The organism is Pseudomonas sp. 58(2021) (assembly GCF_017491585.1).
Classification (GTDB): Bacteria; Pseudomonadota; Gammaproteobacteria; order Pseudomonadales; family Pseudomonadaceae; genus Aquipseudomonas; species Aquipseudomonas fluorescens_BT.
In genome coordinates, this window is record NZ_JAFGYZ010000008.1 from 170284 (window position 1) to 269415 (window position 99132).

Consider the following 99132-nt stretch of genomic DNA (forward strand, 5'->3'; position numbering starts at 1 on the left):
CCGGTTTGCCTTGCGGCGGCTGATCCGGGGCAAATGATAATGCTCAGCCACCGGACAGCAGGCAGATATTGCCCTCCACCCGCCGCAGCACCTGCTCGGTCAATTGCTCGAGCAAGGCGCTTTCCGTTTGCTCCTGCCGGGCGGCACACAGGTTCATTTCGCTCAGATAGTCGGCCGAGCTGAGTTCTTCAGCTTTCTCGAATAACGCCAGGGCTTGCTCCTGATGAAGTGCGCGGGCATCGTCGAACTGCCGGGCAAAACTGCTTTTCACGTATTCGACCCAGAAGGGCTGGCGAACCAGAAACGCCAGCCACTCGGGAGACAGTTCTGCCGTCTGGATTCGATTGATGGCCTCCACCAGATCCGCCCCTGTCACCTTCGCGAGTGAGGCGTAACGCATGTGCGAAGGTTGTCCGGGCAATTCGAGTGCCTGCGCCAGACCCGAGCGGTAGGCAAGAGTCACTTCCAGCGGGTCAGGTGCCGCTTGGGCCTGCGCGTGTTGCGCGGCGATCCGGTCAATCTGCTCAAGCCGGAACAGGCCCCTCGCCAGTTTCAGCAGCGCCTTCGTCGAAGGGCGTTGCCCCTTGCTGGCTCGTGTCACATGGTGGACCTGCACTGCAACTTCCAGGTGGCTGAAGTTCAATGCCGCATTGTCCGTGCAATTGATCGGGTTGGCCGCCAGATCGAAAATCTGCTCCCGCAGTTCGGCATCGCTCTGCGTCGCGTCCAGAACCGTCCAGACCCGCCGGTACATATCCTCGCGCACATTGGCGGACTCGGCGGAATTGCCCAGCTCCGCCAGCAGAGCGAACAGACCTTCGGCCCTCGGATCATCCTTGATCGCGTTCCACATCTGCAGATGCCGGGAGCCCTCTTCTCCTCCCGTCTCGGTCAACCAGATCGAACGCGCCTGGTTTTCGTCCAGTCGCGCGATATCGTTATCCAGATAACCCATACCGATTCCGACCGCCCTGCGGTAGTCATAAAGATAAGTTCTGCTGACATCGGAAATCGGGTTATGGCGCAAATTGATCTTTTCACTGAAGCGTCGGGGCGTTTCAAACAGCCAGGCAGGCAGATCACGGATTTCGTTGTCCCGCAGATCCACCCGATCCAGATTGGGCAGCAATTGCAGACCCTTCGGAAACTCGGTGGCGCGGGTATTACGCAAGGAGAGGTACGTCAAATCGAACAGATTACCGACATCCACCGTAGCGCCGAGGAAGTTCCCGCTGAGATTCAGGCTTTGCAGGGTGCGTAACCTGGCTAACGTCACCAGCGAGTGCTCGGTCAGCTGAATCCTGTTGTCGGCCAGGCTCAGCCGCTTGAGATTCGGCATATGTGAAATGATCTCGGGCAATCGGGTGATTTGATTGCGATCCAGCTCGAGGGACTCGATTTTCGTGAAGGCTTTGAGGAAATAAACGGCATCGTTGTCCAGCAACATGTCCTGCATGGACAATTGCCTGACATGGTCAAACGTCAAACCCACCGGCAAGGTCGGAAATTTACCGAAGCGCATGCCATCGAGCTTCAGACCGTAGACAAGTCGCCCGGCCTCATCGGGCAGGAAGATCAAACGTCGAAAACAGTCCTCGATTTCGAACGCCACGATTTGCCGGCACTCGTGTATTTCATTCAGATCACCGCCCAGGGCCTTCATGGCAGCTTCATCCTCGACCCAGGTATCCATCACTTCCCGCAGCCGGCTCAAGTCCTCTCGCAACTGCCGGACCCTGATCGCCCTGGACAGATGATCGCTCCCCGACTGATCCAGAAACTCATTGGCTTGCACGTCGGAAAACAAGGGGTAAAGCTTTTTCACCTGACGCAATAAACGACGCGAATGCGTTTTCGAACCGACGGGGGAGTCGGCAGACATACACACAGGTTCGGCGATCGCCGCTTGCAACTGCCCCCCCGCCAACACCCGAGCGCACCCCTCGCGCTCATCCAGGGCGCCTTCCAGCAGCATACTGCGCAGGCGTGCGCCATCTTCCGGCTTCGGCTGCGCAAATCCGATGGCCTTGCGCTGCTTCTTTGACAGCCCTTTGAGAATCGCGTGATAAAGGTCTTCCGGGCCGGATACGACTTTGCCGAGCGACTTCCTGTCACGGCCAAACACTTCGTAGCCATTGTCGAGTTCGACCAACGTACATGAACTTGAAATAACGAGCGGTTTCTCGCCCAACGTTTCCAGCACATCACCGTTCAGTGTTTTCGCCCGCAGTTCCAGATAGAACTCAGGATCCCAGCCACCTAGCCGGGGTAACAACCGTATCGCCAGTTTCCTGGTATCGGCACTGGCGATATCCGCCAGGTAAAAACCTGCCAATGCCCGATCCACACGCACATCGCTCAAGGCCTGACGGGCCCTCTGTGCCAACCCCATGGGCACTCGCCCGGTCCTGCGCAAACGTGTCCGTTCGACGCTTGGCGTACGCCTGAGCAGCTCCCGAGCATACCTCCTCGGCAAACCGGGAAAAGCGCTGCGCAGACTGACCGACTCACCGAAGACGCCGCGGTCGAATTGCTGGTAAAGGTGATCGAAGACCGACCTGCAATCGGCCTTGACCGCAGCCCCGATCACTTTCGCCAGCTGCACGCTGGCATCAGCCGGGGCAACGTTCGCCCCCACAAGTGCCTCGACCTCCCAGGGGTACATGCCGTCCAGAACAGTTTGCAGCAGCTCTCCTTTTTCCAGTTGCTCATGGCTCACGATAATGCTCACCGTGTCATCGTCAATCGATGCAGGAGGATAGGTCGCGGTGATACGGTCGCTTTCATCCACGACCTTGATGTAGCGATCGGCCGGCCAGTTCGCGAGCTCGGGCAACACGTGCAACTGCTCCTGGACATGACGGGCGTCGGTCGCCTCGCCACGCTCCATGGCGCGAACGAAATCACGCAATCTGCGTTCGATTCCAAATCGCTCGATCATGTCGCGCAACCGTGGGGGCAACGACAGATTGTCATCACTCAGACGATGCAATTCGTCGAATCGAGTGTCGGTCAATCGCCGGATCATCTCCAGGCGACTGTCCTCGAACCTGCCCAGATTCGGGTCTATGCGTCTGAGGGTGTAGGCGCCGTTCCAATGCTCGCTCGCCTCCCCGGGGTGACGCCACCCACCATGCCGGTGGGGCTTGAGTGGCGGAGCGTAGGCATCCGGACGGACAGGATGCCGGATACGCCAGGTGTCGGAAGCCGGCTCCAGCACCACTTCATAGAAATGGTGGTCAATACGGGCAAAGAACCTGCCTTCCCCCCGGTACAAACCCGTCACCTCGGGATCGGAATCGGCCCCCACTGGCAAAGGCTGTTCATAACCGTCCAACTGTGGCTTCCACAAGCGTGGCTGCCCCTTATTGTCCAGAATGGCCGTGAATGCGTGGAAAAAATCAGGATGTTTTCGAACCGTTCTGATCGCCAGGGATTTCAGGCCTTTGACGCCGGCCCCCACGACGGCCATCAGGACAATGTTCTCAGCGACGCTGAGCAGGTGTGAAAACGCTTCCTGACGATCTCCCTGGCTCCAGTCCTCGATCCCTTCATATATCTCTGCGAGCATCTGTCCGATGGCGACCCCCATCATCAACTGCCCCAACACCGGTACGACAAATCCCGCTGCGTTAGCGACCGTCATACCGGTTTCCAGGTAACGCAGCAGACGCGTCCTGCGCGCCTCCTCATCGACATCCTCGGTCGGCACGGCGAGCACACGGGCATCGAGTTGCAGCTTGCCGACATGACTCTTGAACATGAAGTCGAACAGCGGACCGGGCATTTCCAATTGCCTGACGCGCCCCAGGCTGCCGGTATCGGCGAAGGTCTTGAAAAAGTCGATTTTGTCGCCTTCGCCGATGCAGTGAGTGAAATAGCTTTTGTAGCTGTCCACCCCCAACTTGAATTCAAGATACGTCGTGAACGCCGTGAAACTGGCGTACTCGTACAGGGGTTGATCAGGCTCTCCCGGCATGTACACCAGGCACCATTGATCCGGGTCCGACTCGACCGAACGTTCGGAGAACACCACAACCCCCCAGATACAACTCTCGAGCAATTCGATCCCTTGCATGATCAACGGCCGCCCCTGAAACCGCAGGCTTTGGGTGTCGACAACGCCACCGGCATCAATCAAGCGCTGAACCGTCTGAAAACCCTCCTGAGAGACGTGCTCCCTCACCAGCGCCAGAAGCAGGTCCAGTTGCAGCAGGTGTTTTTTCATGGTGGTGATGTCGAGAACCAGAGGACCGGTGGCTGTCCGGTTTCCATCCACCGTCTTGACACCGAACACCTGCTGGAAATGTTGCTGATACTGCTGCCCCAGGTTCAGCTCACGACAAAAAGCAGCGAACGCTGTGGGCGTCAGACCGGGAACCCCCTCCGGCATGCTGGTTATCCGAACCACACTTCCCTCGGGGAAGTAATCGGGCTGTGCCTCGTCCTCCGTGAAGTTCTGCATGGCAGCCTCGAGCAACGTCGGAGTGGCGAACGGAATAACCGCCGGGCCGCCCCCCGGCGGGACCACTGGCTCGCATCCACAATAGCTCCCGGGCAATTGCAGGTGGTCTTTCTCGACATCGAACACTGCGGACCATCGGGCGCTCAGCGTGCGGTTCAAGAGATCAGTGCAAAAACTGTTCAAAGGTTGCAGCCGGCCAAGATGTGTCTCGACTGTCGACTGAATGGCTTGCAGATCACGCGCAGCCTTGTCCAGCGCTGCCAGTGTGTCGGCAGTGGCGTTGAGCAGCGCCGCAGGCAGGTTCTTCTGCAAGGCCTGGGCCGTGTCCAGATCGCCTGTGGCTTCCAGCAAAAAGCTCAGTTTCTGTTCTTCCGAGAGGGTGACCGGTGTCACGGATACCGGTGGAGTGGACATGGGCAATATTCCTTTATTGCTGTGCAGTCCTCCCACCCTAGCGATCCCGAAAGCGAATAAAAAACACGAATAACTGCCCGTTCGGGCCCGCAAACCAGCAGTAATCCGCATGTTTCGAATACATATCTACCACCCGCGGCAACCTCCGGGATGCTAAAGGCCCATCGGTCAGCTCAGCCCACTTATAACTGATCGTTCTAAAACTCCCACATCCGAGCCGGGTCAGTTTCTGGGTACCGTCCATTTCGGCGCGGTTCAGAAATGCCCTCCCCAACGGAAAAACCGGTAAGGACTTTATGTGCGGATTAGCTGGCGAGTTACGTTTTGATCAACAACCTGCAGACCTTGCAGCCATCGAGCGAATCACCCATCACCTGGCGCCTCGCGGCCCCGACGCCTGGGGCTTTCACGCTCAGGGGCCGATTGCCCTGGGCCATCGACGCCTGAAAATCATGGACCTGTCGGACGGCTCGGCGCAGCCGATGATCGACAGTCGACTGGGCCTGTCCCTGGCCTTCAACGGCGCGATCTACAATTTCCCGGAACTGCGCGCCGAACTCGAAGCGCTCGGTTATGCGTTCTACTCCGGCGGCGACACCGAAGTGCTGCTCAAGGGCTATCACGCCTGGGGCGAAGCGCTGCTGCCGAAACTCAACGGCATGTTTGCCTTCGCCATCTGGGAGCGCGATGCCCAGCGCCTGTTCATCGCCCGCGACCGCCTCGGCGTCAAGCCGCTGTACCTGTCGCGCACCGCCCAGCGCCTGCGCTTCGCCTCGGCCCTGCCGGCGTTGCTCAAGGGCGGCGACATCAACCCGATCCTCGATCCGGTGGCGCTCAACCATTACCTGAATTTCCACGCCGTGGTGCCTGCGCCGCGCACCTTGCTGGCAGGTATCGAAAAGCTGCCACCAGCGAGCTGGATGCGCATTGAAGCGGACGGCACCACTGAGCAGAAAACCTGGTGGACGCTGCCCTACGGCCCACGCGAAGACGAGAAAAACCTGACTTTGGAAGACTGGCGCGACCGCGTGCTCGACAGCACCCGTGAGGCGGTAGCGATCCGCCAACGGGCGGCGGTGGATGTCGGCGTGCTGCTTTCCGGCGGCGTCGATTCAAGCATGCTCGTTGGCCTGCTGCGCGAAGTTGGCGTGGAGAACCTGTCGACCTTTTCCATCGGTTTCCAGGATGCCGGCGGCGAACGCGGTGACGAGTTTCAGTATTCCGACCTGATCGCCAAGCACTACGGCACCCAGCATCATCAACTGCGCATCGACGAAAGAGAAATCATCGAGCAACTGCCCGCCGCGTTCCGCGCCATGAGCGAGCCGATGGTCAGCCACGACTGCATCGCCTTCTATCTGCTGTCTCGAGAAGTGGCCAAGCATTGCAAGGTTGTACAGAGCGGCCAGGGCGCCGACGAGTTGTTCGCCGGTTATCACTGGTATCCGCAAGTGGACGGCGCGGCCGATCCGTATGCGGCCTATCGCGAGGCGTTTTTCGACCGCAGCTACGACGATTACGCCGCCACGGTGCAGCCGAAATGGCTGACCGCCAATGATGCTGCCGGCGACTTCGTGAAGGAGCATTTCGCACAACCCGGCGCCGATGCCGCAGTCGACAAGGCCCTGCGTCTGGACAGCACGGTGATGCTGGTGGACGACCCGGTCAAACGCGTCGACAACATGACCATGGCCTGGGGTCTGGAGGCGCGCACGCCGTTTCTCGACTATCGCCTGGTGGAATTGTCGGCCCGTGTTCCCGGTAAATTCAAACTCCCCGACGGCGGCAAGCAGGTGTTGAAAGAAGCCGCGCGACGGGTCATCCCGAGCGAAGTGATCGACCGCAAAAAAGGTTACTTCCCGGTGCCGGGCCTCAAACATTTGCAAGGCGACACCCTGAACTGGGTGCGCGAACTGCTGCTGGATCCGAGCCAGGATCGCGGCCTCTTCAACCCCGCCATGCTCGACAAGCTGCTGACTGATCCACAAGGCCAGTTGACCCCGCTGCGCGGCTCCAAGCTGTGGCAACTGGCGGCTTTGAACCTGTGGCTCAGCGAACAAGGAATCTGATTGATGAAACCTCACGCCACGGCTTACAGCCAACGGCTGCTGCGCGGTCAGACACCCTCCTACGAACGATTGCAGGCGCGTCTGGCCGAAGATGGCAATCAACCGAGCGCCGAGCCGATTGCCGTGCATTGCGGCTGGGGCCGGTTGCTGATTGGCCACACCTTTCCCGACCCGGCGAGCCTCGCCCGGGAATTGCTCAACGAGCATCCGGGCGAGCGCGATATCGCGTTGTACGTGGCTGCGCCACAGCAGGTTCTCGGTCTGGAACCGACTCAACTGTTCCTCGATCCGTCCGATACCTTGCGCCTGTGGTTCAGCGATTACCGTCAGGCAACGCGGGTGTTTCGCGGTTTCCGCATCCGTCGTGCGCAAAGCGAAGAGGACTGGCAGTCGATCAATCAGTTGTATCAGGCACGCGGCATGTTGCCGATCGACGCCTCCCTGCTCACTCCGCATCATCAGGGCGGCCCGGTGTACTGGCTGGCGGAAGACGACGACAGTGGCGCGGTGATCGGCAGCGTCATGGGCCTCAATCACCAGAAGGCTTACAACGACCCGGAAAACGGCAGCAGCCTGTGGTGCCTGGCGGTCGATCCGCAGTGCTCGCGTCCCGGGGTCGGTGAAGTGCTGGTGCGCCATCTGATCGAGCATTTCATGAGTCGGGGTCTGAGCTACCTCGATCTGTCGGTGCTGCATGACAACCGGCAGGCGAAAAACCTCTACGCCAAACTCGGTTTTCGCAACCTGCCGACGTTTGCCATCAAGCGCAAGAACGGCATCAACCAGCCACTGTTCCTCGGGCCGGGGCCCGAGGCGCAATTCAACCCCTATGCGCGGATCATCGTCGAGGAAGCCCATCGGCGCGGCATCGATGTGCAAGTGGATGACGCCGATGCCGGGCTGTTCACCCTCAGTCATGGCGGGCGCCGGGTGCGTTGCCGCGAATCCCTGAGCGACCTGACCAGCGCCATCAGCATGAACCTGTGCCAGGACAAGAGCCTGACCCACAAAGTGTTGAAAGCCGCCGGGTTGAATGTGCCGTCGCAGCAGTTGGCAGGGAACGCGGACGACAACCTGGCCTTCCTCGATGAACACCAGCGAGTGGTGGTCAAACCGCTGGATGGCGAACAGGGCCAAGGCGTGGCGGTGGATCTGCAGACCATCGAGGACGTGCAACAAGCCATCGAAGCAGCCAGGCAGTTCGACACTCGCGTGCTGCTCGAGAGCTTTCACGAAGGCTTCGACCTGCGGATTCTGGTGATCGGTTTCGAGGTCGTGGCCGCAGCGATCCGCCGGCCGGCGGAAGTGGTCGGCGACGGCCATCATTCCATCGGCGCGCTGATCGAAGCGCAGAGTCGGCGACGGCAAGCGGCCACCAGTGGCGAAAGCAAGATCCCGCTGGATCATGAAACCCAGCGCACTCTGCACGCGGCCGGTTACGACTACAGCAGCATTCTGCCGGCGGGTGAGCATCTGTTCGTGCGACGCACGGCGAACCTGCACACCGGTGGCACGCTGGAAGACGTCACCGCGATCCTGCACCCGACCCTGGCCGACGCTGCCGTGCGTGCGGCCCGGGCACTGGAAATCCCCATGGTCGGACTCGACCTGATGGTACCGGCGGCAGATCAACCGGCGTACGTGTTCATCGAAGCCAACGAGCGGGCGGGTCTTGCCAACCATGAGCCTCAACCGACGGCCGAGCGGTTTGTCGATCTGTTGTTTCCGCACAGTCAGCCGGCCACTTGATCCCTCTTCAGCGTCATTCCCGCGTTGAACGCGTGAATGACGCCCCGCAACAGGAGTTTCCATGACCACCCAAATTCCCGAACCGGATCTGAATTACCTGCAGAAAGTCCTGCTGGAAATGCTCGCCATTCCCAGCCCTACCGGGTTCACCGACACCATCGTGCGTTACGTCGCCGAACGTCTGGAGGAACTTGGCATTCCCTTCGAAATGACCCGTCGCGGCACGATTCGCGCCACCCTCAAGGGCAAGAAAAACAGCCCTGACCGCGCGGTCTCGGCGCACCTGGACACCATCGGCGCCGCCGTGCGCGCGGTGAAAGACAACGGCCGTCTGACCCTGGCGCCGGTGGGCTGCTGGTCGAGCCGCTTCGCCGAGGGCAGCCGCGTCAGCCTATTCACCGACAACGGCGTGATCCGCGGCAGCGTGTTGCCGCTGATGGCGTCCGGGCATGCCTTCAACACGGCCGTGGACGAGATGCCGATCAGCTGGGATCACGTCGAACTGCGGCTGGACGCCTATTGTGCGACCCGCGCCGATTGCGATTCGCTGGGCATCAGCGTCGGCGATGTCGTCGCCTTCGACCCGCTACCGGAATTCACCGAAAGTGGTCACATCAGCGCTCGTCACCTGGATGACAAGGCCGGCGTCGCCGCACTGCTGGCAGCATTGAAAGCCATTGTCGACAGCGGTCAGGAGTTGATGATCGATTGCCATCCGCTGTTCACCATCACCGAGGAAACCGGCAGCGGTGCAGCCGCGGCGTTGCCATGGGACGTCAGCGAATTCGTCGGTATCGACATCGCCCCGGTCGCGCCCGGCCAGCACTCCAGCGAACATGCCGTGAGCGTGGCGATGCAGGATTCCGGTGGACCGTACGACTATCACCTGTCGCGGCACTTGTTGCGCCTGGCCGGCGAACACGAACTGCCGGTGCGCCGCGACCTGTTCCGCTATTACTTCAGCGATGCCCACTCGGCGGTCACCGCCGGTCACGACATCCGCACCGCCCTGCTCGCCTTCGGCTGCGACGCAACCCACGGCTACGAACGCACGCACATCGACAGCCTGGCCGCGCTCAGTCGTTTGCTGGGGGCGTACATTCTGAGCCCGCCAGTGTTCGCCAGCGATGCCCAACCGGCCACCGGGTCACTGGACCGTTTCAGTCATCAGATCGAACACGAAACGCAGATGGAGAGCGACACCCGTGTGCCATCGGTGGACAGCCTGGTGGGGCAACGCTCGGACAGTTGAGTCTGGCCCTCGGCGATCATTCGCCGTAGCATCCCGAGATTGATTTAGCCGAGGTGCCCATGCTGATTCCCTACGACGCGCTCGAAGTCGACACCCTGACCCGCCTGATCGAGGATTTCGTCACCCGCGACGGCACCGACAACGGTGACGACACACCATTGGAAACCCGCGTTCTGCGGGTTCGCCAGGCCCTGATCAAAGGCCAGGCGCTGATCGTTTTCGATCCGGAAAGCGAGCAATGCCAGTTGATGCTCAAGCACGACGTGCCCAAGCACCTGTTCGACTGAAACGGTCAGCGGCCCTTGCCGCTGGCCTGTTTGCGCTGGATCCGCTCGTAGACTTCGGCGCGGTGCACATTGACCTGCTTTGGCGCCTCGACGCCGAACCGCACGCTGGAGCCGTTGACCGCCAGAACGCGCAAAGTGATGTTGTCGCCGATGGAAATCAGTTCACCGACAACACGGCTGAGTACAAGCATGGGGGGTGTCCTTCAAGGTTTTCGAGCCTTGAAGATGCGCGGCTTTCGAGCACCCTACAATGCGCTGCGGGCAAATCAGTCAAACCCTACAGGCCCGGGCGCCTTGGCCTTCAGATGTTTCCTTCAAGCCGATGCTTCAGGTCGCCGAAAACCGAGGCCCGAACAGAATCACGCTGGCCCCGATTACACACAAGGCGACACCGATCCAGTCTGATCCCAGCGGGCGGATACGCTCGACCACGGCCAGCCAGCCAATCGAGGCAATGATGTAGATGCCGCCGTAAGCAGCGTAGGCGCGACCGGCGTAGGTTGCTTCAACACGCGTCAACAGCAGCGCAAACAGGGTCAGGCTGAGCAGCGCCGGGATCACCCACAAGGCGCTCTTGCCCTGGCGCAGCCACATCCAGAACGCGAAACAGCCGGCGATTTCAAACAGCGCGGCGAGGAAAAACCACAGGTAATTGAGCATGCAAGACATCTCGTCAGGGTGACTGTTGCGGCCACCCTAACGATGCGGCGAACCCCGGGCAAGTTCAGCCGTTGTTCTGCTTGGCCTTGGCGCGCATCTTTTCGGCCATCGCGGTCATTTCGTTGTACAGCAGCTGCGGGTTCTTCTGCTTGATCGCCCAGGCCATTCGCCCTTGCTCATGGGGCAGGATCATGAACTCGCCGGCCGCAACCTGCTTGTAGATGTAATCGGCAATATCGGCGGCGGTGATCGGCGAACTCTCCAGCAACTTGCCAACCTGGGCTTTCATGGCCGGTGTCGGACCACGGAACGAGTCCAGCAGATTGGTCTGGAAGAACGACGGGCAGACCACATGGACACCGACTTCCTGCTGGGCCAGTTCGATCAACAGGCTTTCGGACAACGCCACCACGCCGGCCTTGGCGACGTTGTAGTTGCTCATCGCCGGACCTTGCATCAGTGCCGCCATCGAGGCGATGTTGATGATCTTGCCCTTGCTTTGCTCCAGCAACGGCAGGAACGCCTTGCAGCCCTTGACCACGCCCATCAGGTTGATCGCGATCTGCCAGTCCCAGTCTTCCAGCGACAGCTCGCTGAAGAATCCACCCGAGGCCACACCGGCGTTGTTGACGATGATGTCGATGCCGCCGAACTTCTCTTCACAGGCCTGAGCGAACGCAGTGAGCTGGCTGTAATCGCGCACATCGCAGCGCTGGATGAAACCGTCGCCACCCGCCTCGCGAACCAGTTTCAGAGTCTCCTGCAAGCCGGGCTCGCTGACATCGGACAACGCCAGTTGCCAGCCTTCACGCGCCCAGCGCAGCGCGATTTCGCGACCCAGGCCGGAGCCCGCGCCAGTGATCATCATGCGATTTTGCATAGCAGACAGCCTTGTTGTTCCGGGGAAGATGCGCGCAGTGTAGCGAAGGAACCGAAGCGACCCACGCTCCATCAGATTGCTGAATGGCAGGAGCAAACTGCGGCATCAAACGAAATAAGAGTGTTAGCCAAATACACTGAAAAAACATTGAATTTTCTTTCATGCGCAGCAGTCGGAATTTGTAAGCCGTCTGGATTTAGTTCAACTTCCAGCCGCCCTTGAACACCAAGACTTTTCAGACACTATCAACAAGGAAATCGACATGGGCACAATTCTTATCATTATCCTGATCCTGTTGCTGATCGGTGGTCTGCCGGTCTTCCCGCACTCCAGAAGTTGGGGTTATGGCCCTTCGGGCATTATCGGTGTGGTGCTGGTAGTACTGTTGGTGCTGCTGTTACTCGGTCGGATATGACTATTTGACCGACAAAAAAAGAGGCCCTTCAAAGGGCCTCTTTTTTATTGCGTCGAATGATCAGTCCGGCTTGCCGTTAATCACACCGGCGGTGTTGTCGATCAGGCTCTTGGTGGCCGTCTGCAGGAACGCTTCGAGCTTGAGTTTCAGTTCGGCGGTACGCGGTGCGTCCGGAATGATTTCGGCAGAAGGGTTCGCGCCCAGTTGGTACTGGTAGATCTTCGGCGCCATTTCCTTTTCCTTTGGCAGAACCAGGATCTGGTCAGCGGTCACGATCGCCGTGGTCTGCTCGCTGCCCGACGGCTTGATCACACCGAAACCGGTGTCGCCTGCCGGCAGGTTGAGCAGGTCACGACCCCAGCACTGATGGCGCACTTCGCCGCCCAGACGACCCATGATGGTCGGCACGATGTCGATCTGCGTCCCTACGGTGTGGTCACGGGTACCGAATTTTTCCTGGATGCCCGGTGCGATCATCAGCATCGGTACGTTGAAGCGGCCCAGGTCCATTTCGGTAATCTGACGCTCGTTGCCAAAACCGTGATCGCCGACGATGACGAACAGGGTTTCCTTGAAGTACGGCTCCTTGCGGGCCTTCTCGAAGAACTGGCCCAGCGCCCAATCCGCATAACGCATGGCGGTCAGGTGTTCGTTGAGCGTGCCACGATCGGTCACGCGCTCGACCGGCAATGGCGTCGGCAAGGCGTACGGCGTGTGGTTGGACAGGGTCTGCAGCAGTGCATAGAACGGCTTGCCGTTTTCACGCGCCTTGAGCTCTACCAGACCACGGTCGAACATGTCCTGGTCGGACACGCCCCAGGTCGGATCGGAGAACACCGGATTGACGAAGTCGTTGCGGCCAACGAAGTTGGTCATGCCCTGGTTGCTGAAGAAACCGGACTGGTTATCCCAGGCGAAGTCACCGTTGTAGACGTAGACGTCGTCATACTTGCGCGCACTGAGCAGCTGCGGCAGGCCGGACAGTTTGTGGCTGCCTTCCGGGGTCTGCATCAGGTACTCGAAACCCGGCAGGTTCGGAAAGCACGCCATGGTGGCGAACATACCCTGGTGGGTGTGGGTGCCGTTGGAGAAGAAACGGTCGAACAGCAGGCCTTCCTTCGACAGTTTGTCGAGGTACGGCGTGATGTTGCCCGGCGCGCCCAGAGCGCCCACCGAGTGACCGGCCATGCTTTCCATCAGGATCACGACGACATTCTTGATCGGCAGGGTCTTGTCGGCCGGCGGGGTGTAGTCGCGACGTACGGCGGCGATGTCGGCATCGACCAGTTTGTCGTCCGGCATCACCAGCATTTCGCGCACCACTTTCTGCGCCTGCTCCTGCGGCAGCGTGGCTTTCCAGATGTTGTTGCGGTCTTCGCCCATGCGGTCCTTGGCGGCCGCGATCAGCGACAGGGTGCCATTGAGGCCGAGCTGGTTGGCGAAGTTCGATTCGGTGGTGTACACATCACCCCAACGCAGCGGCGGGCCCTGACGCAGGGTGCCGCGCACGGCGACCACACAGATCAGCAGGCACACCACGAACACCGCCAGACGCGCATACCATGGCGCCACCTGACGGGTGCCGACGTTGCCACCGCTGAACGGGCCACGCGGACGGGTCAGACGGTCGGCGGCCTTGAACGCCAGGGTCAGGATCACCGTGCCCACGGCCCAGGCCAGCAGGTAACGCACCACCGGGAAACCGTACCAGAGCATGCTCATCACGGTTTTCGGGTCTTCCTTCACATACTGGAACACCAGGCCGTTGAGGCGCTGGTGGAACTCGCGGTAGAAGTCCATCTCCATCAGGCCGAGGAACAGCGCGATGCTGGAGGTCACGGTCAGCCACAGGCGGAAGAACCCGCGCGCAGCCATGGCCCGGGCACTGAACAGCGCCAGCACCATCGGAACACAGAGGTAGACCACCAGGCGCAGGTCGAAACGCAGGCCGTTGGCGAAGGCTTCGAAGAAGGTCGAAGCCGGGGTGTCGAGGATCATCTCGCGGTTGTAGACCAGCAGCGCGAGGCGCAGCACGGAAAACATCACCATCATGACCAGCGCGCACAAGAGCGTGTAGGCCAGATGCGATTTGACGGTCGGTTGCAGCAGGCGACTGGAAGATCGCTGCTGATTCAGGGCGTCCGGGTTTGCCATGTCGTTTTAGGACCCATTGAAAGTTGAAGTTGCAAAAATACAGCTGCGCCCTGCCCTCTGTTGGCCATTCCAGGCCCCGGGGCTTGCGCGGTGCGCAAATGTTGCACGATCACCGGCGGCATTGCCATTGATTACTGCCCGGCTGCCGGACTCTTTCATTAAAGGCACGGCATACCCGGACAGATAAAAACTGCGCGGGCGAATTGTCTTGAAGACTTTGTGAAAATTTCGTTCAACGCATATCCGGAAACACAATATCGCTACAAAGCAAAACGCCCCGAGTTCTTCGGGGCGTTTGAAGAGCACGCGACGCTTACTTCTCGGCGCGTTCTTTCAGGGCTTTCAGGGTATTGAACGGTGCGTCGACCACGAACTTGTTGGCAATCATCGACGGCACGCTGCCACCCGGCTCGGTGTGAACCTGATAGGTCACTTCGACCTGATCGCCCTTCGGCACGAACTTCCAGAAGCCTTTGACCTGAGCGACCCGGACAAAGCCTTTTTCTTCCGGAAGATACTTCGGCAAGCCTTCCAGGTTGCGGGTCAGGCTGCCATCGGCCCCCTCAACGGTGGTGACATGCAGGATCGAATCGCGCGGGGTCACCGGCCATGGCGTATTGAACTGGGTATAGGTCCAGCTCTGGTCGCCTTCATGCTTGAGCAGTTTCTGGGTCTTGCACTCGTGAATCCAGGCACAGGCACCGGGGACGTCTTCCTGCAGTGCGCGCAGTTTGGCGACGGTAGTCTTCATCAAGGTCACGCCCTGGTAAGACTTGTAGTCCGAACCCGGCACTTCGCTCAGGGAGACCTTGATGCCGTCTTCGTTCTTGACCACTTTCCAGTCTTCAGCCTGGGCAGCCGAAGTGGCCAGCACGGCAGTCAAACCACACAACACAGCGATACGATGCAGCGAACCCATAGTCTTATTCCTTATTGTTGAAGTTCCGTACGTTTGACACATCACGCCGCCGTCATCTGCTCCCACCAACCGAGCAATCTGATCGCCTCTTCCTGACTGCTTCCGCAGACTTCGACATCGGCGCTGAACCCTGAACAGACCGCTGGACGTTCCGGTCGGCCGAAAATGCTGCACAGGTTTTCGACCGACAGCTGAACGCAACGTTCGCCGGCAGGTTTGCCATCGGGCATGCCCGGGATCGGCGAACTGATTGAAGGGGCAATGCAACAGGCGCCACAGCCTTCACGGCATTTCATGACGACGAGCTCCTCGCGACGGGCAATGTGTTAAAGGGACGCGGAACAGAGTAACCGCTAAAACGGCTGTGTTAAATTCCCTGAACCCGGGTTTTTACGCAGAAATGAAAGTGACTGACCAGTCTCCGACAAAGCGTCTGGTATGCGGGTCACGGATCATTTGAATTTACTGCTTGAATTCGAAATCCAGCGCCGCGCCTTCGACGTCTCTGCGCTCTTCATTGCGCAGCTGCAGCTGCATTTCATTGCTCAACAGGCGACCGTTGAGCTGGAACCCGCTGTTCTTTTCACCGAACATCTGCGGCAGGACCGTATCGTGCCTGGGCAACGGCACGGTACCGGCAGGTTTCAACTGCTGAACCATTTCCCTTGGCAGGCTCAGGTCGAGTCTGGCCGGTGGCAACTGCGTTTTAACCACTTCGCTGGCAGGTTTCGACTTGGAGGCGATGGGAGGCCGCTTCTTTACGGGAGCCGCTTTCTTCTGCGTAACCTTTGGCGTTGCTGCGGTCTTTTTCGCGGAGGCCGGTTGTCTGGCCGTCGTCGTCGCTGGCGCCTTCTCCTGAACGGAGGCCGCCATGACCCCGGACACGTGGCCCGACATCAACAGGCAAAGAACGACCCAGGCGGCAGGAAAATTCGCTTTCATGAACCCAACAAAACTAACGGCAGAGGGCCATATGCTCGCCTGTTGGACGCGGCATGACAAGCTCCGCCGAAATCTCAGAAGCCCGCAGCCATCTCTTGACAGAGCTGGGTCGCCAGCAGGCCGAGTGTCATGAGGGCGCGTTCCGCCTCACGATTCCACGGGGTACCGCAGTTCAGGCGGATACAGTGATTGAACTGCTCGGTATTACTGAAGATCAGTCCGGGGGCGATGCTGATGCCCTGCTGCAGCGCGCGGACATGCAACTCCTGCGTATTGACCCGCCCGGGCAGGCTCACCCACAGGATGAAACCGCCAGTGGGCCGGGTCATTTGCGTGCCTTCAGGAAAGTACTGCTGCACCGCCAACTGGAACGCACTGAGGTTTTTTCGGTATTCCTGGCGGATGTACCGTAAATGCCGGTCATAACCGCCATTTTCCAGATAAGCGGCAATCGCCATTTGCGTGACGCTGCAGGCCGAATGGGTGGTGAAGGTCTGCAGACGCTGGATTTCCTGCTGATATTTACCGGCAATCATCCAGCCGACGCGCACACCCGGCGACAGCGTCTTGGAGAAACTCGAACAGTAAATGACCCGATCCAGCCGATCATAGGCCTTGAGCGCCTTGGTGCGACCCTGCTCGAACATCAGTTCGCCGTAGATGTCGTCTTCGACGATCTGGATATCGAAGTCCGAGGCCAGACGCAGCAATTGTTTTTGCCGATCCTCGGGCATGGTGCCACCCAGCGGATTGCTCAGCCGAGTCGTCAGCACGAGGGCTTTGATCGACCATTGATTGGCCGCCAGCTGCAAGGCTTCAAGGCTCATGCCGGTGGCCGGGTCGCTGGGGATTTCGATGACTTTCAGGCCCAGCAGGTCGGCCAACTGCAAGAGGCCGTAATAAGTCGGTGACTCGGCGGCAATCAGATCGCCCGGACGGGTCAGCACCCGCAATGACATCTGCAGGGCATCGACACAGCCATGGGTGATCACTACTTCCGAAGGGTCAACCACCACCCCGGCATCGCGCATACGGATCGCCACTTGCCGGCGCAACGGTTCGAAACCCGGGCTGAACATGTAGCTGAAGGCCCGCGGGCTATGGAATCGGGTGACTTTGGCCAATTGCTGATGCAGTGCGCGCACCGGTAAATAATCAACACTTGGCACCGCTGCCCCCAGCGGGAACACGCCTTCTCGGCGCGATTCGACCAACACTTGCTGAATGATGCTGGCACGGGTGACCAGACCGGGCCGTTCGACCCGGGCGATGTCCGGGGTCGGCGCCGTCAGCGCCGGCGTCTGGTGTACGTAATAACCGGACTGCGGTCGCGCCCGGATCAACCCCTGATCTTCAAGATTGGCGTAAGCCTGCAACACCGTCGCGTGGCTGACATTGAGCTGCGAACTCATCTTGCGCACCGAGGGCACGCGCTCGCCGGGTTGATAGACACCACGACGGATGTCTTCGGCCAGCTGTTGAGCAATACGTTGGTAGAGCAAAAGATTGGTCATGACGCAGCACTCGATTTCACGGGCGTTTTATTCTTGTGCGAAACAATACCGGAACAGTTCTGAAGTGTACTGGGACAGTTGCCATATTAGTCAACCATACAGTGCAGTGTCGGTTAAATCTGTACTGCTTTGTGAGGTAATCGACAGACGTGAAAAAGCCCGGCGCTGCATGACAGGCCGGGCTTTCCAGTAACGCCACCCTCAGCGGGCGGCGCCGAGCTGGCCTTTTTCGTCGGAGAACACGATTTCCACCCGACGGTTCTGCGCACGCCCACGTTCGGAAGCGTTGGCGTCTACCGGGTACTCGTCGCCGTAGCCTTCGACCTGAATACGTTTTTCGTCGATGCCCAGATCCGTCAGTACGTCAGCCACGGATTGTGCGCGATCACGAGACAATTTGAGATTTTCCTGCTTGCCACCGGTGCTGTCGGTATAGCCCTCGATTCGCACTACGCGCTTGGGATTGAGCTGCAGGAATTGCACGATCTTCAACACCACACGATTGGCCGAGTTCTTCAGTTCGGCTTCGCCGGTATCGAACAGCACGTCACCGAGGGTCATCACCAGTCCGCGATCGGTCTGGGTAGTGGCCAGTGCAACGATCTGCTCCTCCAGCCACTTGCCCTGCTGCTGCACGCTCAACAGTTTGGATTCGCGCAATGCCAACTGCAGGCGTTGGCGCTCGAGCTCAAGCTTGGCCGCGCGTTCCTCGTTGAGTACCAGATTGGTATGCTCTCGGGCGATCTGGCTGTAACGCTGGCTCAAGTAGGAATAATGCACCACGTCCGCACCGCTTCCCCAATAGGTGGAGAGACGGTCGGCACGGGCCAGGGACTCACCGGCCCGAATCACGTCTTTCGGCGCGATACGCAGCACATTGGAATCTTCCTTGACCTTCTGAAAGTCAGCGCTGGCCTCCTGCAAGGCGCCCTCGCTGTGTTGACCGGCGCAGCCAAAGAGGCTGGTACAACCGACGAGCACCAGCCCGCCGAACAATTTGGACATCGAATTCATCGGGCATCCCCCAGTTGCTTGCGCAGACGGACGATGCGGGTATTGAGCACGTTCAGTTGCTCCTCGCTTTTCTGGGTCAGCACCTTGGCTTCAGCCAGACGGGCGTCCAGCTCGGCCTGTTCGGCGCGCATCCGTGCATTCTTGAAGGATTCGCCAGCCATGCTGCCCTTGGCCCGATTGAATTTGTCTTCGGCCAGTTTCATCTCGGGCACTTCATCGGCAGTGGCGCCGACAGCCTTGGCTTGCTCGAGCGCCTGCTCGGTCAGCCGCATTTGTTCGTGGGGTGCCGGATCACTGGCGCAACCGGCCAGGGCCAGAACGGCCAGAGCCGCGAAAAGAAGTCGATTACTCACTAAGAATCCCTACTGTTTTGGGGCGCTGACAGGTTGCTGCGGCGATTGTTGCTGCTGCGCCTTCCAGCGCTCGATGTTGCGTTGCAGCGCGGCTTCCGTCAGGCCGGACGCGGGCAATTCTGTCATCTTTTTGGCCAGCTGTCCGCGCAACCACGGATCGTTGCAAGCCGAGTTGTGGGAAAGCGCAAGGAACAGACCGGGCCGGTCAATCGGTTGCTCGAAAGCCAGCAGATCATTGGCCATGCCCAGTGCCTGCGCGGCGGCCATCCCCGAGTAGCGGCCGGCGAGTACATATTCAACCTCCCCCAGCAGAAGTTTCTGAAACGCCTGGGTCAGGTTTGCCGTCCGGGTCAGGGTCAATTGCTGCTCGGCAAAAGTGCTGAATGCCTGGGTCATTCGAGACTTTTCCGACAAGCCTCCGGTATGTCCATGCAGGTCTTTGGCTTCGTTATAGACGAGCGTCGAGCCCTTGCGCGTCCACACCAGGTAATCGTTTTCCAGTAGCGGAGGATGGATGTAGTCGAGATTTTCCAGCTCGTTGAAGTTCAGGGGAGCGTCCGCCAGCACATCCATGCGACCACTGCGAACTTCGTCGAGGGCCTGGGCGCGTTTACCGGCATAGAGCAACTCGACCTTGATCCCCAGGTCCTTCGCAACCTGCTGCAGCAGGTCAGCGCTGGCACCGATCAGTTGTTTCGGGTTTTGCGGGTCCTGCCACAGATAGGGCGGAGCGTCAGGGCTGCCAGTGACGACCAGTCGCTCGCATTTGCCCGCTGCATTGGACAACCCCGGCAACAGACTGGAGAACAGCAATAACGAGAAGCCTAACCGGCGATGCAGATCCATGGCGAAACGCTCCCACTCAAATCCGAGACAAAAAAAAGCCCGACCAACAGGCCGGGCTCTTTATAAGTGAAGCCGCCGGATTAGACCAGCTTCTCCAGCTCAGGTACGGCTTCGAACAGATCCGCCACCAGGCCGTAGTCGGCCACCTGGAAGATCGGCGCTTCTTCATCCTTGTTGATCGCAACGATCACTTTGGAGTCTTTCATGCCGGCCAGGTGCTGGATCGCGCCGGAAATACCGACGGCGATGTACAGCTGAGGTGCAACGATCTTGCCGGTCTGACCGACCTGCATGTCGTTCGGTACGAAACCTGCGTCGACCGCAGCGCGGGAAGCACCGACGGCAGCGCCCAGCTTGTCGGCCAGGGCGTACAGGTGTTTGAAGTTGTCGCCGTTTTGCATGCCACGGCCGCCGGAAACGACGATCTTGGCAGCGGTCAGCTCAGGACGATCGGACTTGGCCAACTCTTCGCTGACGAAGCTGGAAGTGCCGGCGTTATGGGCAGCAGCAACCGCTTCAACGGCAGCCGAACCACCTTCAGCGGCAACCGGGTCGAAACCGGTGGCACGCACGGTGATCACTTTGATCGCAGCAGTCGATTGCACGGTAGCGATGGCGTTACCGGCGTAGATCGGACGCTTGAAGGTGTCAGCGCTTTCTACCGAGATGATCTCGGAGATCTGGTCAACGTCCAGCTGGGCGGCAACGCGCGGCAGAATGTTTTTGCCGTTGGAAGTGGCGGCAGCCAGGATGTGGCTGTAACCCGCGCCCCCGCCTTCATGGGCAAGAGCAGCAACCAGCGGAGCAACGTTTTCCGGCAACTGATGCGCGTAAGCGGCATTGTCAGCGTTCAGGACTTTGCTCACGCCAGCGATTTTCGCGGCGGCTTCAGCCACGGCGCCAGCGCCTTGACCCGCAACCAGAACGTGGATGTCGCCGCCGATTTTGGCAGCGGCAGCCACGGTGTTCAGGGTGGCCGGAGCCAGCACCTTGTTGTCGTGTTCGGCGATTACCAAGATAGTCATGATCAGATTACCTTCGCTTCGTTTTTCAGTTTCTCGACCAGTTCAGCCACCGACTTGACCTTGATACCCGCGCTGCGTGCAGCTGGCGCTTCGACTTTCAGGGTCTTGTTGGTGGAGGCGGTGGAAACGCCCAAAGCGTCCGGAGTCAGCGTCTCGAGAGGCTTCTTCTTGGCTTTCATGATGTTTGGCAGGGACGCGTAGCGCGGCTCGTTCAAACGCAGGTCGGTGGTGACGATGGCCGGCAGTTTCAGGGAAACGGTCTGCGCGCCGCCGTCGATTTCGCGGGTCACGGCAACGCTGTCGCCGGAGACTTCGACTTTCGAGGCGAAAGTGCCCTGACCGTAGCCGCTCAGTGCAGCGAGCATCTGGCCGGTCTGGTTGTTGTCGCTGTCGATGGCCTGTTTGCCCAGGATCACCAGCTGAGGCTGTTCCTTGTCGACCACGGCCTTGAGCAGCTTGGCCACGGCCAGGGAAGTCAGGTCTTCAGCGGATTCGACGAGGATGGCGCGGTCGGCACCCAGAGCCAGTGCGGTACGCAGCTGTTCCTGAGCGGTGGACGGGCCGATGGAGACGACGACGATTTCAGTCGCAACGCCTTTCTCTTTCAGGCGTACGGCTTCTTCCACTGCGATTTCGCAGAACGGGTTCATCGACATCTTGACGTTGGCGAGGTCTACGCCGGAATTGTCCGCCTTGACGCGAACCTTGACGTTGTAATCCACAACGCGTTTGACAGCTACAAGAACCTTCATGGATTCCTCGTTACTCTCCGGTGAAAAGAAAGTCGCCTAGGCGAACCTGGCGGTTGATGCTCATCGGGCACAAGGGCACCTCTAAAAACGCCGGCTGAGCGAGATGACCGTTCGTCAGTCGTGACCGACGAGTCATGCCGCTTCGCGGTGTGTAAACTGCGCGCCGAACCTGCGCTGCGCATCACCGGTTACCGCCTACGCCCTGTCTTTAGAGGTGCTCTTGAAACCACCATTCAGCCTACGGCGAGCGCAAAACCGCCCGTATCTTGACCGGAACGCCCATTCTGGTCAATACGCCAAAATGCCCTGTCATAAGCCGCGCTTCTTTGATTTCTCTGGGCTGGAGCCGATTCAAACAAACGTTTGTATTGGACGCTAAGAGTGGTGTAGATATAATGCGCCGCCTAGAGAGAAAGGTGGTTTGCCCATTATTACCCTTGACGTTAACGTAAAGGCAATAACGGATACGACACCGAACCTCCAAATTAGAAAAAAACTGTTGAGCCTTGAGTAGGAGATAGCCTGTGGAACGCGAATACATGGAATTCGACGTGGTCATCGTCGGTGCCGGCCCCGCTGGCCTGTCCGCCGCCTGCCGTCTGAAGCAGAAGGCCGCCGAAGCCGGTAAGGAAATCAGCGTCTGCGTGGTCGAAAAAGGCTCCGAAGTCGGCGCGCATATCCTGTCCGGTGCCGTATTCGAACCACGGGCCCTGAACGAACTGTTCCCGGACTGGAAAGAACTCGGCGCTCCGCTGAACACGCCTGTCACCCGCGATGACATCTTCGTGCTGAAAAACGCCGAAAGCGCGCAGAAAATTCCTGACTTCTTTGTGCCCAAGACCATGCACAACGAAGGCAACTACATTATTTCCCTCGGCAACCTGTGCCGCTGGCTCGCTCAGCAGGCCGAGAACCTGGGCGTGGAAATCTACCCGGGCTTCGCCGCTCAGGAAGCGCTGATCGATGAAAACGGTGTGGTGCGCGGGATCATCACCGGCGACCTCGGTGTCGACCGCGAAGGTCATCCGAAAGACGGCCTGTACACCCCGGGCATGGAACTGCGTGGCAAATACACGCTGTTCGCCGAAGGTTGCCGTGGCCACATCGGCAAACAGCTGATCAAGCGCTACAACCTCGACAGCGATGCCGACGCCCAGCACTACGGCATCGGCCTGAAGGAAATCTGGGAAGTCGACCCGGCCAAACACCAGCCTGGCCTGGTGGTACACACCGCCGGTTGGCCGATGGACATCATGGGCACCGAGAACACCGGTGGCTCCTTCCTTTATCACCTGGAAAACAATCAGGTGGTGGTCGGTCTGATCGTCGATCTGTCCTACAGCAACACCTACCTGTCGCCGTTCGACGAGTTCCAGCGCCTCAAGCATCACCCGGTACTCAAGCAGTACCTGGAAGGCGGCAAGCGAATCAGCTACGGCGCACGTGCAATCTGCAAGGGCGGCCTGAACTCGCTGCCGAAAATGGTGTTCAAGGGCGGCGCGCTGATCGGTTGCGACCTCGGCACCCTGAACTTCGCCAAGATCAAAGGCAGCCACACTGCGATGAAGTCCGGCATGCTCGCCGCTGAATCCGTGGCTGACGCGCTGTTCGCCGAGAAAGACGGCACTGAAGAGCTGACCACCTACGTCGACGCGTTCAAGAAGAGCTGGCTCTACGAAGAATTGTTCGCCAGCCGCAACTTCGGCCCGGCGATCCACAAGTTCGGCGCCATCGTTGGCGGTGGTTTCAACTGGCTGGACCAGAACATCTTCGGCGGCAAACTGCCGTTCACCCTGCACGACACCAAGCCGGACTACGCCTGCCTCAAGCTCGCGGCCGACTGCAAGAAGATCGACTACCCGAAACCCGACGGCAAGATCAGTTTCGACAAACTGAGCTCGGTGTTCATCTCCGGTACCAACCATGAAGAAGAACAGCCGTGCCACTTGAAACTGACCGACCCGACCATCCCGTTGAGCCGCAACCTTCCGATGTACGACGAACCGGCGCAGCGTTACTGCCCGGCCGGCGTGTATGAGGTGATCACCAAGGAAGACGGCGAGAAGCGCTTCCAGATCAACGCCCAGAACTGCGTGCACTGCAAGACCTGCGACATCAAGGACCCTTCGCAGAACATCACCTGGGTGACGCCGGAAGGCGCTGGCGGCCCTACTTACCCGAACATGTAAGTCGAATCGCTGAACATCAAGGCTCCCTATATGGGGGCCTTTTTGTTGCCCACTATTCCTGCAACGCCACAAAACCAATGTGGGAGCGGGCTTGCTCGCGAAGGCGTCGTGTCAGGCAGCATATCTGTCAACTGACACACTGCATTCGCGAGCAAGCCCGCTCCCACAGGTACTGTGGCAACTCAGGCAGCGCGCTCATCCCCGGGGCTGCGTTCGAAATAGCGCTTGTACTCGCGACTGAACTGCGACGTGCTCTGATACCCCACCCGATGCGCAACCTGGGCGACACCCAGCCCCTCGGCGATCAATAACGTCTGCGCCTTCAACAAGCGCAAACGCTTCAGATACTGCACCGGCGACAGCAGCGTGCTGCGCTTGAAGTGTTCGTGAAAGGTCGAAACGCTCATGTTCGCGCAACTGGCCAGCGTCTCGACGTTCAACGGCTCGGTGTAATGCGCATGCAGATGACTGATCGAAGCCGCCACCCGGGCAAATTGCCCCTGCTGTTCCACCAATGCCCGCAGCACGTCCGCCTGAGGCCCGCGCAACGCGACGAACAACAATTCACGCACCCGCGCCGGTCCGAGAATCTGGCATTCCAGCGGATCGTGCAGACAGCGCAGCAAGCGTTCGACACAACCGCGCATGTCATCGTCGAGCACCACCGAGGTCATCGACTCCGGTGTCTGCGCCGGAATATGCCGCCCCGGTGCCAGCCCCATGGCCAGTACCAGTTCACCGAGCAGCACCCGGTCGATCGCCACCGACACGCCGAGCAACGGCGCGTCCGGCAACGCATAGGTCTCGCACTCGAACGGCACCGGCAGCGCCTGGATCAGATAATGCCCGGCGCCGTATTCCATGGTGCGAGGGCCGAGATACGCCAGTTTGCTGCCCTGAGCAATGATCATCAGGCTCGGTTCATAAATGTGCGGGCCACGGGCGACGTCGCAACTGGCGCGCAACACCTGCACGCCCGGCAGCCCGGTCTGGCTGTAACCATCGCGCAGCGCCAGGGGTTCGATCAGCGAAACCAAGGTGGCGTTGGCATCAAGGTGACGAGTCAATTGCATCGGCTGGCTCTTCAGAAAAAATCACGGAAAAAGGGATAAAAGCATCATCGCAGATCCTTTTGCCAATGCGACCGATCACCCCCGCATGCCGGAGGATTAGGCATGACACCCGGAGGAATCGCCATGGCCGGACGACCAGACGGCGCCCAGAATGCGCCACCTCACTTGTCACTGCTTTTGCGAGGTTTCACATGTACACCGCCATCGGCTATGCCGCTCAAACGGCCACCACGCCCCTCGCCCCGATGAAATTCGAACGCCGCAGCCCACGTGCCGACGACGTCGCCATCGAAATCCTGTACTGCGGCGTCTGCCACTCCGACATCCACCAGGCGCGCAACGAATGGGGCATCGCCGTTTATCCGTTGATGCCCGGCCATGAGATCGTCGGAAAAGTCACCGCCGTCGGTGCGAATGTTACCAAGCACAAGGTCGGCGATCTGGTCGGCGTCGGCTGCATGGTCGATTCCTGCCGCACCTGCGAAGCCTGCCAGTCGAACCTCGAGCAATACTGCCTCGAAGGCCCGACCATGACCTACGCCACCCCGGACCGGGTCGATGGCAGCAACACCATGGGCGGTTATTCGGACAGCATCGTGGTCAGCGAGCACTTCGTGGTGCGCATCCCCGAGAAGCTGGATCTGGCGGCTGCCGCGCCGATTCTCTGCGCCGGCATCACCACCTACTCGCCACTCAAGCACTACGGCGTGAAGGCTGGCGACAAGGTCGGGATTCTCGGCATGGGCGGCCTCGGCCACATGGGCATCAAGTTCGCCAAGGCCATGGGTGCCGAAGTGACGCTGTTCACCCGTTCGGCAAGCAAGGCCGAGGAAGGTCGTCGTCAGGGCGCCGATCATGTGATCGTCTCCACCGACGAAGAACAGATGAAAGCCGCAGCCGGTCGTTTCGACTTCCTGCTGGACACCATTCCGGTGCAGCACGACCTCAACCCGTACCTCGACACCCTGCGCTTCGACGGCGTGCACATTCTGGTGGGTCTGATCGAACCGATCGATCCGCCGGTCCACGCCGCCAAACTGGTACTGGGTCGTCGTGTATTGGCCGGTTCGCTGATCGGTGGCGTCGCCGAAACCCAGGAAGTGCTGGATTTCTGCGCCGAGCACAACATCAGCTGCGACATCGAAATGCTCGACATCCGCCAGATCAACGAGGCCTACGCGCGGATGATCGCCGGTGACGTGAAGTATCGCTTCGTCATCGACATGGCGACTCTGAAGCTCTGATTCCTCAGACCTTCAAGCCAAGCTCCGCCGAGAGCCGGGTTGTGACTCCTTTGATCAGGGGAATCAGCTCGGCCATTTTCTCCAGCGGCATGTACGGTACGGTGCTGGCGATGCTGATCGCCGCGACGATGCGCTTGCTCGCGTCGCGGATCGGCGCCGCCACGCAGCGGATCGCCGGCTCGTTGTCTTCCAGATCGAACGCATAGCCACCGGCCACATACTCGGTCATCCGTTGCGCCATTTGCTCCCACGACTGCTGGGGATGCTGCGGCCAGAACTGACTTTTCCCGCCCGCCGGCAGGCTGATTTCGTACAGCCGCTGCCAATCCTGCGGCGAATCATCCAGCATTAGCGCCTTACCGATTCCGGTTCGTGCCAACGGCATGCGATGGCCAACCCGCGAACGCATTTCCGGGCCGTTGCGTCCCGGATTCTTCAGCAGATAAAGCACTTCGTCGCCTTCACGAATCCCCAGGTGAACGGTGTCGCCGGTCAGCGCCGACAACTCGTCCAGATACGGCCCGGCCAATGTCGCCAACGGCAACTCTTCACGCGCCTGAAAACCCAGTTCGATCAGCTTCGGCCCCAGCAGGTAACCGACTTGCGGCACGACGCGCAGGTAACGCTCGTCCACCAGACAACTGGCCAGACGATGAGTGGTGCTGCGGGTGGTGCCGATCAGGCGGGCAATCTCTTTGAGATCGCGGGCGCCACTGGCAACCGCCTGCACCACACCCAACCCGCGAAGCAGGGTCTGGGTGCCGGTCGGCGCGGCGTCCTTGGCATTTTTCGGGGCGTCTTCCTGCATATCCAGCCTTTAGCGTTGAGCGAGGGAACGGGCGGCATTATGGTCGCCCGACAGGGACGACTACAACTCGATGCGCTCGACCTTGCCCACCAGCAGCACGTAGGACAAAGCACCGATCAATGCCAGAACCGCAATGTAGGTGATCGCCGGCGCGAACGAATCGCCGCTGGCGAGAAAGCCGATGACAATCGGCGTGGCAATCGCCGACAGATTGCCGATGAAGTTGAACACCCCACCGGTCAAGCCCAGCAACCGCGCCGGCGCCAGCGTCGAGACCAGCGACCAGGTGATCGACGCCAGCCCGTTGCCGAAAAACGCCAGGGCCAGGAAGGCAATCACCAGCGGCGTCGACTCGACGAAGTTGGCCCCGATGATCGAGGTAGAAATCAGCAACCCGCCAATGATCGGCAGCTTGCGCGCAAACCCGACGGTGCAGCCACGGCGGATCAGGAAATCGGAAAAGAACCCGGAGCACAGCACGCCGATGAACGCGGCGAGAAACGGCAACGACGCCAGCAGACCGGACTTGATGAAGTCCATGCCGCGATACTTCACCAGGTAGGTCGGGAACCACGTCAGGAAAAACCACAGCGTCGAGTTCAGGCAGAACTGGCCGAGGTAGATCCCCCACAACTTGCGTTTGCTCAGGACAATGCCGAGATCGGTCCAGCTGAATTTCGCCTTCACCTTGGCGGTTTCGGCGGCGATGTCCACCAACCCGCCGCCCTCGCGGATCAGGTCGATTTCACCTTGGTTGGCGCCTTTGAAATCACGCGGTTCGCGATACACCGCGTACCAGATCGCCGCCCAGACAATGCCCACCGCGCCGGTCACGACAAACACCATGTGCCAGCCAAACTCATGTTGCAGCCACGCCAGCACCGGGGTCAGAAACGCCAGCCCGACAAACTGCCCGGAGGTGTAGAACCCGATGGCCGTGGCCCGTTCACGCTCGGGGAACCAGGTTGTCACCACACGGCTGCTGATCGGGTACGCCGGCGCTTCCAGCGCACCGACCGCCATGCGCAGCACGAACAGCGCGATGAAACTGGCGGCGAACCCGAGCATCACGGTGGCCAGCGACCACAACAACAGCGCAACGCTGTAAAGAATGCGCGGCGGCACGCGATCCACCAGCCAACCGCCGGGGATCTGCATGGCAGCGTAGGTCCAGCCGAATGCGGAAAAGATCAGCCCGACATGCACCGGGTCGATGCCCAGCTCGGAAGTGAGCGCCGGGGCGGCAATCGACAGATTGCTACGATCGAGGTAGTTGATGACCACGGTGATGAACAGCAACACCATGATGAAAAACCGCTTGCGGCTGGGCGTGACTAACGTCGCTTGCCCGGTGAGGGTTTGCGGTTGCATGGGAAGCGCCTCTTTTTATGTTTATTGAGGTCGGGGGGATGCAGATCTCCGCTCCCTGGAGATCTGACTTACTGGATACGGCAGGAAATCAGCGACTCACCACTCGGCAAAACTGCCATCGGCATGACGCCAGATCGGGTTGCGCCAGCGGTGGCCGACCGCCGCGCGTTCGATCACGTACTCCTCATTGATCTCGATCCCCAGGCCCGGGCCGTTCGGGATCTTCACGAAGCCCTTGTCGTAGTCGAACACCCGTGGATCCTTCACATAATCGAGCAGGTCATTGCTCTCGTTGTAATGGATGCCCAGGCTCTGCTCCTGGATAAACGCGTTGTAACAAGCGGCGTCCAGTTGCAGACACGCCGCCAGCGCAATCGGCCCCAGCGGGCAGTGCAGCGCCAGCGCCACGTCGTAGGCTTCGGCCATGTTGGCGATCTTGCGGGTCTCGGTGATGCCGCCGGCGTGGGAGGCATCGGGCTGGATGATGTCGACGTACCCCTCGCTCAACACCCGTTTAAAGTCCCAGCGCGAAAACAGTCGCTCGCCGAGGGCAATCGGGGTGCTGGTCAGCGGAGCCAGTTCTTTCAACGCTTCGTAGTTTTCGCTGAGCACCGGCTCTTCGATGAACATCAGTTTGTACGGGTCGAGCTCCTTCATCAGCACCTTGGCCATGGGCTTGTGCACCCGGCCATGGAAGTCGACGCCGATGCCGACGTTCGGCCCCACCGCATCACGCACGGCGGCAACGTTGGCCAGCGCCAGGTCGACCTTTTCGAAGGTATCGAGAAATTGCAGCTCTTCGGTGCCGTTCATTTTCACCGCCGTAAAACCACGGCCCACCGCCTCTTTCGCGGCCCGCGCAGTGTCCGCCGGACGGTCGCCGCCGATCCACGAATACACACGGATCTTGTCCCGCACCTGACCGCCGAGCAGGTCACTGACCGACACGCCCAGCGCCTTGCCCTTGATGTCCCACAGCGCCTGGTCGATGCCGGCCAGTGCACTCATGTGGATCGCGCCGCCCCGGTAGAAGCCGCCGCGATACAGCACGGTCCAGATGTCTTCGATGTTGCGTGGGTCTTTGCCGATCAGGTAGTCGGACAATTCCTCGACCGCAGCGGCGACGGTGTGGGCGCGGCCCTCGACCACGGGCTCGCCCCAACCGGTCACGCCCTCGTCGGTTTCGACTTTCAGGAAGCACCAGCGCGGCGGGACGATGAAGGTGGTCAGTTTGGTGATTTTCATCTTTTTATCTCTCTTGTTAGATGCAGCGCACGCAGCGCCAAAAAGTCTCAGCGAAGGGCTTTCCAGGCCGCCACGTAGGCCTTGGCATTGGCCGCTACTTGCTCAGTCGTCATGCCTGGCTTGAACAGCCCGGAACCGAGGCCGAAGCCTTTGACGCCAGCGTCGATGAACACCTGCATGTTGTCCGGTGTAATGCCGCCGACGGGCGCCAGGATCGTCCCCACCGGCAGCACCGCCAGCCAGGCTTTCACCACTGCCGGGCCCATCTGTTCGGCCGGGAACAGCTTGAGAATGTCGGCCCCCTCCTCCAGCGCCGCGAAGGCTTCGGTCGGTGTGGCGACGCCCGGCGACAGGTACAGCCCCGCCGCTTTCGCCGCCCGCAATACCTTGGCATCGCTGTGGGGCATGACGATCACCTGGCCGCCCGCTTCCTTCACCCGTTCGACCTGTTCCGGGGTCAGCACCGTGCCGGCACCGATCAGGCAATCGGCGGGCAGGGTCTCACGCAGGATGCGAATGCTTTCGTACGGTTCGGGGGAATTGAGCGGTACTTCGATGACGCGAAATCCGGCCGCATACAGGACTTCTCCGACAGCAGCAGCTTCCTGCGGATGCAGGCCGCGCAGGATCGCGATCAGACCGTTTTGCGCCAGTGCTTGCTTGAGCATGTCAGGCCTCCAGTCAGGGTTAACGGGATGAGGAATCGATCAGTCCTGCGGCGAGCGCCAGTTGCCACAGCCCACGCTCGGTGGCTTGCTCGGCCAGCGTCACCCGGGCAAAACCGCAGGCGTCGAGGGCCCGGCTGTAACGGGCGCACAACTGTGCGTTGCCGATGAGGACGATCGAAGGAAGCTGTGCACTGTTGCGCCGGCGTCGCTGCACGTTGGCCAGCGCCGTCAGTTCGTGGCCAATCAGCAGGCCGGACAGATAGTCCGGTTGCGCGGTGGCGCTGAGTTCACCGGTCAGGCCCAGGCTGCGGGCGCTGAACAGGGTCGACAGCACGCCGATCTCGCCCTCCGCCGATAACGCCACCTGCACGCCGCGATCAAACGCCTCGGCATCGAACGTCGCGCTGTGCTGTTGGGTACGGCCGAGAATGCTGTGTTCGCTGAGCACGGCGAACACTTCGCCGGTCATGAAGGTGTCGAAACAAGTGATGCAGCCATCGGCCACTTCCACCCATTTCGAATGACTGCCCGGCAGGCCGATCAGCAGATCATTGCCCGCCTCGATCGGCAGGTTCTGCAAGACGCCGAGGACCTGGGTTTCCTCGCCGCGCATCACGTTCGGCAGTGCCGAACGCTGAATCACACCCGGCACGATATGCACGTCGACACCGCGAAGACTGCGAACGGTTTGCAGGGATTTTCCGAGATCGGCCACGTTGGCCGGCGTATCGCGGTAGGACGCTTCGCGCCAGCCCTGAGCGCTGCCGACCATGCCGCAGGCAATCACCGGCAAGCCGGGTTGCGCATCGAGCCAGTCGCCGCACGCCTCGTCGAACGCCAGTTCAAAACCCTCGGCGCATTCGCAACCGTTGATGAGCCGCGGCGTCTTCGGCAACTGCATGATCCCGAACGACAGCGACCGCTGCGCCAGCACCTGCCCGCCCGCCGCGAGTTTGTAAGCACGTAGTGAGGTCGTCCCCCAATCGAGCGCGATCAATTGCGCCAGCATCGCTTCACCTGTTTTGTTATTGGCAGTGAGTGAGCCGGACTATAAACCTGAGCAAAGCAAAATCTCAATATATAAATATCATTCCCACATTATGGGACGAAGACAAAAAAAGATCGCAGCCGTCGGCAGTGCTTGCGGGAATAACAATTTCCCTGCAGTAGCTGCCGACAGCTGCGATCTTTTACGCCGGGCTCAGTTGCCCTCGGCAAACTCCCGCAACACCTTGCCATCCATGCGATACCTCACCCACTCTTCCTGCGGTTGGGCGCCAAGGGATTTGTAGAATTCGATGGCCGGGGTGTTCCAGTCCAGCACGCTCCATTCGAAGCGGCCGCAGTCGTTGGCGCAGGCGATTTTCGCGAGGTGGCGCAGCAGGGTTTTGCCGGCGCCGCCGCCCCGTTGTTCGGGGGTGATGTACAGGTCTTCGAGGTACAGGCAGTTGCTGCCCAGCCAGGTCGAATAGCTGAAGAAAAACACCGCAAAACCGATCGGCAGACCGTCGCGCAGGCAGATCAGGCCATGAGCGGTGGCGCCTTCGCTGAACAGGCTGCGCTCGATGTCGGCGACGCTGGCGATGACTTCGTGACGGGCCTTTTCGAAGTCTGCAAGTTCAGTGATGAACGCGAGGATTTGCGGAGCATCGCTGGGGGTCGCCGGGCGGATTTCGATCGTCATGGACGGGCCTTGTCGGAAAAAAGAAAACGCCATACTAAGGCGGCGCGCGGCGCTCGTCACATGGCAATCCTTTCCAGACCAGACTGCTGCACCTCGCCGACGGTTTCCAGACCGTTGCCGGTCAGCGCATGGCGCAGCTCCGTCATCGACGCTTGAAAGGTTTCATGGAGCAATTCAAGGAAGAGATCGGCCTCGAAAGCGCTCAGCCTTTCTGAACCGTTCGTCGATCATCAGGCACCAATCTTTCACGAGGGCAGACCAACAGGAGGTAAGGATTTCAATCACTGGAGACCCCCTATGAACTCGTCAAGGTTGACTGCGCTCGTATTCGCTACCCTCCTCAGCCCGGCGGTATTTGCCGCCTCGACTACCGCTGCCGGTACCGGGCCGACCGATCCGGTTACCCAGCCAAGAGCCCCCGCCATCAACAGCGCCCCCGGTATGAATACCGACGGTTCGGGTGTACCGCTGATCAATCAGCCACCCGCCACGGGAACCGATCCTCGCACCCAGGGCAGCGATCCCGGTCGCCAGGGCGGGATGAACACACCCAACGCTCCGGCTACCCCGGATAACGCCGGTCCAGGCGTCGGCTCGAAAACCACCACGGGTGGTTCGGGCTCTGAAGGCGCAGGCCAGTGATCCGTGCGTGATCCACGCAACACGCAACATGTCTTATCCACTTCCCTGAAGAGGTAACCATGAACGTCGATAAAAACCTGGAAAAAGAAGTCCTCACCCGCCTGTTGCATGCACATCCAAGCGGCCTCGGCAAAGAGGTGCTGGACAATTATCGCGGCGAGAAAGTCGTGGCCAGCGCCCTCGCCGCCTTGCAGGAGCGTGGACTGATTCACCACGGACACATCACTTGCAATGAAGCGGGAGAACATTCGCTGAATCTGCCGATCAAGCTCAGCGCTGCGGGTGTGGAAGCGGCCCGTAAACTCGATACCTGACGCCTCCAGTCGCTGGCGCAGGCAATGGTCGAATGCACTGCCTGCGCCAGTTCATGCAGAGATTTATCCGGATACAAGGAGAATCGTCATGCCTCGTGGAAGCAAAGCCAAATACACTGAAGAGCAAAAGCGCAAAGCCAAACACATCGAAGACAGCTATCAGAACAAAGGGATGTCCAAGGACGAAGCTGAAGCCCGCGCCTGGGCGACGGTGAACAAACAGTCCGGCGGCGGTGAGAAGGCCGGAGGTTCCGGGCGCCGCAAACCTGCCAGCGCCAAGGCCGAGGACCGCAAGGAATCGGCGCGGCGCGCGGCGGTGAGTCGTGAAGGGCATTCGCGCGACAGCAAGGCTTCGCGCGAAGTGCAGACGGTCGACAGCCTGCGAAAGGAGGCCCGCGAACGGAAGATTCCCGGGCGCTCGTCGATGCGCAAGGATGAGTTGATTGCGGCATTGCGCAAGGCGAGTTGAATCAGGCTTTGCGCTGAATATTCTGGCCTTTTCGCGATCGATCAGTGATCGCAAGTCTCACGGATCAGCGCATCGACTTGGGCAGTGCCCGGTGCGGTCGCCGGGCCCCAGCGGGTGACGGCCAACGCAGCCGCGGCGTTGGCGCGCCTTGCGGCTTCGTGAGCGGACAGCCCTCGCGCCAGTCCAGCGACAAATACGCCTGCATGCGCGTCACCCGCGCCGTTGCTGTCCACGGCTTGCACTTTGAAACCCGGTACATGCCGGCGTTCGCCGCGCTGGTGAGTCCAGCAACCCTGCGGGCCGTCGCGCACCACCATCAGCACATCCTGTGGCAGGTGCACGGCCAAGCGGTCCAGCGCTGTTTCGATGTCCGCCGCGCCTGTGAAACGCAGCGCCTCGACGCTGTTGCTGGTCCACACATCGATGCGCGGCAGCAACGCCTGCATCATCGGTGAGTCCGGCGACTCCACCAGCGGGCCCGGGTCGAACACCACGTTGATCGTCTTCGCCAGCGCCAGCGTCCAATCCAGCAATGCCTGGGCCTTGCCGCTGTGCAGCAGGCTGTAGCCGCTGACGTAGACGTAGTCCCCCGCCTCGGCTGCAACGCTGTTCAGCTCCGCTGCCGTCACTTCACCTTCGGCGCCGATGTAGGAAATGAAACTGCGCTCGGCCGATGCATCGGTCAGCGCCACGCAGATCCCGGTGTCGCGTTCTGCAGGCTGTTCGATGCCGATGCGGATGCCTTCGGCGTTCATCGCCTGGCGCGCCAGATCGCCGAAACGACCGTTGCCGTGGCGACCGAGATAGACCACCGGCAAACCGTTGCGCGCGGCGGCGGCCATCACATTGAAGCCACCGCCGGCTTCGAAACTGGCGGACTGCGCCAGCACGTCACCGCCGATTTGCGGCAGCGCCTCCACGGCCATGACCAGGTCGATGATGACCTGGCCGGTGTGCAACATCTTAGGCATGAGCATTCTCGGTTTGCGCAGCGCGGCGATCTCTCGCCCCGCCGAGTACGAAGTAAATGCCGCCGGCCACCACGAAGGTCACGATCCAGCCGAGGCCGTTGTGGCCCAGCCACGAATCGGACAGAAAGCCCTTGAACCAGACGTTCTCGGCGGTGGTACCGATGGTGGTGAAACTGAAACCCAGCACAATGGCAATCGCCCACGCGCCGAATGCGCGCCACTCGATGCCGCCGCTGTACCAGTAGGCGCTGCTCGGGCTGACGTCGAGCAGATCTTTGGGGCTGTAGTAGTGACGGTGAATCAGGTCGACCACGAAGATCCCGACCCACGCGGTGATCGGTACCGCCAGCAGCGAAATGAAAGTGATGAACGGGCCGTAGAAACTGTCGGCGATCAGCATGAAGTAGATCGAACCGGCGAAGATCGCGACGATGTCGACCACCACCGCGTACACGCGTTTGACCTTCAGGCCGAGGGTCAGCGTGGTCAGGCCGGCGGAATACACCGACAGGTTGTTCGACAGCAACAGACCACCGAACGCGGTGATCAGATACGGCACAGCCATCCAGGTGGGCAGCATGTCGCGGATCGCCACGATCGGGTCAGTCGCCGACGCCAGGTCGTTGTTGCCCACCGAGAGCAGGCCGCCGAGGGTGATCAGCAGTACCAGCGGAATACCCGCACCGAATGCTGCAGATGCAACCAGGCGCACGGCTTTGACGCTGCGATGCTGATAGCGCGACATGTCGGCGCCGGCGTTGGCCCAGCCGATCCCGGTGCCGGCGGCCATGGTGCCGATGCCGATGATCATCGCGCTCATCGGCGCTGGCGTGGCATTGAACACCGCGCTCCAGTCGATGGTCGCGCAGAGGAAGCCGCCGACCAGAATGTTCAGCGCGCCGAACACGTAGGTCGCCCATTTCTGGATCACCAGCAAGGTGGCGTGGCCGAGGCCGGAAACCGACAAGGTCAGCAACACGAAAATCGCGATGAAAATCAGGGTCAACACCGGCGCGCTTTTGGCTTCAACCGGCGAGCCAAACAGGATCGAGCACAACGACAACAGCACGAACGCCGCGGTGGTGGTATTGACCGTTTCCCAGCCCAGGCGCGACATCAGCGACACCAGCGTCGGGCCGATATTGCCGCGCACACCGAAGATCGCCCGCGACAACGTCAGGCTCGGCGCACGACCGCGACGGCCGGCAATCGAGATGATCCCCACCACCGCGAACGAACCGGCAGCGCCGAGAATGGCGACGATAATCGCCTGCCAGATCGCCAGGCCGCGAAACGCAACCAGCGTGGCGCCCAGCGGTAGGCCGAGGATGGAAATGTTGGCCGCGAACCAGACCCAGAACAGTTGCAGCGGATGGCCGTTGCACTCGCCTTCCGGCACCGGTTCGATGCCCCGGGTTTCCAGTTGCCCGGCGCTTTGCCCGGCGTTCGATGAACTCATGAAAAATGCTCCTGTTTGCCTTTATTGTGGTTGTGGCAATGACGCAGAACGACCAGACATCCCGCCCTTCCTGGGCCTGCCTGCGCGATCCATTGCGGGTGAAAATTCGAGATTTGTGGTGCGCCTTTTCGCGATGACGCCAGTTCACTCAACGCAAGGCCAACAGCCCCTGCACCAACGGTTCCAGCTCCAGATCGTTGACGGCCTTCACCGTCTCGATCATCGGTGCCGGCCAGCTCTGCAGGCCCAGGCAGGCCCCGAGCATGGCGCCGAGAATCGCGGCGATGGTATCGGTGTCGCCACCCAGGCTCGCGGCCATGCACAGCGCATCGAACGGCGTCATTTCACCGACCGCGACTTGCTGCGCGAGGGCGAACGACACCACCACCGATTCCTGCGAGGCCACCGAGGTGCCGATCACGTCGTACAGCAGATCCGCGAGCAACACCGGGTCGCTCTCGACACTGATGCTGCGCGCCCAACTGATCCGCGAAGCGATGCGCCCACCGGCCACCCAGTGCCCGTGGGTTTCCGCTTGCTGAGCGATCTGTTGGCCGAGGTTCAGCGCCGCGCCCAGATCCAGGCCGTTGATGCCGGCCGAGACCACCGCCGCCACCGCCGCCGCGCTGGAAATCCCCAGCGTGGTGTTGTGAGTGACCTGACAGGCCTGCACCACCGCCGCGATGAAGCGCTCCGGATCGGCGACATCCGCCGCGATCCCCACCGGGGTGATGCGCATCGCTGCGCCGTTGGTGGTGCCGTAGCGCCCGGCCTCTTCCGGCGAATGGCCGGCGAGGATCATTTCGATTGCACGTTTGGTCGACGGACCGAGCAAGTCCTGCGAGCCCTTGGCCTGCATCTCGGCTTCCCATTCGATCAACCGTTGCGCGAGCACCGCCGGCTCGATCCGGCCCTTGCCTTCGATCAGCAACTCGCCGACCAGAATCGCCTGTTCGGTGTCGTCAGTGATCGAGCCTTTGGGCATGTTCGCGGCAATCGGTTGCAAGGGGCCGGCATCTTGCAGATCGGTGATCTGGCCGAAGCGCTGCTTGATGGCTTCGCGGTTCAGCGATTGCGTCGGCATGCCCAGCGCGTCGCCCAGGGCCAGGCCATAAAACGCGCCCAGGGCACGGTCGAGGGCGGTCATTTCGATTCTCCAAATTGCAGGTGCAGCCGAAAATGCACCGGGTCGAGCAGGCTTTCAACTTGCTCCATGAAGCGGTTTTGCCGGTCGTAAGTGGTGCGCAGCGCTTTCAGAAATACCGTGCCTTCAGGGCGCCCGAGCAGTTCGGCATCGACAGCGTTGAGCGGCTCGGCGCCGATCCACTGGTCGCCGCGCTCGCCGATGTAACCGTAGGCGGCCAGGGTGATGGTCAGGGAGTTATCGATCAGGCCGACTCGCGGCAGGCTTTCCAGGCCTCCGCTGGCGGGCATCAGAGAGCGTTCAAGGGACACCGCCGTGCCATCGTTGGAACGGCGGCGACGTTCGAGAAGAATGAATTGATCGGAGCCGAAACGCGGCAGCAGATCCTCGCGGGTCACGGCTTCCAGGCGCAACACGTCGGTATTGATCATCGCCCCGCTGTCGGCCAAGGCCTGAGCCCAGCCGCTGCGCTGATCGAGTGCCACCCCGTCAAACGTGACGATGGAACCGACCCCGCTTTGCGTGGCGATGTAATTGCGCCGCTTCAGTTCGGCCAGCGCTTCGCGCAACGTGCCACGGCTGACGTTGAATTCCTGAGCCAACTGATGCTCGCCGGGCAACAGAAAGCCGTCCTCCATGAGGCCGCTTTCGATGCGTCGGACGAGCTCGTCGACCACCCGTTGTTTCTTGTCAAATCGTACCTGTCTAATCATGTACAAAGTGATAACCGAAACGGGTTGGGACGGGCAAGGGAAATTTTGGGTGGGGTGACGGAAGGCGGGAAGATCAAGAGCGCCCTCATCGGAACGCCGCCCGCCTAGCCCTCTCCCGGAGGGAGGGGGGACTGAATGGGGGATATTCGGGAGGTACGCCGACCTGAAAAGGCTTTGCCGAATCCTTAATCGACTGGATTCTTCAGGTCAATGTAGAGTGCAAGACACCTCGGTCGGCTCCCTCTCCCTCCGGGAGAGGGCTGGGGTGAGGGAGCTTTTGATCTTAGCGTTGCTTGAGACGGTCGATAACCACAGCCAGCAGCAGAATCGACCCTCGAATCACGTACTGGTAGAACGTGTCGATATTCTTCAGGTTCATCGCATTCTCGATAATCGCCAGAATCAACACCCCGGCAATCACATGCCGGATCATCCCGATCCCGCCACTCAGCGACACCCCGCCCAGCACGCAGGCCGAAATCACCGTCAGCTCAAAACCCTGGCCGATCATCGGCTGACCCGAAGTCATCCGCGACGCCAGAATCACCCCGGCCAACGCACCAATCACCCCATGCACGGCGAAGATGATGATCTTGGTTCGATCAACATTCACCCCCGCCAGCAACGCCGCTTCCTGGTTGCCGCCGATGGCCATGGTGTTGCGCCCGTAGGTCGTGTAGTTCAGCAACCAGCCAAAAAACAGGAAGCAGACGATGGTTATCAAAATCGGCACCGGCACGCCGAACAACTGGCCGTTGCCGAACACGAAAAACGATTCCTGCGATACGCCCACCGCTTTGCCATTGGCAAAGATGTAAGCCAGGCCACGGACGATCTGCATGGTCGCCAGCGTCGTGATCAGCGCATTGACCCGCAACTTGGCGATCACGATGCCGTTGATCAGGCCGACGATCAGGCCCATCACCAGCGCCGCGCTGACGCCGAGAAACACGCTGTTGGTGTCGCGCATCACCACCGCTGCGACCACCCCGGCGCAGGCAATCACCGACCCCACCGACAAGTCGAAGTGCCCCGACGCCAGGCAATACAACATGGTGCACGCGGCGATCCCGGTGGTGGAAATCGCCAGGCCCAGGCCACGCATGTTCAGCGGCGAGAGGAAGTTGTCGATCAGCAAGGTGCAGGCGACAAAAATGCCCACCGCCGCCAGCAGCATCACCCAGTCATCGAGAAAGCGCCGCATATCCAGGGGTTTGCGCTCGGTCGGCAGGGTTTCGTTTTGGGTTGTCATCATAGTCACCTCTCAGTTCGCCACGCCGTCAGCGCGGTGGCGCGGCAAAGCCAGTTGCAGCAGGTTGGATTCGTTGGCCTGGTCGCGGCTGACTTCGCCACGCAGGGCGCCCTCGCACAGCACCAGAATGCGGTCGGAAATACCCATCACTTCCATCAGATCGCTGGACACCACGACCACCGAAATACCGTCGGCGGCCAGGTTATGGATGATCTGATAGATCTCGGCCTTGGCACCGATGTCGATGCCGCGGGTCGGCTCGTCGAGCAGCAGGACTTTCATCGGCATCGACAGCCAGCGGCCGAGAATGGCTTTCTGCTGATTGCCACCGGACAGGAACTTGATCTGTTGCCCGGCGTGGGGCGTTTTCACTTTCAGGGCCTTGATCTGTTTCTCGGCATTGCCCTTTTCCCAGATCCCGCGCAGCAGGCAACCGAGCCCGGAATGCGCGCCGCGTGCACTGATATTGATGTTCTCGGCGACGCTGGCGAGCGGGATGATGCCTTCCTTCTTGCGATCCTCCGGGCACAGCAGAATCCCGGCGGCAATCGCATCGCGGGGCGAGCGCAGCTTCAGTTCATGGCCGCGCAATTCCAGGCGTCCGGCAGTGTTGCGCTCCAGACCACTGAGCAGCCGGAACAGCTCGGTGCGCCCTGCCCCGACCAGTCCGAACAGCCCCAGAATCTCGCCTTTGTGCGCATCGAAACTGATCGGCTCGCGCAGGCCCGGGCCGAGCAATCCATCGACTCTCAATGCCACTGCGCCACGGGGGCGACCGCGATAATCGTAGATGTCCTGAATGTCGCGCCCGACCATGCAAGTCACCAGTTGATCGTGGGTCAGCTGGCTCATGTCGTCGAAGGTGCGCACGTAGCGACCGTCCTTGAACACCGTCACCGCGTCGCAGATGCGGAACACTTCCTCCATGCGATGGGAGACGTAGAGCACCACTTTGCCCTCGTCGCGCAGCCGGCCGATGATCGCCATCAAGCGGTCGATTTCCCGCGCCGAGAGGCTGCTGGTCGGTTCGTCGAAGGCAATCACATGGGCGCCACGGGACAACGCCTTGGCGATCTCCACCAGTTGCCGCTGGCCGAGGGACAGGCGTCCGACCTTGGTCTGCGGGTCGATTTCATCGGCCAGGCCCTTGAGGCAAGCCAAGGCTTGCTGACGCAGCGCGCCACGATTGATCAGGCCGAAGCTGGCCGGCAGGTGACCGAGGAACAGGTTCTCGGCCACGGTCATTTCCGGCACCAGATGCAACTCCTGGTGAATCACCGCCACGCCGCTGCCGATGCTGTCGGCGGTGGACTTGAAGGCCATTGCCCGCTCACCGATCTGCAACTCGCCGCTGCTCGGGATGTAGGCACCGCCGAGGATTTTCAGCAGGGTCGATTTGCCGGCGCCGTTCTCGCCCATCAAGGCGTGAACCTGCCCGGGGTGAGCGACGAAACTGATGCCGTCCAGCGCCTTCACGCCCGGGAAGGTCTTGCCGATCCCGTTGAAACGCAGGCTGCCGCTGGCGCTGTGTTCTTGTGTTTGTACTTGCGCGTGCATTTAAGCCACCTCATCACACCGTTCAAACGGCCCGGCTGCCCGGGCCGTCGCTGCCGTCAGTTCCACAGGCCGATCTTTTCCAGCTCCTGCTTGAAGTTGTCGCGGGTGATCAGGGTCACGTCGTCCATCGCGGTGTACTTCGGCGGTTCTTTGCCGGTGGTGACCCACTCGTACATCATCTCGGCGGTCTTGTAGCCTTCGATGTGCGGGCTCGGCAGCATCGAACCGTAGAAGCCACTGTTGGGCTTTTTCAACTCGCCGATGGCGTCGGTGCCGTTGATGCCGATGCCGATCACGTTGGCCGCAGCAAACCCGGCGGCTTCGGTGGCGCGCACGCCGCCCAGCACGGTGTTGTCGTTCATGCCGCCGATGATCAGGTTCTTCGCCGCGCCCGGCAGCCTGACCAGCGCCGAGTTGGTGGCGTCCATGCTGCCCGGTACGTCGAGGGTTTTCAGAGCGGCTGTCAAAATGTGATCTTTCGGCATGCCCGCGTCTTCGAGCGCCTTCATCGAGCCGTCGGTGCGCTTCTTGCCGGTGTCGAGTTCGTTGTAGGTGTTGACCACCGCGTAAGTGTCTTTCCAGTCCCAGTTACGCTTTTTCGCTTCGGCGGCCATCGCGGCGCCCTGCTTCTGGCCGACTTCGAACGCGGCCATGCCGAGGTACGGCACGTCTTCCATGAACTTGCCATTGGCGTCGACGAAGCGGTCGTCGACGGCAATCACTTTCAGATCATTGAGTTTGGCCTTGGCCAAGATCGCTGGGCCGAGGGACACGTCCGGCGGGCAGATGACGAAGCCCTTGGCGCCATTGGCTGCGAGGCTGTCGATGGCCGAGAGGGTTTTCTCGCCGTCCGGCACGGCGATCTTGATCAGTTCGAAGCCCTTGTCCTTGGCGGCTTTCTCGGCGAAGGCCCATTCAGTCTGGAACCACGGCTCTTCAGCCTGCTTGACCAGAAAACCGATCTTCACCGGATCGGCGGCCAGCAGCGAACTGCTCAGGCTGAACGCAGTGACCGCCAACGCGGTACTGCACAGGGTACGAATCCCGAAACGACGTTTCATAAGCAGACTCCTTGTTATTTTTCTTGAGCGTTATTTGAAAAACGTTAAAGCGGTCGAAGCGTTTCCTGCGCATCATGACGACAATAGTCATATCGTATGATGATTGGATTTCAGGCGGACCTTTCCACCTGAAATCCGCTTTTCTCAGTCGTGGTACATCACCGAGCGGCCACCATCGATGGTGATGCACGAGGCATTGATGAACGGCGCTTCATCACTGGCCAGGAACACGGCGGTCATCGCCACTTCAATCGGCTGGCCGATGCGTTTCGGCGGATGCAGATCGAAAGCGCGCTGGCGTTCGGCGTGCGGGTCGGCAAAGCCGTTCCAGTAGTCGACGTTGAGCTGGGTTTCGATGTAGCCCGGGGCGATGGCGTTGACGCGAATGCCCTTCGGCGCGTACTCGATGCCCAGCGCGCGGGTCAGCCCGAGCAGACCGTGCTTGGCCACCGGGTACGGGAAGCAGCCGGGAATGATGTTTGTCGAATGGGTCGAGGCAATGTTGATGATGCTGCCGATGCCCTGCTCGATCATCTGCGGCAGCACGGCTTTGCAGCCGTACCAGGCGCCGTCGAGATCGATGGCGAAGCAGCGTTTCCAGTCTTCTTCGGTCATTTCCAGCGGATCGCGGAACACGTTGACCCCGGCGCAGTTGACCAGCACGTCGATGCGACCGTGCAGTTCGATGGCCAGTTTGGCCATGGCGTGCAGATCCTGCTGACGCGATACATCGGCCTTGATCGCTTGCACGTCGGCGCCCTGCTCGCGCCAGTGCGCGGCGACTTTCTCGACCTTTTCAGCCTGGATATCGCTGATCACCAGTTTGGCCTGTTGCGAGGCAAAGGTCGCGACGATTGCTTCACCGATGCCTTGGGCAGCGCCGGTCAGCAGCACGACCTTGTTTTTCAGGCGCTCACCCTTCGGTGGCTCGGGCACGGGCGGCAGGGACAGAGGTTCAGCCATGGATCAGGACTCCTGTTCGAAAGCATAAAAAAACCGGGCATCTGACGATGTCCGGTCTGGAAGGCTTGTGGAACAAAACAGGCGAGCGCACGCCACGGAACCGAAACGGCCCGAAGCGCTGACTCCGCTGTGGAGTGCGATGAAAATTCGCTGCATCACTTCACCTGTTTTGTTCTTTTTAAGTGTGAGTGCGTGTTACTGCTGGAGCCGACTATAAACCCGACCGCCAAATAATCTCAATATATAATTTTGCATCCCATATTTTGGGATTTAACTGGCAAATCGCGTACAGAGCTTTCCGGCAACATCAACCCGCATCGACAGCACGGCGCCGTCCAGCGAGTGGTTCAGCGGACTTTTGGCGCTGGTGATGTACAGCGTTTTCAGGTCTGCGCCGCCAAATACACAACTGGTCGGGCGGCTGATCGGCAGGTCGATCTTGCGGTCGATCTGGCCATTCGGTGTCAGGCGCAGCAGGCAACTGCCGTCCCAACGGGCATTCCACACGTAGCCTTCGGCGTCCATCGCCGAACCGTCCGGGCCGCCGTTCTGATCGGCGCTGTACCAAGGCTGGGCGGTGTCGAGGTTGCCGTCGGTGTGAATGAAGTAGCGGTACAGCGTGCTGTCGAGGCTGTCGCCGAACAGCAACGTGGTGCCGTCGTCACTCCAGAGCAGCGTGTTGGGAATGCCAAGACCCCGTAGCAACGGCGTGACTCTTTTGTCCGGATCAATCCGGAACAGCCCGCCGGAACGACGGGTGATCGGCAGATCCTCGCCGTGTTCGCCGATGTTGTTTTGCATGGTGCCTAGCCACAAGCGGCCCTGACCATCGCAGCGCGCTTCGTTGGCACGATTGCCCGGTTGCGGATCGGCGACGCAGAACAGCGACAGTCGCGGTTCAAGTCCGGGAGAATCCAGATCAAGTCGGTAGACGCCGCTGCTCAGGGTCACCAGCGCATCGCCGCTGGCGCAGGGAATGAACGCCGAGACGTGTTCCGGCATCTGCCAGATCTGCACGTTCTGCCCGATCAGCCGCAGCGCCTGCCTGCCAGCGATGTCCACCCAGTACAGCGCCTGAGTCGGTGCGTCCCAGAACGGGCCTTCGCCCAGTTGCGCCCGATGCTCTGTCACCGCAGTCCACGTCATGCAACCTCCTGTCTTGTTGTTTTTGTCAGCTGGCTTTCTTGTCGGCCATCACCTGCGGGTAAAACCGCTTGATGGCCAGGTCGGCATTGTCGATCAGGGTCATGCAGGCCCACACCCCGCGCGCGGCATCCCGGGCGGCGATGGCGTCGGCCATGTCTTTGTGGATGGGCAGTGTCCGGCGCAATTCGTCGGGGTCGGCTGCGGAAACTTCGAAAGACACGGCGAGCAGCGCGCCGAGGGCCGGCACCATTTGCTCGATGAATTGATTATGGCTGGCGGCGAGTATGCATTCGTGGAAGAACTGGTCGGCACGGTTGTAATCGATGCCGCTGTCCACTGCCCGCTCAAGCGCGTTGTAGGCCTGCTGCACGGCTTGCACCTGTTCCACGGTCGCCCGCTCGCAGGCCCAGCGCACCGCCATCGGTTCGATGGTGCGGCGCAGGTCGAGCAGGTCATCGACGAAGTTTTCCGGCAGGCCGCTACGTGACAGCCAGCCCACGACTTGCGGATCGAACAGGTTCCAGCGTTTGATCGGCAGCACCCGCGTGCCGACTTTCGGCCCGACTTCAAGCATGCCTTTGGCGACGAGGGTCTTGATGGCTTCGCGGATGACGGTGCGGCTGACCCCGAGCTGCTCGCCCAGATCGGCCTCGACCTTGATCGCCTGCCCCGGTTTTACCTGGCCGGCGGCGATCCAGGCGCCCAGCCAGTCAACCGTTGATGCGTGAAAACTGCTCGACATGGACACCCCGAAGCCGTTCGCTGTGAGTGTCTACGCTAATCATCATACGATTGGGAGTCAACGACAAAAAACCGCAGCCTGCTTTCACAGACTGCGGTTTCTTAGGGTTCGAGGCCGATGCGGAAGAATTCGCCGCTACTCCAGACGCCGAGCCAGCGCTGGCCATCGATTTCCCGGCTGACTGCCAGTTCGACCAATTGGTAGAACACGTTGCGATGGATCAGCGCTTCGAGGTTGGTGCGTACATGCACATAAGGGGCTGGTTCTTGAGTGACCGGGTCGATCTCGACGCGGAGCGGATGTTGCGCGCCGGCCTCGGTGGTTTCATCGACATTGGTGGTAAAGCGCAGCACTTGCGACTCGCCCTCGCCCTCCACCTCGACGGCAATCGCCACGAAGGGCGAGTCATCGACCTTGATCCCGACTTTCTCAACTGGCGTGATCAGGAAGTAATCATCGCCATCGCGGCGGATGATGGTGGAGAACAGCTTGACCATCGGCTTGCGCCCGATCGGCGTACCCAGGTAATACCAGGTGCCGTCGCGGGCGATGCGCATGTCGATGTCGCCGCAGAAGTCCGGGTTCCACAAGTGCACCGGCGGCAAGCCTTTGGTTTTGGGGATTTGCCCCAGCAGGTCATTGGCTTTTTGCGGGCCACTCATGGCGTACTCCTTGAATTACTGGTCCCCGACGCCCAGCAGGCTGCGCGCATATTGCGCGAGCGGTGGGCCGATCAGGTCTTCGGGCTTGTTATCGTGGAACGTCAGTAAACCGCCACGACTCTTGATCCGTGCAGTATCAATCAAATACTGGGTGCTGGTCTCGATCAACATGATCTGAATCACGCCGCCGTCGATACCGAGGCGATCCACGGCTTCCTGATCGAGCCACTCATCGGAGTTGCCGATGCGGTCGTCGGCCTTGGCGAAACGGGTGTAAAGCAAGTAATGAGCACCGGCGTCGCGGGCTTCGCCCATCGCCTGGTCGAGGCCTTCCGGCACGCGGGCGCGGCGGACCATCGGGAAGTATTCGACGAAGCCTTTGAAGGCCTCTTCAGCGACTACGTTGGGGCGCGGGTAGGAACCACCCGGCGGCGCGAACGAGCCTTGCGCGATGTAGATGAACGAATCGGGCTGAATACGGAAATTGTTAACGCGGCGGCTGTCGCTGTGATCCAGCAGACCCGCGTCGCTCATCTGGTAGCGAGTCCCTTCGGCCATGTCACTGACAGTCATACAGCCGCCCAGCGCCATAACGGCCAGCAGCAAAACCAGGCTACGCATCCTAATCCTCCAGAAGCCGGTGACGGAAAACCGGCGAATGGCCGTAGGATGCAGCTTTTGCGCCATTTCCAGATCTTCGTCGATTGTTCGATCGTAATCGCGAGCAGGCTCGCTCCCACAGGAGGCAGCATTTACCTGTGGGAGCGAGCCTGCTCGCGATGAGGATTTTCAGCCGCCGATGATCTTCATGACGGTGGCGCCACCAGAGAATGCGACTTCCTGCTTGTCGCCCAACGCCTTGACCAGCAATCGTTGCAACGCCGGCAGCGCCTCGTGACGCGGTTTGTCGAGCAGGTCACCGACATAGTGGCGGTTGCTCGACGACAGGCAACCATGCAGCCATCCGGTGGACGACAGGCGCAGGCGCGAGCAGGTTCGGCAGAACGGCACGCTCTCGTTGGCGATCACGCCGAAATTGCCCAGACCGGGAATCGCATAGCGAACAGCCGTGGCGTCCACCGGCGCGTCGGTTTGCGCATACTCGTAATGCTCGCCGATCAGACTCAGCAGCTGTTGCAGGCTGACAAACTGTTGCAGGAAGGCATTGGAGTCGGTGGCCAGGTGGCCCATTCGCATCAACTCGATGAAACGCAGTTCAAAGCCGCGTTCAAGGCAGTAATCGAGCAACGGCATCACCTGGTCGAGGTTCTGCCCGCGCAGCGGCACCATGTTGACCTTGATCTTCATCCCCGCCGCTGCCGCCTGATCCATGCCATCCAGCACAGTGGCCAGATCGCCACCACGGGCGATGCTGCGGAACGCGCCGGCGTCCAGGGTATCGAGGGAAACGTTGATGCGTCGCAGGCCGGCATCGACCAGCAACGGGAGTTTTTTCGCCAGGAGCTGGCCGTTGGTGGTCAGGCTGATGTCTTCCAGGCCCATCTTGCCGACGGCGCTCATGAACGACTCGAGCTTGGGGCTGACCAGCGGCTCGCCACCGGTGATACGCAGGCTCTCGATACCGGCCGCTTCGATCAGATAGGCCACGCCACGTGCCATGGCCTCGGCCGACAGTTCATCCTGCGCAGCCACCAGCCGCTTGCCGTTGGGCACGCAGTAGGTACAGGCGTAATTGCAGGCTGAAGTCAGACTGATCCGCAAATTGCGAAAACGCCTGCCTTGACGGTCAACGATCATGAAGCACTCCGGCGATGGAAAATCGAGCGACTAAAACTTGACTCACAATTCAAGTTTTAGCAAGCCCTATGCCTGAGTATATTCCTGCGGTACTGCGCCATGTAGCGAAAAACACGGCGCATAAGGCGACTGAATGATTCAGCTGCTTGGCGTTTCAGGGTCGCGCTTGCGCTTGTTGCCCATGCGCACGCCGATATCCATCAGGAACTGGAAGAAACCTTCCTGATCTTCCAGCACATTGCTCCAGAACGGCGAGTGATACAGCGCCACCGCGCCGTGCACCAGCGCCCAGGATGCGCAGTAGTGGAAGTACGGCGGCACGTCTTCGAGCTTGCCTTCGCTGATGCGGCCCTTGATGAGCAGCGTCAGACGTTCGAAGTTCGAGGCACGGATCTTGTGCAGCTCCTCGACCATCTCCGGCACCTGATTGCCCTTGACCACCTTTTCTTCCAGGCGATCGAACAGGCGATAGCGCTGCGGGTCACGCATGCGGAATTCAAAGTAGGCACGGGACAGGGCTTCCTTGTCCTTGTCGACATCGGCCGAATGCAACAGCTCGTTCAAGTCGCGCTCGTAATCGAGCATCAGGCGCAGGTAGATCTCGGCCTTGGACTTGAAGTGCTTGTAGATCGTGCCTTTGCCGATACCCACGGCATCAGCAATCATCTCGACGGTGACACTGTCTTCACCTTGTTCGAGGAACAGCTTGAGCGCGGTATCGAGAATTTCTTGCTCGCGGCGACGAAACTCACGGACCTTACGAGGTTCTTTGTGCATAAGAAAAGGTCTGTAGGGGTCAAAATTCGAAGCCGCGTATTATGCCTAACTTGCGCAAAAATGCACGGATCATCCGACCATATCTGTGTTTCTTGTTCATTTCACGAACGTTTGCACGGCAATGAGAACATAACCGAAGCGAACGTATTCCAAATTTGTTTAAAAACCCCGACTGCCCCACTGGACTGAACGCCAGACTGATCAATACTTGAACTGTCGGGCGACATCTCCCCCAAGTGTCGCGCCGGTAAAGGTACCAAAGGACCGCGTGCCTTTGTTTTACTCCTAATGGTCTTAACCCGGATTCACCCCCCAGAACCCGGGTTTTTTTTGCCTGCGATTCAGGCTTTTACGTGTGCCTGCGGAAACAGCCGCTTGAAGTTCTGCGTGGTCTGCTCGGCAAAACGCTCGTAGTTTTCACCCCGCAGCATTGCCAGAAACTCTGCCACTTCCCGCACGTATTGCGGCAGGTTCGGCTTGCCGCGATAGGGGATCGGCGCCAGGTATGGCGAATCGGTTTCCACCAGCAGGCGATCGGCTGGAACCTTGCTCGCCACATCGCGCAGCGCATCGGCATTGCGGAAGGTGACGATGCCCGACAGGGAAATGTAATAACCCATGTCCAGCGCTGCCCTGGCCATGTCCCAGTCTTCGGTGAAGCAATGCAGCACACCGGCCTGGGGCAGCGCGGCTTCGCGCAACAGCTCAAGCGTGTCGGCGCGGGCGCCACGGGTATGGATGATCACTGGCTTGCCGGTCTGCCGGGCGGCCTGCAGGTGCAGACGGAACGATTCCTGCTGCAGCTGGGCGGCTTCCGGCTCGTAGTGGTAGTCCAGACCGGTTTCACCGATCGCCACCACTTTCGGGTGATTGAGCTCGTGCAGCAGCCAGTCCAGTGCCGGTGCCGCGCCGGGCTGCACATCCAGCGGATGCACGCCGACAGAACAATCGACGTCTTCATAGCGCTCGGCCAGCGCTTTGACATCGGCGGCGTTGTCGGCACTGACGCCGATGCACAGAAAGTGACCGACTCCGCGCTGACGAGCCGCATCCAGTGCGGCATCCAGAGAGCCGTCGTGGACGGCAAGGTCGAGGCGATCAAGGTGACAATGGGAATCTACGAGCATAAAAAGGACTGCAACTTACATCGTATGAGTGGGACGGTCGGACTTCAGGGCTCCGGCCAGATGGGTTTCGATGCGACTGCGGGCGGTGTTGTCGCCATCGTTGAATTGCACGCCGACGCCGGCCGCGCGATTGCCCTGGGCGCCTTTGGGGGTGATCCAGGCGACTTTGCCGGCCACCGGAATCTTTTCCGCTTCATCCATCAGATGCAACAGCATGAACACCTCGTCGCCCAACTTGTAGCTCTTGTTGGTGGGGATGAACAGGCCGCCGTTCCTGATGAACGGCATGTAAGCGGCATAAAGCACGGATTTGTCCTTGATGGTCAGGGACAAGATGCCGTTGCGCGGCCCCGGGCTCACGGGTTCATTCATGTTGACCTCCACTGCTGATGTTCAGAGTCTAGGTACACATTCTTATCTTTGGCCAGGCAGACTCGCCCATTGCACCAACAACGCTTCCAGCAGCAATGCCGCGTTGAGGTTGGCCTTGCTCAGGACTTTCTGGCGCTGGGCGAGAATCCAGTCCTGGATATCGAGCACTTTAGCCTGAGCGCTTTTCTGCGCCAGATACTGCACAACCTTGCGCATGTCGGTCAGGCCCAGGCCCGCTTCATCCTGGGTCAATTGATAACGCAGGATCAGGCTCGACCAGTCGCAGAACCAGTCGAACAGACGCAGCATCGGAATGTTTTTCCACTCCTCGGCCAGCTGCGTCGGCGATTGCTGCTGCTTGAGCAGCTTCTTCACGCCTTCCACAACTTGCGCGCGCTGTTCGCGCACGCCCTGTCCCTGCAACGTCACGGCCGCCAGCGGCGAACCAGCGGCCAGGGTCAAGAGTTCGACACGTTCGTCTTCGGAACATTCCGGCAGCGCCCGAGCCAGCCATTGCAGGCTCATGGCCTCGCTCGGCAGCGGACAGGCCTGCTGCACACAACGACTCTTGATGGTCGGCAGCAGACGGCTCGGCTGGTGACTGACCAGCAACAGCACGGTGTCGCCGGACGGCTCTTCAAGGCTCTTGAGCAAGGCGTTGGCGGCGTTGATGTTCATCGACTCCACCGGCTCGATCAGCACCACCTTGCGCCCGCCCAGTTGCGCGGTCTGCACCACGAAACTGACCAGATCGCGCACCTGGTCGACCTTGATCGCCTTGTCCGCCTCTTCCGGCTCCAAAATGTAATTGTCCGGATGGCTGCCCGCCTTGAGCAGCAGGCAGGACTTGCACTCGCCGCAGGCTTCAGGCGTCGGACGCTGGCACAACAGGCTGGCCATCAGCCGCTCGGCCAGCGCACGCTTGCCGATCCCGGCCGGCCCGTGCAGCAGATACGCGTGGGCGTGTTGAGTACGCCCGGCCAGTTGCTGCCAGAGGCTGTCCTGCCATGGATAGGCCTCAGCCACGGCAAAGCTCCAGCAAGTTCGGAATCAGGGTATCCAGCGATTGTTGAACCTTGACCAACGGCTGACCGGCGTCGATCCGCACGTAACGCGCAGGATCGGCCTCGGCACGCTTGAGGAACGCACTGCGCACAGCCTCGAAAAACTCACGGCCTTCCAGCTCGAAGCGATCCAGACGACCTCGAGCGCTGGCACGGGCCAGGCCGATTTCCACCGGCAGATCGAAAATCAATGTCAGATCGGGGCGCAGATCACCCTGCACGAAAGTCTCCAGCGCCGCGATGCGTTCCAGCGACAAGCCGCGGCCGCCACCCTGATAGGCGTAAGTCGAATCAGTGAAACGGTCACACAACACTACCGCGCCACGGGCGAGCGCCGGTCGGATGACTTCAGCCAGATGCTGGGCACGGGCGGCGAACACCAGCAGCAGCTCGGTGTCCGGGTTCATCACTTCGTCGACCGGTGCCAGCAACACCTCTCGAATGCGCTCGGCCAGCGGCGTACCGCCTGGCTCACGGGTCAGCACCACTTCGATACCGGCGGCGCGCAGGCGCTCGGCGAGGTATTCGCGGTTGGTGCTTTTGCCGGCGCCTTCCGGGCCTTCCAGGGTAATAAACAAGCCAGTCACAGGCAGTCCTTAATCAAAGTCATTGCGCGTTTTGCGGTGAGACCGCTCCAGTTTCCGGCGTCGGCGCGGGTTCCTGCGCAGGAACTTGCGGCAACGACTCGGGCGCCGTGTCGGGGGATGCGGCAGGAACGGCCTCGCCAGTGGCCGGAGTGGCTTCCGGCGTCGAGGCCGGCGCCGGGCTCGAGCGGTAATCCGAGCGCCGTTTGAGCTGGAACTCACGCACCGCACTGTTGTGTGCATCGAGGTCGTCGGAGAATACGTGGCTGCCGTCGCCACGGGCGACAAAGTAGAGGCTGGTTCCTTCCACCGGGTTCAACGCCGCGTGAATCGCCTCGCGGCCGACCATCGCAATCGGCGTCGGCGGCAACCCGGGAATCACATAGGTGTTGTACGGCGTGGCTTCCTTGAGATGAGCACGGGTCAGCTTGCCGTTGTAGCGATCACCCAGACCGTAGATCACCGTCGGGTCGGTCTGCAGCTGCATGCCCAGGGCCATGCGGCGCACGAACACACCGGCAATCTGGCCACGCTCCTGGGGAACGCCGGTTTCCTTCTCCACCAGCGAGGCCATGATCAGTGCCTGATACGGTTCGGTATACGGCGCATCGGCGGAACGACTTTCCCATTCCTTGGCCAGCACTTCGTCAAGGCGGTCGAACGCCTTTTTCAGCAGCTCGGTATCGGAAACCCCGCGCACAAAGCGGTAGGTATCGGGGAAGAATCGACCTTCGGGAAACACGCCCTTGTGGCCGATCTTGCTCATCACATCACTGTCGCTCAGGCCGGTCAGGGTCTGTTCGATCTTTTCATCTTTCGCCAGTGCGGCGCGCACCTGATGGAAATTCCAGCCCTCGACGAGTGTCAGGCTGTATTGAACCACTTCGCCACGCTTCCACAGTTCGATCAGGCCCTTGACAGTCATGCCCGGCTGCATGCGGTACTCGCCCGTGTGGATCGGGGTGCCGGACAGATTGAAGCGCCAGTAAATGCGCAGCCAGAATGCGTCCTTGATCACACCATCCGCTTCAAGGCCGAGAATAGTACGGGTCGGCGTGGAACCCTTCGGCACATCCAGCAATTCTTCCTGCGTGATGTTCAGGGGCTGTTCCAGCGCCGAATGAATCTTCCAGGCGCTGGCGCCCAGCAGCAGCCCTGCCAGAACCAGTCCGGTTTCCAGCAGCAGCAAAAGTTTACGTCTCACGAATCAGGCATCCAGTAGCGTGCGGGCAATGGTTTGCAGTTTACGGGTGAGCGGCCCAACCGGCCAGCTCAGTGCAGCGTACGCGCGTACCGGCCAGACGCCATACACGCTGTTGCAGACAAAGACTTCATCGGCCCATTGCAGCTGTTCAAGGCTGATATCGGTGATTTGCACGGGGATACCCGATGACGCTGCCTGAAACAATAATTCGGCGCGCATCACGCCAGCCACGCCGCAACGTTTCAGATCCGCCGTGACCAACACGCCGTCACGTACCAAAAACAGGTTGCTGAACACACCTTCGATCACACGCCCCGTCTGGTCGAGCATCAGGCCTTCCGCGTGCTCGCTGTCTTGCCATTCGGCGCGAGCGAGGACCTGTTCCAGACGATTGAGGTGCTTGAGACCTGCCAGCAAGGGCTGAACAGATAAACGCGTCGTACACGGGAACAGGCGAACGCCTTGCTCGCCATGGACAGCAGGATACGCCGCAGGAGGATTGCCTTGCAGAATCCGTCGGCCCTGCGCCGAAGGATCCGGCGCATAACCGCGCAAACCGTCGCCGCGGGTGAGGATGAGTTTGAGCACCCCCTCGCCCATGGCCGCTGCATAGGCTTGCAGCTCGCTACGGATCAGCTCGATATCGGCCGCGATGGCCAGGCGTGAACAGCCCTCGGCCAGCCGAGTCAGGTGACGCTCCAGCAGCAAAGGCTGGCCGCCACATACGGCGATGGTCTCGAACAGACCGTCGCCGTAAGCCAGGCCGCGATCTTTCAGCGACAGAGCGTCAGCCGGTTGACCGTCGACCCAGCAGTCCATCAGCCGGCGAACCGACGGAACGCCAACGTGCCGTTGGTGCCGCCAAACCCGAACGAGTTGGACAGTACGACATCGATGTCCATGTTGCGTGCGGTGTGCGGCACAAAGTCGAGATCGCAGCCTTCATCCGGCTCATCGAGGTTGATGGTCGGTGGCGCCACCTGGCTGTTGATCGCCAGCACACTGAAGATCGCCTCGACCGCGCCCGCTGCACCCAACAGGTGACCGGTCATGGACTTGGTGGAGCTGACCGCCAGTTTGTAGGCGTGATCACCGAACACCGACTTGATCGCATTGGCTTCGGCGAGGTCGCCGGCCGGCGTCGAAGTACCGTGGGCGTTGATGTATTGCACTTGATCGACATTGATCTTCGCGTCACGCAGCGCATTGGTGATGCAGCGTGCAGCACCGGCGCCGTCGGCAGGTGGCGAAGTCATGTGGAACGCATCGCCACTGGTGCCGAAACCGATCAGCTCGGCGTAGATGGTCGCGCCACGGGCCTTGGCGTGCTCGAGCTCTTCGAGCACCAGCGCACCGGCACCGTCGGACAGTACGAAGCCGTCACGGCCCTTGTCCCATGGACGGCTGGCACGGGTCGGTTCATCGTTGCGGGTCGACAGTGCGCGAGAAGCGCCAAAGCCGCCCATGCCCAGACCGCACGCGGCCATTTCGGCGCCGCCGGCAATCATCACGTCGGCTTCGTCGTACATGATGTTACGGGCTGCCATGCCGATGCAGTGCGTACCGGTGGTACACGCTGTGGCGATAGCGTAGTTAGGCCCCTGTGCACCCAGGTGGATGGACAGGAAACCGGAAATCATATTGATGATCGAGCCAGGCACAAAGAACGGAGAAATCCGGCGCGGACCGGTCTCGTGCAAGGTGCGGCTGGTTTCTTCGATGTTGGTCAGACCGCCGATACCCGAACCCATGGCCACGCCAATGCGTTCACGGTTGGCATCGGTGACTTTCAGACCGGCATTGCGTACGGCTTGAAAGCCGGCCGCCAGACCATACTGAATGAACAGGTCGAGCTTGCGCGCTTCCTTGACCGACAGGTATTCCTCGACATTGAAGCCCTTTACCGAGCCGCCAAAGCGGGTGGAATAGGCAGAAAGGTCGGTGTGTTCGATCAGACCAATGCCACTGCGGCCAGCCAGAATGCCCTGCCAACTGCTCGGCACATCCGTGCCCAGTGGCGACAACATACCCATACCGGTGACTACGACGCGTCTACGCGACACAGCACTCTCCTTTTTCAAATGACGACTTTGCATCAGGCCTAAAGAAAAAACCGCACGCCATGATGGCAGTGCGGTTTTTCCATGACAGCAAGCAACGATTACAAACTATTACGCCTGGTGGCTAGTAACGTAGTCGATTGCAGCTTGTACAGTAGTGATCTTCTCAGCTTCTTCGTCAGGGATTTCGGTCTCGAATTCCTCTTCCAGAGCCATCACCAGCTCAACGGTGTCAAGGGAGTCGGCACCCAGGTCTTCTACGAAGGAAGCGGTGTTTACCACTTCTTCTTCTTTAACACCCAGTTGCTCGGCAACGATTTTCTTGACGCGCTCTTCGATGGTGCTCATACCTTGTTTTCACTCCTAATGGACAAATTCAGGCAGCTGGCCAGTGGGTAAGTGTATAGAAAGACTTTTCAGCTTTTCAACTGAAAGCTTCACTCCTCAAACCCTGCGGCCCTCTGCCTATAAATAGATTGCAGCTTTATAACGGATTTTAGACAGCTCGTATGACATTTTTTTGAAGCAATCCGTCACATTTGAATTACATGTACATCCCGCCGTTCACCGGGATTGTAGCCCCGGTCACGTATGCCGCACCGTCGGATGCAAGAAAAGCGACCACGGAAGCGATCTCTTGAGCTTGTCCCAGACGGCCCAGCGGAATCTGCGTCTGCAAGGCTTCACGCTGTGCTTCAGGCAGCTCGCGAGTCATATCGGTGTCGATGAACCCTGGGGTTACCGAGTTGACCGTAATCGAACGCGAACCGACTTCACGCGCCATGGCACGGCTGAAACCTTCCAGACCGGCCTTGGCGGCTGCATAGTTTACTTGGCCAGCGTTGCCCATGGCACCCACCACCGAGCCAATACTGATAATTCGACCCCAACGCGCCTTGGTCATGCCGCGCAGAACGCCCTTGGACAGGCGATACAGACTGTTCAGGTTGGTATCGATCACGTCGTACCACTCGTCGTCTTTCATGCGCATCATCAGGTTATCGCGAGTGATGCCGGCATTGTTGACCAGGATCGCCACCGGAGCACCGAACTGCTCCTGGATGCTCGCGAGCACCTTGGTGACCGACTCATCGCTGGTGACGTTCAGTTCGAAACCTGCGCCCTGAATGCCGTTTTCCTTCAGGGTCGCAGCAATACGCTCAGCGCCCGAAGCGGAAGTCGCGGTGCCAACAACGATGGCGCCCTGACGACCCAGTTCCAGTGCGATAGCCTGGCCGATACCACGGCTTGCGCCGGTGACCAGTGCAACTTTACCTTGCAGACTCATGCAAGCTTCTCCTGATTCAGACAGCCGCTGCGCGAGCAGCAGCGAAAGCGTCTGGGGTATTGAGGTTGGAAGTCGAAACGCCTTCGGCGCAACGCTTGTTCAGGCCGGCCAGCACTTTGCCAGGGCCGCACTCGACCAGATTGGTCGCGCCTTTCGCTGCCAGAGTCTGTACGGACTCGACCCAGCGAACCGGCTTGTAGAGTTGCTCCAGCAGGTCGCGCTTGAGGGTTTCCAGATCCGCCGGCACCTGAGCGCTGACGTTCTGCACCACAGGGATCTGCGGCGCCTGCCAGTCGATGGCGGCGATGGACTCGGCAAAGCGCTCGGCAGCCGGGCGCATCAGCTCACAGTGCGATGGCACGCTGACCGGCAGCGGCATGGCTCGCTTGGCGCCACGAGCCTTGCAGCCTTCAATGGCGCGCTCGACAGCCGCCTTGGCGCCAGCGATCACCACCTGACCCGGGGAATTGAAATTCACCGCGCTGACCACTTCGCCTTGAGCCGCTTCGGCACAAGCTGCCAGCACGTCAGCATCTTCCAGACCGAGGATGGCAGCCATGCCGCCCTGCCCGGCTGGAACGGCTTCCTGCATCAGTTGGCCACGGCGCTCGACGAGTTTTACCGCGTCCGCCAGGCTCAGGCTGCCGGCAGCGACCAGTGCGCTGTATTCACCCAGGCTGTGACCGGCAACGAAGGCCGGACGCGCACCACCTTCAGCCAGCCACAGACGCCACAGGGCGATCGAAGCGGTCAGAATGGCCGGTTGGGTTTTGTCGGTTTGATTGAGCAGCTCTTCCGGGCCCTGCTGGGTCAGTGCCCACAGGTCGTAGCCCAGAGCATCGGATGCTTCTTTGAAAGTTTCGAGGATCAGCGGATGTTGCGCGCCCAGCTCGGCCAGCATGCCGAGGGACTGCGAACCCTGTCCTGGAAAGACGAATGCGAGGGAAGCAGACATGTAACAAGCCCCTAATGATCTTGTCGTCGGAAAAATGGCATCCCGCTAGAGGGACGCAAGAAACTGACAGTTGGATGGCCCTTTGAACCGGGCGGTCACATTTAAGCATTGTCCGACGAAAACGCCTAAGACAACAAATCCTCCAGACGACCGTGCAGGCGCTCCGGAAGATTCTCCTGAATCTCGATCAACGCCCGCTGAATGGCGCTCTGAAAGCCCTGAACCCCGGCGGAACCGTGACTTTTCACCACGATCCCCTGCAAGCCGAGAAAGCTTGCGCCGTTATGTCGCGCAGGCGCCAGATCAGCCTGCAGACGCTTCATCAATGGCAACGCCAAGGCACCCACGATGCGCGAAGGGAGGTTTTTCTTGAACAGAGCCTCGATGCGAGCGGCGATCATCGTCGCCAGGCCTTCGCTGGACTTGAGCAGGATATTGCCGACGAAACCGTCGCAAACCACCACGTCCGCCTCGCCACGATACAGGCCGTCGCCTTCGATGAAACCGATGTAATTGATGCCTCTGGCGGCCTGCAACAAAGTCGCCGCCAGCTTGACCTGCTGATTGCCCTTGATGTCTTCGGTGCCGATATTGAGCAGCGCGACGCGCGGACGGGCAATGCCCAGGGTTTGCGCGGCCACAGAACCCATCACAGCGAATTGCAGCAGATGCTCGGCACTGCAATCGACGTTGGCGCCCAGATCGAGCAACTGGCAGTAGCCCTTCTGCGTAGGAATCGCGGCCACCATGGCCGGACGATCAATCCCCGGCAGAGTCTTGAGCACAAAGCGCGACAGAGCCATCAGCGCACCGGTATTACCGGCACTGACACAGGCCTGGACCTTGCCGTCACGCAGCAATTCGAGGGCGACACGCATCGACGAATCCGGCTTGCCACGCAGAGCCTGGGCAGGTTTTTCGTCCATGGTGATGACTTCGGACGCCGGAACAACCGTCAGGCGCGCGCGATCGGCAGCCGATTGGCCGGTGATCAATTCTTCAAGAAGGGAGGGTTGACCGACGAGGGTCAGGTGCAGCGAGGGCGTAGCAGAAAGGCAAGCAAGGCTGGCCTGAACAATGCTGCGGGGACCGAAGTCCCCGCCCATTGCGTCAATCGCGATGACTTGAGCGGACAAGTGATTACTCGTCAGCGCCCTTGTCGATCACTTTACGGCCACGGTATACGCCTTCTGGCGATACGTGGTGACGCAGGTGAACTTCACCAGTGGTTTTTTCTACAGACAGGGTGCTAGCCTCGAGAGCGTCGTGCGAACGGCGCATGTCACGGGCAGAGCGGGATTTTTTGTTCTGCTGAACAGCCATAATTGATTAACTCCTAAACGTTTGGGTCACGCTTTAACTGCGCCAATACACTGAACGGGTTGGACCGCGTTACCTCGTCCTCGCTCGGTTCGGGCTCATCTGCTCCCGCCGGCTGCTGGCATTCTTCCGGATGATGAGCAGGCACAATGGGCAAGGCGAGCAGAAGCTCCTCCTCGATCAGTGACTGCAGATCCAATGGATCTTCGCCCAGTTCCAGCACGTCATAACCTTTCGGTAACGACTGGGTATTCGCACCCTCCTTCACTACAGCGTAACTGCACTCGCTGTGGATCGGCAGGGTGACCAGCTCAAGACAACGCTGGCAAACCATTTTGACTTCGGTGTCGATAAAGCTGTGGATCACCACAGATTTACGTTCATCTCGTTCAAAAACGAGTTTGGCCTGCACCGTACCGACATCGTCGGAAAGCGGGTCGCAGAGTCTCTTCAAATCGGCCAGCAGCAGTTCACCTTGAAGGGTGGTGCCACGGTCAGCCAATTTGCGCGGGTCAACGTGAGGTGGAATCGGGTCATTCAACATAGGCGCAGCATTATAGGGATGCCCCCACCCATGTCAAAGGAAATTGTGCCCTGTCCGTCACTTGCGAGCCTCCGCTAGAATCTGCAACCTGCCTCTGGAGACGCGAATGCTGCCTTTATTACTCGCTTCAAGCTCGACCTATCGTCGGGAATTGCTCAATCGCCTGCGCTTGCCGTTCGTCTGCAGCTCGCCGGACATCGACGAAAGTCATCGCCCGGGAGAATCGGCAATCGAACTGGTCAAACGCCTCGCCGAACAGAAAGCACGGGCACTGGCCGACAGCCACCCTGCTCACCTGATCATCGGCTCCGACCAGGTCGCCGTACTCGGCGAGCGCATTATCGGCAAGCCCCACACTTTCGAAAAAGCTCGCGAACAACTGCTGGCCGCCAGCGGCGCCAGCGTGACCTTCCTCACCGGCCTGGCACTGCTCAATAGCCAGACCGGCCAGTGCCAGGTCGACTGCGTGCCCTTCACTGTGCACATGCGCACACTGGATCAGGCCCGCGTCGAGCGCTACCTGCGCGCCGAGCAGCCCTACGACTGCGCCGGCAGCTTCAAGGCCGAGGAGCTGGGCGTGAGCCTGTTCCAGTCCACCGAAGGCCCGGACGCCACCAGCCTGATCGGCCTGCCACTGATTCGCCTGATCGACATGCTGCTGGCCGAAGGCGTACAGATTCCCTGACCCACAAAAAAACCGGCCCTCAGGCCGGTTTTTCTTGCAGCATTCGATCAGCGTAAAGACGGGCCGTTAAAACCCATCCACATTGCCAGTTTCTCGGCAACGCTGGCTCCGAGCTTCTTCGAGAAGCGATCGAACGGCGATTCCTGAACGGTGAAATCCACCAGCTCTTTTTCGCCAATCACATCACGCGCCACCGAACTGGCATTACCCAGGCCGTCGATCAAACCCAGCGGCAGCGCCTGCTCACCCGACCAGACCAGACCGGAGAACAGCTCCGGATGATCCTTGTCCTTCAGGCGATCACCGCGTCCCTGCTTGACGCTGTTGATGAACTGCTTGTGCGTGGTATCCAGCACGCTCTGCCAGAACGCTGTCTCTTCCGGCTTTTGCGGCTGGAACGGATCCAGGAACGCCTTGTGCTCACCAGAGGTGTAAGTGCGACGCTCGACGCCAAGCTTCTCCATCGTACCGACAAACCCGTAGCCGGCTGCCGTCACACCAATTGAGCCCACCAGACTGGCCTTGTCGGCATAAATTTGATCCGCCGCGCTGGCAATGTAATAAGCACCGGAGGCGCCCAGATCAGAAATCACCGCATACAGCTTGATATCAGGATGCAAGCCGCGCAGGCGCTTGATCTCGTCATAAACATAACCCGACTGCACTGGACTGCCGCCCGGACTGTTGATGCGCAGGATTACGCCCTTGACCTTCTTGTCCTCGAACGCCGCGCGCAGACTGCCGACGATATTGTCGGCACTGGCAGGTTCTTTATCGGCGATCATGCCGGTGACGTCGATCAACGCGGTGTAATTGCCACTGCGCGTGGCGCTTTTCTCCATATCCATCAACGGCGTAAACAGGATCAGCGCCACGAACAGATAAACAAAGGTCAACAGCTTGAAGAAGATACCCCAGCGGCGCGAACGACGCTGCTCCTGCACGCTGGCCAGCAGAGTCTTTTCCAGCAGCTTCCAGCTTTTCGCGTCACCGTCGTCGGCGGTTGCCTTGGCCGGTGCTTTCCATTCGTCGGTCATGCCATCCACCCCAGCAAAAACGTATTAAGCCTGCTTCCCCAGCCAGGCATGCAATTCGGAAAAATGGTCGATCGACAGTCGCGGCTCGAACTGCTGCAGCGATTCGATCGACTGCGCGCCGTAGCTGACCGCCACCGAATCCATCCCCGCATTGCGCGCCATCAACAGATCGAAGGACGAATCGCCGACCATCAGCGCCTGTTCGGCACGCACACCGCAATGCGCAAGGATCTGCTCCAGCATCAGAGGGTGCGGCTTGCTTGCAGTTTCATCGGCAGCGCGGGTGATATCGAAATAATCTTCCCAGCCATTGGCCTTGAGCACCCGATCCAGCCCGCGACGATTCTTGCCGGTCGCGACCGCCAGGTGGTAACCCTGTTCGCGAAAAGACGCCATCGACTCGACTACGCCCTCGAACAACGGCGAAGGCTCGGCTTCCGCGGCGATGTAGTGATCGGCGTAATACTCGCGAAACAAGGTCATTTCGGCATCGCTGATTTCGGGATACAGCGTACGGATCGCCTCGGGCAATCCCAGACCGATAATGCCTTTGACGGCAAAGTCATCACGCAGCTCGAAACCGGAGCGCCCGGACGCCGAGTGCATTGCCTCGACAATCCGATGAATGGAATCAGCCAGCGTGCCGTCCCAATCGAAAATCAGCAGTTTGTAATCAGATGGGCGCACTCAATCGCTCCACAGTCTTGGCCCACATTTCATCGACCGGCGCCTGCAACTTGAGTTCACCGCCATCGGGCAGCGGCACGGTCAGCATGTAGGCGTGCAGGAACAGGCGCTTGCCGCCCAGATCACGAATTTCCTTACTGAAACTGTCATCGCCGTATTTGGTGTCACCGGCAATGCAGTGCCCGGCGTGCAATGTGTGGACGCGGATCTGGTGCGTGCGACCGGTGATCGGCTTGGCTTCAATCAGAGTGGCAAAATCGCCAAAGCGACGCAGGACCTTGAACACGGTCACAGACTCCTTGCCCTCCTCCTCGTCAACCTCGACCATGCGCTCACCGGAGCGCAGATTGCTCTTGCCGAGTGATGCACGGACTTGCTTGATCGAGGTCGCCCAGTTGCCGCGAACCAATGCCATGTAGCGCTTATCGACGCCATCACCGCGCAACGCGGCATGCAAGTGACGCAACATGCTGCGTTTCTTGGCGATCATCAGCAGGCCGGAGGTATCACGGTCGAGACGGTGAACCAGCTCGAGCTCCTTGGCATCGGGACGCAACTGACGAAAGGCTTCGATAACGCCGTAATTCAAGCCACTGCCACCGTGAACCGCAATGCCGGCGGGCTTGTTGATCACGATCAGGGCCTTGTCTTCGTAGACAATCGAGGCTTCCAGGCGCTGCAACAGACCCTGGGCCAAAGGCACTGGCTCGTCGCGCTCAGGCACGCGAACGGGCGGCACGCGCACGATGTCGCCGGCCTGCAGCTTGTATTCGGGCTTGATCCGACCTTTGTTCACGCGCACTTCGCCTTTGCGCAAAATGCGGTAAATCAAGGTCTTGGGCACGCCTTTTAGCCGGGCGAGGAGAAAATTGTCGATTCGTTGGCCGGCATATTCCGGCGAGACCTCAAGCAATTGAACGCCTGGAGTCGAAGGGGCAGTAGTCGTCATGGCGCGGATGATAACAATTTTTATGGAATTGAAGCACTTAATCATTGCTGCTATAGTCGCGAACGCCGCCAAAAGCGGCCTGGACAGCGGAACCACGGTCAAAAACCGGCCCTGACCAACGCAATTCACCAGGACGCGAGGCCGTCCTACGGGGCTTTCGCTACGTAACGGTGGAGTTTGCAGCTGTAACAAGCGCAGGTGACATGAGGCCTGAATCACGCCGCAAAGCAGAGTTCTGACTCGCCACGCGAGCCATATTCACGGCCAGTTCACAAAGTGCAGTCAGCCGCGGATGACCCCGAGCGAAGACGCCGGAAACACCGCCTGAATTAGCCATGATGCGTGACCTCCCCTTTCGGAGCTCACGGTAAATGCCAACCCGCTGCGGATTCTGCGCGCGGCAGCACCCGAATTATCAGGGATACGTGTAGGGTGGAGATGCACAACCGCTGGACTGTGTAGCAACAGGTTTTATCAAGACGCTTCATCTCGTCCACAGCCACGGTTGATTCCTCCTCCTGACTGAGTGCTTAAGTAGCCACAGCAAGCAGGACGCGTACGTCGCGATAACGGCCCAATTGGCCGGACATCGCTGGACACGGGAATGGCCAACCACTCCCGACGCACCTGACACCGACCGTGAGAAGTCGTGTGTGCCGAACGCCGTTTCCGGCAGCCCGGAAACCGACGGTACTACATGAAAAGAATGCTGATTAACGCAACTCAACCCGAAGAGTTGCGTGTTGCACTGGTAGATGGCCAGCGCCTCTACGACCTGGACATCGAATCCGGTGCACGCGAGCAGAAAAAGGCCAACATCTATAAAGGCCGTATCACTCGCATCGAACCAAGCCTTGAGGCTGCCTTTGTCGATTTCGGCTCCGAGCGCCACGGCTTCCTGCCCCTCAAAGAAATCTCCCGCGAATACTTCAAGAAAGCCCCCGAAGGCCGCGTCAACATCAAGGACGTCCTGAGCGAAGGCCAGGAAGTCATCGTTCAGGTCGAAAAAGAAGAACGTGGCAACAAGGGCGCAGCCCTGACCACCTTCATCAGCCTGGCCGGTCGTTATCTGGTCCTGATGCCGAACAACCCGCGTGCCGGCGGCATCTCCCGTCGCATCGAAGGCGAAGAACGCAACGAATTGCGTGAAGCGCTGAACGGCTTGGTCGCTCCAGCCGACATGGGCCTGATCGTGCGCACTGCCGGCCTTGGCCGCAGCAGCGAAGAAATGCAGTGGGACCTCGACTACCTGCTGCAACTCTGGACCGCGATCAAGGAAGCCTCGCTGGATCGTTCCGCGCCGTTCCTGATCTACCAGGAAAGCAACGTCATCATCCGCGCCATCCGCGATTACCTGCGCCAGGACATCGGCGAAGTGCTGATCGACAGCGTTGAAGCCCAGGACGAAGCCCTGACCTTCATCCGCCAGGTGATGCCGCAGTACGCCAGCAAGATCAAGCTGTACGAAGACAGCGTTCCGCTGTTCAACCGTTTCCAGATCGAAAGCCAGATCGAGACCGCTTTCCAGCGCGTCGTCGAACTGCCGTCCGGCGGCTCCATCGTCATCGATCCGACCGAAGCCCTGGTGTCCATCGACATCAACTCGGCGCGCGCCACCAAAGGCAGCGACATCGAAGAAACCGCCCTGCAGACCAACCTTGAAGCGGCTGAAGAAATCGCCCGTCAGTTGCGCCTGCGCGACATCGGCGGCCTGATCGTCATCGACTTCATCGACATGACCCCTGCCAAGAACCAGCGCGCCGTGGAAGAGAAAGTCCGCGAATGCCTGGAAGCCGACCGCGCCCGCGTGCAGATCGGCCGCATCTCGCGCTTCGGCCTGCTGGAAATGTCCCGTCAACGCCTGCGTCCTTCGCTGGGCGAAAGCAGCGGCATCGTCTGCCCGCGCTGCAGCGGCACCGGGATCATCCGTGACGTCGAATCGCTGTCCCTGGCGATCCTGCGCCTGATCGAAGAAGAAGCCCTGAAAGACCGTACCGCCGAAGTTCGCGCTCAAGTGCCGATCCCGGTGGCCGCGTTCCTGCTCAACGAAAAACGCAACTCGATCACCAAGATCGAACTGCGCACCCGCGCCCGCATCGTCATCCTGCCGAACGATCACCTCGAAACCCCGCATTTCGAAGTTCAGCGTCTGCGTGACGACAGCCCGGAAGCCGCGACCAACCAGTCCAGCTACGAAATCGCTGCCGCTGCCGCCGATGTCGAAGACGTCCAGCCAGCCGCCGCGACCCGCACCCTGGTTCGCCAGGAAGCCGCCGTCAAGACCGCTCCGGCCCGCGCCAACGCTCCGGTTCCGACCGAAGTCGCCGCGCCGGCCCCGGCACCTGCTCCGGTTGCCGCGCCAGAGCCAAGCCTGTTCAAAGGCCTGGTGAAGTCGCTGGTCAGCCTGTTCGCCACTAAAGAAGAGCCTGTTGCTCCGGTTGTGGTTGAAAAACCTGCGGCCGAGCGTCCGGCCCGCAACGAAGAGCGTCGCAACGGTCGTCAGCAGAGCCGCAACCGTAACGGTCGCCGCGATGAAGAACGCAAGCCTCGCGAAGAACGTGCACCGCGTGAAGAACGCGCACCACGTGAGCCGCGTGAAGAGCGTCAACCGCGAGAGCCACGTGAAGTCCGCGAGCCACGCGAATCCCGTGACGAAGCACCGGTAGCCCGTGAAGAACGCGCACCACGCGCCCCTCGTGAAGAACGTGCACCGCGTGCTCCGCGTGAAGACCGCAAGCCGCGTGGCGAGCGTGAAGAACGCGTACGTGAACTGCGCGAGCCTCTGGATGCCGCTCCGGCCGTCGCTGCCACCGGCAGCGCTGAAGAGCGTCCGGCCCGTCAGCCGCGTGAAGAACGTGCACCACGTCCTCCGCGTGAAGAGCGTCAACCGCGTGCCGAACAGGCCGCTGCTGCCGTAGCCGAAGAAGAAATCACCACCAGTGAAGAGCAACTGCCGGAAGATGGTTCGGAGAACGCCGAAGGCGATCGTCCACGCCGCCGCTCCCGTGGTCAGCGTCGTCGCAGCAACCGTCGCGAGCGTCAGCGTGACGCCAATGGCAACGTGATCGAAGGTTCGGAAGAATCCACCGAAAACGCTGAAGCCGCCGAGCCAAGCACTGCCGATCTGGCTGCCGGCCTGGCTGTTACTGCCGCTGTTGCCAGCACCGTGATCAGCGCTCCGGCCGAAGCTCAGGCCCACGAGCAAGCTGAACGCGCCACCGCTGCAACCCTGGAAACTGCTCCAGTAGAAGCACCGGTTGTTGAAGCAACCACTCCGGTCGAAGTAGCTGCTGCTCCGGAAGTCGAAGTGGCGCCGGTTCGCGAAGCTCAGCCTCAGGCTGAAGCGGCTGCCGAACCCGCGGTGACCTTCGAAGCACCAGCCGTAGTTGAAGAGTCGGTTGTCGAAACCGTCGCTGAAACCGTGACCGAAACCGTGCGTGAAGTTCGCGAAGAGCAGACCGCTTTCAACTGGGTGGCCGAGCCGGCTGTCGCTGAAACACCAGCGCCAGTGGTTGAAGCGCCTGTTGTTGAAGAAGCCAAGGCCGCCGAACCAGTGGTTGTTGCAGAACCAGCGCCAGTCGCAGCCGAAGCGCCAGCGCCAGTTGCTGCGCCTGCTCCGGTCAGCGCCCTGACCCCAAGCGGCCGTGCGCCGAACGACCCGCGTGAAGTGCGTCGTCGCAAGCGTGAAGAAGAGCGTCTGCAGAAGGAAGCCGAACTGGCTGCCGCTGCCGCCGCTGCTGCTCCAGCTGCCGAAGTGGTCGAGGCAGCCCCTGCCCCGGTCGCTGAAGAAGTTGCCGTTGAAGCCGTGATTGCCGAAGCGCCACGTTCCGTTCAGGACGCGGTCGAGCACCACGAACAGGCCCAGGAAAAAGAACACGAGCCTAAACCTCTCGTCTGATTCCGACCGCCACTAAAAAGCCCCGCCTGGTGATCCAGGCGGGGCTTTTTTTTGCCTCAAGGTTTTATCAGGATGGCGGGAAAACCAGCGCATCCGGCACGTCGATATCCCACAACCCCCCCGGATCATCCACCGCGACTTCAATCACCCGCCCTTGGGCGAACAACGGCCTGGCGCCCCGGTCACCGGACAAGGCCATCAGCCCTGCGGCGAACGAGCGACCAAACCCGACCGGATGCCCATAGTCACCGTTCAACGTCGGTACGCTGACCGTATCCTCGGCAATCGCCGCCACGACCCGCTCAATACTCGACGGCAGGATGAACGGCATGTCGCCCAGCACAATCAACCAGCCATCGGCATCCGGGCAAGCTGCCACACCCGCCGCGATGCTGTCGCCCATTCCCGTGGACTCGATCGAGACAATGTCGCACCCGTAAGCCTGCGCCATGCGCATCGCCTGCGGCCGCGCCTCGGTCGTCACCAGCACTCGATTGTCGAGGCTCGCCGGCAGATTCACCAACACCTGCTCGATCACCGAACGCACCGCGCCGTCACGCCCGGTGCAATCGGCCAGCAGCTTGTCCTTGTCGGCACCCGCCACTTCGCGAAAACGGCTGCCCTCGCCCGCCGCCAGCACAATCACTCCGATGGATCGGCTCATACACTCTCCACGGTCTTCTTCTGCTTGAGCTCGACACCATTCTTGATCGCGACGATTTCCGCCAACAGCGACAGGGCGATTTCCGCCGGGGAATGGCTGCCGATATGCAAACCGATCGGCCCGTGCAAACGGGCGATGGCCGCTTCCGACAAGCCTAGCTCAGCCAGATTTTCCCGACGTTTGCGGCTGTTGACCCGTGAGCCGAGCGCACCGACATAGAATGCTTTGGAATCGAGCGCCGTGAGCAGCGCCATGTCATCCAACCGTGGATCGTGAGTCAGCGCGACAATCGCCGTGCGCTCATCGGTCTGGATATTCAGCACCGCCTCGTCCGGCATGCCGGGCACAAACCGCCCATGCTGCTCTTCCCAGCCATAGACGAATTCGGTGCGCGGATCACAGATCAGCACTTCGAAATCCAGCAGTCGCGCCATCTCGGCCACGTACCGCGACAACTGCCCGGCGCCGATCAACAGCAGGCGCCAGCGCGGACCGTAAATGGCGCGCAGGGTCTGGCCGTCGAAGCTCAAGGCGTCGCTCTTGCCGGCCGGGTGCAACACCACCTCACCAGTGCCGATGTTCAGCTCGCGAGCGACAATTTCGTGGGCCTCGCAGCGGGCCAGCAACTCGGCGACCCACGCCGGATCACCGACCCGTTCCTCGGTCAGGCGCAGGGTGCCGCCGCAAGGCAGGCCGAAGCGCGCGGCTTCTTCCTGCGTCACGCCGTAGGTGATCAATTGCACCGGCGGTCCGTCGGTGCTGATTCGCCCATCGTGCAGCCGGGCAATCAGATCGTCTTCGACGCAACCGCCGGACACCGAACCGATCACCACGCCATCTTCACGCAACGCCAGCATCGCGCCGGGCGCCCGGGGCGCGGTGCCCCAGGTCTGCACCACGGTGAACAACACCACCCGCTGCCCGGCACGACGCCATTCGAGCACGCTACGCAGGACATTCAGATCGGCGCTGTCCATCACGCTTGCGCCTTCTGCCAGCCCTGCAACTGGTAGCGCACCGGCAGGTTGCGAATGCGTTGGCCAGTGGCAGCGAAGATCGCGTTGCACAGTGCCGGCGCAATCGGCGGTACGCCCGGCTCACCGACACCACCCAGCGGCACCTCGCCCGGCGGCGACACCAGATGCACCGCCACTTCCTTCGGTGCCAGCGACATGCGTGCCACTTCATACATATGGAAGTTGTCCTGTTGCACCTTGCCGTCCTTGAAGCTGATTTCGCCCCACACGGCATTGCCCAGGCCCATCACACAAGCGCCTTCGAACTGCGAACGGATCCGCTCAGGGTTGATTTGCGGCCCGCAATCCACGGCGATATCGGCCTTGTGCACGATCAGCGTGCCATCGTCCTTGACCTCGACCTCAATCACCGCCGCCACATAAGTCACGAAGCTGTAATGCACTGCCAGCCCGAGGCCGCGCCCTTTGGGCAATTTGCGCCCCCAACCGGCGGCCTTGGCCGCGGTTTCCAGCACGGTGCGCATACGTCCGGTGTCGATCGGATAACGCTCGGGGGATTCGCCGTAGTTCCATTCTTCACTGAGCGTGCGCGGGTCGATCTGCCGATCCGGACCGAGCAATTTGATCTGGTACTTGAGCGGGTCTTCCTTGGCCTTGTGCGCCAGTTCGTCGACGAAGCTCTGGATCGCAAAACCATGGGGAATGTTCGACACCGAGCGATACCAGCCCACCCGCGTATGCACCGTGGCCTCAGGGTTTTCCAGGCGCACGTTGGGAATCGCGTAGGCCATGTTGGTGAAGCCCATGCCCAGCTCAAACGCGGCTTCGTGATTCATGCCCGGCGCAAACAGCGCGGTGATGCTCGGCGCCACCGTGCGGTGCAGCCAGGCGGACGGCAAACCGTCCTTGCCCACACCGGCCTTGAGGTATTCGGCCGACACGGTGTGGAAATAGGAATTGTGGATGTCGTCTTCGCGCGTCCACTGGACCCGTACAGCCTTGCCGGGAAATTCCTTCGCCAGAATGGCAGCTTCAACAACGAAATCCGGCTTGGACTTGCGACCGAAACCACCGCCGAGCAGCGTCACGTTGAAGGTCACGTTATCGAACGGCAAACCGAGGCGTTCAGCGATCCGCTCACGGGTGACCTGCGGTGCCTGACTCGGCGCCCAGGCCTCGCACACGCCTTCTTTATAGCGAGCGATGGCGACCATCGGCTCCATCGGTGCCTGGGCCAGATGCGGCAAGTAATAAGAGGCTTCGAACGTGCTGGCAGCACTGCCGATGGCTTTGTCGATGTCGCCGGTATTGCGCACCACTTTGCCCGGTTTCAGTGAAGCGGCTTCGATCTCCTTGCGATAGGCAACGGAGTCGTAACTGGCATTCGGGCCATCGTCCCACTCGATTTTCAGCGCTTCACGGCCCTTCAATGCCGCCCAGGTATTGCTGGCCACCACGGCCACGCCACCCAACGGCTGAAATTCCGAAGGCAGTGGCCGCGGTTCGATCTGGATGACTTTGAGTACGCCCGGCACTTTCAGCGCGGCGCTGTCGTCCACCGACTTGACCTTGCCGCCGTAAACCGCAGGGCGAGCAATCACCGCGTAGAGCATGCCGTCGAAATGCACGTCAGCGCCGTACACCGCACGGCCATTGACGATGTCGGCACCGTCGATGGCTTTGGTGCCTTCCTTGCCGATGTAACGGAACTCCGACGGCTGCTTGAGCCGCAGGCTGTCTCGGCCCGGAACCGGCAGCGCACTGGCCGCAGCGGCCAGCTCACCGTAACCCAGCTCGCGCCCGGACGGTGTGTGAATGACTTTGTGCAGTTGCGCGTGGCACTCACTGACCGGAACCTTCCACTGCGCGGCGGCTGCCTGCTCCAGCATCGTCCGGGCAGCGGCGCCGCAACGACGCATCGGTTCGTACCAGTGACGCATGCTGCGCGAGCCATCGGTGTCCTGATTGCCGAAGCGCACCTCATCACCCGGCGCCTGCTGAACCTTGACGTGGGCCCAGTCGGCTTCCAGCTCATCAGCGACCACCATGGTCAGGCTGGTGCGCACGCCCTGGCCCATTTCCGAGCGGTTGCAGACCACAGTCACCGTACCGTCGGCGGCAATGCTGACGTAGACCTTCGGATCATCGATCCAGCCGTTGGGCATGCCATCGGCACCGAATTTCTTCGGTTTGTCTTCGGCCAGCGCATCCTGCCAGCCCCAGCTCGCCGCCAGCACCAGCGCACCGGTAGCGCCGACACCTTTGAGGAAGCCCCGGCGACTCAGGTTACTCAGGGCAAAATCGTTCGGTAGACGGCTCATGCCTTGGCCTCCTTCAAGTGAGTGGATGCCTGACGGATCGCAGTCTTGATCCGGTTGTAGGTACCGCAGCGGCAGATGTTGCCGACCATCGCCTCTTCAATCTGCTCGTCGCTTGGGTTCGGGTTGGTCTTGAGCAACGCGGTGGCGGACATGATTTGCCCGCCCTGGCAGTAACCGCATTGGGCCACCGCGGTGTCGAGCCAGGCTTGCTGGACGATCTGGCCTACCGGGTCGGCGTGCAAGTTGTCGATGGTGGTCACGTTCTGCCCGACCACCGAACCGATCGGAGTGATGCAACTGCGCGCCGGCGCGCCGTCGATATGAATGGTGCACGCACCGCACAGGCCCATGCCGCAGCCGAACTTGGTGCCGTTGTAACCGGCGACGTCACGGATCGCCCACAACAGCGGCATGTCCTCGGTGACATCGAGTGGATGGTCTTGACCATTGAGTTTCAGGGTAATCATGGGCACGCCCGCATATTCATGGAGGTTATGGGGTCGAGCAATCTGCCGCCGGAAATCAGCGGTGGGTTCACGCAGATCGACTCAGGCTAATGAGGCTCTCTTGTGCAGACGCAAACGTCTGCACCGGGCCTTTGGTGGAGCAAATGGTTGTATCGTTAGCTGGCTAAGTTAACCCGGGATTAACAAAAAAGCCCTGCACTTTTTAAATAATGCAGGGCTTTGGATTGAGCCTTGAAAGCGTAGCCTCAATAACGGTTGGGCTCCATTTCCAGCTCGACATTGAAACGTTCTGCAATGTCTTTCTGGATACGCTGCGCCAGATCGAGCAATTGCAGCCCGGTCGCCGCGCCGTAGTTGACCAGCACCAGCGCCTGCAATTTATGCACGCCGGCATCGGCCTCACGGAAGCCTTTCCACCCGGCGCGCTCGATCAACCAGCCGGCCGCGAGTTTCATCTGCCCGTCCGGTTGCGCGTAGGCCACCAGATCCGGGTGCTGTTGCTTGATCTGTGCGACCACGGCCGCCGACACAAGCGGGTTCTTGAAGAAGCTGCCGGCATTGCCGAGCACCGCCGGGTCCGGCAGTTTTTCGCTGCGGATGCTGCAAATGGCGCGGCTGACGTCTGTCGGCGTTGGTTGTTCGATACCCTGCTCGGTCAGGCGCTGACGCACCGGGCCGTATTCCAGATGCAGATGGGCGACTCGATCCAGTGCGAAGCGCACCCGCAGGATCAGCCAACGACCCGGCTGCTGCTTGAACACGCTATCGCGGTAGGCGAAGTTGCACTCTTCCAGACTGAAGTCGCGCAGCTCGCCGGTCTGGCGATCCAGCGCCGTCAGGCCGGCGAACACATCCTTGATCTCGACACCGTAGGCACCGATGTTCTGCATCGGCGCGGCGCCGACGGTGCCGGGGATCAGGCTGAGGTTTTCCAGACCCGAAAAACCCAGCGCCAGCGTGTGCTGGACAAACGGATGCCACGGCTCACCCGCCTCGGCTTCGATGACCACGCGATTGCCATCGTCGCTGAGGACGCGGATGCCACGAGTGGCCATGCGCAGCACCAGCGCCGGGATGTCCGCCGTGAGCAACAGATTGCTGCCGCCGCCGATCACCAACAACGGCACATCGTGAGCGATCGCGTAAGCCAGGGCTTCGCGCACATCCGCATCACTGTGGGCCTCGGCAAACAGTTGTGCGCGAACGTCCACGCCAAAAGTGTTGAACGGTTTCAGGGAAACCTGAGGGTGTACCTGCAAACTCATAACCGGCCCTTCACTTCAATCAGCAACCGGTCGCAGGCGCGCTCGATCAGATCCAATACCTGCTCGAAACCCTGATCGCCGTCGTAATACGGATCCGGCACCTCGTCGACTTCACCTTCGTAACGGCGCAGGAACAAGTCCAGCTCGGCCTTGCCGGTGGACGGTCGCAAGGCCTTGAGGTTGCGCAGGTTGCTGTTGTCCATGGCGAGGATCAGGTCGTAGCTGGCGAAATCGGCGCGGCTGACCTGCTGAGCGCGTTGCGCCGAAAGGTCATAGCCACGCAGTCTGGCCGCAGCCTGGCTGCGCTTGTCCGGCGGATTGCCGACGTGCCAGTCGCCGGTGCCGGCGGAGGCCACTTCGACCTGATCCGCCAGCCCCGCTTCGCGCAATTTATGGCGCAACACGCCTTCGGCGGTGGGCGAACGGCAGATATTGCCCAGGCACACGAACAGAACGCGCATCAGGCCTCCAGCAGGCGACGGACGCGCTCGAGGTCTTCGGCGGTGTCGACCCCGGTCGGCGGTGCGATCAAGGCATCAGCCACATGAATCCGCACGCCGTGCCACAAGGCACGCAGTTGTTCGAGAGATTCGGTATTTTCCAGCCAGCACGGCCCCCAGCTCACGAAGTCCTGAAGGAAGCCGGCGCGGTAGGCATAGATGCCGATGTGACGGCGATACGGCACGCCTTCCGGCAGCACGTCTCGGCTTTTGGCGAACGCGTCGCGGGCCCATGGCAGAGTCGCGCGACTGAAGGTCAGCGCCAGTCCGTTGAGGTCGCTGACGACCTTGACCACATTCGGGTTGAACAGGGTTTCGACGTCTTCGATCGGCTCGGCCAGGGTGGCCATGCGCGCTTCGGTATGGGCCGCGAGGTTGGCAGCGACCTGATCGATCACTCTCGGCGGGATCAGCGGTTCGTCACCCTGGACGTTGACCACGATGGCATCCGGTTCCAGACCCAGCTTCGCGGCCACTTCGGCCAGACGATCGGTGCCGGAGTTGTGATCTTCACGGGTCAGCACCACTTCGGCGCCGAAAGCCTTGCAGGCTTCGACGATGCGCGCATCGTCAGTCGCCACGACCACGCGGCTGGCGCTGCTTTTGCTCGCCTGCTCCCAGACGTGCTGGATCATCGGTTTGCCGGCGATGTCCAGCAGCGGTTTGCCCGGCAGGCGGGTCGAGGCGTAGCGCGACGGGATGACAACGGTGAAGGCTGTGGTCATTTATCCAGACGCTCGTCGGTGGTCAGGGTGCGGGCTTCGCTTTCCAGCATGACCGGGATGCCATCACGGATCGGATAGGCCAGGCCGGCGCCCTTGCTGATCAGTTCGGTCTTGTCGGCGCTGAGCTTGAGTGGGCCTTTGCAGATCGGGCAGGCGAGGATGTCGAGCAATTTGGTGTCCATGAACATTCCCTGGATAAAAACGGTTTAAGGCAAAAGACGATCCGGCAACAGGCGCATCAGTTGCGTGTCGAACCAGGCCACGAAGGCCGACGACGGCACGGCATCGACCGCCAGGTACCACCAGTCGGCGGCAGCGAAGGTGCGGCACTTCACCGCGTCCTTTTCGGTCATCACCAGCGGCAATGACGGCGTGAAACTCAAGGCCTGCACGCTGTATTCGGCGTGATCGGCAAATGCGTGGGGCACAGGTCGCCAGTCTAGCGCTTCGAGGGTATTGAAGAAACGTTGCGGATTACCGATCCCGGCCACCGCATGCAGCGACTGTCCGGCTGGAAAATGATCGAGGGGCTGGCGTTCGCCGCTGAGCAGATTGACCAGTGCCGTGGGTTGCAGACGGAAGGCGAAACCGCCGTCGCGATCCTCGGGGGCGCCATTGAACAGTACGCCATCGACGCTTTGCAGACGCTCAATGGGTTCGCGCAGGGGGCCGGCGGGCAGACAGCGCTTGTTACCGAGCCCACGGGCGGCATCGATCAGCACCAGCTCAAGGTCACGCGCCAGACGATAATGCTGCATGCCGTCGTCGGACAGGATCAAGTCCAGCGGCTCGCTGGCCAGCAAGGCTTTGACGGCAGCGCCGCGATTCGGGTCGATCATCAGCGGCACGCCGGTACGCTGCACGATCAGCAACGGTTCGTCGCCGGCGATGTCGGCGTCTTGATCGGCTTCGACCCGCCACGGCAATTGCGGCGGCTTGGCGCCGTAACCGCGACTGACCACACCGACCCGCAGCCCGCTGCGTCGACAGTGTTCGATCAGCCACAGGATCATCGGCGTCTTGCCGGTGCCGCCAACGGTGATGTTGCCGACCACGATCACCGGCACCGGCGATTGATAGATCTCGCCTTCGCCGTCGAGAAAACGCTGACGCTTGCCGGCCACGACGCGGCGGTACAGCCACTCCAGCGGCCGCAACAGCGTCAGGGCCGGGTGCCCCTGATACCACGCGGCGAGCAGACGATCGGACATGGCCATCAGGATTTGGGCGCCGCCTCGACCGTGGTCATGCGCAAATGGCTGAAACCGAGCTTGCCGGCCGCATCCATGGCGGTAATCACGGATTGGTGCTGAGTCTTGCCGTCAGCACTGATCGACAACGGCATGTTGGTGTCGCCGTTTGATTCTTTCTGCATGGCTTCCATCAGGGTGGCCAAATCGTTTTTCGGCAGAATCCTGTTGTTCACCGAGAACACGCCTTCGGCACTGATGGCCACGTCCAGTTGCTTGACCTGCTGATCCTCGGCCGGCGAGCCGCTCACGGCTTCCGGCAGATCGACGCGCAACTGGGTTTCGCGGGTGAAGGTCGTAGTCACGACGAAAAACAGCAACAGGATGAACACCACGTCGATCAGCGACGCGAGGTTGATATCGATCGTTTCCCGGGGCTTGCGACGGAATTTCACGCTTTGCCCCCGGCCAGATCGACGTCACGGTCGCCCTGCACCACTTCCACCAGTTTGATCGCTTCCTGTTCCATGCCCACCACCAGTTCATCGATGCGGCGTTGCAGGAAACGGTGGAAGAATACCGACGGGATACCGACCATCAGGCCCGCTGCCGTGGTGATCAGCGCCTTGGAGATACCACCGGCCAGCACCGAAGCATTGGTGGTCATGCCGGAACCGGTGAAGGCACTGAAAATATCGATCATGCCCAACACCGTACCCAGCAGACCCAGCAACGGCGACATGGCGGCGATGGTGCCCAGCGCATTGACGTAACGCTCCAGCTCGTGGATGACCCGGGCGGCGGCTTCTTCAATGCACTCTTTCATGATCTCGCGACCATGCTTGGAGTTGGCCAGGCCCGCGGCGAGGATTTCACCCAGCGGCGAGTTGGCGCGCAATTCCTTGAGTTTTTCCTTGTTGAGCTGCTTGTCCTTGATCCAGACCCAGACCTGACCCAGCAGATGCTCGGGGGTGACGCGACTGGCGCGCAGCGTCCACAGGCGCTCGGCGACGATCGCCATGGCGGCGATGGAACTCAGAATGATCGGCAACATCATCCAGCCGCCGGATTTGACCAATTCCCACACAGTGACAGCCCCCTCGAAAAAGTGCGCCACTTTACCATACCGGTTCACGATAAAGACCCGTCGCCCCGACGACCGTGCGCGGCCCGTGCTCAACGGTACTCGGCCCCCGACAGCGGCGGCTCTCGCCAGAACCGGCGCTGCTGATGCATCGACCGGGCTGGCTGGAATCTGCCTAGTTGCAGATGAATGGCACCCTGCTCCGCGCTGTCATGGATGCGCAGGCCCAGCTTGCGGTAACGGGCGATGACCGTCGGATGCGGATGCCCGAACGAGTTGCCGTGCCCCCGGGAGATCAGCACGTCCCGCGGCTGCAAAACCTTGAGCAACGCCATTGATGAGGAACTGCGGCTTCCATGGTGCGGGGCCTGCAGCCATTGAGTCGGAACCGCCAGCACGCTATTGAGCAAGTCCCGTTCGGCAGCGGTGTCGATATCGCCGGTCAGCAGCAACCGCTCGCCGTTGGCTTCGATCTGCAGGACGCAGGAGCGCTGGTTGCTGTCTTGTGCGCCGGCCCACTGCCATAGATGGAAGGCAACGCCGTCCCACTGCCATTGCCGACCGCTTTCACAGGTTTCAGCGCTCAGCGCTTCGGGCAGCCCCGGCGGATCGCCGCTGATCACCCGGCTGACCGGCAAGCCGTTTGCCACGGCCAGTGCCCCACCGGCATGGTCGGCGTCGGCATGACTGAGCAGCATCAGGTCCAGTCGCGCCACACCCAGTTTGTGCAAGGCCGGCAACACTACGCGCTCACCGACGTCGAAATCGCCGAAACGCGGGCCGGTGTCGTACAGCAATGTGTGGTGACGGGTGCGGATCAGAATCGCCAGTCCCTGGCCGACGTCGAGTTGCCAGACATCCGCCACACCTTCGGCCAGTCGCTCCCGGGGCGGCAATGCCAGCACCAGCAGCAACGGCCAGCCCAAGGGACGCAATGGAACACCTCGGGGCAGCAACAACAGCACGGCACCGATGCAGCCCAGAGCCAGGATCCATCCCGGCATCGAGGCTGCAACCCATGCCGGCCAGCGCCCGGCAATCAAGGCCAGAGCCCGGAACAATCCATCGACCAAGCCGCCGGCCAGCCATAACAGACCTTCGCCGATATAGGGAATCGGCAACAACAAAGTGCCAAGCAACGCCGGCGGGAGCACCGCAAAACTGATCCACGGCACCGCCAGCAGATTGGCCAATGGTCCGCTGAGGCTGATCGGCAGGCCCTGGATCAGCAACACCGGGCACAAACCGATTGCGATCAGCCATTGGGCTCGCGTCCAGGTCTGCCACCAGCGCCACGGCCCCAGACGACCGCCGAAGGTAAAAATCAGCACCGCCACCGCCGTGAAGGACAGCCATAATCCTGGACGCAGACTGGCCAGCGGGTCCATCAACAACACCCCGTTGAAGGCCAGCAACAACGGCCACCAGGCACCCAGATGGCGAAATCGCAATCGCCACAGCAACACCAGCGCAACCATCACACAAGCCCGCCGCACCGGCACATCGAATCCGGCCAGCAAGCCGTAACCCAGCGCCGCCGAGAATGCGAGACCACACGCCCACGGCAGCCATGGCCAACGCAATGGCCACAGACCGAATCGCGCCAGCCCGGCGATCAGCCCATACATCACCGCCGCCAGCAGACCGATGTGCTGTCCGGAAATCACCAACAGGTGCACGGTGCCGGTGTCCTGCAGGATCTGCCAGTCCTCGCGACCGAGTCCCGAGCCGTCACCCAGCACCAACGCCGTCAGCGCTGCGCCCCGCCCCTGAGTGTCCACTTCCAGCAGGCGCTGTCGGATGCCGTCCCGCCAGGCCCACTGCGCCGCCGCCAGCCGGCTGCCGTCCTTCACCGTGCCGGTGGCGCCGATGCGTTGCGCCAACAGCCAGGCTTCGTAATCGAAGGCATCGGGATTGAGCAGCCCGCCGGGACGCTTGAGTTTCACGGCCAGCCTCCAGCGCTCGCCACTGTTGACCGGTGGCCCGGCGTACCAGGCCAGGCGCATCAGCGATGGCAGTTTCCCGTGACGCGAACGGGCATCGGCCAGTTCAAACCGCACGACCCCGTCGCCGCTCTGCGGCAGGCCGACCACCCGCCCCTCCACCCAGCGCGTTTCACCATCCAGCTCCAGCGGCAGCCGATCATCCAGCGCCCACTGCGCACCGATGCACGACCAGACGAAGCCGAACAGCAAAAATGCCAGCGGATAGCTGCGAAACGGCAACAGCATCAGTGCCAGCACCGGCAGCAACAGCATCCATCCGACCGGCGGCAACGCCGGCAAAAAAACCGGGGCCAGCAGACCGACTGCCAGCGCCATCATCCCTGTGCGCATATGCCCGTCCTTGAGAGTCCCCTCTTCAGGCATAGCCCCTGTGGAGCGCAGGCGTCGTCAACAATTGTCACAAAGTCTGAATGGGCGGTTCGTAGAATCCAGACATACTTGCCGCCTTAACCGACCGAGAAGCCTTATGCCCCGGCGCTTATTCAAACGTTACATGCCCGACCCGACGAGCATCAGGGAACACAAATCCTTACGCTTTCTCGGCACGTTGCTGCATGACCCGAACCTCTGGCACCTCAACCGACATTCCGTGGCCCGTGCCATGGCCGTTGGCCTGTTCGCCGCGTTCCTGCCGATTCCGGCGCAAATGCTGGTGGCCGCCGTCCTCGCGATCATGGTGCGCGGCAACATGCCGATTGCCGTCAGCCTGGTTTGGCTGACCAATCCGATCACCATGCCGGCGGTGTTCTTCTGTACGTATCAGGCCGGGGCCTGGCTGATGGATGTCCCCGCCCGCACGCTCCCCGACGAGTTGACCTGGGAATGGATCAGCGGCGAACTCTCGACACTGTGGCAACCGTTCCTGCTCGGCTCGGTGGTGGTCGGGCTGGCGCTGGGCGCCCTCGCCTATTGCCTGGTGATGATGTACTGGCGCTGGTGGGTGGCCCGGCAATGGGCGCGACGAAAGAAAAGTCGCCGGTCCTGAATGCAAAACGGCCTCCGTGCAGGAGGCCGTTTTTGTTGCAGCACTGATCGAATCAGGTACGCATGCCGCGCCCGCTCACCAGCAACCGCGCGCAACCGAAATACAGCACCACGGTCGCCACCAGCATGAAGGTGATCGCGATGCCGATGCGGATATCCGACACGCCCAGGATGCCGTAACGGAAGGCGTTGACCATATGCAGCACCGGGTTGGCCAGCGACACGGTCTGCCAGAACGGCGGCAGCAAGGTGATCGAGTAGAACACGCCACCGAGGTAGGTCAGCGGGGTCAGCACAAACGTCGGGATAATCGAAATGTCATCGAAGTTGCGCGCAAACACGGCGTTGATGAAACCCAGCAGCGAGAAGATCGTGGCCGTCAGCACCACCACCAGCACGGTGACACCCAGGTGATGCACCTGCAGGCTGGTGAAAAACAGCGACAGGATCGTCACGATGACGCCCACCATCAGGCCGCGCAGCACGCCGCCGAGGGTGTAGCCGATCAGGATCGTGTGCGGCGATACCGGCGACACCATCAGTTCTTCGATGGAACGCTGGAACTTGCTGCCGAAGAAACTCGACACCACGTTGCCGTAGGAGTTGGTGATCACCGACATCATGATCAGCCCCGGCACGATGTATTCCATGTAGGAGAAACCACCCATGCCGCCGATCTGTTTGCCGATCAGGTTACCGAAGATCACGAAGTACAGAACCATGGTGATCGCCGGCGGCAGCAGGGTCTGCGGCCAGATCCGCGTGAAGCGCCGGACCTCGCGGTAAACGATGGTGTTCAGGGCGACGAGGTTGGGGCGCAGTTCGGAACTCATACCGCCACCTTCGACAGATTTTTCTCCACCAGGGACACGAACAACTCCTCGAGGCGATTGGTTTTATTGCGCAGGCTCAGCACTTCGATGTTCTGCAGGGCCAGTTGGCCGAACAGCGCAGTGATGCCCATGGACTTGTCGACCTGGACTTCCAGGGTATGCGCATCCACCAAACGGGACGGATAACCGACCAGTTGCGGCGCAACCGCCAGATCGTTCTTGAGGTCGAGCAGGAAGGTCTCCACATGCAGTTGCCCGAGCAACTGACGCATGCTGGTGTTCTCGACGATGGTGCCGTGGTCGATGATGCCGATGTTGCGGCACAGTTGTTCAGCCTCTTCCAGATAGTGCGTGGTGAGGATGATGGTGATGCCTTTCTGATTCAGTTCGGTGAGGAACGTCCACATCGAACGGCGCAGCTCGATATCCACCCCGGCCGTCGGTTCGTCGAGGATCAGCAGGCGCGGTTCATGCACCAGTGCCCGGGCAATCATCAAACGGCGTTTCATGCCGCCGGACAACGAACGCGAAGGCACATCGCGCTTGTCCCACAGGCCGAGCTGGGTCAGGTACTGCTCGGCGCGTTCCTTGGCGATTTTCGCCGGAATGCCGTAGTACCCGGCCTGGGTCACGACGATGTCGAAGGTCTTTTCGAACTGGTTGAAGTTGAATTCCTGGGGCACCACGCCGATCGAGCGCTTGAGCGCTGCGGGGTTCTTGTCCAGATCGTGGCCGAAAATATTCACCGTGCCACTGGTCTTGTTCACCAGGGTCGAAAGAATGCCGATGGTCGTGGATTTGCCGGCGCCGTTGGGGCCGAGCAACGCGAAGAAGTCACCTTCGGCGACGTCCAGATCGATACCACTCAAGGCCTGGAACCCGTTGCCGTAGGTTTTGGTTAGCTGCCGGATGGACAGAGCGGAACTCATATCGGATTACGCACCAAGAAAAGAAAAAGGACTGAATGACGGCGGGCGGCGAGGGAGACAACCGCGGCGCACAAGCGCAATGGTGCTTGCCGCCGCCGCACAAGTACAGTCAAGTGTGTCGATAGTAGGTATTAAGTCAACGCGGTCATGACGGCTTTGCGATACGCCGGACGCTGCTTCAGTCGCGCGTACCAGGCCTCCAGATGCGGCATCGGCGCACGCTCGATCGGCATCTCGAACCAGGCATAAATGAAACTGCCGAGGGGAATGTCGCCCATGCCGATTTCACTGCCGGACAGGTACGGCTGGTTTTTCAGGGCCTGATCGGCCATCGCCAGCAAGCCTTCACATTCCTTGATCGCGGCATGAATCGCCGGCCAGTCCTGCTTGTCCGCCGGCGTGCGCAAAACGCCCCAGAACACCGTGCGAAATGGCCCGGCGAAACTGGACGTGGTCCAGTCCATCCATTTGTCAGCGGTGGCGCGGGTCTGTGGATCCGTCGGATACCACGCAGTGTCGGCCGCATGTTTTGCCAGCAGGTAACGCACGATGGCATTCGATTCCCACAACACGAAACCATCGTCCTGAATCACCGGCACCCGCCCGTTCGGGTTCATCGCCCGGTACTCCGGCGTGTCGACCACACCAAACGCGCCACCGGCATCGATGGCCTCGTAGGCCAGCCCGAGCTCTTCGGCAGCCCACAACGGCTTTCTGACATTCGACGAATTCTTGCGACCCCAGATCTTCAGCATGACCGCCTCTTTTCCATTGAGTGGGCGAGCAGCATACGCCGGATCAGCGGCTGCCGACATTACCGCGCATGTCACTGGACAGTGGCGTCTGCTGATCGTTGAACAGGTGCGGATAGCATTTGTGCAGATGTTCGAAAAAAAAGGATTCCGGTACATCGGCGAACTGGCCGTGGTCGACCAGGTACTCCATCAGCAGCGCGCCATCGCTGTTGTACGGATGGAAAACGCTGTCGTTCATACCGTCGAATTCCAGCGGCGCAACGTTGAACATTTCGCAGAGCTTCTGGTTGAACGCGGGTGTGGCTTTCACCCAGCGCTCATTGAGAAACAGTTCGGTATAACCATGCATGGCGAACACTTCGCTTCTCAGCAGTTCAAGCAGACGCGGCGTCGACAGATGATTTTTCACATCCGCCAGACCAATGCGTGCGGGGATCCCGCAATGACGCGCACAACCGGCGAGCAACGTGGCCTTGGGCACGCAATAACTTTCACCCGCCGCCAGCGCGTAGCTGCCGCGCAAGGTCTGCGGGTCGCGGCTGAAGGTGTACATGTTGTAACGCACCGCCTCGCGCACGGCGTAATAAAGACTGATCGCCTGCGCCAGCGGATCGCGACTGGTACCACGGTGCTGTTCTGCGAACTCCACCACCGAGGGGTGGTCACTATCGATGAAGCGGCCGGGACTCAGATATTCGCGCATGACGACATTCTCCTGGGTGAACCCGGAGTCTAGCGAGAGGATCAGCACAGAGATAACGACGTTTCGGCCAAACATGGACGCAAAGCCGCGGAGTCAGCGAACGATTTCCCACGGGTGTTGCCCACCGAAACTACAAAAGCCGTCCAAGGTTTCCCACGAACTCAATCACCTTGCTCTGACCACCCTGATTTGCAGATGCCGTCTAAGCTCTGGAGGGTCGTTCGCCCTGGTTCACGGAGGATTAAATATGCTGTTGTTGTGGATACTGGTTCTGATCGTCGGCGTGGCGTATCTGGCCCACCGACGCATCGCCCCGCTGCCTGCACTGGGCATCGTTGCCGCTTACCTGTTGGCGATGGGGATTTTCAGCCACGCACCGGGCTGGTTGCTGCTGATCTTCTGGGTCGTGCTGGCCCTGGTGGCCGCCCCGCTGCTGTTGCCTGACCTGCGCCGCAAACACTTCACCGCGCCGCTGTTCAGCTGGTTCCAGAAAACCCTGCCACCGATGTCGCAGACCGAACGCGACGCGATCGACGCCGGCACGGTGTGGTGGGACGGCGAACTGTTCAGTGGCCGTCCGGACTGGGACAAGCTGCTGTCCTATCCCAAGGCGCAGTTGAGCGACGAGGAACAGGCGTTCATCGACGGCCCGACCGAAGAGCTCTGCGCGATGGTTACCGACTGGCAGATCGGCCAATCGATGGACCTTCCACCCGAAGCGTGGACCCACATCAAGGAACACGGTTTCTTCGCCCTGATCATTCCCAAGGAATTCGGCGGCAAGGGATTCTCTGCCTACGCCCACTCCCAGGTGGCGATGAAACTGGCGACCCGCAGCGGCGACCTCGCCTCCACCGTGATGGTGCCCAACTCCCTCGGCCCGGCCGAACTGCTGCTGCATTACGGCACCGACGAACAACGTAATCATTACCTGCCGCGACTGGCCCGGGGCGAAGATATTCCGTGCTTCGCGCTGACCGGTCCGCTCGCCGGCTCCGATGCCGGCGCCATGCCTGACACCGGGATCATCTGCAAAGGCCAGTGGGAAGGCCAGGAAACCCTCGGCCTGCGCCTGAACTGGGAAAAACGCTACATCACCCTCGGCCCGGTCGCGACCTTGCTTGGCCTCGCCTTCAAGGCCTATGACCCGGATCACTTGCTTGGCGACAAGGAAGACCTGGGCATCAGCCTGGCATTGATTCCGACCGATACTCCCGGCGTGGAAATCGGTCGTCGCCACTTGCCGCTGGGTGCGGCGTTCATGAACGGCCCGAACTCCGGCAAGGACGTGTTCATCCCGCTGGATTTCCTCATCGGCGGCCAGGACATGCTCGGCAAAGGCTGGATGATGCTGATGAACTGCCTGTCGGTCGGGCGCTCGATTTCCTTGCCGGCAGTGGGCACCGGAGCGGCCAAGTTCACCAGTCTGGTGACCGGGCAGTACGCGCAGATTCGTGAGCAATTCAACGTTCCACTGTCCGCGTTCGAAGGCATTCAGGAAGCCATGGCGCGCATCGGTGGCAACGCCTGGATGATGGACGCCGCACGGATGCTGACCGCCAACGCAGTGGATCTGGGCGAGAAGCCTTCGGTGCTGTCGGCAATCCTCAAGTACCACCTCACCGAACGCGGTCGCGAGTGCATCAGCCACGCCATGGATGTGCACGGTGGCAAGGCGATCATCATGGGCCCGAACAACTACCTGGGTCGCAGCTGGAACGGCGCACCGATCTTCATCACGGTGGAGGGCGCGAACATTCTTTCGCGCAACCTGATGATCTTCGGCCAGGGCGCGATCCGCTGCCATCCGTTCGTGCTCAAGGAAATGGCCCTCGCCGGGCGTGAAGACAAGGATCAGGCACTCAAGGAGTTCGATGGCCTGCTGCTCAAGCACATAGGATTTGCCGTGAGCAACGCTGCCAGCACGCTGGTATTGAACCTTGGTTTCGGCCACTTCGAACACGCACCGGGAGACAAGCTCAGCCAGGGATATTTCCGCGCGCTCAACCGTCAGGCTGCCGCGTTTGCCATGCTCGCCGACCTGAGCATGATGCTGCTGGGCGGCGAGCTGAAACGCCGCGAACGGCTGTCGGCCCGTCTGGGCGATGTGCTGAGCAACCTGTATCTCGCCTCCGCAGCGCTCAAGCGTTATCACGACCTTGATTCCCCGGCGTACATGGAACCGCTGTTCACCTGGGCCATGGAAGAAAGCCTCGGCCAGTCGGAAAAGGCACTCGATGAACTGCTGACCAACTTCCCGAACCGGGTCTTCGGTTGCCTGTTGCGGGTGATCGTGTTCCCGTTCGGTCGCCGCCACAAAGGCCCGTCAGACAGACTCGGTGCCGAAGTGGCCGCCGTCATCGGTCGGGCCAAGGGCGATCCGGCGCTGGAAGAACTGCTTGCCGGCTGCTATCGCCCACAATCGGCGGATGACGCAGTCGGTGCTCTGCAACATGCCTGCGATCAGTTGAACGCTGCGCAACCGCTGCACAAAAAGCTGCATACGTCGCTCAAAAGTGGCCAGGTCAAACCGGTCGCCGGCGAACACGCCATCGATGCGGCACTGGAAGCCGGCGTGCTGCAAGCCGTGGAAGCCCAGACCCTGCGTGATGCCGAAGCGGCGCGGCGCAAGGTGATCGATGTCGATGACTTTGACAAAGAGGAACTGAAACCGGCGCTGGGGAAAGTCCGCTGATCCCTTCAATCAGTGAAAAACGGGCGCAGGGGCTTTATACTCCCGCGCCCGTTTTGCTCTTGAGGACTTATCTCGTGTCCAATGTCGTTGCCGATCATCTGGTTTTGCTCGACCACCTGCGCAGTATCCTGGTCGCCGTAGGTGAGGCCGATCAGGTTCCCGAAGAAAGCCATGCCCTGTTCCTGGAGCGTTTCGACGAACTGCTGGCGTCACTGCCGATCGAGCCGATCGAAAGCCAATACCTGGGCCAGGACATCCTGACTCAAGTGATTACCCGCTATCCGCAAATTGCCCACCTGATCCCGCGGGATCTGTTGTGGTTCTTCGCCGGCGACTGCCTGCACTACCTGTCCGACGAAGAAATCGACCTGTATCAGACGCTGGAAGAGCGCCGTTACGAAGCCGAACAGAACGACGAACCGTTCGACTGGAACCAGGAAAAACAGCTGCTGGCGATGTCCGCCCAGGACAGCAAGCACTGATTTTCGCCCGATAAAAAAAGGCCCGCATGGTGATCCATGCGGGCCTTTTTCATGTAGTCAAAGCAGCCCTTCACTTTCAGGCAGTTCGTACTCGGCCAAGGCTTTTGAAACGGTGGATTTTCCCGGTTTGCTCAATGTCGGCTCTTTCTCCAGACACTCCACCAGATAATCGATGAACACCCGCAGCTTCGGTGGCAGATAGCGTGTCGGCGAGTGCAGCAACCATAACCCACCGTGATAAGACGCCAGGAATGTCCAGTCCGGCAGGACTTGCACGACCAGCCCCTGCTCCAGGGCATAACGAGCCGTGAAATACGGCAGGCTGCCGATACCGATGTGCTGCAGAACAGCCCCCAGGCGCACGCCGGTGTGATTGGCGGCATACCGGCCACGCACGCCGACCGTCACGGCTTTGCTGCCCTTCTTGAATTTCCAGCGCGCATCGCTCGGGGTTTCGCCCAGATAGATGCAGCTGTGATTGAGCAAGTCATGGGGATGAGTCGGTGTGCCATGTTCGGCCAGGTATTGCGGGGTCGCGCAGAGCAAATGGTCGATGGTCAGCAACTGTCGCCCGACCAGCCCTGCCGGCGGCCGCTCCGTAATCCGAATCGCCAGATCGACATGATCGTCGATCAGGTCCACTTGTCGGTCTTCCAGCAGCAATTCCACATCGACCTTTGGATAGCGACGAAGAAACTCCGGCATGTGCGGATGAATCACGAAGCGCCCGACCGCTTTCGGCACGCTGACCCGCACCAGTCCCTCGGCTTCGTGGGTGAACTGACCGCTGATTTCCATCACTGACCGGGCCGCGCTGACCATTTCCTGACAGCGCTTGAACACTTCTTCTCCGCCATCGCTCAAGCGCAATTTGCGTGTGGTGCGTTGCAGCAACCGTGTGGCCAATGCCTTCTCCAGCCGGGAAATGCTGCGACTGACCGCCGAGGGCGACGAGCCCAATTGGCGAGCGGCTTCAGAGAAGCTGCCGGTCTCCACGACCTTGACGAAAATCGCCATTTCACCGAGCAACGGCAGAGGGAGATTTATGCTCACAGCGCAACAGTCCTTTGATGTTTAAACGGATTATCACGTTATTGCACGATTCATATAATTAAAAAAGAAACTTTAATAAGGGCATGGAATATGACGCTCCGCCTCTTTTTCCATAGTGATGACCTCAAGGCCAATGTGGAAGTCCTCGACTGCACGCCCCACGAGAACGAATTCGCCGTGGTGCTGCGCGCCACGTTGTTTCATCCGCAAGGGGGCGGGCAGCCTTGCGATACCGGCTGGATTGGCGATGCACAAGTCCTGCGAGTCGTACAGGAACCGGACCGGATCATTCACTTCGTCGACCAGCCGGTGCCACTGGGCATGACCCAGATCCGCATCGATGAAGAGCGTCGTCGCTTCAACACCCGTATGCATTCCGCCGGTCATCTGATCGGCCATTTCGTTCAAGCCATGGGCTGGATGCCGATCAAAGGGCACCATTGGCCTGACGAAGGGCGTGTGCAATTCAAGCCCGGGGATTCGGCTCAGGAAGTCGACGCGCAAACCGTCCAATACGGCATCGGGCAATGGATCGAACACGATCTGCCACGCCTGACGTCCCTGCGCGAAGGCGCGCGGGAAATCGGCTTCGGTGAACTGCCAGCCTATGGTTGCGGTGGCACCCATGTACGCAGCCTGAAGGATCTGGGCACAGTCACGATCGCGTCCCTTTCGCAGAAGAAGGGCACGTTGTCCGTCCACTACAACGTGGATTGAGGATTTCGGGCGCTGCCAGATGCAGCGTCCGACGCCGGGGGAACCGCGCTCGCCGGTTCCGTTGACTACTCGTTAGATGGACCTGAAACCATGATGCTTGACGTCGAGCGTCTCGATGAGACGTGCATAAAAAAACTGGCCAACGAAGAAGTCCTCGCCATCCGCGTCAAAGGCTTTTTGCCTGAAGACCAGGCGATCCGGATTGGCGACAAGATCCTCGCCCCCGGCTTCGAAGGGTATATCAACGCACCCAGCATCGGCCGCATCGGCATGGCGTTCTACGAGGCGGAAAACCAGCCGTTGCTGATCGAGGACTACTTCGAGCGCGCCACCAGCAACATTGCCGAACTGCGCAACCGCTGCGCACCCTACTCCTCGCCGATCGACACCCTGCGCTGCATGCTCGACGAATCCTGGCCGGCGGGCGCCCATCTGGAAAACCTGTACGGGCGCAAGATGTATGTCGGCCTGTCACGGGTGGTCAAACCTGGCGTCTGCTTCCTCGCCCACCACGACATCTTCGCCAAGGATGCGCCGGAGAGTTTCCAGGCCCGTAGCCTGGAGGCGCAATTCGCCTGCAACGTCTACCTGAACATGCCGACCGAGGGTGGCGCGTTGCAGATGTGGGAAGACGACATTTCACCGGACCGCTTCGACGAAATGCGCGGCGACAGCTATGGCATCGACCCGGTGCTGCTTGGCCCGCCAGCCCTCGAAGTACGCCCGGAACCGGGGGATTTCATCATGTTCAATTCGCGTCGCATGCACTCGGTAACACCGGGTGTGGCAGACCCGCGCTTGAGCCTTTCTTTTTTTGTCGGCTATCGCGGCAATGCATCACCCCTGACTTTCTGGAGCTGAAATGACATCGAATTATCTGGGCGAATTTCTGGCACTGGCTACCATTCACTTTCTGGCCGTGGTCGCTCCCGGCCCGGACTTCGCCGTGACCATCCGCCAGAGTGTGCGTTTCGGTCGACTGGTCGGCATCTGCACGGCACTGGGCATCGGCGCAGGGATTTCCGTGCACGTGCTGTACACCCTGCTGGGTGTCGGTGCCTTGATGCACACCACGCCCTGGCTGCTGACGGTGGCCAAGGTCGTGGGCGGTGCCTACATTTTTTACCTCGGCATCAGCCTGATCCGCAGCAAACCCAAGACAACACTCGAAGGCGAAAAGACAACCGATGAACCGCTGGTCGAGCAATCGCTGTTCAAGGCGTTCTCCACCGGTTTCCTGACCAACGCCACCAACCCCAAGGCCACACTGTTTTTCCTGGCGATCTTCACCACGATCATCAGCGCCAGCACACCGTTGGAGATCCAGGCCCTGTACGGATTGTGGATGTGCGGCGTGAACGCGTTGTGGTTTGTGATCGTCGCGCTGTTCTTTTCAAGCAGCAAAGTGCGGGTGCTGTTCATGCGCATGGGGCATTGGTTCGAGCGCAGCATGGGGGTGATCCTGATCCTGTTCGCCGGGCGACTGGTGTTGTCGATGTAAATACGCAGCTCGAAGAAGCCCGGCCCAGACAGATTGGACGGGCTTTTACGATTCTGCGCCGCTTTTGCATTTCTGTGCGACGCGTCCCACTTCGGGGGCTCCCCTATCACTTGCTTGTGGTGTTAGTTTGCGAAACCGTCTGACACATCGATCAGATACTTCCTACTCACCACCTGCAAAGGAATGCCCTTAGCAATGGACTTTTCGCTCAAGCAACTGGCAGCATCGACCCTGATTCTGGCCAGCCTTTCGTGCGTGACACTGCCCGCACACGCCAACATCACACCGCAGCAAAGCGCGACCATCCTCAAGACATTCAGTGATACCAAGGTCAGCGATTTCCGCCACTTCCTCGGCGAATTGGCCAAGAGCGATCTGAGCAAGACCGACGACCTGCGCCCCTCCATCAGCGCCTTTCTCGACAACAAGCCCCTGACCGCCGAACAGCAAAACGAAATCTATCGCCTGCTCGGCCTCTACACTCGAGCGAAATACGGCAAGGCCGCTCTGGAAACCCTGCGCGAACTGGTGGAGATCCCGACGGATCGCAAAGAGGGTGTTGCCCAGCACGAAAATCCCGAATTCATCAAGATCGCCGCCAAGATCAAAAGCCTCGCCGAGTCTTTCGGCCTGAACTACCGCAACATCGACAACCGCGTCTACGAAATCTCCCTCGACGGCAGCGGCAAAGAAGTCGTGGGCATTCACGCGCACGCCGACGTTGTACCGGTGACACCGGAAAACTGGGTGCTGAAGGACGGCACCAAGCTCGACCCGTTCAAGGTCACGCTGATCGGCGACCGCATGTACGGCCGCGGCACCGAGGACGATAAAAACGGCATCGTCGTGACGCTGTATGCCATGAAGGTGATCAAGGAAGAGAAGCTGCCACTGGCGCGCAATTTCAAACTGCTGGTAGACACCACCGAAGAAACCACCGGCGACGCGATTCCTTACTACTTCGAGCGCAACCCGACGCCTGAGTACAACCTTGCACTGGATGGCGGCTACCCGGTGGTGATTGCCGAAAAAGGTTACGGCACGGTCATGGCCAAGTTCGCCAAACGCAAGGCCGAGGGCAAAGGCGCGGAAATCATCTCGATGACTGGCGGTATGGCGACCAACCAGATTCCATCGGTTTCGCTCATCACCCTGGTGACAGACAAACCTGCCGAACTGGCCGCCAGCTTGCAAAAGGCTGGCACTGAATACGCCAAACAACATGGCGGCGATTTCGAAGTGAATGCCAAGGTCGATGGCAAAGACGTGAAACTCAGCGTAACCGGCGTTTCTGCGCACTCCTCCGAGCCTGAATCCGGTGTCAACCCGGTCGCCCGCATGCTGGACTTCATCCACAGCGTGGATGGCAAAATCGCGTTCAAACACAACCACATCACCGATGCTGCCCGTTACGCCGCCGACAACTGGGGTCTGGACTACAAGGGTAGCAAGCTGGGCGTCGGTTTCGCCGATGACTTCATGGGCCCGTTGACCACCTCGCTGACATACGTCGGCATGGATGACAAGACCTTCAAACTTGCGGTCAACCTGCGTGTGCCGAAGGGCAAGTCGCCGGAAGTGCTCAAGACCGAAATCGCCGACAAACTGGCGGCCTGGAGCAAGAAAACCCACGTCGCGGTCAACTTCGATTACTCAATCGCCGAGCCGATGTACCGCAACCCTGAAGGCGAGTGGGTCAAGGCGCTGCTGGCCGTGGCCACCGAAAACCTGGGCATGAAACACGAATTCGGTACGTCGGCCGGCGCCACCTCGGTGCATGAACTGCCTAACGGCGTGCAATTCGGTCTGGCGCGACCGGAGGTCAAGTACACCGGCCACACCGATGGCGAGTTCAAGACCGTTGACCAGTTCTTGCTGGACCTGCAGATCGTTACGGAAATGATGGGACGGATCGGGCAACTGCCGAAGCTCTGATCGCGTATCGGGCCCGCAAGATTGGCGGGCCCACAAAAAAAGGACCGCGAGGTCCTTTTCTATTGCCTGACAAAAAACGCACAAACAAAAACGCCGCTCATCACTGAGCGGCGTTTTTGTTGAATATGGAGCGGGAAACGAGACTCGAACTCGCGACCCCGACCTTGGCAAGGTCGTGCTCTACCAACTGAGCTATTCCCGCAATGGCGTCCCCTAGGGGACTCGAACCCCTGTTACCGCCGTGAAAGGGCGGTGTCCTAGGCCACTAGACGAAGGGGACAGGCTACAACTTTCACTAATAAAAACGCCGCTCTTTGCAAAGCGGCGCTTTTTGAATTTGGAGCGGGAAACGAGACTCGAACTCGCGACCCCGACCTTGGCAAGGTCGTGCTCTACCAACTGAGCTATTCCCGCAAATGGCGTCCCCTAGGGGACTCGAACCCCTGTTACCGCCGTGAAAGGGCGGTGTCCTAGGCCACTAGACGAAGGGGACACGCTACCCGGAACACATGGTGTGTGTTTCGGTGTCCAGATCCGCATCCGAAGACTTGGTTCTGGTTTCACTCAGCACCGCCCGAAAGCACTGCCGTTTAAAATTGGAGCGGGAAACGAGACTCGAACTCGCGACCCCGACCTTGGCAAGGTCGTGCTCTACCAACTGAGCTATTCCCGCATTGGCGTCCCCTAGGGGACTCGAACCCCTGTTACCGCCGTGAAAGGGCGGTGTCCTAGGCCACTAGACGAAGGGGACACACTACAACATTCACTCCCTGCCGCGTTTCGCTGTGAGCTTTACGCTGCAAGTGGCGCGCATTCTATGGATGGATTGGAAGGTCGTCAACCCCCTGATATAAATTTATTTAAATCAATGACTTCGAACCGCTTTGCAGGCCGAATCGGACTTTTCCGCTGCCCGACGATTGACGCCTATATTCCGACACTCGCCAAGGCGCTATAGTCCACGGCACAGGTGATGGCAATCTGCACCCCAAGGGCCAGCATTTATATAAGCAGGCTTGCGGCCGATACAGATGAAGCTTCGCTGATCCAACCCGTCGAGCGGCGCTAGGCTCCTATATGCCAAGCCACTACACTCGCACGTGAACCCTATAAAGAGGTCTTACCGGTGACACCACTCATGATCACCCTGCTAGTCATAGCCGGGATTGCAATCTTGATCGCCATTGGCTACATGAACCATGTGGTGGAAAACACCAAACTGGAGAAGGCCCGCACCAAGGTCGAACTCAACGACCGCCTGCGCCGTTGTGGCGAGCTGACCGAAACCTTCCCCGGCCAGTTCATGACCCCGGCCCTCAAGCTTTTGATGACCCGCCTGGAACTGAACGTCTGCCAGCGCCTGCTGAACCTGGAAAAAACCAGCGCTACCGTCAAGGCCCGCATCACCGAACTGAGCGCTCTGGTCGCCCAGGGCGAATCGATCCCGGTCAACAACCCGCCGGCGCCGATCCAGACCGAAGCCAAGGCCAAGGACGTCCGCTTCCTGCTCGAAGCCCTGCACGGCCAGATCACCCGCGCCGCCCAGGACGGTTTCCTGCCACCGAACGAAGCCAAGCACTGGATTCGCGAAGTCCGCCATATCCTGGTGCTGCTGCACATCGAGTTCTTCAACAACCTCGGCCAGCACGCCCTGCAACAAAACCAGCCAGGCCAGGCCCGCCTCGCCTTCGAACGCGGCGTGCAGTACCTGCGCAAACAGCAGGACCCGCAGATCTACGCCGAACAACTGCAATACCTGGAAAAACTGCTGGCCCGCGCCAACGCCCAGGTCATGGACAAGATCGCCCCCGTCGAAGGCGAAGAAAACCAACTGACTGCCGGTCTCAAGGATGTCGAGGCTGATGCGGACTGGAAGAAGAAAGTGATTTACGACTGAGTGCAGATGTTGAGAGAAGCCACCGAGAGGTGGCTTTTTTATTGGCCGCTGGAAAGATCAAAATCAAAAGCGCCCTAACCCTAACCCTAACCCTCTCCCGGAGGGAGAGGGGACTGACCGAGGTGTTTGGGAGAGGTACGCCGACGTGAGATACCGAGTCGAACTCGGTTTTTGAAACGCATGCAACTCGACTCCTGCTTTGGCTTTGGCTTTGGCTTTGGCTTTGGCTTTGGCTTTGGCTTTCACCACTCAACACGATGAGCGTTAGCTCGAGTACCGCTTTTGACGTGCCGGCCCCTTCGGAACGAAGGGACCCCGAGCCTCAGCGAGGGGCCGAACGCCGGGGCCCAGCCTTTTGGTTCCTTTTTGGCGTTTGAAAAAGGGACTCGCCGTAAGGGCGAAACCGCCAGCGGCAGCACCCAAAGAAACGGATATTCACACCAAACAACCAGCAACCTGGTCGGCCCAAAGGCCGCCAAGGTCAAATCCAAATCAAAGCCGAAAGTGCCCCACCATCCCCTTGAGCTCACTCCCCAACTGCGCCAGCTCAACACTCGAAGCCGCATTCCCGCGCATCGCAATCGACGACTGATCCGCACTCGCCCGAATACTGGTCACACTGCGATTGATCTCCTCGGCCACCGAACTCTGCTCCTCGGCCGCCGCCGCAATTTGCTGGTTCATCTGCTGAATCAACGAAACCGCCGCCGCAATACTCCCCAGCGCACTTTCGGTCTGCAGCGCATCGCTCACCGCCAGCTTCACCAGCTCGCCACTGCTCTGGATCTGCTGCACTGACGAATGGGCTGCCGAACGCAAGGCACTGACCAGCCGCTCAATCTCTTCGGTCGATTGCTGCGTACGCCGTGCCAGCGCCCGTACCTCGTCGGCAACCACCGCAAACCCCCTGCCCTGCTCGCCCGCCCGCGCCGCTTCAATCGCAGCGTTGAGTGCCAGCAGATTGGTCTGTTCGGCGACGCTCTTGATCACTTCGAGCACCGTGCCGATGTTCTGGATTTCCGCACTCAGGCTTTCGATGCTCGAGCTGGCCGACGTCGCCGAATCCGCCAACTGCTCGATCCGCGCCATGCTCTGACGCACCACCTGCTGACCGCTCTCGACCTTGCCGTCGGCGGTCTGCGCCGCAAGCGCCGCTTCCTCGGCATTGCGTGCCACGTCGTGGACGGTGGCGGTCATCTGGTTCATGGCCGTGGCGACCTGCTCGGTCTCCTCTTTCTGGCTGCTGACTTCGAGGTTGGTCTGCTCGGTCACAGCCGACAGCGATTGGGCCGAGCTGGCCAACTGCTCAATGCCCGCCTGCAACCCACTGACAATGCGGCTCAGGCCCGCGCCCATCTGCTGCATGGACAGCATCAATTGACCGATTTCGTCACGACGGGTGACTTCCACCGTCGCACTCAAGTCGCCGTCAGCAATCCGCTGAGCGACCCGCATCACGCTGCGCAACGGCGCGACGATCAGCCGGGTGATCAACCAGGCCGCAATCAGCCCGACCAGCAGCGCCAGCGCCGACGAGCCGATGATCAGCACCGAGTTCTTTTTCAACTCGGCCTGCATCGCGACATCTTGGGCGACATACGCCTGATCGACTCGCTCCACCACCTGCGCAGCACGCTGGTGCAATTGTTCGGACACGGTTTTTTCTTGAGCGAGCAGTCCGGTGTACTCGGCGAGCTTGTCATTGAAACCGGCGATGTGGCCTGACACCTCATTGAGGACCGTCAGATAGCCCTCATCCTTGACCGTGGATTTCAACTGTTCGGCTTGCGTCTGGGCCTGGGCGGCCTGTTCGATATTGCCCTTGGCGCTGTCGTCGCCCTTGCGGCTCTGATCCAGGCGCACCCGGGCTTCATTCATGGCCTGGAGCATCAGACGCGAAACCTGGCTGACCTGGCTGGCCTGCTCGATGAACTGCGCCCCATCCTTGCCTTCGCTGTCTTTCAGGGTATAGGCGCCATCATCGGCGAGCCCGGCCTGCAGGACGTCAAGGTTGTTGGCGACGCTGGAAACCGACCAACTGGCCATTTCCAGCGCCAGATCCTTGGCCTGGGTCAGCGAAACAAATTCATCGAACGCCTTGCGGTACGCGCCCAACGACTGCTGGACGTCGTTCATGCCCGATTCATTGCCCGGCGACAAAGCCTTGAGTTGGTCGGCCATGGCGATCAGGCCATCCACACCTTCATGCAGGGCATCGACCGTTTTCGGGTTGCCGTGCAGGGCGTAGTCCCGCTCCAGCAAGCGCACATTGAGCAGACCGCTATTGAGCGAGGACATCTGCTTGAGCCCGCCGAAGCGCTGGCTGATGGTTTGCAGGGACCAGACGCCAATGGCCGCCACCAGCGCGGTCAAAAGCAAAACCAGCACAAACCCGATACCCAGTTTTTTCGCCATACCGAGGTTGGCAAAACGTCCTTGCACGGCCGAAATCATTGCGCGTAGTCCTCTGCCAAAGTCTGTTGCCGAAGAGTCGCAATGGCCATGAACCAGCACAAGACTCTGGCGTCGGAATAATGGCAAAAAGCTAGGTCCGCGTCGTTTTCAGAACACTTGAGGTCGATCCACGACTGTACTGCGAAAGAACTGCCGTGCCCTCGGATCACAGGCATAGGCGATATTGATCCGCTGCCAGTCGCAGGCTTCGCCGCCGGGCCTGAACGATGCTCCGCAGGACAATTGCACGCCAAAGTGCAAGGCCTGCCTGCGCAAGTGCTCTTCATTTGCCAACGGCGAACGGGCCCAGATGAACAGGCCGCCCGTCGGCTTGCCGAACACTTCCCAATCGGCATCCTCCAGCGCCTGAAGGGCTGCGGCACGATCGGTATTGAGCCGCTGACGCTGGCGCTGCACCAGCTTGCGATAGGCGCCACCGGCCAGCAGCGTTGCCAGTACTGCCTCGCTGAACCTCGAGGTGCCCATGCAACTGATCATCTTGACCCGTGCCAGTTGCTCGATCACCTCGAAACCGGCCAGCACGAAGCCTACCCGTAACGAGCTGCTGAGTGTCTTGGAAAAACTGCCGACATAGATCACCCGCCCTTCATCGTCCAGCGCAGCCAGTCGCGTGCCGCTGCCATTGTGCAGATCGGCAAAGACGTCATCTTCGATCAGCCGCAGGTCGTAGGTTTTGCTCAATTGCAGAATGCGACGCGCGACCGCCGGCGTCAGACAACTTCCGGTGGGATTGTGGTGATGACTGTTGATGAACATCGCCGCCGGCCGGAACTGCCGCAGCAGAATCTCGAGCGCTTCGATGTCCGGCCCGCCGGGTGTGCGGCTGACCTCCAGCATGCGCACGCCGTGCAGCCGCAGGAGATCGAACAGCGGTGCGTAACCCGGTGTCTCGACCACCACACAATCGCCGGCCCGAAACAGGGTCCGCACGATCAGGTCCAGCGCATGGCTGGCACCGGTCGTGGTCAGCACGCGATCGTCATCAGCCTTGATTTCCAGCAACCCGAGGCGTTTGACGATTTGTTCGCGCAACGCGGGCAGCCCCAGGGGCGTGTTGTAGTTGAACAGACTGAACATGTCGGCGCGCGCCACCTGACGGATCGCGTAGCTGAGATCGTCAGGTTCTCGCCAGCTCTGCGGCAAGACACCATCACCCAGTTTCAGGCCTGCACGCCATTGCGGATCCGTATCACAGCCGCGGTGTTCGCCCGCGAAAGCCGGACTGTCAAAGGCCTTGCAACACACTGGCAACGCGCTTGCGACCATGAAACCGGCACCCTGCCGTGAGGCGAGAACGCCCTGCGCTACCAGACGCTCGCAGGCTTCCACGACATTCGACTGGCTGAGCAGATTCGATCGCGCGATTTGCCGTACTGAAGGCAGGCGCGTCGTCGGCGGTACCTGACCCCGCACGATCCACTCGGTCAATCCATCAACAATCTGCTGTACGACCGGCACCATTGCCTGTCGGTCAATTCTCAATTCCATGAGTGGCCAAACTCCTGTCCGTTTTACTCGCGGCAGTAAATCACAGCCGCGTCGGTCAGGCTGTGCGACAACGCCGTCAAAAGCCACCGTTCTAACCATTTGAAACACAATGTTTATCAATCACATGGAGCCGAGCGCAGGCGAAAAAAACCCGCGAGCGGGCGGGTCTTTTTCCTGCAACAACGGATGCCTTTTCAGAACGCGGTCACACCCCCGTCCACGGCCAGTGAATGGCCGGTGGTGAACGCTGCACCATCGCTACACAGGTATAGCACGGCACTGGCGATTTCCTCGACCTTGCCGATACGGCCGACGGGGTGCATGGCGTTGGCGAATTCGCCTTTCTTCGGGTCGGCCTCATAGGCGCGACGGAACATGTCGGTATCGATCACCGCCGGGCATACGGCGTTGACGCGGATTTTCTTCTTGGCGTATTCAATGGCGGCAGACTTGGTGAGACCGATCACCGCATGCTTGGAGGCGGCGTAGATGCTCATCTTCGGCGCAGCGCCCAGTCCGGCCACCGACGCGGTGTTGACGATCGCCCCGCCCCCCTGAGCCAGCAGCAACGGCAGCTGATACTTCATGCACAACCAGACGCCCTTGACGTTGACGCCCATGATCGCGTCGAACTCGTCCATCGAGCCTTCGGCCAGTTTGCCTTTCTCGATTTCGATGCCGGCGTTGTTGAAGGCATAGTCGAGACGGCCGTAGGTCTTGATCACCTCGTCCATCAGATTTTTCACTTCGCTCTCGACGGTCACGTTGCAGCGCACGAAGGTCGCTTCCCCTCCGGCTGCACGAATCAGCGCCACGGTGCCCTCGCCCCCGGCCGCATCCAGATCGGCCACCACCACTTTCAGACCTTCGGCAGCGAATGCCTGGGCCGTCGCGCGGCCGATGCCGTTGGCCGCGCCGGTGACGACGGCTACCTGACCGGAAAACGTCATGCTCATTGTTATGTCCTCGAATGCGGGGGAATTGATGAAGGCAGCATAGCCACAGGGGGCTGAGTGACGTCAGCACTATCAAAAGGCCGGTTAGCCTTTCATGAATCGCAGTGATGAAACCCCGCCGGGGACTATCACCGTACTGGATCAACCTGCATTCGCCTCGCGAGCCAACCTTGCGGCATCGCCCATGAAGGTCTATCAACAAGGCTTCATTCAATTCGAGTGCCTGTCATGACCAACCAGACCAATCGCCAGTTCCTGCTCGCCAAACGCCCGGTGGGCGCCGCCACCCGCGAGACCTTCACCTATCAGGAAGTACCGGTCGGCGAACCGGCGGCGGGGCAGATTCTGGTCAAGAACGAATACCTGTCCCTCGACCCGGCCATGCGCGGCTGGATGAACGAAGGCAAATCCTACATCCCGCCGGTGGGTCTGGGCGAAGTCATGCGCGCGCTGGGCGTAGGCAAAGTCATCGCGTCGAACAACCCGGGGTTCGCGGTCGGGGACTACGTCAACGGTGCCCTGGGCGTGCAGGATTATTTCCTCGGTGAGCCGAGAGGTTTCTACAAGGTCGATCCGAAACTGGCACCGCTGCCGGTTTATCTGTCCGCACTGGGCATGACCGGCATGACCGCCTACTTCGCCCTGCTCGATGTCGGCGCACCGAAGGCCGGCGACACCGTGGTGTTGTCCGGCGCTGCGGGCGCGGTCGGCAGCATTGCCGGGCAGATTGCCAAGATCAAAGGTTGCCGGGTGATCGGCATCGCCGGCGGCGCAGACAAGTGCAAGTTCCTGATCGATGAACTGGGTTTTGACGGCGCCATCGACTACAAGAGCGAAGACGTACTCGCCGGACTCAAGCGCGAATGCCCGAAAGGCGTGGACGTGTATTTCGACAACGTCGGCGGCGACATCCTCGACGCCGTACTCAGCCGTATCAACCTGAAAGCACGCGTGGTGATCTGCGGCGCGATCAGCCAGTACAACAACAAGGAAGCGGTCAAAGGCCCGGCCAACTACCTGTCGCTGCTGGTCAACCGCGCGCGGATGGAAGGTTTCGTGGTGATGGATTACGCCGCGCAGTACGCCAGCGCCGCCCAGGAAATGGCCGGCTGGATGGCCAAGGGTCAACTCAAGAGCAAGGAAGACATCGTCGAAGGCCTGGAAACGTTCCCGGAGACGCTGGGCAAACTGTTCAGCGGAGAGAACTTCGGCAAGCTGGTATTGAAAGTCTGAAAACAAGGAAGGGAGCCATCGGGCTCCCTTCCTTGATGCTTCAGCTGTTCGCTCAGGCCAGTTCGGCAACCACCGAGGCCAGCGCCTTGGCCGGATCCGCTGCCTGGCTGATCGGACGGCCGATCACCAGATAGTCGGAACCGGCATCCAGCGCCTGACGCGGGGTCAGGATGCGACGCTGGTCGTCCTGGGCGCTGCCGGCCGGACGAATCCCCGGGGTCACCAGTTGCAGCGACGGGTGCGCGGTTTTCAGCGCGGTGGCTTCCAGCGCCGAGCACACCAAACCGTCCATCCCGGCCTTCTCGGCCAGTGCCGCCAGACGCAGCACCTGCTCCTGCGGCTCGATGTCCAGACCGATACCCGCCAGATCCTCACGCTCCATGCTGGTCAGCACGGTCACGCCGATCAGCAGGGGTTGCGGGCCGCTGCGCTTGTCCAGCTCTTCACGGCAGGCCGCCATCATGCGCAGGCCGCCGGAGCAGTGAACGTTGACCATCCACACCCCCATCTCGGCAGCGGCCTTGACCGCCATCGCGGTAGTGTTGGGAATGTCGTGGAATTTCAGGTCGAGAAACACTTCAAAACCCTTGTCACGCAGGGTGCCGACGATTTCCGAGGCACAGCTGGTGAACAGTTCCTTGCCCACTTTGACCCGGCACAGTTTCGGGTCCAACTGGTCGGCCAGCTTCAGTGCGGCGTCACGGGTGGGGAAATCCAGGGCGACGATGATAGGAGTCTGGCAGGCGGACATGGATGGGCTCTCAGGCAAGTCGAAATCGGCGCGCATTGTAGCGGAACCGGCGGCGGCGCGGCACCCGATGATCGGTAAATCGTCGCGCCGGACGTGATCAGCATAGCCTTGCCGGGTATTGTGTCGAAGCCGATACACAACCGACACGCCGACAACATGCGTCCGCGCTAGCCTCGCCAGCCGCAACATGTCCTTACAGCAGCCCTTCCCGCCTCACGGCCGGACGCCTATGCTGAAACCACAACCTCGCAGCCTATCTTTGTGGTTGGCGGCCTACTGGCAGATGAACAGCCTCATGCACAATTCCCAAGCCTCCGTGAATGAAGAGCAGAAAGACGACAAGCGCTGGAGCATCCGGGCCCTGATCGTCGACGATGACGTGCCGATCCGCGAACTGATGATCGACTACCTGGCGCGTTTCAACATTCACGCCAGCGGCGTCACCGACGGCGCAGCCATGCGCCAGGCGATGCAGGCCGAACATTTCGACGTGGTGGTACTCGACCTGATGCTGCCCGGCGAAGACGGCCTGTCGCTGTGCCGCTGGCTGCGCGCAGAGTCTGACATCCCGATCCTGATGCTCACTGCGCGCTGCGAACCGACCGACCGCATCATCGGCCTGGAACTCGGCGCCGATGACTATATGGCCAAACCGTTCGAACCCCGCGAGCTGGTGGCGCGGATCCAGACGATCCTGCGTCGGGTGCGCGACGACCGCACCGAACAGCGTGCGAACATTCGCTTCGACAACTGGCGCCTGAACAGCGTCCTGCGCCAGTTGATCGCCGACGATGGTCTGGTGGTGCCGCTGTCCAACGCCGAATTCCGCCTGCTCTGGGTGTTCATCGAACGTCCGCGCCGGGTGCTCAGCCGCGAACAACTGCTGGACGCCGCCCGTGGCCGTTCGATCGAAGCCTTCGACCGCAGCATCGACCTGCTGGTCTCGCGCCTGCGGCAAAAACTCGGCGACGACCCGAAAGCCCCCCAACTGATCAAGACCGTACGCGGTGAAGGTTACCTGTTCGACGCACGGGACATCGGCTGATGCGGGCGCGCTTCGACACGCTGTTCGGCCGCCTGTTTGGCGTGCTGTTCGTGGCGATCGTCCTGGCGCACCTGTTGGCCTTCGCCTGGTTCCACCATTACGGCC

Annotated in this window: 96 protein-coding genes, 6 tRNA genes and 2 pseudogenes (1 of these 104 only partly in view); 26 read left to right on the forward strand and 78 right to left on the reverse strand. The window is 60.6% G+C overall.

Annotated features, from left to right (window positions below; translation table 11 throughout):
- On the forward strand, nucleotides 1–37 hold the 3' end of the coding sequence (gene mnmC / locus J5M72_RS11690; RefSeq protein WP_207865522.1) for a bifunctional tRNA (5-methylaminomethyl-2-thiouridine)(34)-methyltransferase MnmD/FAD-dependent 5-carboxymethylaminomethyl-2-thiouridine(34) oxidoreductase MnmC. The gene continues 1943 nt to the left of window position 1, outside the view; only the last 37 of its 1980 coding nucleotides appear in the window; its start codon lies beyond the left edge, outside the window; the stop codon is at nucleotides 35–37.
- 6 nt (nucleotides 38–43) lie between these two features.
- On the opposite strand, the gene J5M72_RS11695 is transcribed toward mnmC, so the two are convergent.
- A complete protein-coding gene (locus J5M72_RS11695) occupies nucleotides 44–4879 on the reverse strand; it encodes an NEL-type E3 ubiquitin ligase domain-containing protein (RefSeq protein ID WP_207865523.1) in 4836 nt (1611 codons plus the stop codon).
- Between the two features lie 296 nt (nucleotides 4880–5175).
- Here J5M72_RS11695 and J5M72_RS11700 point away from each other — a divergent pair, with 296 nt between their 5' ends.
- The 4 genes from J5M72_RS11700 to J5M72_RS11715 all read left to right on the forward strand — a co-directional run bounded on the left by J5M72_RS11700 (nucleotide 5176) and on the right by J5M72_RS11715 (nucleotide 10236).
- Complete coding sequence (locus tag J5M72_RS11700; RefSeq protein ID WP_207865524.1) at nucleotides 5176–6948, forward strand: N-acetylglutaminylglutamine amidotransferase; 1773 nt, start codon at nucleotides 5176–5178, stop codon at nucleotides 6946–6948.
- A 3-nt stretch (nucleotides 6949–6951) separates the two neighbouring features.
- The gene (ngg, locus tag J5M72_RS11705) at nucleotides 6952–8697 is read left to right on the forward strand and encodes an N-acetylglutaminylglutamine synthetase (protein ID WP_207865525.1); all 1746 of its coding nucleotides are present in this window, start codon (nucleotides 6952–6954) and stop codon (nucleotides 8695–8697) included.
- 61 nt (nucleotides 8698–8758) lie between these two features.
- A complete protein-coding gene (locus J5M72_RS11710) occupies nucleotides 8759–9949 on the forward strand; it encodes an osmoprotectant NAGGN system M42 family peptidase (protein ID WP_007950879.1) in 1191 nt (396 codons plus the stop codon).
- A 59-nt stretch (nucleotides 9950–10008) separates the two neighbouring features.
- Complete coding sequence (locus J5M72_RS11715) at nucleotides 10009–10236, forward strand: YheU family protein (protein ID WP_085710893.1); 228 nt, start codon at nucleotides 10009–10011, stop codon at nucleotides 10234–10236.
- 5 nt (nucleotides 10237–10241) lie between these two features.
- On the opposite strand, the gene csrA is transcribed toward J5M72_RS11715, so the two are convergent.
- The 3 genes from csrA to J5M72_RS11730 all read right to left on the reverse strand — a co-directional run bounded on the left by csrA (nucleotide 10242) and on the right by J5M72_RS11730 (nucleotide 11776).
- On the reverse strand, nucleotides 10242–10427 hold the full coding sequence (gene csrA / locus J5M72_RS11720; RefSeq protein ID WP_169431402.1) for a carbon storage regulator CsrA: 186 nt from the start codon (nucleotides 10425–10427) through the stop codon (nucleotides 10242–10244).
- A 136-nt stretch (nucleotides 10428–10563) separates the two neighbouring features.
- Nucleotides 10564–10896, reverse strand: a complete 333-nt coding sequence (locus J5M72_RS11725) for a YnfA family protein (RefSeq protein ID WP_085710895.1) — start codon at nucleotides 10894–10896, stop codon at nucleotides 10564–10566.
- Nucleotides 10897–10960: 64 nt separating this feature from the next.
- Nucleotides 10961–11776 (reverse strand): SDR family oxidoreductase, encoded by an 816-nt coding sequence (locus J5M72_RS11730; RefSeq protein WP_169431403.1) that lies wholly within the window; start codon nucleotides 11774–11776, stop codon nucleotides 10961–10963.
- Nucleotides 11777–12032: 256 nt separating this feature from the next.
- On the opposite strand from J5M72_RS11730, the gene J5M72_RS11735 reads away from it, so the two are divergent.
- Nucleotides 12033–12191 carry a DUF3309 family protein gene (locus tag J5M72_RS11735; RefSeq protein ID WP_169432680.1) on the forward strand — a complete coding sequence of 53 codons (159 nt, stop codon included), beginning with the start codon at nucleotides 12033–12035 and terminating at the stop codon, nucleotides 12189–12191.
- A gap of 60 nt (nucleotides 12192–12251) precedes the next feature.
- Here J5M72_RS11735 and J5M72_RS11740 read toward each other — a convergent pair whose 3' ends face one another.
- The 10 genes from J5M72_RS11740 to J5M72_RS11785 form a co-directional block, all read right to left on the reverse strand.
- A complete protein-coding gene (locus tag J5M72_RS11740; RefSeq protein ID WP_207865526.1) occupies nucleotides 12252–14345 on the reverse strand; it encodes an LTA synthase family protein in 2094 nt (697 codons plus the stop codon).
- A 313-nt stretch (nucleotides 14346–14658) separates the two neighbouring features.
- Entirely contained in the window at nucleotides 14659–15264 is a 606-nt protein-coding gene (locus J5M72_RS11745; RefSeq protein WP_207865527.1) for an START domain-containing protein, read from the reverse strand.
- A 41-nt stretch (nucleotides 15265–15305) separates the two neighbouring features.
- Nucleotides 15306–15560 carry a YkgJ family cysteine cluster protein gene (locus tag J5M72_RS11750; protein ID WP_085710899.1) on the reverse strand — a complete coding sequence of 85 codons (255 nt, stop codon included), beginning with the start codon at nucleotides 15558–15560 and terminating at the stop codon, nucleotides 15306–15308.
- 166 nt (nucleotides 15561–15726) lie between these two features.
- Entirely contained in the window at nucleotides 15727–16206 is a 480-nt protein-coding gene (locus J5M72_RS11755) for a translation initiation factor 2 (protein WP_207865528.1), read from the reverse strand.
- A 74-nt stretch (nucleotides 16207–16280) separates the two neighbouring features.
- The gene (locus tag J5M72_RS11760) at nucleotides 16281–17720 is read right to left on the reverse strand and encodes a PLP-dependent aminotransferase family protein (RefSeq protein ID WP_169431407.1); all 1440 of its coding nucleotides are present in this window, start codon (nucleotides 17718–17720) and stop codon (nucleotides 16281–16283) included.
- 201 nt (nucleotides 17721–17921) lie between these two features.
- Nucleotides 17922–18734, reverse strand: a complete 813-nt coding sequence (locus J5M72_RS11765) for an OmpA family protein (RefSeq protein ID WP_169431408.1) — start codon at nucleotides 18732–18734, stop codon at nucleotides 17922–17924.
- Nucleotides 18731–19087: a DUF4398 domain-containing protein gene (locus J5M72_RS11770; protein WP_169431409.1), complete on the reverse strand. Its 357-nt coding sequence runs from the start codon at nucleotides 19085–19087 to the stop codon at nucleotides 18731–18733. Before J5M72_RS11770 ends, J5M72_RS11765 begins: the two co-directional genes overlap by 4 nt.
- A gap of 9 nt (nucleotides 19088–19096) precedes the next feature.
- On the reverse strand, nucleotides 19097–19933 hold the full coding sequence (locus J5M72_RS11775; protein ID WP_169431410.1) for a transporter substrate-binding domain-containing protein: 837 nt from the start codon (nucleotides 19931–19933) through the stop codon (nucleotides 19097–19099).
- 80 nt (nucleotides 19934–20013) lie between these two features.
- Complete coding sequence (locus tag J5M72_RS11780) at nucleotides 20014–20958, reverse strand: FAD-binding protein (RefSeq protein ID WP_169431411.1); 945 nt, start codon at nucleotides 20956–20958, stop codon at nucleotides 20014–20016.
- 2 nt (nucleotides 20959–20960) lie between these two features.
- Entirely contained in the window at nucleotides 20961–21710 is a 750-nt protein-coding gene (locus tag J5M72_RS11785; protein ID WP_007950859.1) for an electron transfer flavoprotein subunit beta/FixA family protein, read from the reverse strand.
- A 524-nt stretch (nucleotides 21711–22234) separates the two neighbouring features.
- Here J5M72_RS11785 and J5M72_RS11790 point away from each other — a divergent pair.
- Nucleotides 22235–23899: an electron transfer flavoprotein-ubiquinone oxidoreductase gene (locus tag J5M72_RS11790; protein WP_169431412.1), complete on the forward strand. Its 1665-nt coding sequence runs from the start codon at nucleotides 22235–22237 to the stop codon at nucleotides 23897–23899.
- 182 nt (nucleotides 23900–24081) lie between these two features.
- On the opposite strand, the gene J5M72_RS11795 is transcribed toward J5M72_RS11790, so the two are convergent.
- A complete protein-coding gene (locus J5M72_RS11795) occupies nucleotides 24082–24972 on the reverse strand; it encodes an AraC family transcriptional regulator (RefSeq protein ID WP_011335404.1) in 891 nt (296 codons plus the stop codon).
- Nucleotides 24973–25163: 191 nt separating this feature from the next.
- On the opposite strand from J5M72_RS11795, the gene J5M72_RS11800 reads away from it, so the two are divergent.
- A complete protein-coding gene (locus J5M72_RS11800) occupies nucleotides 25164–26216 on the forward strand; it encodes an NAD(P)-dependent alcohol dehydrogenase (protein ID WP_011335405.1) in 1053 nt (350 codons plus the stop codon).
- Nucleotides 26217–26220: 4 nt separating this feature from the next.
- On the opposite strand, the gene J5M72_RS11805 is transcribed toward J5M72_RS11800, so the two are convergent.
- The 6 genes from J5M72_RS11805 to J5M72_RS11830 form a co-directional block, all read right to left on the reverse strand.
- Nucleotides 26221–27024: an IclR family transcriptional regulator gene (locus J5M72_RS11805; RefSeq protein WP_169431414.1), complete on the reverse strand. Its 804-nt coding sequence runs from the start codon at nucleotides 27022–27024 to the stop codon at nucleotides 26221–26223.
- 60 nt (nucleotides 27025–27084) lie between these two features.
- On the reverse strand, nucleotides 27085–28395 hold the full coding sequence (locus J5M72_RS11810; RefSeq protein WP_207865529.1) for an MFS transporter: 1311 nt from the start codon (nucleotides 28393–28395) through the stop codon (nucleotides 27085–27087).
- 96 nt (nucleotides 28396–28491) lie between these two features.
- A complete protein-coding gene (gene dgoD, locus J5M72_RS11815) occupies nucleotides 28492–29640 on the reverse strand; it encodes a galactonate dehydratase (RefSeq protein WP_007950849.1) in 1149 nt (382 codons plus the stop codon).
- A gap of 47 nt (nucleotides 29641–29687) precedes the next feature.
- Entirely contained in the window at nucleotides 29688–30308 is a 621-nt protein-coding gene (locus tag J5M72_RS11820; protein WP_169431417.1) for a 2-dehydro-3-deoxy-6-phosphogalactonate aldolase, read from the reverse strand.
- Between the two features lie 19 nt (nucleotides 30309–30327).
- Entirely contained in the window at nucleotides 30328–31317 is a 990-nt protein-coding gene (locus J5M72_RS11825) for a 2-dehydro-3-deoxygalactonokinase (RefSeq protein ID WP_207865530.1), read from the reverse strand.
- A gap of 192 nt (nucleotides 31318–31509) precedes the next feature.
- The gene (locus J5M72_RS11830) at nucleotides 31510–31992 is read right to left on the reverse strand and encodes a GNAT family N-acetyltransferase (protein ID WP_039770630.1); all 483 of its coding nucleotides are present in this window, start codon (nucleotides 31990–31992) and stop codon (nucleotides 31510–31512) included.
- 71 nt (nucleotides 31993–32063) lie between these two features.
- Between J5M72_RS11830 and J5M72_RS28930 the strand changes: the two are divergent.
- The 4 genes and pseudogenes from J5M72_RS28930 to J5M72_RS11845 all read left to right on the forward strand — a co-directional run.
- A pseudogene (locus J5M72_RS28930) lies at nucleotides 32064–32207 on the forward strand (phosphohydrolase); the annotation flags it as partial.
- 82 nt (nucleotides 32208–32289) lie between these two features.
- Nucleotides 32290–32634 carry a hypothetical protein gene (locus tag J5M72_RS11835; protein WP_207865531.1) on the forward strand — a complete coding sequence of 115 codons (345 nt, stop codon included), beginning with the start codon at nucleotides 32290–32292 and terminating at the stop codon, nucleotides 32632–32634.
- Nucleotides 32635–32693: 59 nt separating this feature from the next.
- Complete coding sequence (locus J5M72_RS11840; protein ID WP_011335416.1) at nucleotides 32694–32948, forward strand: hypothetical protein; 255 nt, start codon at nucleotides 32694–32696, stop codon at nucleotides 32946–32948.
- 88 nt (nucleotides 32949–33036) lie between these two features.
- Nucleotides 33037–33417 carry a Rho termination factor N-terminal domain-containing protein gene (locus J5M72_RS11845; protein WP_207865532.1) on the forward strand — a complete coding sequence of 127 codons (381 nt, stop codon included), beginning with the start codon at nucleotides 33037–33039 and terminating at the stop codon, nucleotides 33415–33417.
- Nucleotides 33418–33458: 41 nt separating this feature from the next.
- On the opposite strand, the gene J5M72_RS11850 is transcribed toward J5M72_RS11845, so the two are convergent.
- The 27 genes from J5M72_RS11850 to J5M72_RS11980 all read right to left on the reverse strand — a co-directional run bounded on the left by J5M72_RS11850 (nucleotide 33459) and on the right by J5M72_RS11980 (nucleotide 58140).
- A complete protein-coding gene (locus tag J5M72_RS11850) occupies nucleotides 33459–34388 on the reverse strand; it encodes a PfkB family carbohydrate kinase (protein ID WP_207865533.1) in 930 nt (309 codons plus the stop codon).
- Nucleotides 34381–35847 (reverse strand): cytosine permease, encoded by a 1467-nt coding sequence (locus J5M72_RS11855; RefSeq protein ID WP_207865534.1) that lies wholly within the window; start codon nucleotides 35845–35847, stop codon nucleotides 34381–34383. The genes J5M72_RS11850 and J5M72_RS11855 overlap by 8 nt, the downstream gene beginning before the upstream one ends.
- Nucleotides 35848–35995: 148 nt before the next feature.
- Nucleotides 35996–36994, reverse strand: a complete 999-nt coding sequence (locus J5M72_RS11860; protein WP_169431422.1) for an ADP-ribosylglycohydrolase family protein — start codon at nucleotides 36992–36994, stop codon at nucleotides 35996–35998.
- Nucleotides 36991–37704: a GntR family transcriptional regulator gene (locus J5M72_RS11865; RefSeq protein WP_169431423.1), complete on the reverse strand. Its 714-nt coding sequence runs from the start codon at nucleotides 37702–37704 to the stop codon at nucleotides 36991–36993. Before J5M72_RS11865 ends, J5M72_RS11860 begins: the two co-directional genes overlap by 4 nt.
- A gap of 283 nt (nucleotides 37705–37987) precedes the next feature.
- Nucleotides 37988–38956, reverse strand: coding sequence for an L-arabinose ABC transporter permease AraH (araH, locus tag J5M72_RS11870; RefSeq protein WP_011335422.1), 969 nt, complete (start codon nucleotides 38954–38956; stop codon nucleotides 37988–37990).
- A gap of 12 nt (nucleotides 38957–38968) precedes the next feature.
- Complete coding sequence (araG, locus tag J5M72_RS11875) at nucleotides 38969–40513, reverse strand: L-arabinose ABC transporter ATP-binding protein AraG (RefSeq protein WP_207865535.1); 1545 nt, start codon at nucleotides 40511–40513, stop codon at nucleotides 38969–38971.
- A 56-nt stretch (nucleotides 40514–40569) separates the two neighbouring features.
- Nucleotides 40570–41574 carry a substrate-binding domain-containing protein gene (locus tag J5M72_RS11880; protein WP_207865536.1) on the reverse strand — a complete coding sequence of 335 codons (1005 nt, stop codon included), beginning with the start codon at nucleotides 41572–41574 and terminating at the stop codon, nucleotides 40570–40572.
- A gap of 144 nt (nucleotides 41575–41718) precedes the next feature.
- Nucleotides 41719–42537: an SDR family oxidoreductase gene (locus J5M72_RS11885; RefSeq protein WP_011335425.1), complete on the reverse strand. Its 819-nt coding sequence runs from the start codon at nucleotides 42535–42537 to the stop codon at nucleotides 41719–41721.
- 270 nt (nucleotides 42538–42807) lie between these two features.
- Nucleotides 42808–43683 (reverse strand): SMP-30/gluconolactonase/LRE family protein, encoded by an 876-nt coding sequence (locus J5M72_RS11890; RefSeq protein ID WP_169431425.1) that lies wholly within the window; start codon nucleotides 43681–43683, stop codon nucleotides 42808–42810.
- Between the two features lie 25 nt (nucleotides 43684–43708).
- The gene (locus J5M72_RS11895) at nucleotides 43709–44425 is read right to left on the reverse strand and encodes a FadR/GntR family transcriptional regulator (RefSeq protein WP_007950814.1); all 717 of its coding nucleotides are present in this window, start codon (nucleotides 44423–44425) and stop codon (nucleotides 43709–43711) included.
- A gap of 101 nt (nucleotides 44426–44526) precedes the next feature.
- The gene (locus J5M72_RS11900) at nucleotides 44527–45087 is read right to left on the reverse strand and encodes a DUF1285 domain-containing protein (protein ID WP_207865537.1); all 561 of its coding nucleotides are present in this window, start codon (nucleotides 45085–45087) and stop codon (nucleotides 44527–44529) included.
- Nucleotides 45088–45102: 15 nt separating this feature from the next.
- On the reverse strand, nucleotides 45103–45708 hold the full coding sequence (locus J5M72_RS11905) for a DUF4823 domain-containing protein (protein WP_207865538.1): 606 nt from the start codon (nucleotides 45706–45708) through the stop codon (nucleotides 45103–45105).
- Between the two features lie 168 nt (nucleotides 45709–45876).
- Nucleotides 45877–46845, reverse strand: a complete 969-nt coding sequence (locus J5M72_RS11910) for a radical SAM protein (RefSeq protein WP_207865539.1) — start codon at nucleotides 46843–46845, stop codon at nucleotides 45877–45879.
- Nucleotides 46846–46983: 138 nt separating this feature from the next.
- Nucleotides 46984–47622 carry a TetR/AcrR family transcriptional regulator gene (locus J5M72_RS11915; RefSeq protein WP_007950805.1) on the reverse strand — a complete coding sequence of 213 codons (639 nt, stop codon included), beginning with the start codon at nucleotides 47620–47622 and terminating at the stop codon, nucleotides 46984–46986.
- 341 nt (nucleotides 47623–47963) lie between these two features.
- The gene (locus J5M72_RS11920) at nucleotides 47964–48749 is read right to left on the reverse strand and encodes a TatD family hydrolase (RefSeq protein ID WP_207865540.1); all 786 of its coding nucleotides are present in this window, start codon (nucleotides 48747–48749) and stop codon (nucleotides 47964–47966) included.
- A gap of 15 nt (nucleotides 48750–48764) precedes the next feature.
- Nucleotides 48765–49121, reverse strand: a complete 357-nt coding sequence (locus tag J5M72_RS11925; RefSeq protein ID WP_085710925.1) for a PilZ domain-containing protein — start codon at nucleotides 49119–49121, stop codon at nucleotides 48765–48767.
- A gap of 42 nt (nucleotides 49122–49163) precedes the next feature.
- Complete coding sequence (locus J5M72_RS11930) at nucleotides 49164–50147, reverse strand: DNA polymerase III subunit delta' (protein WP_169431429.1); 984 nt, start codon at nucleotides 50145–50147, stop codon at nucleotides 49164–49166.
- Nucleotides 50140–50772: a dTMP kinase gene (gene tmk, locus J5M72_RS11935; protein WP_207865541.1), complete on the reverse strand. Its 633-nt coding sequence runs from the start codon at nucleotides 50770–50772 to the stop codon at nucleotides 50140–50142. The genes J5M72_RS11930 and tmk overlap by 8 nt, the downstream gene beginning before the upstream one ends.
- Nucleotides 50773–50791: 19 nt before the next feature.
- Nucleotides 50792–51973, reverse strand: a complete 1182-nt coding sequence (gene mltG / locus J5M72_RS11940) for an endolytic transglycosylase MltG (RefSeq protein WP_169431431.1) — start codon at nucleotides 51971–51973, stop codon at nucleotides 50792–50794.
- Between the two features lie 3 nt (nucleotides 51974–51976).
- Nucleotides 51977–52792: an aminodeoxychorismate lyase gene (gene pabC, locus J5M72_RS11945; RefSeq protein WP_207865542.1), complete on the reverse strand. Its 816-nt coding sequence runs from the start codon at nucleotides 52790–52792 to the stop codon at nucleotides 51977–51979.
- Complete coding sequence (fabF, locus tag J5M72_RS11950; RefSeq protein ID WP_207865543.1) at nucleotides 52792–54036, reverse strand: beta-ketoacyl-ACP synthase II; 1245 nt, start codon at nucleotides 54034–54036, stop codon at nucleotides 52792–52794. The genes pabC and fabF overlap by 1 nt, the downstream gene beginning before the upstream one ends.
- A gap of 108 nt (nucleotides 54037–54144) precedes the next feature.
- Complete coding sequence (acpP, locus tag J5M72_RS11955; RefSeq protein ID WP_003175607.1) at nucleotides 54145–54381, reverse strand: acyl carrier protein; 237 nt, start codon at nucleotides 54379–54381, stop codon at nucleotides 54145–54147.
- Between the two features lie 196 nt (nucleotides 54382–54577).
- A complete protein-coding gene (gene fabG, locus J5M72_RS11960) occupies nucleotides 54578–55321 on the reverse strand; it encodes a 3-oxoacyl-ACP reductase FabG (RefSeq protein WP_007950790.1) in 744 nt (247 codons plus the stop codon).
- Between the two features lie 16 nt (nucleotides 55322–55337).
- Nucleotides 55338–56276, reverse strand: a complete 939-nt coding sequence (gene fabD / locus J5M72_RS11965; protein WP_007950787.1) for an ACP S-malonyltransferase — start codon at nucleotides 56274–56276, stop codon at nucleotides 55338–55340.
- A 125-nt stretch (nucleotides 56277–56401) separates the two neighbouring features.
- Nucleotides 56402–57412: a phosphate acyltransferase PlsX gene (gene plsX / locus J5M72_RS11970; RefSeq protein ID WP_207865544.1), complete on the reverse strand. Its 1011-nt coding sequence runs from the start codon at nucleotides 57410–57412 to the stop codon at nucleotides 56402–56404.
- Between the two features lie 4 nt (nucleotides 57413–57416).
- Nucleotides 57417–57599 carry a 50S ribosomal protein L32 gene (gene rpmF, locus J5M72_RS11975; RefSeq protein ID WP_003179396.1) on the reverse strand — a complete coding sequence of 61 codons (183 nt, stop codon included), beginning with the start codon at nucleotides 57597–57599 and terminating at the stop codon, nucleotides 57417–57419.
- Nucleotides 57600–57612: 13 nt separating this feature from the next.
- Nucleotides 57613–58140, reverse strand: coding sequence for a YceD family protein (locus J5M72_RS11980; RefSeq protein ID WP_085710932.1), 528 nt, complete (start codon nucleotides 58138–58140; stop codon nucleotides 57613–57615).
- Nucleotides 58141–58246: 106 nt separating this feature from the next.
- Here J5M72_RS11980 and J5M72_RS11985 point away from each other — a divergent pair, with 106 nt between their 5' ends.
- On the forward strand, nucleotides 58247–58825 hold the full coding sequence (locus J5M72_RS11985; RefSeq protein WP_207865545.1) for a nucleoside triphosphate pyrophosphatase: 579 nt from the start codon (nucleotides 58247–58249) through the stop codon (nucleotides 58823–58825).
- Between the two features lie 47 nt (nucleotides 58826–58872).
- Here J5M72_RS11985 and sppA read toward each other — a convergent pair whose 3' ends face one another.
- Genes sppA through rluC form a run of 3 tightly spaced genes read right to left on the reverse strand, consistent with a single transcriptional unit; the run spans nucleotide 58873 to nucleotide 61498 of the window.
- Complete coding sequence (gene sppA / locus J5M72_RS11990) at nucleotides 58873–59862, reverse strand: signal peptide peptidase SppA (RefSeq protein ID WP_169431435.1); 990 nt, start codon at nucleotides 59860–59862, stop codon at nucleotides 58873–58875.
- Nucleotides 59863–59886: 24 nt separating this feature from the next.
- A complete protein-coding gene (locus J5M72_RS11995) occupies nucleotides 59887–60549 on the reverse strand; it encodes an HAD-IA family hydrolase (RefSeq protein WP_207865546.1) in 663 nt (220 codons plus the stop codon).
- Nucleotides 60536–61498 carry a 23S rRNA pseudouridine(955/2504/2580) synthase RluC gene (gene rluC / locus J5M72_RS12000; RefSeq protein WP_169431437.1) on the reverse strand — a complete coding sequence of 321 codons (963 nt, stop codon included), beginning with the start codon at nucleotides 61496–61498 and terminating at the stop codon, nucleotides 60536–60538. The genes J5M72_RS11995 and rluC overlap by 14 nt, the downstream gene beginning before the upstream one ends.
- A 697-nt stretch (nucleotides 61499–62195) precedes the next feature.
- On the opposite strand from rluC, the gene rne reads away from it, so the two are divergent.
- Nucleotides 62196–65396 carry a ribonuclease E gene (rne, locus tag J5M72_RS12005; RefSeq protein WP_207865547.1) on the forward strand — a complete coding sequence of 1067 codons (3201 nt, stop codon included), beginning with the start codon at nucleotides 62196–62198 and terminating at the stop codon, nucleotides 65394–65396.
- 67 nt (nucleotides 65397–65463) lie between these two features.
- Here the strand turns inward: rne and J5M72_RS12010 are convergent, their stop codons facing one another.
- From J5M72_RS12010 to J5M72_RS12065, 12 genes are all read right to left on the reverse strand, one after another.
- Nucleotides 65464–66060 (reverse strand): nucleotidyltransferase family protein, encoded by a 597-nt coding sequence (locus J5M72_RS12010; RefSeq protein WP_207865548.1) that lies wholly within the window; start codon nucleotides 66058–66060, stop codon nucleotides 65464–65466.
- Nucleotides 66057–67037, reverse strand: a complete 981-nt coding sequence (locus J5M72_RS12015; RefSeq protein WP_207865549.1) for an XdhC family protein — start codon at nucleotides 67035–67037, stop codon at nucleotides 66057–66059. The genes J5M72_RS12010 and J5M72_RS12015 overlap by 4 nt, the downstream gene beginning before the upstream one ends.
- Nucleotides 67037–69358: a xanthine dehydrogenase family protein molybdopterin-binding subunit gene (locus J5M72_RS12020; protein ID WP_207865551.1), complete on the reverse strand. Its 2322-nt coding sequence runs from the start codon at nucleotides 69356–69358 to the stop codon at nucleotides 67037–67039. The genes J5M72_RS12015 and J5M72_RS12020 overlap by 1 nt, the downstream gene beginning before the upstream one ends.
- The gene (locus J5M72_RS12025; RefSeq protein ID WP_039770687.1) at nucleotides 69355–69825 is read right to left on the reverse strand and encodes a (2Fe-2S)-binding protein; all 471 of its coding nucleotides are present in this window, start codon (nucleotides 69823–69825) and stop codon (nucleotides 69355–69357) included. Before J5M72_RS12025 ends, J5M72_RS12020 begins: the two co-directional genes overlap by 4 nt.
- Before the next feature lie 245 nt (nucleotides 69826–70070).
- A complete protein-coding gene (gene murB, locus J5M72_RS12030) occupies nucleotides 70071–71090 on the reverse strand; it encodes a UDP-N-acetylmuramate dehydrogenase (protein ID WP_169431442.1) in 1020 nt (339 codons plus the stop codon).
- Nucleotides 71087–71551, reverse strand: a complete 465-nt coding sequence (locus J5M72_RS12035; protein WP_207865552.1) for a low molecular weight protein-tyrosine-phosphatase — start codon at nucleotides 71549–71551, stop codon at nucleotides 71087–71089. The genes murB and J5M72_RS12035 overlap by 4 nt, the downstream gene beginning before the upstream one ends.
- Nucleotides 71551–72315, reverse strand: a complete 765-nt coding sequence (gene kdsB, locus J5M72_RS12040; protein ID WP_207865553.1) for a 3-deoxy-manno-octulosonate cytidylyltransferase — start codon at nucleotides 72313–72315, stop codon at nucleotides 71551–71553. The genes J5M72_RS12035 and kdsB overlap by 1 nt, the downstream gene beginning before the upstream one ends.
- Nucleotides 72312–72497 carry a Trm112 family protein gene (locus J5M72_RS12045; RefSeq protein ID WP_003174668.1) on the reverse strand — a complete coding sequence of 62 codons (186 nt, stop codon included), beginning with the start codon at nucleotides 72495–72497 and terminating at the stop codon, nucleotides 72312–72314. The genes kdsB and J5M72_RS12045 overlap by 4 nt, the downstream gene beginning before the upstream one ends.
- Nucleotides 72498–72521: 24 nt before the next feature.
- Complete coding sequence (gene lpxK, locus J5M72_RS12050; RefSeq protein ID WP_207865554.1) at nucleotides 72522–73532, reverse strand: tetraacyldisaccharide 4'-kinase; 1011 nt, start codon at nucleotides 73530–73532, stop codon at nucleotides 72522–72524.
- A complete protein-coding gene (locus tag J5M72_RS12055) occupies nucleotides 73532–73960 on the reverse strand; it encodes a biopolymer transporter ExbD (protein ID WP_085745066.1) in 429 nt (142 codons plus the stop codon). Before J5M72_RS12055 ends, lpxK begins: the two co-directional genes overlap by 1 nt.
- A complete protein-coding gene (locus J5M72_RS12060) occupies nucleotides 73957–74592 on the reverse strand; it encodes a MotA/TolQ/ExbB proton channel family protein (protein ID WP_162803506.1) in 636 nt (211 codons plus the stop codon). The genes J5M72_RS12055 and J5M72_RS12060 overlap by 4 nt, the downstream gene beginning before the upstream one ends.
- A gap of 89 nt (nucleotides 74593–74681) precedes the next feature.
- Nucleotides 74682–76925, reverse strand: a complete 2244-nt coding sequence (locus J5M72_RS12065; protein WP_207865555.1) for a DNA internalization-related competence protein ComEC/Rec2 — start codon at nucleotides 76923–76925, stop codon at nucleotides 74682–74684.
- Between the two features lie 136 nt (nucleotides 76926–77061).
- Between J5M72_RS12065 and J5M72_RS12070 the strand changes: the two genes are divergently transcribed.
- Nucleotides 77062–77580 (forward strand): DUF2062 domain-containing protein, encoded by a 519-nt coding sequence (locus J5M72_RS12070; RefSeq protein WP_207865556.1) that lies wholly within the window; start codon nucleotides 77062–77064, stop codon nucleotides 77578–77580.
- 52 nt (nucleotides 77581–77632) lie between these two features.
- On the opposite strand, the gene J5M72_RS12075 is transcribed toward J5M72_RS12070, so the two are convergent.
- The 4 genes from J5M72_RS12075 to J5M72_RS12090 all read right to left on the reverse strand — a co-directional run bounded on the left by J5M72_RS12075 (nucleotide 77633) and on the right by J5M72_RS12090 (nucleotide 80799).
- Nucleotides 77633–78412: an ABC transporter permease gene (locus J5M72_RS12075; protein ID WP_085710947.1), complete on the reverse strand. Its 780-nt coding sequence runs from the start codon at nucleotides 78410–78412 to the stop codon at nucleotides 77633–77635.
- Complete coding sequence (locus J5M72_RS12080; protein WP_169431447.1) at nucleotides 78409–79341, reverse strand: ABC transporter ATP-binding protein; 933 nt, start codon at nucleotides 79339–79341, stop codon at nucleotides 78409–78411. The genes J5M72_RS12075 and J5M72_RS12080 overlap by 4 nt, the downstream gene beginning before the upstream one ends.
- A 131-nt stretch (nucleotides 79342–79472) precedes the next feature.
- Nucleotides 79473–80096, reverse strand: a complete 624-nt coding sequence (locus J5M72_RS12085) for a glutathione S-transferase (RefSeq protein ID WP_169431448.1) — start codon at nucleotides 80094–80096, stop codon at nucleotides 79473–79475.
- A gap of 43 nt (nucleotides 80097–80139) precedes the next feature.
- Nucleotides 80140–80799: a transglutaminase family protein gene (locus tag J5M72_RS12090; protein WP_169431449.1), complete on the reverse strand. Its 660-nt coding sequence runs from the start codon at nucleotides 80797–80799 to the stop codon at nucleotides 80140–80142.
- Nucleotides 80800–81046: 247 nt separating this feature from the next.
- Between J5M72_RS12090 and J5M72_RS12095 the strand changes: the two genes are divergently transcribed.
- Together J5M72_RS12095 and J5M72_RS12100 are read left to right on the forward strand one after the other, a co-directional pair.
- A complete protein-coding gene (locus J5M72_RS12095; protein WP_207865557.1) occupies nucleotides 81047–83494 on the forward strand; it encodes an acyl-CoA dehydrogenase in 2448 nt (815 codons plus the stop codon).
- Nucleotides 83495–83568: 74 nt separating this feature from the next.
- On the forward strand, nucleotides 83569–83976 hold the full coding sequence (locus J5M72_RS12100) for a PA2817 family protein (protein WP_169431451.1): 408 nt from the start codon (nucleotides 83569–83571) through the stop codon (nucleotides 83974–83976).
- A 57-nt stretch (nucleotides 83977–84033) separates the two neighbouring features.
- Here J5M72_RS12100 and J5M72_RS12105 read toward each other — a convergent pair whose 3' ends face one another.
- A complete protein-coding gene (locus tag J5M72_RS12105) occupies nucleotides 84034–85029 on the reverse strand; it encodes a LysR family transcriptional regulator (RefSeq protein ID WP_169431452.1) in 996 nt (331 codons plus the stop codon).
- Between the two features lie 90 nt (nucleotides 85030–85119).
- Here J5M72_RS12105 and J5M72_RS12110 point away from each other — a divergent pair, with 90 nt between their 5' ends.
- From J5M72_RS12110 to J5M72_RS12125, 4 genes are all read left to right on the forward strand, one after another.
- Entirely contained in the window at nucleotides 85120–85746 is a 627-nt protein-coding gene (locus J5M72_RS12110) for an alanyl-tRNA editing protein (RefSeq protein WP_169431453.1), read from the forward strand.
- Between the two features lie 90 nt (nucleotides 85747–85836).
- Nucleotides 85837–86607 (forward strand): 2OG-Fe(II) oxygenase, encoded by a 771-nt coding sequence (locus J5M72_RS12115; RefSeq protein ID WP_207865558.1) that lies wholly within the window; start codon nucleotides 85837–85839, stop codon nucleotides 86605–86607.
- Between the two features lies 1 nt (nucleotide 86608).
- Complete coding sequence (locus J5M72_RS12120) at nucleotides 86609–87247, forward strand: LysE family translocator (RefSeq protein WP_169431455.1); 639 nt, start codon at nucleotides 86609–86611, stop codon at nucleotides 87245–87247.
- Nucleotides 87248–87442: 195 nt separating this feature from the next.
- Nucleotides 87443–89182, forward strand: a complete 1740-nt coding sequence (locus J5M72_RS12125) for a dipeptidase (protein ID WP_207865559.1) — start codon at nucleotides 87443–87445, stop codon at nucleotides 89180–89182.
- 126 nt (nucleotides 89183–89308) lie between these two features.
- Here J5M72_RS12125 and J5M72_RS12130 read toward each other — a convergent pair.
- The 6 genes from J5M72_RS12130 to J5M72_RS12155 form a co-directional block, all read right to left on the reverse strand.
- Nucleotides 89309–89384: transfer RNA gene (locus J5M72_RS12130), tRNA-Gly, on the reverse strand.
- A gap of 2 nt (nucleotides 89385–89386) precedes the next feature.
- A tRNA-Glu gene (locus J5M72_RS12135) sits at nucleotides 89387–89462 on the reverse strand.
- 58 nt (nucleotides 89463–89520) lie between these two features.
- Nucleotides 89521–89596 (reverse strand) — tRNA-Gly (locus tag J5M72_RS12140).
- A gap of 3 nt (nucleotides 89597–89599) precedes the next feature.
- Nucleotides 89600–89675: transfer RNA gene (locus J5M72_RS12145), tRNA-Glu, on the reverse strand.
- A gap of 104 nt (nucleotides 89676–89779) precedes the next feature.
- Nucleotides 89780–89855 (reverse strand) — tRNA-Gly (locus J5M72_RS12150).
- Nucleotides 89856–89857: 2 nt separating this feature from the next.
- Nucleotides 89858–89933: transfer RNA gene (locus J5M72_RS12155), tRNA-Glu, on the reverse strand.
- 387 nt (nucleotides 89934–90320) lie between these two features.
- On the opposite strand from J5M72_RS12155, the gene J5M72_RS12160 reads away from it, so the two are divergent.
- Complete coding sequence (locus J5M72_RS12160) at nucleotides 90321–91079, forward strand: hypothetical protein (RefSeq protein ID WP_207865560.1); 759 nt, start codon at nucleotides 90321–90323, stop codon at nucleotides 91077–91079.
- Between the two features lie 492 nt (nucleotides 91080–91571).
- On the opposite strand, the gene J5M72_RS12165 is transcribed toward J5M72_RS12160, so the two are convergent.
- The 3 genes from J5M72_RS12165 to J5M72_RS12175 all read right to left on the reverse strand — a co-directional run bounded on the left by J5M72_RS12165 (nucleotide 91572) and on the right by J5M72_RS12175 (nucleotide 95998).
- Nucleotides 91572–93533, reverse strand: a complete 1962-nt coding sequence (locus tag J5M72_RS12165; RefSeq protein WP_169431458.1) for a methyl-accepting chemotaxis protein — start codon at nucleotides 93531–93533, stop codon at nucleotides 91572–91574.
- A gap of 108 nt (nucleotides 93534–93641) precedes the next feature.
- Nucleotides 93642–95042, reverse strand: coding sequence for a PLP-dependent aminotransferase family protein (locus J5M72_RS12170; RefSeq protein WP_207865561.1), 1401 nt, complete (start codon nucleotides 95040–95042; stop codon nucleotides 93642–93644).
- A gap of 194 nt (nucleotides 95043–95236) precedes the next feature.
- Nucleotides 95237–95998: an SDR family oxidoreductase gene (locus tag J5M72_RS12175; protein WP_207865562.1), complete on the reverse strand. Its 762-nt coding sequence runs from the start codon at nucleotides 95996–95998 to the stop codon at nucleotides 95237–95239.
- A gap of 94 nt (nucleotides 95999–96092) precedes the next feature.
- On the opposite strand from J5M72_RS12175, the gene J5M72_RS12180 reads away from it, so the two are divergent.
- Together J5M72_RS12180 and J5M72_RS12185 are read left to right on the forward strand one after the other, a co-directional pair.
- Nucleotides 96093–96230, forward strand: coding sequence for a hypothetical protein (locus tag J5M72_RS12180; RefSeq protein WP_207865563.1), 138 nt, complete (start codon nucleotides 96093–96095; stop codon nucleotides 96228–96230).
- A complete protein-coding gene (locus tag J5M72_RS12185) occupies nucleotides 96227–97231 on the forward strand; it encodes an NADP-dependent oxidoreductase (RefSeq protein ID WP_169431460.1) in 1005 nt (334 codons plus the stop codon). Before J5M72_RS12180 ends, J5M72_RS12185 begins: the two co-directional genes overlap by 4 nt.
- 52 nt (nucleotides 97232–97283) lie before the next feature.
- Here the strand turns inward: J5M72_RS12185 and pyrF are convergent, their stop codons facing one another.
- Nucleotides 97284–97982: an orotidine-5'-phosphate decarboxylase gene (pyrF, locus tag J5M72_RS12190; RefSeq protein WP_065258867.1), complete on the reverse strand. Its 699-nt coding sequence runs from the start codon at nucleotides 97980–97982 to the stop codon at nucleotides 97284–97286.
- A 295-nt stretch (nucleotides 97983–98277) separates the two neighbouring features.
- Between pyrF and J5M72_RS12195 the strand changes: the two genes are divergently transcribed.
- Complete coding sequence (locus J5M72_RS12195; RefSeq protein WP_169431461.1) at nucleotides 98278–99027, forward strand: response regulator; 750 nt, start codon at nucleotides 98278–98280, stop codon at nucleotides 99025–99027.
- Nucleotides 99027–99132 (forward strand): annotated as a pseudogene (locus J5M72_RS12200) (two-component sensor histidine kinase); the annotation flags it as partial. The gene J5M72_RS12195 and the pseudogene J5M72_RS12200, both read left to right, overlap by 1 nt.

Coding starts and splice junctions, on each gene's coding strand:
- J5M72_RS11695 (WP_207865523.1), bottom strand. CDS start 4,879: ATGTCCACTCCACCGGTATCCGTGACACCGGTCACCCTCTCGGAAGAA.
- J5M72_RS11700 (WP_207865524.1), top strand. CDS start 5,176: ATGTGCGGATTAGCTGGCGAGTTACGTTTTGATCAACAACCTGCAGAC.
- ngg (WP_207865525.1), top strand. CDS start 6,952: ATGAAACCTCACGCCACGGCTTACAGCCAACGGCTGCTGCGCGGTCAG.
- J5M72_RS11710 (WP_007950879.1), top strand. CDS start 8,759: ATGACCACCCAAATTCCCGAACCGGATCTGAATTACCTGCAGAAAGTC.
- J5M72_RS11715 (WP_085710893.1), top strand. CDS start 10,009: ATGCTGATTCCCTACGACGCGCTCGAAGTCGACACCCTGACCCGCCTG.
- csrA (WP_169431402.1), bottom strand. CDS start 10,427: ATGCTTGTACTCAGCCGTGTTGTCGGTGAACTGATTTCCATCGGCGAC.
- J5M72_RS11725 (WP_085710895.1), bottom strand. CDS start 10,896: ATGCTCAATTACCTGTGGTTTTTCCTCGCCGCGCTGTTTGAAATCGCC.
- J5M72_RS11730 (WP_169431403.1), bottom strand. CDS start 11,776: ATGCAAAATCGCATGATGATCACTGGCGCGGGCTCCGGCCTGGGTCGC.
- J5M72_RS11740 (WP_207865526.1), bottom strand. CDS start 14,345: ATGGCAAACCCGGACGCCCTGAATCAGCAGCGATCTTCCAGTCGCCTG.
- J5M72_RS11745 (WP_207865527.1), bottom strand. CDS start 15,264: ATGGGTTCGCTGCATCGTATCGCTGTGTTGTGTGGTTTGACTGCCGTG.
- J5M72_RS11750 (WP_085710899.1), bottom strand. CDS start 15,560: ATGAAATGCCGTGAAGGCTGTGGCGCCTGTTGCATTGCCCCTTCAATC.
- J5M72_RS11755 (WP_207865528.1), bottom strand. CDS start 16,206: ATGAAAGCGAATTTTCCTGCCGCCTGGGTCGTTCTTTGCCTGTTGATG.
- J5M72_RS11760 (WP_169431407.1), bottom strand. CDS start 17,720: ATGACCAATCTTTTGCTCTACCAACGTATTGCTCAACAGCTGGCCGAA.
- J5M72_RS11765 (WP_169431408.1), bottom strand. CDS start 18,734: ATGAATTCGATGTCCAAATTGTTCGGCGGGCTGGTGCTCGTCGGTTGT.
- J5M72_RS11775 (WP_169431410.1), bottom strand. CDS start 19,933: ATGGATCTGCATCGCCGGTTAGGCTTCTCGTTATTGCTGTTCTCCAGT.
- J5M72_RS11780 (WP_169431411.1), bottom strand. CDS start 20,958: ATGACTATCTTGGTAATCGCCGAACACGACAACAAGGTGCTGGCTCCG.
- J5M72_RS11785 (WP_007950859.1), bottom strand. CDS start 21,710: ATGAAGGTTCTTGTAGCTGTCAAACGCGTTGTGGATTACAACGTCAAG.
- J5M72_RS11795 (WP_011335404.1), bottom strand. CDS start 24,972: ATGCAATTGACTCGTCACCTTGATGCCAACGCCACCTTGGTTTCGCTG.
- J5M72_RS11800 (WP_011335405.1), top strand. CDS start 25,164: ATGTACACCGCCATCGGCTATGCCGCTCAAACGGCCACCACGCCCCTC.
- J5M72_RS11805 (WP_169431414.1), bottom strand. CDS start 27,024: ATGCAGGAAGACGCCCCGAAAAATGCCAAGGACGCCGCGCCGACCGGC.
- J5M72_RS11810 (WP_207865529.1), bottom strand. CDS start 28,395: ATGCAACCGCAAACCCTCACCGGGCAAGCGACGTTAGTCACGCCCAGC.
- dgoD (WP_007950849.1), bottom strand. CDS start 29,640: ATGAAAATCACCAAACTGACCACCTTCATCGTCCCGCCGCGCTGGTGC.
- J5M72_RS11820 (WP_169431417.1), bottom strand. CDS start 30,308: ATGCTCAAGCAAGCACTGGCGCAAAACGGTCTGATCGCGATCCTGCGC.
- J5M72_RS11825 (WP_207865530.1), bottom strand. CDS start 31,317: ATGCTGGCGCAATTGATCGCGCTCGATTGGGGGACGACCTCACTACGT.
- J5M72_RS11830 (WP_039770630.1), bottom strand. CDS start 31,992: ATGACGATCGAAATCCGCCCGGCGACCCCCAGCGATGCTCCGCAAATC.
- J5M72_RS11835 (WP_207865531.1), top strand. CDS start 32,290: ATGAACTCGTCAAGGTTGACTGCGCTCGTATTCGCTACCCTCCTCAGC.
- J5M72_RS11840 (WP_011335416.1), top strand. CDS start 32,694: ATGAACGTCGATAAAAACCTGGAAAAAGAAGTCCTCACCCGCCTGTTG.
- J5M72_RS11845 (WP_207865532.1), top strand. CDS start 33,037: ATGCCTCGTGGAAGCAAAGCCAAATACACTGAAGAGCAAAAGCGCAAA.
- J5M72_RS11850 (WP_207865533.1), bottom strand. CDS start 34,388: ATGCCTAAGATGTTGCACACCGGCCAGGTCATCATCGACCTGGTCATG.
- J5M72_RS11855 (WP_207865534.1), bottom strand. CDS start 35,847: ATGAGTTCATCGAACGCCGGGCAAAGCGCCGGGCAACTGGAAACCCGG.
- J5M72_RS11860 (WP_169431422.1), bottom strand. CDS start 36,994: ATGACCGCCCTCGACCGTGCCCTGGGCGCGTTTTATGGCCTGGCCCTG.
- J5M72_RS11865 (WP_169431423.1), bottom strand. CDS start 37,704: ATGATTAGACAGGTACGATTTGACAAGAAACAACGGGTGGTCGACGAG.
- araH (WP_011335422.1), bottom strand. CDS start 38,956: ATGACAACCCAAAACGAAACCCTGCCGACCGAGCGCAAACCCCTGGAT.
- araG (WP_207865535.1), bottom strand. CDS start 40,513: ATGCACGCGCAAGTACAAACACAAGAACACAGCGCCAGCGGCAGCCTG.
- J5M72_RS11880 (WP_207865536.1), bottom strand. CDS start 41,574: ATGAAACGTCGTTTCGGGATTCGTACCCTGTGCAGTACCGCGTTGGCG.
- J5M72_RS11885 (WP_011335425.1), bottom strand. CDS start 42,537: ATGGCTGAACCTCTGTCCCTGCCGCCCGTGCCCGAGCCACCGAAGGGT.
- J5M72_RS11890 (WP_169431425.1), bottom strand. CDS start 43,683: ATGACGTGGACTGCGGTGACAGAGCATCGGGCGCAACTGGGCGAAGGC.
- J5M72_RS11895 (WP_007950814.1), bottom strand. CDS start 44,425: ATGTCGAGCAGTTTTCACGCATCAACGGTTGACTGGCTGGGCGCCTGG.
- J5M72_RS11900 (WP_207865537.1), bottom strand. CDS start 45,087: ATGAGTGGCCCGCAAAAAGCCAATGACCTGCTGGGGCAAATCCCCAAA.
- J5M72_RS11905 (WP_207865538.1), bottom strand. CDS start 45,708: ATGCGTAGCCTGGTTTTGCTGCTGGCCGTTATGGCGCTGGGCGGCTGT.
- J5M72_RS11910 (WP_207865539.1), bottom strand. CDS start 46,845: ATGATCGTTGACCGTCAAGGCAGGCGTTTTCGCAATTTGCGGATCAGT.
- J5M72_RS11915 (WP_007950805.1), bottom strand. CDS start 47,622: ATGCACAAAGAACCTCGTAAGGTCCGTGAGTTTCGTCGCCGCGAGCAA.
- J5M72_RS11920 (WP_207865540.1), bottom strand. CDS start 48,749: ATGCTCGTAGATTCCCATTGTCACCTTGATCGCCTCGACCTTGCCGTC.
- J5M72_RS11925 (WP_085710925.1), bottom strand. CDS start 49,121: ATGAATGAACCCGTGAGCCCGGGGCCGCGCAACGGCATCTTGTCCCTG.
- pabC (WP_207865542.1), bottom strand. CDS start 52,792: ATGGACTGCTGGGTCGACGGTCAACCGGCTGACGCTCTGTCGCTGAAA.
- acpP (WP_003175607.1), bottom strand. CDS start 54,381: ATGAGCACCATCGAAGAGCGCGTCAAGAAAATCGTTGCCGAGCAACTG.
- fabG (WP_007950790.1), bottom strand. CDS start 55,321: ATGAGTCTGCAAGGTAAAGTTGCACTGGTCACCGGCGCAAGCCGTGGT.
- fabD (WP_007950787.1), bottom strand. CDS start 56,276: ATGTCTGCTTCCCTCGCATTCGTCTTTCCAGGACAGGGTTCGCAGTCC.
- rpmF (WP_003179396.1), bottom strand. CDS start 57,599: ATGGCTGTTCAGCAGAACAAAAAATCCCGCTCTGCCCGTGACATGCGC.
- J5M72_RS11980 (WP_085710932.1), bottom strand. CDS start 58,140: ATGTTGAATGACCCGATTCCACCTCACGTTGACCCGCGCAAATTGGCT.
- J5M72_RS11985 (WP_207865545.1), top strand. CDS start 58,247: ATGCTGCCTTTATTACTCGCTTCAAGCTCGACCTATCGTCGGGAATTG.
- sppA (WP_169431435.1), bottom strand. CDS start 59,862: ATGACCGACGAATGGAAAGCACCGGCCAAGGCAACCGCCGACGACGGT.
- rluC (WP_169431437.1), bottom strand. CDS start 61,498: ATGACGACTACTGCCCCTTCGACTCCAGGCGTTCAATTGCTTGAGGTC.
- rne (WP_207865547.1), top strand. CDS start 62,196: ATGAAAAGAATGCTGATTAACGCAACTCAACCCGAAGAGTTGCGTGTT.
- J5M72_RS12010 (WP_207865548.1), bottom strand. CDS start 66,060: ATGAGCCGATCCATCGGAGTGATTGTGCTGGCGGCGGGCGAGGGCAGC.
- J5M72_RS12015 (WP_207865549.1), bottom strand. CDS start 67,037: ATGGACAGCGCCGATCTGAATGTCCTGCGTAGCGTGCTCGAATGGCGT.
- J5M72_RS12020 (WP_207865551.1), bottom strand. CDS start 69,358: ATGAGCCGTCTACCGAACGATTTTGCCCTGAGTAACCTGAGTCGCCGG.
- J5M72_RS12025 (WP_039770687.1), bottom strand. CDS start 69,825: ATGATTACCCTGAAACTCAATGGTCAAGACCATCCACTCGATGTCACC.
- murB (WP_169431442.1), bottom strand. CDS start 71,090: ATGAGTTTGCAGGTACACCCTCAGGTTTCCCTGAAACCGTTCAACACT.
- J5M72_RS12035 (WP_207865552.1), bottom strand. CDS start 71,551: ATGCGCGTTCTGTTCGTGTGCCTGGGCAATATCTGCCGTTCGCCCACC.
- kdsB (WP_207865553.1), bottom strand. CDS start 72,315: ATGACCACAGCCTTCACCGTTGTCATCCCGTCGCGCTACGCCTCGACC.
- J5M72_RS12045 (WP_003174668.1), bottom strand. CDS start 72,497: ATGGACACCAAATTGCTCGACATCCTCGCCTGCCCGATCTGCAAAGGC.
- lpxK (WP_207865554.1), bottom strand. CDS start 73,532: ATGGCCATGTCCGATCGTCTGCTCGCCGCGTGGTATCAGGGGCACCCG.
- J5M72_RS12065 (WP_207865555.1), bottom strand. CDS start 76,925: ATGCGCACAGGGATGATGGCGCTGGCAGTCGGTCTGCTGGCCCCGGTT.
- J5M72_RS12070 (WP_207865556.1), top strand. CDS start 77,062: ATGCCCCGGCGCTTATTCAAACGTTACATGCCCGACCCGACGAGCATC.
- J5M72_RS12075 (WP_085710947.1), bottom strand. CDS start 78,412: ATGAGTTCCGAACTGCGCCCCAACCTCGTCGCCCTGAACACCATCGTT.
- J5M72_RS12080 (WP_169431447.1), bottom strand. CDS start 79,341: ATGAGTTCCGCTCTGTCCATCCGGCAGCTAACCAAAACCTACGGCAAC.
- J5M72_RS12085 (WP_169431448.1), bottom strand. CDS start 80,096: ATGCTGAAGATCTGGGGTCGCAAGAATTCGTCGAATGTCAGAAAGCCG.
- J5M72_RS12090 (WP_169431449.1), bottom strand. CDS start 80,799: ATGCGCGAATATCTGAGTCCCGGCCGCTTCATCGATAGTGACCACCCC.
- J5M72_RS12095 (WP_207865557.1), top strand. CDS start 81,047: ATGCTGTTGTTGTGGATACTGGTTCTGATCGTCGGCGTGGCGTATCTG.
- J5M72_RS12110 (WP_169431453.1), top strand. CDS start 85,120: ATGACGCTCCGCCTCTTTTTCCATAGTGATGACCTCAAGGCCAATGTG.
- J5M72_RS12115 (WP_207865558.1), top strand. CDS start 85,837: ATGATGCTTGACGTCGAGCGTCTCGATGAGACGTGCATAAAAAAACTG.
- J5M72_RS12120 (WP_169431455.1), top strand. CDS start 86,609: ATGACATCGAATTATCTGGGCGAATTTCTGGCACTGGCTACCATTCAC.
- J5M72_RS12125 (WP_207865559.1), top strand. CDS start 87,443: ATGGACTTTTCGCTCAAGCAACTGGCAGCATCGACCCTGATTCTGGCC.
- J5M72_RS12160 (WP_207865560.1), top strand. CDS start 90,321: ATGATCACCCTGCTAGTCATAGCCGGGATTGCAATCTTGATCGCCATT.
- J5M72_RS12165 (WP_169431458.1), bottom strand. CDS start 93,533: ATGATTTCGGCCGTGCAAGGACGTTTTGCCAACCTCGGTATGGCGAAA.
- J5M72_RS12170 (WP_207865561.1), bottom strand. CDS start 95,042: ATGGAATTGAGAATTGACCGACAGGCAATGGTGCCGGTCGTACAGCAG.
- J5M72_RS12175 (WP_207865562.1), bottom strand. CDS start 95,998: ATGAGCATGACGTTTTCCGGTCAGGTAGCCGTCGTCACCGGCGCGGCC.
- J5M72_RS12180 (WP_207865563.1), top strand. CDS start 96,093: ATGAATCGCAGTGATGAAACCCCGCCGGGGACTATCACCGTACTGGAT.
- J5M72_RS12185 (WP_169431460.1), top strand. CDS start 96,227: ATGACCAACCAGACCAATCGCCAGTTCCTGCTCGCCAAACGCCCGGTG.
- pyrF (WP_065258867.1), bottom strand. CDS start 97,982: ATGTCCGCCTGCCAGACTCCTATCATCGTCGCCCTGGATTTCCCCACC.
- J5M72_RS12195 (WP_169431461.1), top strand. CDS start 98,278: ATGCACAATTCCCAAGCCTCCGTGAATGAAGAGCAGAAAGACGACAAG.